Source organism: Sinanaerobacter chloroacetimidivorans, assembly GCF_018128545.1.
Classification (GTDB): domain Bacteria; phylum Bacillota; class Clostridia; order Peptostreptococcales; family Anaerovoracaceae; genus Sinanaerobacter; species Sinanaerobacter chloroacetimidivorans.
In genome coordinates, this window is sequence record NZ_JAGSND010000011.1 from 1 (window position 1) to 115,343 (window position 115,343).

A 115,343-nucleotide genomic window follows, 5' to 3' on the forward strand; every position below is an offset into this window, starting at 1 on the left:
GTCAGGCCACCCGTTAGTTAAATAAGATTATGTATTAGTACACTATGAAACTGTCAGCTTTAGTTTTTGCGAGCTTTTTTACCAAGCCGCAATGGCTGAACTTTGGATTTAAGAAAATATCCGAACAGGTTTCGTCAATGATATAGGATGAAGATAATGTTATTTTTAATGATGGCATTCAAGTTTTGCTATAACCCAAAAACACCGATTAGGGATACCGTTTGTTTTTGGGGTTAAAAATAACGAATCGAGACCATATCATTAGAAACCTGTGAGTATTTTCGTGATACAAAGTCAGACCTTTGGCTTGTCAAAACTCAACTACTTCGATCTGGCAGTTGAATGATTCGGTTTAAATACTAATAAATGAAATTTGACTAACTAACAAATAATTAGTGTTTAAAATGTCTCACCCCGGTAAACACCATGGCAATCCCCAACTCATTTGCTTTCTTGATGGATTCTTCATCATGAATAGATCCTCCCGGTTGAATGATTGCAGAAATACCTGCTTTTGCTGCTGCGGTAACACAGTCGTCAAAGGGGAAGAAGGCATCCGACGCCAGTACTGCCCCCTCCGTAGAGTCCGTAGCCTGACGTATGGAATTTTCAACAGCCCAGATTCTGCTCACCTGTCCAGGTCCTATACCGATGGTCTTTCCGTCTTTTGCAAGGACGATCCCATTGGATTTGATGTGTTTCACCACCTTCATGGCAAAGGTGAGATCCTCCATCTCGCGCTCGGTAGGAATGCGGTCGGTAACGATTTTCAGCTCATCTTTCTCATAGAGGCCGGAATCACTTTCCTGAACCAAAAGCCCTCCGCTGACCTTTTTGATGTCCAGTTCATCGGCAGGAGCTTTTTCAAGAATACCGTCCAGCTTAAGCAGTCTGATATTCTTTTTCTCCGTAAGAATTTTAATGGCTTCCTCAGTAAAATCAGGAGCAATGACGATTTCGATAAAGATTTTATTAATTTCAGCTGCAGTCATCTCGTCAATAGGCCTGTTGGCGGCTACGATTCCGCCGTAGATGGAAACCGGATCTGCTTTATATGCCTTGCAATAAGCATCATAGATATCATAGCCGGTACCTACTCCGCAGGGATTGGCATGCTTGACTGCAACCACCGTAGGTTCCTGGAACTCCTTCAGCGCAGCAAGTGCACCGTTGGTATCATTGATATTGTTAAATGAGAGTTCTTTTCCGTGAAGCTGCGCCGCATGCACCAAAGATCCGGGATACGGTTTCACTTCTTTATAGTAATAGGCTTTCTGATGCGGATTTTCACCATATCGTAATTCCTGTACCCTTTCAAAAGTTAAGGTGAGATTTTCAGGAAGCTCATCATTGATTTCCTTTCTCAGATAATCGGAAATCATAGCATCATAAGCAGCGGTGTGCTGGAAGACTTTTAAGGCCAGCTTATATTTTGTGGCATAGGATACACTGCCGGATTCTTTCAATTCGGCAATCACCTTTCCGTAATCTTTAGGATCACAGATGACCACAACATCCTTATGATTTTTGGCTGCAGAGCGAAGCATGGTAGGTCCGCCGATGTCGATATTTTCAATGGCTTCCTCTAAAGTAACTCCGGGTTTTAGGATGGTTTCTTTAAAGGGATAAAGGTTGATGGCAACAATATCTATCGTGTCAATATTCAGATCGGATAACTGCTGCATATGCTCCGCTTTGTCCCTCATGGCAAGGATTCCCCCATGGACTGCAGGATGCAGGGTTTTTACTCTTCCGTCCAGGCACTCAGGAAAGCCTGTAACATCTGAAATACCAACCACATCCACACCATTATCTCTCAATCTTGTGGCGGTTCCTCCTGTGGAAATAATGGTAATTCCAAGGCCGCTCAGCTCCTGAGCAAACTCTAAAATACCTGTTTTATCTGACACACTAATCAACGCTCTCATGTTCTTCCCTCCATTATTTGCTATATAGGCTAACCCATTTCCCGCAGAAATTCAAGCTAGTCGTTTAATCAGTTATTTAAGTTTACCATCACACAACATCTTGATTGCCTCTGGTAAAATTCGATGTTCGATTTGCAAGACCCTGTTCGCCAAGGTTTCCGGAGTATCTCCGGGTTTTACCGGAACCTGCTCCTGCAATATAATCTTTCCGGTATCCACGCCCTCGTCTACAAAATGAACAGTAGCACCGGAAGCCAGCTCGTTTCCGGCGAGCACAGCTGCATGAACTTTTCTCCCATAAAAGCCCTTCCCGCAGTATTTGGGAATGAGTGAAGGATGAATATTGACGATCTTGTCCCGGTAACGATCAATGAGCTCCGGTTCCAGAATGCTCATATATCCGGCCAGAATGATCAAATCTGTACCCGCTGCCTCTAATTCCTTCATGATCGCAGCACACCTTTCCTTCGGATCCGGCAGCATTTCCTTACTGATGCAAACGCCCTTGATGTTATGATTTTCAGCCCTTTTTAATGCAAAGGCGTCACAGTTGCTGGATATGACTCTGACAATTTTCGCTTTATCCAAATATCCGCTCTCGATATGATCGATCACCGACTGGAGATTGGTGCCGCCGCCGGAAACCAGAACGGAGATTTTCAATTTCTCATGACTACGCAATGGCCACACCTTCTCCTTTTACGATCTCACCGATAATCTCAGCTTTTTCGCCAGCCTTAATCAGTTCGGCCTTAACCGCTTCGGCAGAATCAGCCGGTACCATCATCATCATACCGATTCCCATATTAAAGGTTGAAAACATTTCTTCCTGCTCGATATTTCCGGAATCTTGAATATAGTCAAAGATAGCAGGAATCTTCCAGCTTCCGTACCGGATGTTTACGCCAAGACCCTTGGGTATGATCCGCGGAATATTCTCATAAAATCCTCCGCCTGTGATGTGAACGATTCCGTTTATCTGGAAATGTGACAGTGCGGCAGTACAGGCTTTTGTATAGATTTTCGTAGGAGTGATTAACGCTTCGCCCAAAGTCATCCCTAATTCCTTAATTTCATTATCCACAGAAAGGCCAAGCTTGTCAAAAAACAGCTTTCTGACAAGGGAATATCCGTTGCTGTGAATCCCGCTGGACCCAATTCCGATGACTTTGTCTCCTTCTTTGATCTTGCTGCCGTCAATCATCCTGCTCTTATCAACGACGCCTACGGCGAAACCGGCCATATCGTATTCGCCGTCGGAATAGAAGTCCGGCATTTCAGCCGTTTCACCGCCTACAAGAGCACAACCGGCTTCCACACAGCCATCTGCAATGCCTTTTACAATGTCCGAGACCTTTTCCGCCTTTACTTTTCCTGTTGCGATATAATCCAGAAAGAATAAAGGCTTTGCGCCCTGACATAAAATATCGTTTACACACATAGCCACGCAATCCTGGCCAACCGTATCATGCTTATCCATTAAAAAAGCAATCTTCAGCTTGGTTCCCACACCATCCGTGCCGGATACCAGTACCGGTTCCTTCATTTCCTTTATGTCTAATTGAAAGAGACTTCCGAATCCGCCAAGACCTGTCAATACATTTTCATTAAAGGTCTTTTTTACATGGGTTTTCATCAGACGAACAGCCTTTTCCCCTTCCTTGGTATCTACCCCGGCATCCTTATAGGTAAGTTTCTCATTCATCTTAATAATCCTCTCTCTCCTCAGTCATACATTTATCCTTTGCTATTTCATCGGGAAGCGGCATAGGATAATTTCCGTTGAAGCAGGCTACGCAGATTTTCTCTTTTCCGATACCGATGGCTTCCAAAAGTCCTTCAATGCTTAGATATCCCAGACTGTCTGCCCCGATCATTTGCCTGATTTCCTCCACAGTATGTCTGGAGGCTACCAATTTATCCGAATTAGGTGTATCAATGCCAAAATGGCAGGAATGGGTAACCGGAGGAGAACTTACTCTTACATGAACCTCCTTAGCTCCTGCATCTTTTAACATGGTAACGATCTTTCCGCTGGTAGTGCCCCTTACGATAGAGTCATCTACCATGATAATCCGTTTCCCTTTTACACTGTCCTTCAGTACATTCAGCTTTAATCTTACACTGAGTTCCCTCATCCTTTGATCCGGCTGAATAAAGGTTCTGCCTACATATCTGTTTTTTATCAGCCCTTCCCCAAAAGGAATCCCGGATGCTTCCGCATACCCAATGGCTGCCACCGTGCCTGAATCCGGTACGGCAATCACCATGTCCGCTTCAACCGGATGTTCCTTGGCAAGAATTCTGCCTGCCTGGCTTCTGGCCATATATACGCTTTTTCCATCCATATCACTGTCGGGTCTTGCCAGATACACATATTCAAAAGCACAGATTGCCTTTTTCTGACCTTTCTGAAAGCGTATGGACTTCAGCTCTCCGTCCTCAATAATGATCATTTCTCCCGGCTCTACATCCCGGAGGAAGGTGGCTCCCAGCAGCGGAAAAATACAGCTTTCGGATGACAGAATGTATCCTTCCCGAGTCTTGCCGATGCACAAGGGCCTGATGCCGTTTGGATCCCTTACTCCGATCAATTTGTCTCCGCTTGTAATGACAAGAGCGTATGCGCCTTTTACCTGTTCCAGTGTTTTTACAATGGAATCTTCAATACTGTTGTCTCTGATGTATCTTGCAATGAGAGCTGCAATGATTTCGGAATCAATGGAGGTCTGAAAAATAACTCCCCGATCCTGCATCTCTTCCCTTAAAAGCATAGCATTTACCAGATTCCCATTATGAGCAAGGGCTAAGCTGCCGCCTTTATGATAGACAACCAGGGGCATGGCATTTACCGCATGACTCTCTCCGCAGGTGGAATATCTTACATGTCCAATGGAAATATCTCCTTGCAGCCTTTCAATGATCTCGTCATTGAATACCTCCTGAACCAGACCCATCTCTTTATAATACTGAATCTTACCGCCCTTATTGGAAGCGATTCCTGCGCTTTCCTGGCCTCTGTGCTGCAGGGAATGAAGTCCGTAATACACCGACCGGGCAATGTCGGGTTTGCCGGGAGCGTATACACCTACGACACCGCACTCGTCAAATACTTTATCCTCTTCCAATTCCCGTAATTCTTTATTGAAATCATATTGCCTTTGCATTTGTCTTCTCCTATTTCTTGATTCTAGCCAATACCTCTTGGTAGGTTTCTTCTACATGTCCAAGATCCCTTCTGAATCTGTCTTTGTCCATCTTTTCATTGGTGTTTACATCCCAAAGTCTGCAGGTATCCGGTGAAATTTCATCTGCAAGGAGGATTTCTCCGTCACAGAGTCCAAACTCGATTTTAAAGTCAATCAATTTTAAACCTTTATCCAGGAAGAATTCTTTTAACGCTTCGTTGACTTTATATGCATATTTTTTTACAATGGCCAGCTGTTCTTCCGTAGCCAGTTCCAATGCCAGAATATGATCGTCGTTGATCAGGGGATCCCCCAGGTCGTCATTTTTATAGGAAAATTCCAGGACCGTACGGGCAAGAGGCCGACCCTCTTCAACTCCATATCTTTTAGAGAAGGATCCTGCTGCCACGTTTCGGATGATTACTTCAAGAGGCAGGATCTTTACGGCCTTTACGAGGGTTTCCCGATCGCTTAAAAGCTTTACAAGATGCGTTGGTATCCCCTTGGATTCCAGCATTTCAAAGATAATAGCCGACATGGTGTTGTTGACAACTCCTTTGTCCGCAATGGACCCCTTTTTTACTCCGTTAAATGCAGTGGCATCATCCTTGTAGTCCACGATATATAACTTCGGGTCATCCGTTCGATAGACCTTCTTTGCTTTTCCTTCATACAACATTTCCAATTTTTCCATTTTTTTATCCTCCCCTAAAAATATTTATTAGTTTCTGAAACTTACTTATTCTATTGGTCTGATAGCAGATGGTCTATCCCAGTACGGTTATGATTTTGAAGGTCTTTATCCTTCGTTTCGCAATTTTTAGAACATCAAACAACCGGTAATATAATCGGTGTTTGACGTTACCTAAAAATTCAGCTCATCCTCGGATAAGACCAAAGCAAAATCATTCCAACGTATTGTTCCAGCCCATCTGCTATTCAGACCAATTATACGACATAATAACGAATCGAGACCATATTATTAGAAACCTGTGAGTATTTTCGTGATACAAAGTCAGACATTTGGCTTGTCAAAACTCAATTACTTCGATCTAGTTCGATCTGGCAGTTGAATGATTCGGTTTAAATACTAATAAATGAAATTTGACTAACTAATAAATGCTAATTTTGAAACTCCCGATCCATCCTCACAATATCCTCTTCCATCTTCTTTTTATAATCCTTCATCTTCTGTCTCAGCTCCGGATATTTCAGAGATAAAATCTGTATTGCCAGCAAAGCAGCATTTTCGGCCCCGTCTATGGCAACGGTGGCCACCGGAATCCCCTTTGGCATCTGGACCATGGACAGCAGTGAATCCAGTCCGTCCAAAGTCGATGATTTGATGGGAAGGCCGATGACCGGAAGCGGCGTATATGCGGCGATGACACCTCCCAGGTGTGCGGCCTTTCCTGCTGCTGCGATAATCACTTCGATTCCGGTTTCTTCTGCCTTGGAAGCGAAATCCTCTGCAACTCTCGGTGTCCTGTGGGCCGATATGATTCTTGTCTCAAAGCTGACACCGAATTCCTTGATAATGGCTTCTGCCTTTTCGATCACCGGATAATCTGATTTACTGCCCATTACAATTGCAATTTTCATATAAAAACCTCCCTGCTTACCTTAGCAATACGTCAATTCTCACGTTCTAACTCTTTATTGGATACAATTAAGATCCATTTACATAGTAATCTATATTTATTTAAAATAAGAAACTCCTGCTTCAAAGATCTTCTGGTCAAAGCTGCCCGGTACATTCTTGTACAAATTCTCTCCGATTCTCTCAGAATGGCCCATTTTGCCTAATATTCTACCATCGGGAGAAGTAATCCCTTCAACGGCAAGGGTGGAATCATTCGGATTATAGGCAATGTCAAGAGTCGGCTCACCGTCAAGATCCACATACTGTGTTGCAATCTGACCGTTTTTTATCATCATGTCCAGGACGTCATCCTTCGCAATAAATCTTCCTTCTCCGTGAGACACAGGTATTGTGTGAATATCTCCTACTTCCACATTCGCCATCCACGGTGATTTTACCGATGCTATCCTGGTTCTTACCAGACAGGATGCATGCCTGCCGATTTGGTTGTAGGTCAGCGTAGGATGGTTTTCACTGGTGTCTGTTATCCTTCCGTATGGAACGAGGCCCAGTTTGATCAATGCCTGGAAACCATTGCAGATACCAAGCATCAAACCGTCTCTGTTTTCCAGCAAGTCTGTTACAGCTTCCTTGATTTGCGGGTTTCGGAATACTGCAGTAATAAATTTTGCGGAACCATCCGGTTCATCACCGCCGCTAAAGCCTCCCGGAATCATAATGATCTGGCTCTTTCGAATTCGTGCTGCCATTTCTTCAATCGATTCAGTCAGGCTTTTCGGAGTAAGATTGTGTAATATTTGAACATCGGTAACGGCTCCGGCCTTTTCAAAGGCCCTCCTGGAATCCATTTCACAGTTCGTTCCCGGGAATACCGGAATGTATACAGTCGGCCTCACTATTTTGACCGCAGGTTTATGACTAGCTCTGATGCTGTAAGAAACAGAAGCGATTTTCTTTTCAGAATCTCCCGTTCTGCTCAACGTTGGGAAAACTGCTTCCAATGGGGCGGTCCAGCTATCTAAAATATCTCTTAATGAAATTTTTATTTGCTCAGCCTGTTCTTCATCCTTTTCTTCCAGGAATCGAATCACAAATTCCTGTTTTTCCTTAGTGGTGCCCAATACGGAATAATCCACACCGGCAAAAAGTTTTTCCGGTTTGTCTCTCTTATCAATTTCCAGAATCAATGAACCGTAATTTTCTTGAAACAGCTTTTCTTTTTGAATACGATCCACAGAAACTCCGATTTGATTTCCAACGGCCATTTTTACGAGAGAAAGAAATACGCCGCCTTTTCCGATAGTATTAGCCGAAAGGATCTTGCCTTCTACCGCCAAACTTCTCACCTTTTCCATATTTCTGCGGTATTGCTTAAAATCTAAAATACCATTTTCATCACGTTCTGTTTCGAGGTAGATGAGTGTGCTGTTAGTTTTCTTCAGGTCAGTGGATATAACGTGCTCCGCCTCTGTCACCCCTACCGCAAATGAAACCAACGTAGGCGGTACCTCCAGATCCATAAAGGTACCCGACATACTGTCTTTCCCTCCAATGGCTGGGATGCCCAGCTCCTTTTGGGCTTTTAAGGCTCCCAGTAAAGCAGAAACAGGTTTGGCCCATTTTTCAGCATTCTGCCCCAATCGTTCGAAATATTCCTGGAAGGTCAATCTCACCTTGGAAGCATCTCCGCCCATCGCTGCGATTTTCGTGACAGAATCCACCACAGCATATAAAGCGCCGTGATACGGGCTGGCGGTAGAAAGATCCGGATCAAAGCCAAAAGTCATCAGGGTAGCAGTATTTGTATTTCCATCTGTTACCGGAAGCTTGGCAGCCATACCCGCAGCAGGCGACAGCTGATATTTTCCGCCTAAAGGCATCAGTACGGTAGCGGCTCCAATGGTGCTGTCGAACATTTCAACGAGACCTTTTTGGCTGCAGCAATTTAAACTTTTCACAAACTCCAAAGCTTGATCCGCCATTGATCCTGCGGATTTGTCCATGCCTGAATGGTCTTTCATATCAATTGATTTTGTTTCCGATTTCATTCTTTCTCTAACGGACACCTGAGTTACCTGCTTGACTCCATTGGTGTCCAGAAACGCCCTGCTCAAATTCAGGATGCAGTTTCCTTGCCAGAACATGCGAAATCTTCCCGTATTGGTCACCCTTGCCACAGCAACAGCTTCCAGGTTCTCTTCTTCCGCATAGGAAATAAATGTTTTGTAATCCTCCTCAGAAACCACCACAGCCATTCTTTCCTGTGATTCTGAGATCGCCAGTTCCGTTCCATCCAAACCATCGTACTTCTTTAAAACCAAATCAAGGTTGACATCGAGACTCTCTGCAAGCTCGCCAATGGCAACAGAAACGCCGCCGGCACCGAAATCATTGCATTTTTTGATTAAATTCGCGGCTTCTTCCCTACGGAATAATCTTTGAATATTCCGTTCTACCGGAGGATTTCCTTTTTGAACTTCCGCACCACAGGTAAGAATCGAATCCTCCGTATGCTCTTTGGACGAACCGGTGGCTCCTCCGCATCCGTCTCTTCCGGTTCTGCCTCCTACCAGGATAATATAATCTCCTTCTGCGGGTTTCTTACGAATCACATGTTTTGCAGGTGCTGCTCCGATCACGGCTCCCACTTCCATGCGCTTTGCCACATATCCTTCGTGATAAATCTCTGCCACCTGGCCGGTAGCAAGACCGATTTGATTTCCGTAGGAACTGTATCCCTTTGCAGCGCCTCTGGTAATCTTTCGCTGAGGGAGCTTACCGGGCAAGGTCTCTTCCACACTCTTTCTGGGATCACCGCTTCCGGTCACTCTCATCGCCTGATATACATACACCCTTCCGGAAAGAGGATCCCTGATGGCACCGCCAAGACATGTTGCTGCGCCGCCAAAAGGTTCAATTTCAGTGGGGTGATTATGAGTTTCATTTTTAAACATGACAAGCCATTCTTCTTCCTGTCCGTCAATAAGAGCTTTGACTTTGATACTGCAGGCATTGATTTCATCCGACTCGTCCAGATCTTTTACCAGACCTTTTTTCTTCAGATATTTGGCCCCTATAACAGCCATATCCATAAGACAGACGTCTCTCTCCTGATTGCCGTAGACCTCCTGGCGCATTTGCAGATACTCTTCATAGGCCGTCTGTATCAAATGGGAATAAGGGCCTTCCTCAAAGGAAATAAAATCTATCTTTGTTAAAAAGGTGGTATGTCTGCAGTGGTCGGACCAGTAAGTGTCAATTACTTTTAATTCTGTAACCGTGGCATCTCTTTTTTCTTCCTTTGAAAAATACTCTCTTACAAATTTCAAGTCCTCCAGGCTCATGGCAAAGCCTTGTTTTTCTCTATAGTCAGCCAGCTCTTCTTCTGACATGGATAAGAAATTGCAAACGGTTTTTACATTCTCCGGCTCCAACTGATCCGTTGCCAGCTTAGCAGGCTTATTAAGGTCAGCTTCTCTGGAGTCTACAGGATTAATACAGTAATTTTTAATTGCTGCCAGTTCCGATTCCGATACTCCGCCTTCCAGTATATACAATCGCGCAAAACGTACAGTGGGAGTTGCCTCCGCATTCATAAGCCGAATACATTGCTCTGCGGAATCCGCCCTTTGATCATATTGTCCGGGAAGATATTCTACAGCAAAAAACTGAGAGCCCGTAACAACAGGCACTATTTCATCATAGGCGCTATCGATGGCAGGCTCCGCAAAAACTGTATATTTAGCCGATTGATAAGTATCATCATCGATACCTTCCACATCATAACGGTTTAACACTCTCACAAGATTCAATTGCTGAAGATGCAGGTTTTCTCTCAAGTCCTCACATAATCCCTGGGCCTCAGTATCAAAGCCCCTTCGCTTTTCCACATAGATACGGCGTACCATTAGTCTCCTCCTTCTTTACGAACATTGTGCTTTAATATTTATGTTAATATTCGTATTTTTATTAAAATAACGCTTTATATTTTTATAATAACAGCTTTTTATGTATATTTCAAACATAAAATACGAATATTTAAGTTTTTTCTTTTGTACAGGAATAAGAAAAAAGCCGAGGAAATGCCTCGGCTTTTTCTTAATTTCTATATTTATATGCTTTATTTGTCATGTTTTTTATTATTCGTTACCTAACCCGTAACCGTTCGTGGTCAGATAAGTGTTGATGCTATCTACAGCACCAATGATTCTTGATGCGTATCTAGTGGAATAGCTGCCTCTGTTAACGGCTACAGAACCCTGATTGTAGGCTGAAAATCCTTTTACCAGGTCCCCTCCGTAGGCATCGATCCTCTCACTTAAATACATCGCCCCGAAATTGATACTTATCTCAGCATCCAACAGCTGATCGGTACTCAATCCATATCTGGCACCGGTAGAAGGCATTACCTGCATCATACCAAGTGAACCACTGCTGCCTCTGGCAGTTGGATTGAAGGTACTTTCCTTGTGCGCTACAGCCATGAGTATCTTCTCATCAATATTGTAAGTTTTCGCAGCTTCTTCGAAGATTTGCACCAGTTCCTGTGCTTTTCCCGTAGAATAGCTGCCGTTATACTTCATGATATAGCTTGCAAGACCTTTATTATATTTTGACTCCGATTCCTTCCAATAAGATTTGGCCGGAACCCCATCTTTTGTGCTAACATAAATGCCTGTATAAGAATCGAAATAAGCATCCCAGCCCAGTCCGCCGTCTCCGGTCATGACTCTAATCGGCAGGTAGATCACTTTATCCTTTATCAGCACCGGCAGATCTTCCATATTGATCTCCCTGACTGATAATTCAGGCACCTCAATAACTTCGTCGTCGCTTACGGTCCCTTCTGTAACTTGGCTGGCGGTTACACCCCCATCAGAGGTTTGTGCATCCTTTTCTTCACCCAATTTTTTTGATTCCAGCTCATAGACCAATATGGTCGCATCATTTAATACCTGGGTGAGAACATCCTCCTTGTTATTTTTCTTCCACTTATCGCTGATATTTGTCAGCGTGGGCTCTGTTTTCAAAAGTTTTAGTGTGCGGCTTTCAAAATCCATCTCGGCTTTAAATCCAAATATTTCCCCTATTTCGGGTGTTAGCGGAAAATAAGTGGTATTTTTGTAAATGAAAAATGGAAACTGTAAATGGTTATTATCAATTTCCTCTCCGTTAATTACAACATCTTTAATAAAAAAATCTCCTCGTACGTTTTCTTCAGCATATATAGAAATTGATGAGAAAAGTAAGATTGTCAACGAAAGCCACACAGATATAAGCTTTTTCGTCATATCTTTTTTCCCTCTCTTTCTTTTGTCTTTTTTTAAGAAGACATATTGATTATACCACATTTGCCCAAAAAGTATACCTTTTTTTCCGCATTTGCCCTTACCCCTTTATCAAAACGTTGGAATTCGTGGGTTTTTCAGAAGTGCCGTTCAGCCTGCAAGAAAGCAAAAACGGAAGATTTTTCACTTCCGCTTTGCCTTTTTGTTTTCTGTCATTAGATATTAATTTAATTTTTTGTGATGATTTTATAAGAGTTTTACTTTTTATTACTTGTTTATTGAATGATTTTGATTCTATTCTGTTATGAACTTATATTACTACAGTTTAAATTGTTTTTTTGCATCAGCAATGGATTCATCCAGCTTAGCAATAACAGTATCGATCTTTTCATAGGACAACACTGCAGGTGGTTCTATTCTTACTGTCTTTGCATTTACAAGAGTACCGGCAGTCATAACATGTCTGTCGAAAAGTCCTTTTGTTACTGCATAACCAACTTCTGCTTCTGGGAATTCCATACAGATCAGCAGTCCGGCTCCTCTGACTTCCTTCAAAACGGTAGGATATTTTTCTTTCAAAGCAGCTAATTTTTCCATGAAGTAGTCGCCTTTTTCTTTTGCCATCTTAGGAATATCGTTTTCAAGCATGTATTTGATTGTTGAAATAGCAGCAGCGCAAGCAAGAGGATTTCCTCCGAAGGTTGGAGATCCAAGAATCCAAGGATTATCAATGAGCTTATCAACCCACATATTTGGTCTTGCAATGATACCTGTGATCGGCATAATTCCGCCGCCGAATGCTTTTCCGTATGTCATAATGTCAGGAGTTACATTTTCCACTTCACATCTAAACATGGTTCCGCATCTTCCCATACCAGTCTGAATTTCATCTACAATCATAGCCACGCCATATTTATCGCAGATTTCTCTGACTGCCTTCAGATATCCCATTGGAGGGATCTGAACGCCTGCTTCACCCTGAATCGGTTCTATAATAACCCCGGCAACCTTTTCACCTACGGTCTGCAGGTTTTTAATGGCAACTTCCATAGCATCAGCATCGCCGTATTTCACATGCTGAACCTGCTGGATCATTGGAGTGTAGTCTTCTCTATAAGCACCTTTTCCGCCCATTGAGATGGCACCCATGGATTTTCCATGGAATGCTCCAACTGTTGAGATGTACCATCTTCCGCCTGTTGCCAGTCTAGCAAGTTTAAGTGCCATTTCAACAGCTTCAGCACCACCGTTGGTAAAGAAACAATACTGAAGATCTCCAGGAGTAATCATAGCAACTAATTTTGCAAGATAACCTCTAAGCGGGTCAACCAATTCCTGGCTATGTAATGCATATCTGTCAAGCTGAGCCTTTACTGTCTTTAAAATTTCAGGATTTCTATGTCCGCAGGTATAGATACCGAAACCGCCGAGACAGTCAATAAATTCTGTTCCGTAAAGGTCTTCAAAGTGGTCAACGGAATCTGTCCACTCTACAAAAGCGGCGTCAGTCGATACTGATTTTCTGTATTCCAGCCAACCAGGATTTACATTCTCATTAAAGTTTGCGATTGAATCTTTCACAATCGTATCTTTTTCTTCTTTTGTTAGTTCGGCACCTTCAATGTAGCCGACGATTCTTTTTGCTTCTTGTAGAGCTAATTCTTTGTTACATACAGTCATGATATGACCTCCTCATTGTTTTTTGTTCTAACTCTTTTTGAGCAGCTAACTAACTTGCCTATATACATTTCAAAATTCATGCCAACACAAAAATTTTTTATAACTAAATTTAAAATTTTCTGAATTTGTGTGCAATTTCAACAAAAAATGAGATTCATTTTTCTGCCGTTCCTTGTTATTGTCAGAAAATTAATCTCATTTTTCAAATTTTTTGTTCTGTTTTTTCTTACAATTGAGACTATATATAACTCATCATCATCTCATTTATCTTCTCATCCCATTCGCTGTCATCGGTAATACGGCTGCAAACCTGCTCCATCTGCAGAAGTCTGTTTTTGGGAATTTTGCTCATATCCTCCAGGCTTGATACCATTCCCGATCGTCTGGCCAGCTGGAACAACCGTTGTTCATCCGGGGGCAATGCAAAATATCGATCTATCATCGAAAGCATTTTCTCCCTGTCCTGGTCCAGCCGACCGAATACCTCCTGCATCAGATTAATGATATGATCACTTACCAGGATTCCGGTGCATCCTTGAGAATATTCGATCAATTTCCTGATTTCCAAAAGCTTGTCATTGTCGCTGCAAAGTTTGTAAGCTCCCTTTTGATACTCACGCCACAGCTCCGTGCCCTCTTTTATGACAGCCGTTCGTATTCTTACAAAGTCGGGATTGATTTCTCTGACCACGCGAGCAGTTTCAAGGGCATTTTCCTCCGAAAGATCCTTTCCGCCTACACCTGCCATAAAGTAAACGGACAATTCGATCCCCGCTGCCTTTATATTTTTCCCCGCTGTAATTTCCTGTTCTGCGGTTACACCCTTGCTGATAAGTTCCAAAACCTTATCGGAGCCGGACTCAAATCCGGAATGTATTCTGTCAAGTCCTGCGGCCTTCAATTCTTTATATTCTTCTACACTGATCTTTGAGAGGGTTTCCGCTCTTCCATAAGTCGTTACTCTTTTAATAAGAGGAAATCTTTTCCGCAAATAGGTTAGCACCTCTACAACTCGCTGGGATCTTAGAGCCAGGCTGTTTCCATCCTGTAAAAAGACATTTTCTCCGCCGTTAATCAACCATTGATAGATCATATAAAAGCAATTCTGCTCCGCATAAGTCATGGATTCCATTTCCTCTGCAAATGCCTTGTGATTCCAGGAGCCGTCGTCTCTTTGATATTTTCTTGCAATCTCAGCGTATTCCGCCATCATATCAATATCATTTTTGATGCTGTCAACACTAAATGCTTTAAAACTACTATGTTTATAGAGCTGGCAAAACTTGCAGCGATTCCATGTACAGCCCTCTGTTATCTGCAGCAGCAGACTGTTCGCCTCACTGGGAGGTCTGATTGGTCCAATTCTAAAAACCTTTTGTTTTTCTTCCATCTATCTCATCCTTTCTTTCATTCCGGGACGTCCTGCCTTTCAGACATCACTTTCAAAGATTGTGATTGAATATATTATACCCCAAGCTTCGATCCTAAACAATTCAGCTGTTTCCCCAGACCACATGCAAAATAATTCAGCTGTTTCCCCAGACCGCATACAAAATAATTCGGCTGTTTACCGGGTCTGTACAGGCAAGAGTGCAAATGTTATAATAGTCCCAACTAACAAAGGGAATGGGAACACAGAATGATTAATCAGGTACAAAAAAAAGTATTAATATTGGCTCTCCATGCCGGAGAGCTCATGATGAAAAGCGGTGCTGAGATTTACAGAGTCGAGGACACCATCACCAGAATTTGCAAGGCTTGCAAAATCCCCTATGTAGAGGTGTTTGCAACGCCTACAGGGATTTTTTTGTCTCTTGACGAAGGGTCACCTGACAGCGACATGCATACCTTCATCAAAAGAATCCGGGGGAGCAGCATAGATTTGGAAAAAATATCCCGAATCAACCACTTTTCAAGGGTATTTACTACTACTGACCTTACCATTGATGAAGGCCTCCAAATTTTAAAAGGGATTTCAGGCATCAAGCCCTATCCGTTTTTGTTTCGAATTTTCGGCGCTGCGCTGGTAGCATCTTTTTTCGCGCTGATTTTCGAAGGAAATGCCTTTGATTTTCTCAGTGCATTTCTCATCGGTGCCTTCAGCTATACCTTGTCAATCTTACTGGATAGAATAGAAATCAATCTCTTTATCAAGGGCTTTTCCTGCTGTGCAATCGCAACCTTCCTTGCACTTCTCCTTTACTCTGTAGGACTGGGCTCCAATTTAGGCGCTCTGATCATTGGCTCTATCATGATCTTTCTGCCTGGAGTAGCCATTACCAATGCGGTAAGGGATACGCTGGCTGGCGATATGCTTGCAGGCGTTTCAAAGGGCATGGAAGCTGTAATGGTGGCGGTATCATTGGCAGCAGGCGTCGGAGTGGCCCTTAAAATATGGGATTTCTTCGGAGGTACCTTTTTATGATATTGTCTTTTATTTTTGCTTTTTGTTCTACTATGGGGTTCTGCATCCTGTTTCATGTGCCAAAGAAGCATCTTGTCAGCGCATCCTTTGTAGGAGGCTGCGGATGGATTACGTATACTTTTCTCACCTCTGAAGGAGGCAGCAAGGTTCTTGCCTGCTTTGTGGGCTCCTGTATCGTTGCATTGCTCAGCGACATTTTCTCCAGGGGCTTCAAGGAGGCGGCTACCATATTTATTATACCCGGCATCCTTCCCCTTGTTCCCGGAGCAGGAATGTATTACACCATGCTGGCTATTCTTGAAGGCAATTTTACAGAAACAGCTTCTGTGGGAACCGAGACGATCCTGATGGCGGGAGCTATTTCCGTGGCGCTGCTTATGATAGCCTCTCTGGTAAAAATTTTCGCTTTGGCTGGAAATAAAATCCTCTCCCTGAAGCGGTCAATTTCAAGGAAAACCTGAAAGGAAAAGCCGAATTATTTTATGCGACGAATATTGACATCTTTCGTCAGAAACAATAAAATTATTATGAGATGGCTGCATCAGCAGCCATTTATTTTTAGGAAACATCTGCTAATTACCATGCAATACGAAAGAGGTTTATATAATGACTTTAGATCAATTAAGAACAGGCTGTTCCGGTATCATTCAATCAGTCGGCGGTACCGGTGCCTTGAGAAGGCGCCTGCTTGATATGGGACTGACTCCCAATACGAAAGTAATGGTTCGGAAGGTAGCTCCTCTTGGAGATCCTATCGAGTTATTTTTAAGAAGTTACGAATTAACCATCCGTCTTGAGGACGCTCAAAAAATCGAGGTATTGGAGGTGGCGGAGTGAATATTACCTTTGCACTGATCGGGAATCCAAACAGTGGTAAAACCACCCTTTTTAATCAGATGACAGGCAGTAACCAGAGAGTCGGAAATTTCCCCGGCGTAACGGTGGAAAAAAAGGAAGGTTCGGTTCGCGGCCATAAAGGCGTAACCGTCGTTGACCTCCCCGGAATCTACTCCTTATCTCCTTATACTGCGGAAGAAGTGGTTACCAGGGACTTTCTGATTCAGGAAAAGCCGGATGCCATTATTAATATAATAGATGCCACCAATATAGAACGAAATCTTTACCTGACCCTTCAGTTAATGGAGTTGGATATCCCCATGATCCTTGCTTTAAACATGATGGATGAAATACGGGGAAACGGCAGTTCCATAGACATACAAAAACTCCAGGCGGAACTTGGCATCCCCGTCGTTCCCATCTCCGCCGTTAAGAACGACGGGGTTGATGAATTGACCCACAGGGCTATTAAATGTGCAGAAGATAAAGCAAGACCGAAAAACCTTGATTTTTGTTCCGGTTATGTTCATGCTGCCATTCATTCCATTGCCCATCTTATTTCTGAGGAAGCAAAGGCTGCCGGTTTGCCTTTGCGTTTTGCTGCCACAAAGATTGTGGAAGGTGACGAACCGGTTATAAAGCAGCTGAAATTACTGGAGCCGGAGTTGGATATCATCGATCATATCGTTACAGATATGGAAGGACACCTTCATACGGATCGTGAGGCGGCCATGGCCGATATGCGCTATGCCTATATCGAAACCCTTTGCAGCCATGCCGTAGTTAGAGCGGGTCAGACAAAAGAGCATCTGCGATCCGTTCAAATCGACAATGTACTCACTCATAAATATCTGGCACTGCCGATTTTCCTCTGCGCCATGCTGTTAGTTTTCTGGCTTACCTTCGGGGTTTTCGGTTCTATTCTGAGCGATCTCCTGTCCCTCGGCATCGACAAGATCACCCAGATTACGGATGCCGGCCTAACGGCGGCCGATGTGAGCCCTGCCCTTCATTCTCTGATTATCAACGGCGTCTTTGCAGGAGTAGGCAGTGTGCTTTCTTTCCTGCCGATTATTGTAATTCTGTTTTTCTTCCTGTCTTTTCTGGAAGATAGCGGATATATGGCCAGAGTTGCCTTTGTTATGGATAAATTGCTTCGTAAGATCGGGCTTTCCGGCAGGTCCTTCGTGCCCATGTTGATTGGATTCGGCTGCTCCGTTCCTGCCATCATGGCAACGAGAACACTGCCAAGCGAAAGGGATAGGAAAATGACCATCATGCTGACGCCCTTTATGTCTTGCAGTGCAAAGCTGCCAATTTATGCCGTATTTACCGCCGCTTTTTTTGCCAAATATCAAGCTTTGGTGATGATCAGCCTTTACATTTTTGGAATGCTGGTCGCTGTAGCCGCAGGTCTTCTTTTAAAGAAGACCCTCTTTGAGGGGAGTCCGGTTCCCTTTGTTATGGAACTGCCCTCCTACCGCCTTCCCTCAGTTAAAAGTGTACTCATGAAAATGTGGGAACGGGCTGTGGACTTCCTGAAGCGTGCATTTACTTTGATCTTTATCGCTACCATTGTCATCTGGATGCTGCAGAGCTTTGATTATGGTTTCCATATGGTTGAAAATACCGGCGACAGTATGCTTGCCTCTCTGGGCAAAATCATCGCTCCGATTTTTTCGCCTCTCGGTTTCGCAGATTGGAGAGCTGCAACAGCGCTGGTAACGGGACTGACGGCCAAAGAGGCAGTGGTAAGCACCTTTGCCGTTCTACTGGGTGCCAGCGATCCAAGCTCTGTGGTTCCCCTATTATCACAGTTCTTTACCCCGTTATCGGCATATTCCTTTTTGGTCTTCTCCCTGCTTTATATGCCTTGCATAGCCGCCATGGCTGCTGTAAAACGTGAAATGGGAGGCTGGAGAAGCGCTTTACTGGTTATGGTATTCCAAACCTCAGTAGCATGGGTATTCGCCTTTCTTGTATATCAGATCGGCTCCCTGTTCCTCTAGGTTTTCAATTCCAGACGGATTAAAAATAAATTTAAAGTTTTTATCAGAAAATTCTTGCAATTTCGATTTTCTCTGCTATACTATAGATAAGGGTGATCATTGGGAATAGAAAATGGGAACCTGAACACCAGATATAGAAATGCTATATCAATGAGCCGAGAAAGAAGGTGGTTCCACCAGAAATGTTAAATGCAGAGTTTCAGTAACGCCAATCATCGGAAGTAGTGATGATTGGCGTTACTGTTTTTTGATAGTTTTCACCATTGCAGCTTTTCTTCGGACGATGTAAAATAATGGCAAGGTGGTGATATTATGAAATTCTATATTGTGGATGCCTTTACCGATGTTTTATTCGGCGGCAATCCTGCAGGCATTGTCATTTTGGAAGAGAGTGCGAAATTCCCCGAAGATGAATTGATGAGAAAAACAGCAGAAGAGCTGCGTTATTCGGAAACTGCTTTTATCCTCAGAATCTCAGAAAAGGAATTTCAAGTCAGATATTTTACTCCTGCGGCGGAAGTAGACTTATGCGGCCATGCTACCATCGGGGCCTTTACTGCCTTGCTGGCCGACGGTCAAATAAAGGATCGGGATTCTTATTTCTGCCATACCAAAGCGGGAGTTCTCAATATTGATATTAAAGATCGGTTTGTGATGATGGATATGGGGGCCCCCGTATCTTTGGGTAAAATAGAGTCGGAAGAGGAACTGAATGAATTGTATTCCATTATGGGAATTCCCTATGCCGACGCTGCCAAAATAACTTACAGCGGTGAGCTCCATTCGTCTTCTCGTTTATTCCCTGAACTGATCTCCACAGGTTTGCCGGACATCATGATGCCCCTTTCGTCGCAAGAGATGCTTTCACGGCTGTCTCCCGATTTTGACGCTTTGTCAAAGCTGTCGGAAAAATATCAAGTAGTCGGCGTGCACGCTTTTGCCATGGGCGAGGAGGAAATCACAGCACATTGCAGAAATTTTGCACCTCTTTACGGCATCAATGAGGAAGCGGCTACAGGAACTTCCAACGGAGCACTTACATATTACCTTTATAAAAATGGAATGATAAAAGAGAATGCCTTCAACACGTTTATCCAAGGCGAAGCGATGAATCGTCCTTCCCAAATCTTGAGCAGGCTTGCCGTTCAAAAGGATTCTTCTTTTGAAGAGAAGGAAAGCACAGTGAAAATTCAGGTTGGCGGGACCGGTACGGTGCTGGCCGGTGGTACGATCTATATCGGATAGATCCCTTTGAACGAACAGGTTCCCTATTGGATAAGGTGTTCTGTTGTAAATAAAATATTCTATTTTCTTTTAGAAAGTGAGTTTCTATGATATATTATCTGGACGGTACAGCAGTAGATAAAAATACATTAAAAGAGGAAGAAATGCTCGGCAAGTATCCGTGTATCGGTGTCCTGAACAGGAATGAAGTTGAGGCCTGGAATCCCCATCTCGGCATCAGCGACAGGGTTTTGGCCGAATGCCTTACAGGTCAGGCTTCCAAATTTGAAAGCCATGATGGTTTTGACTATATTTGCCTTCTCATCCCTGATAAAACAAATCTGATGAAGCAGGAAAGCAAGCTATCCATTTACGTCAGGGAGAATATTTTGATTTTTATCTGCGAAGAAGAGCAAGAATATACCATTCTCGCAGGCATTATTGCAAAGATTGAATTAAAAGAGATCAAAAGTCTCACTCTTGAGAGAGTGCTTTACGAATTTTTCGACCAGCTGACAGCCGGGGACTCTCTCTATCTTGAATCGCTGGAGCAGGAAATCTCCGATCTGGAAGAGTATTTGATCACCTCTGTGAAAAAGGACTACACCAGGGAGATTATAAAGCTCAGGAAGAAGCTTCTGGCCTTAAAACGGTATTATGAACAATTGCTGGATATTGCAGAAGCAATCGAAGAAAATGAAAACGAACTGTTGACAAAAAAAATGGTCCGATATTTCCACATCCTGACCACAAGGATCAACAGGCTGTCTGACAGCGTATCCAATTTACGGGATTATGTATCTCAGGTGAGAGAAGCTTATCAGGCTCAGGTGGATATCAGCCAAAATAGCATCATGAAGCTGTTTACCGTTATCACTTCGATTTTTCTCCCGCTGACTTTGATTGTAGGCTGGTACGGTATGAATTTTCCCCTGCCGGAATATAAATGGGCCTACGGTTATCCTGCGGTAATTATCCTCAGTGTCACCGTGGCCCTGTTTAGCACTATATATTTTAAAAAGAATAAATGGTTTTAACTTTAAGCAGACTGCTTTTTTTAATGAAAACCCTTATTTTTTTCGCCGAATCCCGCCGGCTTTTACGTTCATTCTGGTCAGGGATTTGGCGATTGCAATTTTTGCACGTGCAATTTCATAATCATCGTTGGTTGGATGGCAGAGCCATTCTTCCGCTTTGGCTTTTTCATTCTTTGCTCTTTCCAGATCGATATCTTCCGGCCATTCCGCTGCATCCGTAAAGATGACGACATCATCCTTCACGTCTACGTAGCCTCCGGCAAGAGCCGCAACTTTAAACTCCTTGGAGCCGGCTTCCTGAATCCAGAGTTCACCCGCATCCAAAAGCTTTACCGCCCAGGTATGACCTGCCATGAAGCCTTCGTCTCCGGTTAAGGTTCTGACGATGACCAGTTCAACTTCACCTTTATAAAAAAGTTTGGATGGAGTAATTACCTCCAACAGCATACTTTTAGCCATTTTTCTGGAACCTTTCTACTACTTCATCAATACCGCCTGCGAAGAGGAACATGGACTCCGGAATTTCGTCATGCTTTCCTTCCAGGATTTCTTTAAAGCCTCTGACGGTTTCCTTAAGCGTAACATATTTACCAGGTGTTCCCAGAAACGCTTCTGCAACGCTGAAAGGCTGGGACAGGAAACGCTGTATTTTTCTCGCTCTGGATACAACCAGTTTATCGGAATCTGAAAGCTCATCCATACCAAGAATCGCGATGATATCCTGAAGATCCTTATATCTTTGCAGTACTTCCTGAACACCTCTTGCCGTATTGTAATGCTCTTCTCCTAAAATCAGTGGATCCATGATTCTGGAAGTGGATTCCAGCGGATCAACAGCAGGATAAATTCCCAGCTCCGTGATCGCTCTGGAAAGTACTGTAGTAGCATCCAGGTGGGCAAAGGTGGTAGCAGGAGCAGGGTCAGTCAAGTCGTCTGCAGGTACGTAAATGGCCTGTACTGAAGTGATGGACCCTTTCTTTGTAGAAGTAATTCTTTCCTGTAATGCACCCATTTCCGTTGCCAGCGTAGGCTGATAACCTACCGCACTGGGTACACGTCCAAGCAAAGCGGATACTTCAGAACCTGCCTGGGTGAATCGGAAGATGTTATCGATAAACAGGAGTACGTCCTGTCCTTCCTCATCTCTGAAATATTCGGCCATGGTGAGTCCTGTCAGAGCAACTCTCATTCTGGCCCCAGGGGGTTCGTTCATTTGTCCGAATACCATGGCAGTCTTATTGATAACACCTGATTCTATCATTTCATAATAGAGGTCATTACCTTCTCTTGTTCTTTCTCCAACACCTGCAAATACGGAAATACCGCCATGCTCTTTTGCAATGTTGCTGATCAATTCCTGAATCAGTACGGTCTTACCTACACCTGCACCGCCGAAAAGTCCGACTTTACCGCCTCTGGTATAAGGTGCAATCAGGTCGATAACCTTGATTCCTGTTTCAAAGATCTGTGCATTTGTATCCTGTTCGTCAAACTGAGGTGCAGCTCGATGAATAGGCATCTTTTTGCCGGTTTCAACGGGTCCTTTTTCGTCTATGGTTGCTCCTATTACATTGAATAATCTGCCCAGAACCTCTTTTCCGACAGGAACACTGATGGGAGCTCCGCTGTCAACCGCTTCCATTCCTCTTGTAAGCCCGTCAGTTGAGGATAGCGCTACGCATCTTACTACGTCGTCGCCAATATGCTGAGCGACTTCCGCAACGATTTCCTTGTCTTGGAAAGGAATTATTACAGCATTCAGCAGTTCCGGCATTTCTTCAGGCATAAACTTTATATCGATTACAGGACCAATAATTTGATGAATGGTACCTTTATGGCTCAACTCCATCACCCTCCTTTTTTTATCTTAGCGCTTCGGCGCCTCCTACGATTTCTGAAATTTCATTTGTAATGGCCGCCTGTCTCGTTCTGTTATAGAAAAGGGTAAGGTCGGCAATCATCTCTCTGGCATTATCCGTGGCATTTTCCATAGCCATACGCCTTGCGGCATGTTCACAGGTGGCAGATTCGACAATCGCTCCGTAAACCATGATCTCAACGTATTTAGGCACGAGATAATTAAATACTTCTTCTACGGAAGGTTCATAATCTACCTGTTTATCCAGCTTAGGGAATTCAGGATCATTATCGATTTCAAAAGGCAGCAGGGTTACGCATTTTACTTTTTGTTCCAGAGAGCTGACAAAGGATGTATAAATGAGCACCACTTCATCAATTTTGCCTTCATTGTACATATCAATGATCGGTTTACTGATGTCATGGGTTTCCATAAAGGAAATGCTTTCCGGTGGCAGCATGTACTCACCATGAATATCATAGCCACGTTTCTGGAAATGTTCTTTTCCCTTTGTTCCTATGGCGACGATTACCGGTTTCTCCGGATCTTCCTCAATGGCCCTGGTTGCTTCTTTGATGACATTGGAGTTAAAGCTTCCGCATAGACCTCTGCAGCTTGTTATGATAATATAACAAGTGGTTTTTATTTCACGATTTCCTCTTAAATATTGGTCTGGAACCTCATTTGTGTTATGAAAAATTTCTTCAATGGATTCCGTTACATAATGGAAATACTCTCTTGTTTTTTCAAAGGTGTTTTTTGCTTTTCTAAGCTTAGCAGCAGATACCAGCTTCATAGCATTTGTGATGTGCTCCATACTGTTTACACTTCGTATTCTGCGCTTGATATCTCTCATATTACTTGCTGCCATATCTTCACCTCCTCCTTACTGTTTGTCAAACGGAACATTGAATCGACTTGAATTTTTCGATGCCTGCCTTTAATTTTTCCTCGATTTCGCCTTCCAGCTTTCCTGTTGCTTTAATTTCTTTTCCAACTTCAGGATACTGAGCATCCATAAATTCATAGAACTGCTTTTCAAATTCTTTAATATCCTCTACCGGAATATTGGCCAGGTAATGATTGATTGCAGCATAAATAATCATAACCTGATGTTCTACCTTAACCGGAGAATATTGCGGCTGCTTCAGGATTTCCATTAGAATAACACCGTGCTCCAGCCTGTTTTTCGTATCCTTATCCAAGTCAGAACCGAATTGGGAGAAGCTAGCCAGCTCACGATACTGGGCCAGTTCCAGCTTTACCTTACCGGCTACCTTTTTCATAGCTTTAATCTGCGCATTTCCGCCTACACGGGAAACAGAAATACCGGCGTTAACAGCTGGTCTCTGTCCGGTGAAGAACAACTCGGATTCCAGGAAAATCTGACCATCGGTAATGGAAATTACATTAGTCGGAATATATGCGGATACGTCTCCTGCCTGGGTTTCAATGATGGGCAGTGCGGTGATGGAACCGCCGCCTAATTCATCGGAAAGCTTAGCAGCTCTCTCGAGAAGTCTGCTGTGAAGATAGAAAACGTCTCCGGGATAAGCTTCTCTTCCCGGCGGTCTTCTAAGCAGCAGGGACATGGCTCTGTAGGCCACGGCGTGCTTGGATAAATCATCATAAATGATCAGCACATTTTTTCCCTGATACATAAACTCCTCAGCCATCGCACAGCCTGCATAAGGAGCAATATATTGAAGGGGTGCAACCTCACTGGCAGTAGCGGAAACTACGATGGTATATTTCATTGCACCTTTATTTTCCAAGGTTTGTACCAACTGGGCAACGGTTGATTTTTTCTGCCCTATGGCAACGTAGATACAGACAACATCCTCATCCTGCTGATTCAGGATGGTGTCAATGGCAATTGCCGTTTTACCTGTCTGTCTATCTCCGATAATGAGCTCTCTCTGTCCCTTACCAATTGGAATCATGGAATCGATAGCCTTGATTCCCGTCTGCAGCGGCTGATTAACCGATTTTCTCTGCAGCACTCCAGGAGCAGGGTTTTCTACAGGTCGCATTTTACTGGTTTTGATTGGACCTTTTCCGTCGATGGCCTGACCCAGCGCATTGACAACGCGGCCGATCAGTTCGGGCCCTACGGGTACCTCTACAACTCTTCCTGTCGGTTTTACGATATCGCCCTCTTTAATTTCTTTATCGGGTCCAAGGATAACAGTACCAACATTGTCTTCTTCAAGGTTTAATGCCATGCCGTAGATTTCACCGGGGAACTCCAAAAGTTCTCCTGCCATACATTGATCAAGCCCGTAGATTCTGGCAATGCCGTCGCCAACCTGTATTACTGTCCCAAAATTGGAGATTTCCAGTTCATTTTTATATTGTTTGATCTGCTCTCTAATTACTGCACTTATCTCTTCTGGTCTCAAATTCATAGGTGCAACATCCTCCTTCCTTCTATCTAAGGCTCTCACTCAGGTCTTTCAGCCGCTTCTTAATGGTGGCATCGATTACCTTGCCTTCTATGAATATTCTCACACCGCCAATGATGGAGGTGTCTATTTTATTTTCCAGCTTTACCTTCTTCTGAATCAGCTTTCCTGTTTTCTCCTCGAATATTTCCAATTGTTCCTGAGAAAGAAGTTTTACCGAGAAAAGGGTACCGATGGAATATCCTCTGCTTTCATCCAGCAGCTGCTTATATTTTCTGATAATATTGGAGAATTCTCTTGCTCTTCCCTTATCAACCAATATAAACAGCAAATTTAAAAGTTCGTCACAAATTTTGCCGGTAAAGATATCAGCGATGACTTTCTTTTTTTCGGCAGCAGAAACTACAGGAGTGCTGAGGAACTCACGGAACTCGGGTTCTAGATCCAGAATCTTCAGGAGTTCCTTTGCTTCCTCTAAGATCACTTCTGTCTTATTTACATCAGTGGCAGCCAACAACAAGGCTTTTCCATAGGTTAAATCAACGGTTAATTCTGCCATTCCGACCTACCTGCCTGTTCAATAATTCTTTGAATGATCTCTTCCTGACCTGATTGTTCCAGCTGTTTTTCGATAATCTTTTCAGCTGCATAGATGGCCAGACCTGCAATCTGCTCTTTCATCTCAGCTACGGCTTTGATTCTTTCTCTTTCGATCTCTCTTTGCGCCTGTAAGATCATTTCGTTTGCTTTTCTGTTTGCTTCATCTGTGATATCCTTTGCCAGAGCTTCCGCTTTCAATTTCGCATTTTTTATGATCTCTCTGCCTTCAGTTTCGATATTTGAAAGTTGTTTTTGATAAGCAGACAGTTTTTCACCGGCTTGAAGGTTGACACGATCAGCATTCTCGAAAGCATCTCTAACGGATGCTTCCCTTTCCTGCATGAAATTGTGCACCTTCTCAAAGAAGAAACGTTTGAGTATAAGGTATAAAACCAGAACAGTCACCCACTGCATGACAAGGGTCCAATTAAATTCGATTAATCCTGTATAGAATTCCAAGGTTTTATCCTCCTCTCGTTTATGATTTATTTTCTTGCATTCCTTTTAGAGCATTCCTACAAGAGGATTGATGAAGAGCAAAGCGATGGAAACGATAAATGCAAAGATACCTGTAGTTTCCGCTACAGCCTGACCTACAAGCATAGTTTTCAGTACATCTCCCTGAGCTTCCGGCTGTCTTGCAACGCTCTCAACTGCTTTACCTGCGGCAAAACCCTGACCGATACCGATTCCCACTGCAGCGATCATTGTAAAAGCTGCTCCTAATGCTGACATTCCTAAAACGAATGCTTCTGGTGTTACTAATGGCATAGTAAAATCTCCCTTCTTAAATACAAGTAATTTTTTTTTTATTTCTAATGATGGTCCTCATGAGTGGCAATGGCCATTCCGATGAACACCATAGATAACATGGTAAAGATAAATGCCTGTAATATCGGTTCAAAGATGTCAAAGAAGATATTGGCAGGCAGAGGAATTACTGCCTCCAGGAACGGTATAGGCAGATGCAGCTTGTGGCTGATACTTCCAAGTCCCGTAAAAATCAGCGCCATAACGATCATTCCGCCGAGGATGTTTCCGAAAAGTCGGAAAGCCAGAGAAATCGGGAAGGATACTTCTTCGATGACTTTTAACGGGAACATAAAGGGGTAAGGATCTGCCATATGCTTCAGATGCCCCTTCAGCGTTCTGGATTTGATAGAATTATATTGGATCAACATAAAGGTAATCAATGCCAGTGCAAAAGTGGTATTCACATCGGCAGTTACCGGACGAAAGCCCCAAAGACCCATGGAGTTTCCCAGCAGCAGGAACAGGAACAGCGTACCGATATACGGTGCAAAAGCAAGATTTTGCTTGCCCATGGTATCGCCGACGAGTTTATATGTAAACTCCACGATAAGTTCTGCCACAGCCTGAAGCCCTTTGGGATATCTCTCCATTTTTCTGGTAGAAACAAAGGCGAAAATAATAAGTACCACTGCTACAATCAGGGAATACAGCACCGTTTCTGTTATAAATACACTGCCGTCCCCAAATCCGATTATTTTTCGTGCTCCTAAATTGCTAAGATCATGCATTCTGCTTTTACCTCCTTTATTCGCTTAGCCTGCACAACTGGCAAAGCAAATTGCCGTTGCTATTTATTGCTTAATTTCTTTCGCTTGTATGTTCTATAGGTTTTCTTAGGTGATTTTTCATAGAAAACCTCATCTTCCTGATAACTGAGTTCATTTCTTATTTTGTCCCGAAGCCGGTCACTTTTATGTTCTTCTTTTAACAAATCCATTTTTTCATATTCCGCCTGAACCTCGGGTCTGACTTTCCTGTCTTTTGAGAATTTCGCTTTAAAACCATGCAGATAGTAAATGGCAGCTTTTAATGTCAGAAAGCCGAGTAAAGTACCCAAACCGCTGATGGTTCCCACTCTCATGGACATATAAAAAGCACCGCCATAAATGAGCAATCGTAGAATATACCCAATGAATGCCATGGAACCTCCGCGTCCGGCAAGAGCTTTCTTTAGCGTAAATTCCATAATGTTGAAGTTTACAATTGCGATTGCTGTACCTAAGGCGAGGCCATAAGAGAACATTCTATTCAGCCCCAAAAATGGCAGAGAAGCCAATTCACATAATGCAGCAACAATAATTCCGTAAAAAAATATTTGGTTTTTAAAGGCTGTCAATTCGCTCATTTAAATATTTGCCCCATCGTATCATTTAACTGTTAAACCTATTATAAACTTAAATTCCGAAATGTAAAGTATCGTTAAAAAATAAACATTCAGAAAATTGTGTATAATCCTATGCAAATAAATTTTTAAAAACCGAATAATTAAAATAATCTTTTTTGCCAAATGCACCTTTGACAGATAATTATACATTGTGCAATTCACGTGCCAACTATTTTTGTCGCAAATTGTCAGATTATAATACAGGAATTTTGCGAAAAATACTAACCATAATCCAATGTCAGATCCCTAAAATACAATCATAAGCGAAATAAAATTCTCTTTTTCCTATAAAAATAATGTCATATTGTCATAATTTATTTTGCCATATGTCATTTTGACACATGTCCGTATTTTCTTACGTACACACTTTCATACAAAAAGACAGCTTTATTGGGAAATTTTTTTCCATCATAAAGCTGTTCTTTAAAGCCGCATCCTGTTGTCTTTTTTTGACGAAAGAAAAGAGATTGTCAAACTTATAGCAGGCAAAGAGATCCAACGTGCCGATCACTATAAAGGCAGCCTGTTTACCCCTACATCCTGGGCATATTTAAAAGCATATACCGCTAAATCATAATCGGAAATCGCCTGAGAGACACCCAAGCCTGCTTTATACACATTTACCTGGGCCTCCTGTACTTCCGCCAGTGTTGCCAATCCTGCATCATAGGACAGGCTGATCAGCCGATATCCCTCCTGAGCATATTCCCGGGTTGATTTCGCCGCGTCCAGTGCCGCCTTCTTATCCCCCAGCTCTGCTGCCTTGTTTCGGATTTCTATTTCGATCTGGCTCGGGGCATCCTTGACAGATTTCTGGGCTTCCAGGGTAGTAGCCTGCTGCTTTAAATAGGTTGACGAGTTTTTAGGATATCGTACCTGCAGGCTTGAAAGCAGTATTCCATGAACCTCTGCAGCAAATTTTACGCCCTGAATTTCATTTCTGTTGGCAACTGCGCTTTTCACAGATCCCTCAATATCGATTGCCGGTGCGGTTACTTCTTTCAGGGTATCCGATAGAATCGTATCCTGGGTCACAGGATACCCCAGTAAGAAATTAAATCCCATTTTTGCGTAGTCCAGTTTTGTTTGAGCGTTTCGGATATCACTCATTGCAGAGGTTACTGCAGATTCTGCAGACAACACATCTTTTTTGGCCAGCATTCCGACCTTGAATTTCGCATTTGTGTTCTTTAAGATATCAAGCTGCGCCTTTAAATTATCCTGGCACGTTATCAAATTATCCTGAGCCAGTAATACACCATAGTAAGCTTGTACGGTATCGTATTCAATCTGATTCATTTCGGCCTTATAATTTTTATCGATTTGCTCCTTCGCAAAATCCCTTCTAAGTTTTGAAACCTTTTCATTTACAGCTGTTGCTCCCGCACTTTCCGCTGCAGCACTATAGCTGATGGATGAGGAAGGCTGGTACAGCCTGATAAGCGCTAGGTCATTCAGCGTCTCACTAATGGTCTTTACGGCCTCGGAATAGCCTGCGGCAATTGCCTGATCCGATTTTTTATTCAGTTCTGCCGTCTCCGCTCTGGTGCCTGTCGTCTGCATGATTCGAATTGCATCGTTTAAAGAGAGCTTATTATTGTCAGCGGCAAATCCGGTGCCCGTAAAGCAAGTCGCTGCAATAGCTGCAGTTACTATGCAGATTACCAATTTTTTCATTCTATATCCCAACTTTCTCAGTTTTATTCGTAACAAAGGTAGAACGTGTAGTTTGTTTCAGACGTATCGTTTACTTCCATTTTTTCACAGGTACTTACATAAGTTTGGATTTATCTTTTGACTTCACAATGACAACAATATCAGCATTGTCGGCGGAGTCATCGGTAATGTCATAAGCCCGGATCAGGCTTCCCCCTGTAATGTCAGCCAACACTCCGGATTTATATTCCTCTATGTTATTCCCATCAAAAACAGCGATATAAAAGATTGCATCTTTCATCACTGTGATCTTATCCCCTGAGCCGGCCACCGTTATGATTTTATTCTCTCTGCCTTCCACTTCCTTCCATCCCCCGGTCAGTTCAGCATATCGTTTTGCCTTTAATTTTCTGCCATCCGTATCGGCGTCATTCACGATTCCATTTGACATTTTCAGGCAGTAGATGCTGCCGTCAAAGCTTATGGGATTTGAGATAGTGTTCTTACCATCGGTATTTAAATGAAAAGTATCCTTGCCCATTAAAAACTCAATCTGCTGTACCTGATCCCCATCTGTATTCAGAACCTTGGAAATGCCTAAAATCATTCCAAAGGCACGGCCGCTGAAATCTGAAAGTTTTCCCGCGCTTTGAGATTCTTTCGGTAAGTTGGACGGGGATTCTGAGTCTGATGGTGCCTCTGCACCTGATGAAGACTTTGAATCGTGTTCCTTGGCAGCTTCTGTTCCTTCTAAAGAACGAACGGCTGCTTCAGCCATCAAAGCCGCATTGCCCCTGGTTACCGCCTGACCGCTGTCAAACCCACTCAAATCTTCCGCTATGCCTTGAAAAGCACCCAATTCAAAGGCCTTATCCAAATAGTTCCGCGGCCAGCTTCCCTGAAGCTCGGATTCCTGATATCCCAATGCATTGACAAGCATTGCCGACAGTTCATAATAGGTCACAGGGCTTCCCGGCCGAAAGCTTCCGTTGCCATAGCCCTTTACGATCCCCTTTTCCAATGCGTGATCAATGTATTCTTCCGCCCAGCCGTATCCATTCAAATCATTGAAATAATCGTTTTTTTCAGCCCGAATTGCTGATTCTGACGGATTTATACATTTCACGATCAGAAGGCAGGCCTCCGCCCGATTCAACGTCTTCTCCGGTCTGAAGGTGCCGTCTTCATAGCAGCTGACCACCCCTTTACCTATGAGAGTTTTCACCGCTTCCTCATAGAGACTGCCTGCTGTATCAGCAGGCAGCCTTTGGTTCTCTTCAAAATCAGCAAAAGTAGGAAAAGTAACCGCCAAGCCAAAAATAATAATTAAAAGTAAAACTAAAATTTTCTTCATAACTGCCCCCTTTTGTTTATTTGCCAAGGGTAAAACCATTTCTTTATAAAGGCATCTCCCCCGGAATCGCCGGGGGAGATTGCTGAGATAAAAGATCTCTGGTTTACAGAGACCTTTTACGTATCAAACGAACCGGTTAAGAACAGCCCGTTTATGCTGAAGGGATTACTCGGCTTGCTTCATTGAAGTGACAACACCGTTGCTCACTTTAATGCTGGAAAGCTTATCTCCTGCTGTCAGCTTTGCTTTCATATCTTCACTACCTATTCCGATAGTATTTCCATCTTTATCAAGAAGTTTGGTATCGTCATTGATAGTATAAGTGGTTCCTCCTGCTGTAAACTTGGTAGCACTGGAGTTTACATAAGTTACCGTTACCACGTCGGAGCCCGTGCTGGTGTCAGAGTCGGTTCCCGGATTATCGATCACTATGATATTCATCAAGCCGTCATTGTTATCGTCATTGGTATCATAGAACCATACCGTAGCACCATTCTTTAAATTCTTCAGGTCACTTGTGCTTGCAGTTTTGAAATCTCCGCTGTCATTCTTATAAACAACCGCATCTTTTTCCAATTTAACACTCAATGTGTCATATTTATAAGTGTTGTTGGAGAAGGAAGACTTGGAAGCATCCGCAACGATTGCCTTTTCAGTAGCATAAGTGTCAGCTGAATCTGTCCAGGCCGGTACTAATCCCTTGATTTCTCCGCTGGCATTGAATTCAAGCTTAAAGAGCTTATCACCTGTGTTATTGGAGGCATTCGCACCATCCCTTGCTTTGGAGTAAACGCTCTCACTGGATAATCCGTAAGTCTTTTTCGCTCCGTCAATTAATAAGGTTGCCTGATAGTCTGAATCTCCGGAAGTCTTCTTCGCTTCTGTTACAACACCGTAAACTTCGTCTGATCCGCTGTAATCATAGAGCAGCATAGCCGCGATCTTATCGCTGTCGGTAACATATAAAGCACGAACATCGGAAGTATCCAGTACTTTTTCCAGAGTCGTTACGCCATAGTTATCTTCGTCACTCATATCAGTGCCGTCGCCGGGAACTCCATCGAAGGAGAAGATCACTGCGCCGGTTCGGATCTGAGTATTGTCATAGTATCCCTTGGCTGTGATATCGATTTGCTTTCCGGATCTGTCTACTGTTGTATAATCCTTGCCGTCTTTCAAGTTTTCGAAAGAGTCGATTACGCCGTCTTTATCAACACCGTACTTGACAATGGATCCGCCTGTTACTTCCCACTTGATTGCATCAGTGGTCGTTACGCCAGGTACATAATCGGAGGCCTTGAACAGATCATTATCTACGTCAAATACCTTGTCGGATCCGTCTGCCAGGAACAGCTTGATCTGGTTCTTATCGCCGATCTTTGTTCCGGCTGTACCTACTTCCAATACGACTGCATAATTGTCAGCCTTACCGGAAACTGCATCGTAATCATACATATATCCGTAAGCATCCAGATACGCTTTTATTTCGTCGCCGGTGTCAACATCATTTTTGTCAAAGTCAGTTGTTACGCCATTGTATTTAGAAAGCTTTTCATCTGCAAACAGGTACGTTTTGCCGCCGATGGTTACTTTTGTTTCGCTGCCTTCTTTGATTGCAGTGATTTCGCCCTCTGCCACTGTAGTACCTACAGCAATTCTTGTGATTTCGTCATCTTTGTTTGCATATACATAGACAACGTTATCAGCCTTAATGTCGCTCAGTGATTTTACGCCAAATAATTCAAAAGAAGTCACATCAATTTCATCATCATCATTTTCAGCAAAATCTTTACCGAGCAGCGTATGATTTGAAGTAATATCTTTCAGATCATCTGCCTCAACCTTTTCGTCTGCATCCGCTTTCCAGAGTAATACGGAGAAAATTCCTTTGATCGTCTTTCCGCTTACATCTGCTGAAACGGTTACGATAGCTCCTGTTTTATCAGTGTCTAATGTCTGCTGATCGGAATCCAGGATCGTGCTTCCGGAGGATCCGGTTTCACCGTTCACAAATTCTATAGCAGTATCTTTGGAATCCAGTTCCTTGGAGGTTCCGCAGATTCCTTTGCTGGAAATATCATCCAGCTTGTATTCGGTGCCATCGGCAGTTTTGATTAGTTTATCTGCTGCTTTGTATTCACCGGTAACAAAAGTGGATTTCACATCTCCTACCGCAATGATTGCGTCTTCATCTGAGCCTTTGGTTAAGGTAAAGACTTTTGCGTATGCTCCTACATAAGGTCTGATATTGACAACCGCATCGTCAGCATCAGACTTTGTGATTACGGCATAATCTTCGGATTCTTCCGCATCCAGATTGCTGATCAGTTTGATTATGTGTCCGTCTTTATCTTTCTTCTCGATAAATACTCCGTCAGCATCTGCATATCCCATATTACAGGTTAAGGCATTGTAAAGCATGATAGCAACGTCGCCTCTGGTAGCGCCTACGCTTCCGCCGGCATTGACATCATCGGTGACGCCAAGAACTCTGGCTTTCTGAGTGAATACTGCAGGCCAGGTACCGTTCATTTCTTTTACAGCCTCTGTATATCCCAGTGCTCTGACGATCATGGTGATGGCTTCGTCATAGGAAACTGTCTTTCCAGGTCTGAAAGTTCCGTCGCCATAGCCCTTAATGATACCCAGGCTCTGAGAATAGCCTACATAACCGCTAGCCCAGCCATATCCGGACATATCGGTGAAATTTGTGCTGGCTCCGGAAGCAGAGCTTTCCAAACCCAGAGTGGTAATGATAAATTTCGCCATTTCTGCTCTGTTAACTGTCTGCTGCGGCTTATAGGATCCGTCAGGATAACCTGCAACCACATTTAAAGCCGAGAGAACCGTTACGGCATCTTGATAAGCAGTTCCTTCTACATCCGAGAACTCTTTTACTGTTCTTGAGCTGGATGAAGAGGCAAAGGCCATGGAAAAGCTGCCCAGTACCAGTGCCAGCACCAGTACAAATGAGATTGTTTTTCTCATCCTCATTTAAAATTCCTCCTTTAAAGTATTGTTTTTCGAAGGGGAACATTGTTACAATATACTTTCAAATAACCTCTCCCCTTCTTGAAGTAATTTGACATTATCTATAGAAATGCAGTTCGTTGAATCCCCGCATATTCTATCACATTGAATTATACCTTTTGCCACTAAAGCAGTCAACCTATACTTTCAAATGTAACGAAATTGTAATACATCGGAAAGAAGTAATTTCCTAGGGTTTCGCTGGTTTTTCACCTGTTGGAGAAGCTTGTTTACCAGCCATTCCATCTCGCCTGTTTTCCTATGCTAGACAGGAACTTTATAGGCGTATCCCCTTATCGGTTGATTATTATCAGGTATATATCCATTATAGCAGACAGAACCGATAAGTCCATTACAGACATATTACAGCTATGTTAACGTTCATCGCATTTTTAGTACAAAAAGTGGCAATGACCTTTATTTCAAGATAAAGGTCGTAATAAAATTACAATATGACTTATACGTCACACGCCAACATTCAATATTGTCTTTAATTTTGCGATTTCCTGTGAATTGCGTTTTGTAGAAACTTCTAAAACATCAACTTTTTCTCGATGAAGATCTAGCGCAGTGGCGCGCTCATATTTAGGCAAATGACTTGTCTGAATTTCCATCTGCTGTGTTGTCGTCACTCACCATAGCTACGGCTATGCCTCGTTCCTCCGCCTTGCAGGCCGAAAATTCATCCTGCGTCATTTATCCAAAAGTGAACGTGTCACAACACTAGCGTAACACCCTGTTGAAGAACTTTTTCGTACAATGGTACATATCCTTCAGCGAGCTTCTGGATATTTGGAATTATGATATTCTCATTGTCAAATTCCATTTTCCTTTGCATCTCTGTTATTGCAAGAAGGCGTAGATATTAAATTTATCCAAGACTTTCTTGGACACAGCTCCATTGCCACTACTCAAATCTATCTTCATACCTCCGAGGGTAAGAAAAGAGAAATCATGTCAAAATTCCACCCCAGAGAAAAAATCTTCTCTGCGGATAGTCGGGCCCATCATGATAGTAATATCCATCAAAAATAAACTGAATGAATCAAAATGATACAAACATAACACAAGATAGAATCAGAACAGTCTCTATAGTATTAAAATAAAGGGATCAAGGGATATACGAGCAACGGCACTTATTCACAATTTGAGGTCACCTAGAATAAAATACATTGCACAGAGTTTTACTCTCATAAAACCTATGCATTAATACAAGAAAGGAAATTGGTTATTATGTATCAAGATGATAATCGTTCCTGGTGCTATGATCGACCATACTATAGAGAACAATATAATGGAGATTGGGAAGAAGCCCCATGGGACAGAGGCGGATATTACGAAGAAAATCGAAACGATAGATATAGAATGTCTGATCAGTACGACTATCAAAACCAACGAGAAAATTATGAAAATTACAAAAGGAACGATGACTACAGAAGAGATGATTCCTCTTACTGGTGCTATGACCGACCTTTAAAAAAACACTGTCATAAAGAATGTGAGAAGCCATGGGAACACTGGAAAAAACCAGACCCCTGCGACTGCCACGAACCTTGCAAGCATGATCCTTGCGATAAATGGGATCCTTGCAAGCACGATCATCATGACAAGTGGGATCCTTGCAAGCACGACCACCATGATAAATGGGATCCTTGCAAACACGACCACCACGACAAATGTGATCCTTGCAAGCACGACCATCACGACAAATGGGACCCTTGCAAACACGACCACCACGACAAATGGGATCCTTGCAAACACGACCACCACGACAAATGGGATCCTTGTAAAAAATGTGATCCTTGCTGCGAGCCATGTGAGTGTTGTGAACCTTGCTTCTGCTGCGAAGATTGTGATCATGATTTTAAAAAGGATAAGAAAAATGGGGGTATTAATATCAATACCTCAGTGAATGTATGCCAAAACGGCGAAGCAAACGGCGGAGATGCTAACGGCGGTGCCGGAGGAAAAGCTGTCGGTGGTTCAGCTGCTGCAGCTGCAGCGGTAGCCGATCTGGTAGAAAACGGAACCGTGGATCAAAATGCACTTCTCCAAGCCCTTCTCGAGTTAGAAGGCGCTGCGGGGCTGGGAGGCCTTGCGGTAGGCGGAACCGGAGGTAACGGAGGAACTGCCGGAGCCGGTGGTTCAGTAAGCAACTCCGCAGTAGTGACCGTAGTTGATGTTATTGTTTTTGTAGATAGTGCAAACAATATTCTTGACGGTATAGAGCCCGTTTCCCTTGATTTAAACGGCAGAAAAGTTGATATCAGATTGACTGACAACGGCGAAACCTTTGTGAATGGTGAAAAATTAGCTGAACAACAATTAGAAAATGGAACTAAAGTTTATATCTTTAAAAACACAGAAACACAGGAATCCCAGGAATAAAAGAAACGTCATTTCCGGGGTCGGAGCCAGATGAATGGCTCTGACCCTTTTTTCTTTAAAGTCAGCCCTTTCTCATTAAAAATTTGAGGGAAAATAGGCAAGCAGGTGTTAATTTTTAGGTATTACAGAGTACTAAGTGTCTAGTTTGGATGCAATCATGAAGTTAACAAAAGAAATAACTAAAGCCCCTAAAAACACATACCGATAACCATTGGGCCCGTTGGAATACCATACATATCCGGCAAAGACCGGGACAAACATCGAAACGAGATGATCCATACTGACGCCCATAGAAATGGTTCTGGCCACTTCAGCGGGATCATGAGAATGCTTTCTGACGTAAGTGGCTCTTGCCATAGAGGCAGACTCCATGAGCTTATCCGCCACATAACTGATTCCCACAACAATCAGCGCTATGGTAAAAGACCCGAGAGACTTGGCAAAAACAAAGCCAATACACGCAACAAACATAATCACTGCTTCAAATTGGAGCGCGTAGCGCTCACCCTTCTTATCAATCAAATCCCCGAACCAGGGTTTAAAGAAAATGCTGATCACACAAACAATAAAGAAAAGCATTGTAATGGTAGTTACAGGCTGGTGATACACGTCGATGATAAGCCAGGGGACGAAAGTCAGGGTGATCTGCTTTCTGGCACCATTAATGGTGGATAAAATATAATAAAGTTTAAATTCCTTATGAAAAACAAACCGCTTTTCACAAATGATCTTCTTTCCTCCATTCTTAATGAAGAAAAAGAGCACACCGGCTAAAGCCATTGCGAAAGCAGCGATAACAAACACCACTTGGTAAGTAACATGAAAAAAACGATACAAAATATAAAGCAATCCGCTGGTAATGATGATGGACAAGCTTCCAAGGCCCTGAACCTGACCCATTCTTTTGCCGAAATTCTCTCCTTCTGCAAAGCCCATAGCAATAGTACTTGATAACGGCAGATACAGATGCTGTCCAACACTGTAAATAACTAAGAAAAACAAAACCAAATAAAAGTGATTGGGTACTAACCCGAAGAAAAGCAGCCCGATACCGCCAATGATATTTGCCACCGCAGCGATTCGCATATCCCCAAGACCATTGAGCATGCCGAAGAAAACTACTGCCAAAAGTCCGGGTAATTCCCGCGGCGTTTCCAAAAGGGAACGCTGCATGACTGTAAAGTCCAGGTCTTCATATAATCGGTTGGCTAAAGAGGTGCTTTCTACAGCAGCGACGACTCCCAGAAGAACACTGATCACTAAAAAAATAAATAAATCCGCTGATATTTCATATTTTCCTATTTTCACTTTATTCAATTGTCGATACTCCTTTTGCATGAACTTGCTGGATGGCGTGTCTATAGCAACCTTACCGCTTTACCGTCTCGTTAACTGCTCTTTCACTTTGCAGCAGACCAACATCATTATATTACTGTATCACAAAAATAGGGCAACTGCCAATACAGTCACCCTATTACTATTTTTAATAGTTATAAAATATTCTTGAAATTTGTCAAGTTATCTTTAATTCTTTTTAATTACTACAATATCGGCAGAAGCATCGTCATCGTCTGTTACATCATAAGCTCTGATTTCCACTCCGGCTCTGATGTTGGATACCCTCCCCGCCGTATATTCGGTACCGTCAAGGACATACACCGAAGCATTGGATTTCACGGCAAAGAGCTCTCCGCCGTCACCGGCAATTATTTTTACCGCACTGTCGCTGTAGCTTTCCACTTCTACAAAATCTGCTCCCGAACCGGAGATCTCTTCAAATACATCTCCCCTATAGCTCTCATTTGCCTTATAGATGCTCTGTACTTCTCCGTCGGAAAGATTTATTTCATAGACAGTTCCGTTCAGATACTCAGCGCTGGATGGTACCGGAGAAAGTCCTTTCTTGCCAAGCCAGGTTATTTCTCTGGTAGCAGTAAGGGTTTCCAAGCCGATTACCGATTCATTCTCACCGTTCAAAGTGGTCACGGTACCATTAATAACACCGTAAGCTCTGCCGCTGAAGCCGACATTCATCGGTACCACCATGGCAACAATCTTATTGTTTTCCAGCTGATAAAAAGCCGGTGTTTTTACATTTTTATATTTATATACTGTATCAACCCGGTAATCAGCAATTTTCTTTGAGAAGGTCATGGTGCTGCTGTAATCCTTTTTCAGACCGTAAGTATACACTGTTACATCTCCGGCAATGGTTTTGCCGTTGTAAGTGGACATGGTATCGTTAAAGCTGCCGCTGGCAACATAGGTCATATTCGAAGCGGCAGGGATTTCCGATGGTTTATCCTGATCCGTACCCTGTCCCGGAGTCTCTGCCGGCGGATTTGCTGCTTCTATTTTGCTTAATGCGTTATAATCAACCTGTGCAGCCATCCATTTTGTAGCGTATGAAGGAAGTGTCGCAGGAAGACCCGCCAGCAATTCTAATTCTACAGCTTTATTCACGTAATTTGACGGCCAGGTACCCCCCAGCGTTTCATCGGAATAGTCCGCAGCTCTGAGAACCATGGTAATGAACTCATTCATGGAAACCGGATTTCCGGGCTTAAATGTTCCATCCGGATACCCTTTCGTTACGCCCTGTTTTACCGCATAGCTGATATATCCTTCTGCCCATCCGTAGCCGGACATATCGGAGAAACTGCTTTTCTGTACTGCCTGGGTGGCTGTGCCTGTCACCTCGGCAGCAGGCGGATTCATCGATTTCACTACAATAATGCAGGCCTGAGCTCTGGTCAGCTGAGAATCAGGATGAAAACTGCCGTCCGTATCTCCGGTAATGATCCCCTTTTCTACAAGAGCCGCAACGGCTTCTTCATAGGTCTGACCTTTAACGTCCTCCGGTACCGCCGCAAAGGCAGTGGCGCCCGAAAGAGCCAGGATCAGAACAATTGCAACAACTTTCAAAAATTGTTTTTTCATGTTTCTACCCCCTTGTGTTCCTATCTATTCTTTAATTTTTTGGCATCATTCGGTACATCAGTTTTGCCGTATCCCCTCTGGTAGCTGCCGCATTCCAATCTGTTATCACTACATCACCAAGAAGATTATAGGTTTGCGCATACTGAATGTAATTGTTTGGCCAAGTGCCGTAGCCTTCAATTTCCGATGCCGCTCCTCCTTTTGTTCTGATAAGCATGGTGATTAATTCCGCATAGCTGATATTTTTGGCCGGTGCAAAGGAGGTACCGGACATTCCTTTAACAATTCCCGCATCTGCCATGGTATTAATGTAACCCTTTGCCCAGCCATAACCTGCCAGATCATTGAATTTGTCTACAGTTTCCATGGCTGCAAGACTGCTTGTTCTGTTGGTCATCTTGGTAAGGGCAACGGCAACTTCTGCTCTTGTAATCTGGTTCTCCGGTTTAAAAGTGCCGTCGGAGTAACCGGTGAACACTTTTTGATCAATTAAAAATTTAACCGGTGTAAACAGCGGCGTATTGATAACATCGGACGGGTAAGCCGCCTGGGAATTCCACTGACTATAGTCTACATCGGCAAATGCCACAGCCGTTGCAGAAGTCAGTGTCAATGCCAACGTTACCATCAGGACAAGGACCTTTTTGGTGATTTTCATGGTTTTCTCCCCTTTCGGTATTTCAATTACATCATTTCGAAGCATATACTTTTATTATAACAAAGCAAAAATTTTAAGTCCATTACATCCGTATTACAAATTAAAGAATGATTGCCGGATATAAATATTTTGTTTCCAAATCTTCCGACGCTATGGTGTTTCCGGTGCTGTCGTCGCTGGGAACCTCAATTGGCGCTACGATTCCGCCGCCGTCGGAAATCACCGTATTTCCACCTGTACTGCCCGATGTGACAGAGTAGAGATATTTCCAAACCGCTGCTGGTTCTGTTTTGTTGATAACATCTGCGCTTGTTTTATTGTTTGCATTCATAACATCTACCACAAGTTCATAGCCATTGCTTGTTTTGATCCTGGTCTGCCCTGAAAGTTCTTCGTGGGTTACTTTTTTTACCAGCTGTTGACTGGCCGTTCCGTCAGAAAGCCCCACACCGGCAGTTCCGGTCGTATCTAACCAAAAGCTGTTGCTCAGAGCAGCCGCATTTCTCCCTACCAAACTGCCAGCGCCATTTTCTCCCGTAACCTTACCGGCTCCGTAAACATTGGTAATGGTTCCTAAGTTTTTACCGGCGATACCTCCGATATAATTGGTTCCGTTTATCTTTCCCGAATTATAACTGTTGTCGATTTTCGATTCGTTTTCTCCGGTAATGCCTCCGGCAAAGCTTTTTGCCGTAACTTTTCCTTCATTATAGCATTTGGAAATTTTACCCATTCCATTCTGCTGGTAGGCCGCGATTCCGCCGCCGTCCAGATTGGCTTCCACCGTGCCGGAGTTATAGCAGTAGCTGATGATACCCTGGTTGTTGCCTACGATACCCCCTGCACCATTCCCTGCAACTGTCCCTGAATTTTGACTTTGGGTTACGGTTGCTTTTGAGGTTTCCAGCAGACCTGCAATCCCTCCATTGACACCGGAGCCCGTTACGGTACCGGAGTTTCCGCAGGATTCTATTTGTATGCTATAGTTGCTGCCGCTGGCAGCTCCGGCAATTCCGCCCGCATTATAGGGTCCGGCATTTACCGTGCCTTTATTGTAGCATTCTTTTATTACAGAAGACTCACCGGCAGCGGAAGCAAAGCTCCCTACGATACCTCCTGTTCTTTCGTTTCCATTTACGGTACCCTCATTCTGGCAAGAAATTAATGCGGTCCCCGGTGCATTGACTGCTCCTGCAATTCCACCGGTGTTTGCGGATTTGCCCGTTACCGTTCCCTGATTTTTCAAGGAGGTAAGCGTTGCAGTACTGAAGCCGACGATACCTCCCGTATTGGTTGATCCGTTTACCGTACCTTTACTGCCGAGCCGGCAATTCTTTATGGTTCCCTCAGTATATCCTGCAATGGACCCGGTATATTGATTCCCTGTGATGGAAGATGAATTTATCGTTAAATCCTCGACGCTTCCTCCTTGTCCAACATAGCCAAAAAGGCCGGCATAACTTGCTGCTGGTTTGCCTGAGCCTCCGGATCCTTTGCTGCCCCCTACCGTGCCGGTAATGTTCAAACCGCTGATGGTATGGCCGTCACCATCCAGGCACCCTTTAAAGGGTATGGCCTTGCTGCCGATTGGCTGGAAATTTCCGGCACTCCAGTCATCCTCACCGGAGGCGATTGCAGGAGCTGCCGTAACAAAATCTTTCGTAATGGCAATATCTTTCGTCAGAATATAAAAAGCACCTTCTGTCACATGCATTCTGATATGGTTAAGCTGCTCTTCCGTTGCAATTTGATAAGGGTCATTCCTTGTGCCCTCTCCTTTGGTGAAGGCCCCCTGGGTTACGCTGTGGACCTGGGAACATCCAGTCAGAGTCAATTCTTCCGCATTGGCAGCGATTACAGATTCGTTCTTTTTTACATTTAATAATATCGCAGCGGCTTCCGCTCTGGTAAGCGCCATGGTAGGCCGGAAGTTCCCTTCCGTATCCCCCTTCATATAGCCTTTTTTAAACATGAGATCCACATAGGGATACGCCCAAGCTGCTATATTTCCTTTATCTAACGCCGTTTCAACACCTTTTGCACTGTCGTCGTCACTTCCGGGTATTACGGAACCGGCAACCTTTGCCGCTTCCTGTCTGCTGATCATCAGTCCGATACCGAAGGTTCCGTCTTCATAGCCGGAGGTGATCCCTGCTGCCACTGCGATTTTAATCGTAGGCACATACCATTCATAGTCCAGCACATCGGTAAAATTTACCTTGGTATTGGCGATATCCGGCGTCACCGTCAGAATATTGGTGAGCAGTTTATAGAATTCTTCTCTTTTTATGAGGTTATCCGGCAAATACGTACCGTCCATATATCCCCCTACTATTTTTAGACTCGCTGCTTCTTTTATAATATTCTCAGCCCAGTGACCGCTTATATCCGAAAACGTCGCTGTTTGAGCAGCACTTTGCTGCTCTGAAGAGGTCTCCCCATAGGCGCTCCCCGTTCCTGCGGAAAGAATCAGCATAAAAGATACTACAAACGATATCAATTTCTTCTTTTTCATCTCAATTTCCTCCAAAATTTCCCCATCATGACCGGAACAATTTACCTGATTATATCGTCAAAGAATTATGTAGAATCAGCCGTATAATCACATTCTGATGTTTTCATTATATTCCCTGGTTTTGGGGGTGTCCAGCAAAAAACGGACCAGATTCGACAGGATTTCATGTTGGAATTGTATTTCTGATTCTGATGTGGTAAAATTTAGGAACAATGTGTGTATCAATTACTGTATAACAGTAAAAAGGGAGGGACTTAATAAATGAGATTGAAAAAAATCGGGAGCGGTTTGCTGGCGATTATGCTTGCTGTAACGATAGCGGCGCCATCCCAAAGTTTTGGGGCCGGCAAACTTACCGATACTGCCGGACATTGGGCCGAATCCTATATAAATACGGCTGTAAACAAGGGAATCATAACCGGATATCAGGACAAAACTTTTTTACCGGATAAAGCTGTAACAAGGGCAGAATTTGCTACCATGATCAATAAAGCCCTGGGCAACGGAAGTTCCGCGTCCATAGGCTTTGCAGACGTACCGTACTACGAATGGTATTATGATGCCGTTTCCAAAGCGGTTTCGGCCTCTTACGCAGGCGGTTACGATGACAATACCTTTAAGCCGAACAATCCGATCACCAGGCAGGAAGCCGCCGTTATGATTTCCAGGATCGTTCCTGCTTACAAGGTCAGCGGAAACCTAAAATCCTATTCCGACTATAAGACCATTGCCGACTGGGCTTATGACGCCATGGCCAGAATGAACGGCAAAGGTTATATAGGAGCTTACAGCGACGGTAAAATTCATCCGACGGATCCTTTAACCAGGGCACAGACTGCAAAAATCATCTGTGATATTCTGGATAACGAAACCATCGTTACCAGCAGTCCTGTCATAGACGACGACGGAACGAAGCTTTCCAATAAAATTTATGTAAACAATGTTACCATTGACGAAGACCTTGGTGACGACAGCGCTACCATAGACAATTGTGTTATCCTGGGAAATTTAAATGTAAAAGGCGGTGGTGAGGATACCATTACCATCAATAATTCCAGAGTCTCCAATGTTACCGTTGATAAGGACGACAGCGCCGTACGGATTCTTGCGAAGGGGGAAACTTCCATTGCCAAGTTAAGCGCATCGGAATCATCAATCCTGCAGACAGCCAGCCTGTCCGGCGGATTTTTCGGCCCCGGATTCAGCAACATTACAATAAACAGTTCAGCGGAAGTCACGCTGAAGGGCAGTTTTCCGCTGGTAAATATCAACGGTTCAAAAGCCAATGTCATTCTCGACTCCGGTACGATTACAACGCTTAACGTAACCGGCAGCGGCAAGTATTCCAATATTACTGCCTCAGGAAGTACTACAATCAGTCAGGCAACCGTTAACAGCGAATCCTATTTCCACGGAACAGGCACTATTACAAAGATGAATGTAAATGCTGACGGAATCACTTACGAAACGAAACCGAAAAGCTGGACCATCGCCTCAAGAGTTGATACCCCCAAGGAAGCGGATGCCGTGCTTTCCGTAACCTTCAGTCCTAAGAATAAAGCGACGGATGTGAAATTAGATACGAAAATTACAATTACCTTCGGGTCTGCCATGAAGCTCCGTAACGGCAGCAGTATCAGCAACTCTGATATCAGTGATTTTATTACCATCAGAAAAAGCTCCACTTCAGGCAGCAAGGTGAGCTTTTCTGCCACCATCAACAGTGCAAAAAAAGAAATCACTATAACTCCAAGTTCAAATTTAAGCGAAAACACCCGATACTATGTGATTATAGAAGATAATACCCTGAAGGACTCCGACGGCAACACCAATGACGAACAGTCCATCTATTTCAACACCGGCACTGCTACTTCTGCTTTTACTACCACCTATAGTCCTGCAAATGGAGCAACTGGAATATCCATTAATCCTTCTATCAACATCACATTTTCAGAAAGTGTGGTACGGTACAGTAATGGTAACACGATTAGTACCAACGACTCCTATTTGAAGGAGTGTATCGTATTCAGAAAAGACAGTGCCAGCGGCACGGAGGTGCCCTATTCCGTAAGCATCAGTTCTGCGAAAAAGATAACAATTACACCGAATTCCAGCTTGGAAGCAAACAAAAAGTATTACGTGGCGGTTTTAGGAAGCAGGTTTAAAACGAGCAGCAACGGTACAGCAGTAGCTGCTTCATCTGCTACATGGACCGTAGGGGTCTCGGCTCCTTCGTTAAGCAACTTTAGCCTTTCCGCTTTAGATACCAGTATCACAGCGTCCTTTAACCCAAATGTGGCCGGAAAAGTCTATTTGGTTGCGATTCCGGTTCCCGCAAGCGGTTCTGTAGGCACTCCTTCCGTTACTCAAATTAAGAACGGAAAGACCAGTACCGACCAGACAGCTGCCGCTTCCCAGAATACAACTGTAACTGCAAGTACTTCAAAATCTGTAACCTTTAGTAATTTGGATACCGAAACGTCCTATAAGTTTTTTGCAGTTTTAGAGGATTCTCAAGGGAATCCGTCCTCCATACAGTCTGATACTGCTAAAACAACTTCACTAAACCTTAAGACCCTGTCCATCAGGCCAAACGGCGGATCGAATATCTTAAGCAGCAGCTTTTCATCAACCAATTATTCCTATACGGACATCAGCGTACCTAACGGAACTTCCTATGTTGATGTAAATGCTGTGGCAAACAGAGAAGCTTTTGTAGGGGAAGTCACCATCAACAATACGGTTGGCAATTCACTGCAAGTTGATTTGCAGGGCAGCCCGGGGTCAAGAACTGCCAGGATAGAAGTTAAAATCCAGGAAATCGGCAAAAGTCCTCGCCTTTATACGGTAACAGTAAAAGAATTAGGCAGTACAAAACTGCAGTCGGTGACAATAAACGGCAATCCCTATACCATCGGAAGTAACTACGAAATCGCTGCTGATACATCCGACGTCAGCCTGATGTTAACACCGGAAGACAGCAGTGCCATCCTGACCATGAGCGGCCAGCAATTGCAGTGGAATCAACCAATTCCGTTAAGTCTCAGCGATACAACCAATATGAATCCATCGGTTACCTTTACGGTACGGACCGCGGACGGAAGATCCACACAGGACCACGTGATTAGATTTAAAAGAACCACCCCAACCCCATAAATGGTTAAGGCTGCCCTAGGGCAGCCTTTTTACAACTATTTCATATGGGATCCATCGCAAAAGGGAGCGTTCTTGCTTAGTCCGCACCGGCACAGTACCATCTGGCTCGATTCCTTGATGAGCTCTCCATCTGCATCGATAAGACGAATGGGACCTCGTACCAAAAATGGGCCGTTCTTTACTGCTTTAATCTGCACCGCTGTCGTCGCATCCGGTTTATAGTCCACTGAACCTGGCCCTTTGGCTTTGTTCGGATCTATTTTGGAGCCCTCCGGCAGCTTGTATCGTAATGCACCTGTGGGACAGCTGTCTATGGCTTTTATAATATTCTCAAGATCAGCGGACGCCAGTGTGATCCATGGTCTTTTTTCGGGATTGAAAACCTCCGGCATAGCTTTCATGCATTTCCCCGAATGGGAACACTCTGCGGGGTACCAGAAAACAATAAGATCCTCCGTTTTATATTCTTTCGTTATATTTTTCTTTTGCACATCAACAGATTTTTGATCTTCTGTTTTATCCTGCTTCATTACGCCTCTCCTTCTTTTTATTCCCTTTACTTTTTATTCACTTTATTTGTATTTTCTTTTAGCCTACATCCCTTAATTATCTTTGTCAACATTTTCCTTAATTTATCGGCATTTACCTGCTTTCGCCATGGACAATATCAGATTACCAAAGTCTGTGAAGCTGCCAGAAATCATTCATACTGTCTATGATGACCTTGACTTCATGGGTCTTTGTTTTTCCGTCGCCATACGTAGCCGTAAACTGGAAAGTCAGCTCTTCAGGTGCTTTTCTTCCCCATTTATTGATCATGGTATCCTGCCACAAACTTCCTTTCCAAATTATTTCTCCTTTTTCATTTTCTATGCCGGAATTTGACAAGTACGTCGAATAATTCGTATTCTGCTTCTGGCCCTGAGCATTGGTTTCGTAAATACGAACCTGAACATTTCGGGGGTCACCTTCCAGACCTGCTTCCAGTTGAAACTTCTCACCAGACCAGAATACATTAGTGCCACGCGGCCTGGGTGTTGGCATTGCTAAATATTCGTCAATCGTCATTATACGATTAATCTCATCCGAAAAACGCTTCAGGTTATACTTTTTTCGATTTAATTCCCACTGTTCCGTGTGATTCACATAACCTGTTATCTTGCCCTCGGAGACCACAATGAACTGATAGGTTCCGATTCCTGCTCCGGTTTGATCCCTGACAGTACAAACCACTTCGTACTTTCCTGCCGCTGCTAAAGGCGCTGTCCCGGTTGTTATATAGGGGTAATTTCCGGATGCATCAGCAATAATACCGGTAGCCTTGTGGGTATAGATCAGCTTCTTATCAAGGTACAGTTCCGTCGTGAGTCTGAGTTCCTCCTTTTCCAGATCATCTACTCCAATTTGAAGTTTGTAGCTGCTTCCTTCTTTTACAGTGCCTGGAATTGTTTTGATAGATGTGATCCATGGAGCCGTTGCTCCCCCCTCAATGTAGAAGGTGATACTTTCTACATTGGATACCTTATCGTACCTGGTATAGTCCGTATTGCCGGAAGTATCCCCGGTTCTGTTTGTGTTGTCAACCTCCCAATGCTCAACCGTATACTTGCCGTCGATATAGAATCTTGGTATAGAGCTTGTTAATATGGCTCCTGTGGTGCTGACTACATTCCCGTCTTCATCCAGGATCACGGCCGCATCCGGATGGGGGCCTTCATTATAAGGGGTATGGGTGTATCTCCAATATCCTGCTTTGCTTGGGTCATTTTCATAGTCATCATAGAAGATGCTATAGGAAATGAGCTCACCTTTCTTGTAGACCAGCGGCGAATCTTTTTCCTTTTCCGGTTTTGTCTCGGTATACAGATCGGCAGTCGTGTCCTCCGAAATCGTCCATCCAGTAAGTTCTGCTGTATCCTGTAAAGGCTTGTTGTACAGATACACCTTATTGCCGTTGTTGATGTAATAGATTTTCAGGTTTTGCAATAACAGTTCATTGGCAGCCCCTCCTGGGTTCAGCTTAATGGTTACATTGGAGCTGCCTTTAAATAAGTCGCTGGCAGAATAAACCTGGTCACCTTCAAAGAAAAAGGAATTTTTACCTTTCAGATTTTCAGGATAAACGTAAGTTTCCAGCTTTGAAAATCCGACATATCGCTGATATCCTGCAGTTGCTGTAAATCGATTGGTTCCCTGAAAATCTCCAACAAACCACGTTTCACCGCTATGTACGTACTGCAGCGAAGATCGATTGCCGGCATGGGTAAAGGAATTGTTCCCCACCTGAAAGGTTCCAGCAGTGGAGTCCCTGGAGGTGTATCCCTCAAAGGTTGCATGAACTCGTCCTATCATTCCTGCTGGAATGGCAAAATTGTAAAACCCCTTATTATCACCGTCACTGGAGAACTCATATGCCGGGGGCCAGGTTAAATAGCGGGTCATTGACTGCGACTGAAATTCGGTGATCTGCTGTGGTGTCCGGAAACTGCCCGTCACCTTTGTCCATCCGTCCCCGGTAAGACTTGATGAGAACGTGTTAGCAGAAGAATCAGCCGAATCTTCCAAGAACATGATTCTCAGGTTGTCAATAGAAATGTAATATCCATCATCTCCTCTGCCATACCAATAGCAGCGTGCCTGAATGGTATTTTCGCCTTCCTTCAGGAAATATGGGTGGACATAGTCTGTCATATTAAAACCAATCTTTGGCTCTTTATCATACCGCTTGCCGTTGATATACACTCCGCTTTTCCAGCCATTTGTATCCTGCTGGCCATATTGGGAAGAAGGGCCTCCCAGGTTTCCGGCCACATCCATTACGGCAATAGCTTTCTTCCCTGCCGGTATATTCACCTTCACCGTAGCAGTGGTGGATATGTCTCGGTTTGAGCTTCCCTTTGTAGTACCTGGTGTAGTGAGTTTTCCATTCAGATTCCCATTAACGTAAGTGAAAAAAGGATCTAACTCAGCATCATTAAAGTTTTCACTGTAGGTTTGGGTAACATAATAGGACCCTCTGTTTTCCGAACCTGCATAAATGTTTTCTGTATCAAATGAAATCTCTGGTGCTGTAACGCTGACCTTTGAAGGTTCTTCCCCTTCTCCGTTCTCCGATGCAGGTTTCTTTACCTCATATTCGTAATAGTAAGTCTGTCCCGGGTTTAAATTAAAGGATTTCGACAGACTAAGCTGCCCGCCTGAACCGGTTTGAAGTTTCAAAGAGGTCTTTTCTTTTACTGCCGCTTTTACCTTATCAATTAACTCCTGGATCTGCCCATTAAAATTCTTCTCAATATATCTGGTTGCATCCTGCGCATAATCAGCAAGGCGTGCCACAGCAGATTCTTCCGCCTGCTCCTTTGTGATAGAGTTTGTGAACAATTTTAACCTTTTGTTACTTTCCATCCAATTCTCATAATGATAATAGGTCATCATCAGGGAATCATTCCAACGTCCTTCTTCGTCTGCTATGTCCCATCCCCAGTTGTATTGATTGAAGTCTGCTTTCCATTCTGGAAGCTGGATTCTGCATTGCACCCCCTGTACATTTCCTCCCCAATTGTAGGACTGCCATGCAGCTCCCTGCATCAGATAGATCGCGTTTTCCTGGCTGTGGTATTTTGCGTACGAGATCCCTGTCCAATTTAAGCGATTGTTCTTCTCACTGTAGATCGTTCTTTTTGCCGGAAGCGTATTCCTGTCTCCCAGTGTGTAGATATAGGAATGGAAATAGCGTCTCGTTGTAGAAGAGGTTGAGTCATCATCACTGTAAGCGTGGTACATATATACGGCTTTACCAGTTTCATCCTTTACAAATCCTACAGAATTATTTCTCATGTCCCAGGGTGATGCCACCCGGCCCAGGTTATAGATCCTTTGTGTCTCTGAATCGGCAAGCCAGAGAATAATGCCCCTGATATCGGCATCATTATCAATGATGGTCTGTGTAAAGGTGACCTTTCCCGTGGTATCCAGATCTGTAGGAGTAACGGAAGACAGATACCAGCCGAGCTGCTCGAATTGAAACTCCTCAAGCTCCGGAATTGCCTTTCTTGTGACGGTTTCCGTGTCCATGTCGAACTGTCCGATATAGAATCGGTACCCGTCTTCCTTTCCCACGAAAGTGATCTTTCCGTTCTGCATCCGTCCAAGGGTTCCGCCTTTGTTGATAACGGTTTTCAGCGTTCCGGTATCCGGATCATATTTCTGGATCTTTTCACCGGATAAAAAGTATAAGTTGTTATTTTTTGCCGTAGTGTAGGGGTTGTCCGGAATTACAACCGGCAGCGTTGTCAAATAGGCACCGTTTTTACTGTTTAAAATAATGGTTTTTCCAAGATCAACACAGGCCAGATAAACATATTTTTCATTGCTGTCTAGTTTCAATCTGAAATTGGTGGAATCCGTTACCGTATAGCTCCACGCAGCGGACATACCAGGTTCTTCAATGGTTCCCGGCTTCAGGGCTTTCACGGTATACGGCGGAATGCATACTTCCTGGTATCCGCTCACTTGAAACCCTGCGGCTTCCACCACATAAGCATATTCGGAGTCAAAGACCATACCCGTAGATTGCTGACTTGGATCGTTGATTGCAACCTTCCATTCATGAGATCCTAACCTTTTGTACCCGTAACTGTTTGGTGCTGCCGTTGGGATTACCTGTACATTGGCATCAATTCCTGCTTCGATTAAGGCTGCCTTTATACTGTTCATTCCTGCTTTGATTCCGCTTTCGGAAGCTTTATCTGTCACAATTATAACGTCTGCCTTCTCTGAATCCACAGGTTCCAGTCTGACCGTGGGGGCGATATTAATAACGTCGGTGGTTGCTGTTGCAGATGCAGAAAGGTAATCTGCATCTGTAATATATTCCTCTAGGGTAGGCTCCGTCCAGACCTCTTTTACATCCAGCTTCACGGTGGAATGACCGACTCCTGTTTTATTGTATTGAACCTTTTGTCCTGAACCAAAAGCAAGATCTTTATATCCCGGAAGGTCTCTTAAGTTTGTTCCTTCTGTACTCCAGGTTCTTTGAAGCTGATCTCCGTCAGTGATGCTGCTGTCTTCTGCAATAATTTCTGCAATGTTGGTTCCTTTATTTCGGATAAAGGAGTCCTGGATTGTAATCACCGGATTTGGAGGCAGATCAGGCTTTACTGTGAATGTCTTCTGTACGGAGTCCGTATCTCCCTTGCTGTCTTTCATGTAAATAGAGTATCGGAATTCCTGTGTATATTCGGGATTGTAAGGGTTATATACCGGTGTTTTAGTAAGAAATTCGAGAGTAAATTCAGTCCAGTATTGATCTCCGCTTGTGGTGTGCGCTCTCGTTTTTATGGTTGCGTTGTTCTCCTGAGGCTGATCCTTGGTTAAGGTAATTTCTTCACCGGTTTTCATATCTCTCAATTTTATATAGTAATCTACGATAGGTTTTCCCGGATAGGTGGCCACGGAAATATTTAATATCTGCTTCCTATTCTGTTTTTGAAAGCCCCCAAGCCGGTCTATGATATAGGGGGTTTTTCTCACTTCGATAGGTTTTGTATCCGAAAGGCTCTTTCCGTCTGCCGTATTCACATCAAGCCTGACATGATAGCTTCCTTTTTTCGGGAACGTTACATAAGCTGTTGTCTTTGATTCTCTTGAAACACTTCCCGATCCGCTTGGAACCGGCACGAACTTATTGGTCGCAACCCCTTCTTCATAGGCCCTTCGGGCTGAATAATATACCCCGTCTACTTTAAATTCGGATATGTCCGTTGCAAGAGCAGGATGTCCTTCATAGGTGTATTCCGGAAGTTCTAAGATAGCCGCTGCATCTACTTCTCTGCCATCGGTTATTTGTATGGTTTTAATATCTGTGTCTGTCTGGCCATTGGTAGCTTTCACTGTGAGTCTGTAGGTAATGGTACATATCTCATCTTCTTTCTCTGTGATACTTCCCCCGGAATTCTTCCCTGGTACGCCGGTACCATCCCAGGTGACAACCCGTTGCCAATTACCATCTCCATAGTGTTTTTCCAATACCGCTTCATCAACATTTAAGCTGCTGTCTATTGAGGATGCATCCGCAGCTATGTAGTTAGCTCCCTGCTTGGCCGATGTCGGAAGCGATAGCTGCGCTTCCAGATCACCAACGGTAATATATTTCTTATATACAATGACTGTGGGACAGAAAATAAGGTAGAGCTTATTGCTGCCTGCTGTGCCTTCCCTTCCTGCTTTTAATGCGTATGCTATGGCGTCGGCAATAAGCGGTTGATAATTTTGGAGATTTGTTTTTCCGCCAAAGAGTCTCCAAATATCTTCATCCCATTGCTCCACTCCATATGCCACCACTTCTAAAGAAGTTTGTGTACTTAGCTTTGCATTATAGCTAAAGGTGACTTCTCTACCGCTGCCGCTGCAATCTCCCTCCATCATGAAGGAAGATACATGGCGTTGGTAGTAAGCAATATAGGCAGAATCTCCCCTTCCTAATGTAGAAGGAATATTATGGCTGCTTGTACTGCCATTAAAATCAAAACTGCTTCCCTTGCTGCTTTCCAAGGGGTACGCATCAATGACCTCCACATCACTGTTAAACCGGATGGTTGCTGTGAGATTATTTAATGTAGTTCCGTAATAATTTGTTCCCCAGGAGGAACCCGGGTTATATGCCAGCTGTACCCCCATGTCAAGGTGATAATACGTCTGTTCTGATAAAACGACTCTATCGGCATAGGCTGTATTTGGATAAGAAAAAAGCCCTGATAAAATCAAGGCTGTGATCAGCATCACGATAATGCTGTTTTTCTGTATTCGGTTGTAAGTGGTGAGCATAAAAGCCCTCCTTTCCTATTAGGACGATTGTTACTTCTTAAATGGATTGGCAACTACTTTTATAATTTCATCTTTATCCGATTTAGCGCTAGTAGGTACTGCAATAATATAGTCAACTTTACTGATATCATATTCAGCTCTTGAGCCTTGGTAATTCAGATAATTTCCATCCCCATCAAACCGGGGAGAAGTATTGCAAGAGTTCACGATAAGGCCATCTTTTACAAGATAGATATGTCCCCTTAATGTATGAACAAAGCTGCAACTTTCGCCATTAAATAATCTGTTCATTTTTATGTCCCATACACTTGCATCGGTATATAATTCATATTCCTCAGTAAATCTTACTCCATCACTCGGTAAATAATCCCACCCCTCAGCAATAGCCTTAGCATCTGCTTCCGCATAGAAGGTTTTATAGTTTTTAATCAAATCCGCAGTTTTCCCGATAGTTACCACAGCAGTTGTAGTAACTTCCTCTTTTTCCCCTCCAGGCAATACTCTTTTGCTTTCATCTACAAGCCGATAGATTACTGTGGCAGATTCTGCCCTTGTTAGGGTCTTTTCCGGTCTAAAAGTTTTATCTGTATAACCTGTCAAAATTCCTGTTGCATAGGCTTTGGTTATGTCATATTCATGCTTTGTCTGGTATGTTATATCTTTAATTCCCTTTTGGATCTCGTCGTAATTCTCGATTTTTACGTCCCCCAGGATGGAGCTGATAATCAAAGCCATATCGCCCCTGGTGATTTCATATTTTAATTGAGATTTGTCTATGTCATGAGATGTAAAGTATTTCAATTCCAGGGCTTTGTTATAATAGTTCATTGCCCAATGCTCAGATCCTGGAGCGGCATTCCCTACATCCTGGCCAGTGCCAGCAATAAGAGCCATTTTGATAAATTCTCCGTAGGTAACAGTTTTACCAGGCTGGAAGCTTCCGTTGAGATACCCTTGGATGATTGCTTTTTCCGACATTGCAGAAACAGCCTCATAGGCCCAGTTGCTGCTTTTTACGTCCGGGTAATCCGCGCCGGAAGCGGCAATGGATGTGAATAGCATAAAGATCAAGACGAATGTCAGTACACGTGATTTTCTCATAATCCATACTCCTTTTAATTTTTTAGTGGTAATCGAAAATTCGATGTAATTAGGACTTACATTTTATATATCGTCAACAAAATCCAGTTTCTTAGTGATTTTCCATTTTTTATTGTCTCTTCATAACCATAACAGTATTTATCAGCCCTGTCTATGGTTTCTATTCAATTGCCAAGGTACGATTCACCTCTTGTTTGTAATTATTTAACATTTTATACATATTTTATAATTTTGTCAATGTTCAATATAATTTTTTCCTCGGCCTTTTCTAGTTGTTCCCCTCTCAATTATCTGTTATAATTCCTAATGTTGTTTTCATAAACATACTGCAAAATAGGCTATAATTTTTGAAACACTATAAAAGAGGAGAAGAAACATGAAAATAGGGTTTGATGCAAGCAAGTATATCGAAGAACAGTCCAAGTACATCCTGGAAAGAATCGATGCCGGCAACAGCGAAAGGCTTTACCTGGAATTCGGAGGTAAGTTGGTTCATGACAAGCATGCCATGAGAGTCCTTCCCGGATTTGACGAAAATGCAAAGATTAAGCTTTTACAGAAATTAAAAGAGCAGACTGAAATTATCATCTGTATATTTGCCGGAGATATTACAACGAGTAAAACCCGACAGGATTTCGGAATCACATATGATCTGGAAGTGCTGAGATTGATTGATACCTTCCGAAAATACGATCTTTCCATCAATAGTGTTGTGATTACCAGATACGAGGATCAGCCTGCAGTCAATATGTTTATCAACAAGTTGAACCGCCGCGGAATAAAAACCTATAAGCATTTTTATACCAAGGGGTATCCAACGGATGTGGATACCATCGTCAGTGACGAAGGCTACGGTGCCAATCCCTATGTAGAAGTGACCAAGCCATTGGTAGTCGTAACGGGACCCGGCGGCGGAAGCGGCAAGCTGGCCACTTGTTTGAACCAGCTTTATCATGACTATAAGCGAGGAAAGAAGGTTCGTTACGCAAAATTTGAAACCTTCCCCATCTGGAATCTGCCGCTGAAGCACCCGGTGAATGTTGCCTATGAAGCTGCCACTGCAGACCTTAAGGATGTCAACATGATTGATTCCTTCCATTTGGAAGCCTACGGCGAAATGGCGGTAAATTATAACAGAGACCTGGAGGTCTTTCCAGTTGTAAAAAGAATTATTGAGAAAATCACAAGGGAAGAGGCGGAGTATAAATCCCCGACCGATATGGGTGTCAATAGAGTAGGTTTTTCCATCATCGACGATCAGGCAATCCGATATGCCTCAGAGCAGGAAGTGATCCGCAGGTACCTGATAGCCAAATGTGACTATAAAAAGGGGAAGATCGACGAGGATTCCCTGCTGCGATCCAAGCTATTGATGGATGATCTGAACTTGAAGGTGGAAGACCGGGCAGTGGTAAAACCAGCATGGGATTATGCGGAATATAAACGCAGCCTTCATCCGAAATATGAAAATGCGGTGGTCATGGCCATCGAAATGCCGGACGGTTCCTTCGTTACAGGCAGAAGCTCCAGAAGAATGGTTGCAGCTGCGGCGGCAATATTAAATGCCATCAAGCAGCTTTGTGGTCTTGCCGATGATATTTACTTGCTGTCACCCCTGGTTTTAGAGACCATACAGCACCTGAAAACCGACATTCTTCAGAACGAGAAATCCAGCCTGAACTGTGAAGAAATTCTCACTGCTCTTACGATTTCCGCTACCACAAACCCATCGGCCCAGGTCGCCGTAGAGAAGCTGCTGCTATTAAAAGGCTGTAAAGCCCACTGTACGGCCATTCTAAGTGATAGGGACGAACAGACACTGAGAGATCTGGGAATTGATGTAACCTGTGATCCCGAATATATGACAACAAATGTTTATTTTAATTAGAATTAATTAGAAAATTTATAGAAAAATCCAGGAGCCGGATGATCCGACCCTGGATTTTTTTGTTCTACTGCCGATTCGTATCTTGATTTTTATCAGCCTGCATCCTCGGTAGATCTCTCTCATAAAACCTTTAGATTCTAATATGCCGTCCATCCCGCATCTGCAGTAATAACAGTGCCGTTCACAAAGCTGGAATCGTCGGAGGCCAGGAACAGGGCAACTTTGGCGATTTCTTCAGGCTCTCCGGTTCTTGGGTTCAAGTTCATACCGGCCATTGCTCTTTCCATCCCAAAGGTATGGGGCGCAAAAATCGTCGTCCCGATGTTGGTGTTCACCGCACCCGGTGCAATGGCGTTGCAGCGGACGCCTACTTCTGCATATTGAAATCCTACGTTCTTTGTCAGTCCCACCACTGCATGTTTCGATGCCGTATATGCGGCGCCTGCCCGGGATCCCAGCAAGCCCCCTGCCGAAGCAACATTGACGATAACACCTGCACCCTTTTCCGTAAAAATCGGCAAAGACTTCCTTATGGTGCGCATGGCGCCGGTGATGTTCACATTGAATACTTTCTCCCATAGTTCATCGGTTACTGCACCTGCAGGCACAAAATTATCCATAATCCCCGCATTATTTACCAGAATATCCAGCGTTCCGTATTTGTGAACGGCAGTATCGATGAGATTTTGGACGTCCTCTTCTTTGGCAACATTGGCCGCCACGGAGATTGCCTTTCCTCCGGTAAAGATGATTTCCTCAACCACCTCTTCGGCGCCTTCTATGTTGATATCCGAGACTACGACGTTCGCACCTTCTCTGGCAAAAAGCACCGCGATAGCTTTTCCTACACCGGAGCCGGCTCCGGTAACAACTGCTGTCTTATTTTGAAGTTTCATTTCACAATCCTCCTTTACAAATTCTCAAAATGCACGGAAAAAAATTTTTACAATAATATCACAGGTTTTTTTCCGGCGCAATCATAGTTTTTTATTTATCATGAGTTGTTTTAAGGAAATAAAAAAGTGAAAATGACGGAATCAACGTTTCCTAAACGGAATTCCTTGAGAAAGCAGCAAAATAAAAAAACTCCTCTGCAAAAAAATTTCTTCAAAGGAGTTTTTATGATCGATTTAGATTATTTTTTAATTAACGAGTTCCAAAGCTTTTTCAAGCTGCAGATCTTTGCCGTCCGTAGTTCCTGTGATGTACTCGGTTACAGCCTTGTCCAGCAAATTCATGGTTGTATAATCCAGAATCCCATAAGGATACAGCTTTTTCTCTTTCTGGAACTGCTTTACAGCTGCAACGGTTTGCACATCCATGGTCCCCGAGGTTTTTACACTGTAGCCCATAAGGTTCAGCCTTTGTTGTGCACCATAAACGTTCAGTCCGGTGTCTCCAGCTTTTGGTTTCACCTTTTCGCTCATTGGGGCAAAGGAAAGATATTTTTCAGTAAGAGCTTCGATATCGATATCCTTGCTGTTCTGCACCGTATATTCCGGCACAATACCTACATGATCTATTTTTCTTTTATTCGGTGTAAGGAAGTAGTACATGGACAGCTTCATGCTTGTCCCGTTGGAAAAGTTCACAACTTGCTGGCTGACACCCTTTCCGAAGGTGGTAGTCCCTACAAGCGTAGCCGCTTTGCTGTCCTGCAAAGCACCTGCAAGAATTTCTGATGAGCTGGCACTTCCCTGATTTACCAGTAAAACAACGGGGAGATCCAGCGTCGCCGTTCCATCGGTTGAAATCGTTTCCAAAATTTTTCCCTTCTGTTCAAAATGAACGATAGGGCCCTTTTTTATCAGCTGATTGGCGATTTCCGCTGCAGTACTGATCAGTCCTCCGGGATTGTTTCGAATGTCAATGATCAGACTTTCGGCACCTTTATTAACCAGGGCAATGCAGGCTTTTCTGAACTCCACATCCGAATCATTGTCAAAGCTTGCTATTTTAATATATCCAACCTTATCTTCCTTCATCTCGTACTGTACGGATGCTGTTTTAATCTTCTCTCTTGTCATGGTAAAAGAAAGAGTCTGGCCTGCCCTTTTGACGGTGACCGTTACCTTTGTGCCCTCTTCACCACGCATCAAAGCCACTGCTTCATCAACGGTCTTTTTTGAAACATCCACCTGATTGATTTTGACAATGATATCGCCGCTTTTTATTCCGGCTTTATCCGCAGGAGTATCGGCTATAGGCGATATGACTCTGCACTGGCCATTATAATCTTCCACGCTGAGCCCTACTCCGGAAAACTCTCCGGAAACTGCTTCTATAAAATCGTTGCCTTCCTCTGTGGTTTCATAATATACGCTGTAAGGATCATTCAGAGAATTGACCACTCCTTCAAAAGCCCCGTTGGCAAGCTCTTTCAACGTAACATCGTCTTTATAATTCCGCTGAATAAACTCTATGTACTGTTTTAAATTTTTCAGCTGCTGGTCCAGATCTTCTTCGTCTTCGTTCCCCGCCGCATAGACTACCGATCCCTCAAGCCCTATCACGGAAGGCAGGAATAGAATAAACGAAAAGGATGTGACGATCATTGCTACCGCAATAATAATCGCAATAATTTTAGCTAATTTTCTGGTCTTGTATGGGTCCAAACCGGCTCCCCCTTTCTCATTCCAATAAAAAATCCAGTTCCCCTATATTCTGTCAGAAAGAATCAAAAGAACCTTATATAATTTGTATATCCAGGATGCTTCGCCCTTCGGAGAGGCCTTTCAGACTGATATGATAATCAATATTTAAAGAGCCTTTTCCTTCATTCTTTATAATATTATTCACCACATCATTCGTAAGAACTTCCATTTCTACCGAACCGAAAGGTGTATCATAATATCCTTTAAATCGTTTGCCTTTTTCAAATTCAATTTCAGTATCGATTCCGATAACATCCCCATAACGTTTCATCTTTATCGTATCACCGGTGATCTTCAAGCTGGTGGTGCAGCCCTCCATTCCCGAGAATTGACTTTCGTCATATAACAGATATACCGAGTCGTCTTTTTCATAAAATTTACCCTCGGTTACAAATTCCAGCTGTTCTTCTTCGGAATCAATAGTTACCTGTTTTCCTACAATTTTCAGCATTATATCTTTCATGTTTCACCCCCTGTTGGTTAGTATAACATAGATCAACTAAATCTTCAATTTACCCCGAAATAATTTGATTTCAAGTAAGTAAAAATTATTATCATTATTGGAAAAATTATTTTAAAGAGGGAAAATTTCTTTTTGTGGAAAGAAAAAAGCGCATAAAAAATGCGCTTCAAGTCTTTTTCGGAACCGGGCCGGCACTAATCCTCAACTTGTCTGCCCAGTTTCTTCAATTCCTCAGAGTTTTTATTGTACATTTCCTCAAAATCAATCTGGGATTCATCAGGAATATCTTCCATGTTCTTTCTGTTTGCAGTCTGAACTCTGCTTGTATCCATAGTCGTTCACCTCCTGAGGTTAATTTCTCCTCAGAAAGTTTTTTTATGCATAGATACCTGTTGGATTATGTTTCTTATTTATGAATCATATATAGCAACCGCACGGTATGAAAGTTTTCTTTCGTGGCAGCCTCATGAAACATGTGCTTCAGCACTTCATTGTTTGCAGTAATATAAGCTTCTTTCCCATAATTGGCGGCATCGTTGCTTTCCTCCAATACTCTGTCAAGCAATGCATCTTTTAATGAGCCCGATATGTTTGGATGTGTTTCCGTAGGAAAATGCATTTTTCCTGTCAGCATACGATACATTTCCATGAAACGATCCGCATGATTCATCTCATCTTCTGCAAATTCATTTAGGAGCTCTTTTACCGTCTGATCTTCTGCTATGTTTGCCAATCTTCTATATAATGCAGCTGCAGAAATTTCATTGTCTATATATAATTGTAACCTTTCCGGAGTATCCATTAAAAGTCCCCTCCTTAAGTGATCCTCATCATTTCATGATATGACAAGAAATCCAAAAGGTGAGACCTAAAGTTAGCGATGTCTGACTTTATATCGTTCCAAACCCAAATCAATAATTTTTTCGATCAGGTTTGGATAAGCGAAACCCGCTTCAGCCCAAAGAAGAGGGAACATACTGTATTTGGTGAACCCGGGTATCGTATTGATTTCATTTAAATACACTTTATTTGTTCCCTTTTCCAGGAAGAAATCAACCCGGGCAAAGCCTGAACAATCCAGCAGACAATAGGCTTCTGCGGCAATTACACGGATTTCCTGCGCAATTTCATCCGGAATATCTGCAGGAATACACATTTTTGACTGTCCGCCGTCGAAGTACTTCGCTTTATAATCATAGAATTCAGCGGAGGGCAAGATCTCACCTACAGCCGCAACTTCCGGATTATAATTGCCCAAAACACCGGTTTCCAGTTCCCTGCAATCCAGCCCTTCTTCCAGAACCAAACGCCTGTCATACGCTGCTGCCAGCTGAAGGGCGGAAATCAGCTCTTCCTGATTATGTACCTTGCTGATCCCAACACTGGATCCCATGTTGGAAGGTTTTACAAAAATTGGATAAGGCAGGAATTTTTCGGTCCGTTGAATCACACCTTGAAGATTCTCTTCGATTTCCTCCTTTTGAAGCATTAAATGCCTGCATACCGGCAAGTTACGCTTTGCAAAGATTTCTTTGGCCAGCGCTTTATCCATGGCTGCCGCAGAACCCAACACACCACAGCCACCATAAGGAATGTCTGCCATCTCAAAGAGCCCCTGAATGGTTCCATCCTCACCAAATGGGCCATGCAAAACAGGCAGGGCAAAATCGATGATGCTTTTTAAGGATTTCCCACCGGCGCCCAGGACTGTAATCCCATATTTATCCGGGTCATTGGCAAGTGCAGCTTCCGCTTCCTGCTGCCAGCTTCCGTCCTCTATTTTTTCAACAGGGCCGTCATAGAGCAGCCAGTTCCCTTCCTTTGTAATCCCGATCAACACAAGCTGAAACTTTTCTTTATCTATGGCCTTGATCACAGAGGTCGCCGACATTAACGAAATTTCATGCTCCCCTGAACGGCCTCCAAATATTACGCCTAATTTTATCATAGGAATACCCTCCAATCGCATAGAGTCAGGGCTGGTTAGATGTCTAACCAGCCCCGCAAGTGTTCTAACAGTTTATTATATCATAAATTTTAAATAATCATGCGACTTTTATGATTCCTCTTGTAATTTTGCTTTTAGCAAATCCCTGATTTCTGTCAATAATTGGGTTTCCTTGGAGCCGGCGGACTGAGACTGCTGTGAAGGCGGTATTCCGGTTGACTCCGTAGACTGCGGCCCGGTGGAGGCTGCCATTGTCTGTGCCCCAGAGTTGGCGGTTGCCGGTGCGCCGGAGTTGGCTGCCATTGTCTGAATTCCGGCGGCTGCCGGCGGCTGAGTCCCTGTGCTTACGGGCGGTTTGGAACTTATGTCCGGTGGTTTCGTTCCCGGAGGAGGCGGTGGTGCTTCCGCAGCCGACATATTCAGCTGCTCTCCTTTTCTCCGGGTTTTATTGATCATTTTAATAACCAGAAAGATCGAAAATGCTATAATTAAAAAGTCCACCACATTCTGTATAAAATTGCCGTACAGAATTTCCGCATCGGGCCCCAGTTCATACTTTAAATGCCTGAAGTCGATACCGGCCATGTAATATCCAAAGATCGGCATGACGATATCATTGACAATAGACGTGACAATTTTTCCGAAGGCGCCGCCGATAATGATCCCAACGGCCATATCGACCATATTGCCTTTCAGTGCGAACTCTTTAAATTCCTTAAGCATTTTAACCTCCGATTCCCAAGCTCTCCTTTAATAACTGCTCCAGGTGTTCTTTATCAAAATGATATTTCTTCTCGCAAAATTGGCAAACCAGCTCTGCTTGTCCGTCTTCTTCGATGATTTCCTTCAGATCTCCTGGTCCGATGCTGATCAGGACCTTTTCCAACCGCTCTGCTGAGCAGTCACAATCCCATTTCAGCTCTCTGAATTCCAGGGTTTCCACTGCAAATTTCTCCGGAAGGTCAGCAAAAATAGTCTGAAGTAAGCCTGTCATGATGGCCTCTTCCGTTTTGCCATTTGATCTTTTCACTTCTTCTTCAACCAAACTGCTGATTGGAGTCATTTTGTCAAGCAGCAGCTCCAAAGCATCCACAGCCTCCTGATCCCCGTCGGGAAGCATCTGTATCATCATTCCCCCTGCCGAGAGAGTGCTGCCATCGGTATTGATTCTGACGCCCAGAGCCACCGAGGTGGACTGCTGTTCAGAAAGGAAGAAATAGGCAGTCAAATCATCTGCAATTTCCCCGGTTACAAGATCAATTTTCCCCACATAAGGCTCTCTCATTCCTAAATCTTTAATTACGGTCAAGGTGCCCACGCCAATGGCTCCGCCTACGTTAAGCTTGCCATCCTCGCGAAGCGGAAGTTCCACGTCAGGATTTGAGATATATCCTTTCACGCTGCCGGCACCGTTGGCCGTGACGAGAATCTCACCTGCCGGGCCCTCGCCTTTAAATTGAATCGTCAGCTTATCCTCTTTATTTTTTAGCTGCAAACCCATGATCCCGGCTCCGGTCAGCACTCTCCCAAGAGCTGCGGCAGCCAAAGGGCTGGCCTGGTGGATTTGCCTTGCATCTTCCACCATGGTGGTGGTTATGGCCAGGTAAACACGAAAGGAACGGCTTTTATCAATTGCGATTAATGCTTTGTTCATTTAATTTCTCCTATGACTTCTCGTAATGCTTCTTTCAGTAACTGTATAATCTGCTCAGATTCCTTTTTATCCGATCCCTTAGAGGAAAGATAAATTTTCAATTTTGGTTCCGTTCCGGAGGGACGTACGATAAAACTGCTTCCGTCCTCCAGAATATATTCCAATACGTCAGATTTGGGCAGATGAATCGGCCTTGATCCTACTGCAAGATCACAGCTGCCTCCTCCGAGGATTCTCCTTTGAGAAGACTGATAGTCGGCAATCTGAACAACTTTTTTCCCGATGAAGTTCGCGGGTGCTTTTTTCTTTAAGTTTTCCATGATTGCGGCCATTTTATCCATTCCGGCAGCACCTTCAAAGGCAAATTCCATCAAATCATTTTTATAATATCCATATTTATCATAAAGGGCCTCCAAACGATCTACCAAAGTGATTCCCTGCTGCTTGTAGTATGCCGCCATTTCACAAATCAGCATGGATGCGTTCACTCCGTCCTTGTCTCTCACATAGGCTCCTGCAAGATAGCCATAGCTTTCTTCAAAACCGAACAGGAACCTCTTCTCTTCTCCTTTTTGCTCCAGCAAACCAACCTGTTCTCCAATGAATTTAAATCCGGTCAGGACATCGATCATTTGAACGCCGTAATTTTTAGCCACACTGTCGGCCATTTTACTGGAAACGATCGTTTTGACAGCTATGGGTTTTTCAGGCATGATTTTCTTTTGGCAGATAAAGTCAAGGAGCAAGACGCCCACCTCGTTACCGGTGAGCAGGAGATATTCCTCTGTCTCTGCGCTCAGATCCTTATGCCTTACCGCAATGCCCACTCTGTCACAGTCCGGATCTGTTGCCAATAAAAGATCCGGCCCCTTTCCTTCTTCAGAGAGTTTTTTACACAGCGCTAAACCGAAAGCTAAGGCCTCCTTCTTCTCCGGATTGGGATAGGGGCAGGTTGGAAAGTTCCCGTCGGGAAGTTCCTGCTCCGGAACCACCTGTACGTTTTTTACTCCGACGCGTTCTAAGATCTTCCTCACCGGTTTGTTTCCCGTTCCGTTTAAAGGTGTATACACCACCGCCAAGGCATCACAGCCTATTCCCATGCTTTCCTTCTGTACCGCATCCAGATAGGCTTCCGTCACCTCGTCTGACAGGAAGGTAATCCAAGGCAGGCCTTCTTCTGAAAGCAGAGATTTGGCAAAGTCCCGATTCTCCTTCAAACTTCCCTTCCTTGACGGTGCCAGAGTCTTCACATCTGTAAAAATATCCACTTTTTCGATAAGGCTGAGAACTTCCCCTGCTGCGTCGAGAGTCAGCTGGCAGCCTTCCTCGTTATATACTTTATATCCGTTATATTGGGATGGATTGTGACTGGCGGTTACCATAATCCCGGCAGCACAGCTGTAGTACCGTACTGCAAAGGACAAAGCGGGAGTAGGCATGAGTTCCTCATACAGATAGACCCGAATTCCGTTTGCCGCCAAGACATAAGCTGCCTCCAGTGCAAAGGCATCCGATAGAATCCGGCTGTCAAAAGCAATAGCAACAGAAGGCGTCTTCCCCGGAAAGCTTTGACTTGTTCTGCCGTAATGAATATTGATGTAATCTGCGAATCCCTGGGTTGCTCTTCGAACCGTATAGGAGTTCATTCTGTTTGTTCCGGCTCCAAGAACTCCTCGCAGTCCTCCGGTACCAAACTCAAGGTCACGGTAAAACCGGTCCTGCATTTCCTCCCTGGAGTTTAACGACTGAAGCTCCTCTTTTAAACTTTCGTCCAGATCCTCCTGATTGAGCCATCTTTCCATCATTTCTTCCCATTGCAGCATATGATTCATCCTCCCTCATTTTTATTTTTTAATCATACCCAGGTCTCAGGATTTTAATATTGTAAAGTGAAACTTTTGTTACCTATAGAACTTATTTTGTATGGATCGCTTTCATTCATTCAATTTTACCATATTCCCATAATTTAGAAAAGCCACAGCCCGAATATATGGCTGCGGCTTCACTAAGCGATCAGGATCTGATTCTTGAATCGGCCCTGGCTGCTGATCGAATCGACTGTTAAATTTAAGATGTACTTTTAATATACGATAACTCTGATCTGTCCGCCTGCGGCAGGATCTTTATCATAATAGAAGGAAACGGTCTTATTGGATTGGTAGGCGGATAATGCAGCACTCAAAGTGGAAATTTTGTAGGTGGTTGATGTCTTCGTGTAAACGGAAACATTACCCGATATCGGATAGGTGCCGATGTCGTCATCCACCGACACCTGCGTGCTGTTAAAGCTTTTGATCCTGGTTCCCGTGGCGGTAAGATTTCGAATCATGCTGATTTCGCCGCTTTCTCCATAGAATTTTGCCGGTCCGGCATGTACATTCAAAGTGCTGCTTTGTGTGGTAAGCGTAGCCTGGGCTCCGTCCAGCAAATACGTATAGCTGCCGGAAAGACTCATTCCGGAATTGTTTGATTTTGCCGAGGTTACCACGCCATATTCCATGGTATCTCCCGTAACGTCTTTCAGGATCAGGCTGGTTATTTGTCCGTTGCTCGCCTCGTAATAAAGGACATCATCGCTTTTAATGGTTACCCCGTTCAGCCTTGACAAAGAGGTGGCCGCATAATTTCCCAGATTTGTGTCCAGCATCGTAACATTTGCTGAAACGGCAGTACTCCCAATGGTTCTGAGGTCTGCATCGACCTTCCCTGCAATCTTCCCCCCTGAGGAAACAGGATTGATATTCATATTATCGTCCTTGTCGAAGCTGATCTTGATTATGTCCCCCACATCGACCCAATCCTGACTGATGGCGTATTCAACTTCCGACCCGTTAGGCTTGATTCCTTTCACATATTTTGAGGTGTAGCTGCTTCCGCTTGCAGTTGAGTAGGTTTTGGTTCCTGCTTCCGTTACGTACATCATGACGGATTCGTTTAACACCGTAATGGCTACGGCATCTGCAACACCGCCGTTTTTACCAAGGAGCAGCGTTACCGTATTTCCGATTTTCAACGTACCGGCAGAAGACAATGCCGCGAAAGCCGCCGTGGATTCCAGCTGGTATTCTGTTCCGGAAACCGTTACGGCAGTCACCGCGTTCTGACTGGGCGAAGCCTTTTCATAGATGCCGGTAACCCTGTCGTCATAGACCCATACGGAGCTTTTAGACTGAGAATAGTAAAGAAGATCATATTTTTCTACCTCCGACGCGGCCACAACGCTGCCGTTTTTATAAATAATGAGATTGGAAGTATTCATCCCCAGTTCGCTTGCCCAGCTGCTTGACTTTACGGTATACGGCCCATACATGTTAGCGCTGATGACCCCTGCGTAATCTACTTCACCGCTGTCATTCAAAGAGTATCCCAAAGTCTCGGCATATTTCTTTGTGCCGTCTTTGATAGAAGTTCCCATCATATTGTAGATCAGGCTGGCAGCATCTCCTTTGGTCATCAGCGTTCCGATCCCGCCCGCAATGTTGGCGGAAAGTCCGCTGCTGCTGTAGAGATTCATCTGGGCATATGGGAATGCACCTGTAAAATCAGACTGCGTATATCCCAGCAGCTTCAGAACGCTGTTTACTCCCTGCTCCAAAGTGATGGTGTTATCAGGCCGGAAACTGCCATCGCTGTATCCTGACAAGAGTCCTTTTGCCGCTGCAATTTTAATGTAGGGGGCAGCCCAGTTTTTAGCAGGCACATCCCTGAAAGGAGAAGAAACCGACGCGGTTGCCACCGAATCCTTATAGCTGGACGCCATCACCAGCATTTTTGCAAACTCCGCTCTGGTCAAAGACTTACTTAAATTGTAGCTCCCTGAGCTGTCCGCTGAAATCACGCCCATGGAAGCCAAAAGCATCGTGGCGCTGTCCGCAGACGTTGCCGAACTGTCTGCCGCCAATGCGGAGAATGGTACCGCTGCGGATAAAAGGGTCAGAACCAGAAACACTGCAACGCTTACCCTTATCTTTTCTGTTTTTACTTTCTTGAACATTTCATTTCCCTCTTTCCTCTGTAATAGATATCAATCATATCGCAATGCGTCGATGGGGTTCATCTTTGCCGCTTTATTTGCCGGAAAATAACCAAAAATCATCCCAATTGCCACGGAAACGCTGAAAGCAATCACAACGGCATTCACAGAAGGGGCTACGGACATATCCATCAGGGATCCCGCAAGATAGGCCATGGCAATTCCGAAAAGAATTCCGAATACACCGCCTACCGAACTGGTAGTGGCCGCCTCAATGATGAACTGCCTCATGATATCCTTTCTCTTGGCTCCCAGCGACTTTCTGATTCCGATTTCTCGGGTTCTTTCCGTTACGGAAACCAGCATGATATTCATAATTCCGATACCGCCCACCACAAGCGAAATTCCTGCGATACCCACTAGCACCAAAGCGATGGACCCAGTCATCTCGTTGATTTGCTCGATCATGGCAGACATGCTGGAAACCCTGTAGGCATTTTCACTTCCAAATATGGAATACAGCTTATTTTCGATAATAGCCATAGTCTCCTCGATATGATCCGTTGACACTGCCGAAATATAATAGGTGGATATGCTTGCGGTTCCCGCCAGCCTTGTTGCGGTGGGGTAGGGAACATAAACGATATCGTCATCGGAGCTTTCTGCGGAATCTGCAGTCTCTTCCAAAACTCCGACGATTTTATAGGAGGATCCGTTTATCTTGACGGATTCCCCAACAGGGTTTTTCCCTTCAAAGAGCTCCTCTACCAGATACGTCCCAATCACACATACCTTTTGTCTTCTCGCCGAATCAATATATTGGATAAATCTCCCCTGAGCCAGCTGAACGTTTTGCATCTCTTCATAGTACTCATTGACCCCTTTTGCGGTAGTATCCACAGAATTGGTTTCATATTTGGCGGTAATGGAGGCATTGACCAGTGGACTGTATTTGTCAAACTGGTCGGGATTGTCCGTTACCAGGTCTTCCACATCCTCGATAGCCAAAGCCCGGTTGCCTCCCCGCCCCATAATATTAATGGTTATCGTATTCGTTCCCATGTTTTCAAACCGTGCCGTCATGTCATTGGATAAGCCATTCATTAAGCTGACCAGAACAATAACGGAGGCCACACCGATGATAATCCCCAGCATGGTGAGAAAGGCTCTCATTTTACTGCTTCGTAAGCTTTTAATTGCAAGTTTGAAGGATTGTTTAAAATTCATGCAGCGCCCCCCTCTTCCCCCTCTTCGGGGACACTATGCCCGGAATCTTCTATGATCTTTCCGTCGGATATCCGTATAATTCTTTTTGCCTTTTCCGCCACCAGCATATCATGGGTAATCAGGATCACCGTATTGCCTTCTTCATTAAGCTTCTGCAAAAACTCCAATACTTCCCGACCCGTTCTGGAGTCCAATGCGCCTGTGGGTTCATCTGCCAGTATAATCGGAGGTCTGCCTGCCAAAGCTCTGGCAATGGATACTCGCTGCTGCTGCCCCCCGGAAAGCTGGGAAGGCATATTGTAACGTTTATCTTCGATGCCTACCCGCTTTAAGGCCTCCATAGAGAGTTCCAGCCGTTCCTTTTCCGGCACACCTTTGTAAATCAAAGGCAATTCTACATTCTCAATAACGTTTAACTTCGGAATCAGATTGTATTGCTGAAAAATGAAGCCTAAGGATTTATTTCGGACTTCCGCCTGTTCATCATCCTTCATGGTGCTTACATCCTGGCCGTTCAGGAAGTACTTTCCGCTGGTAGGCACATCCAGGCAGCCGATAATATTCATACAGGTTGATTTTCCGGAACCCGACTGCCCTATAATGGCAGCCATCTCTCTTTCTCTTATGACTAAACTGATTCCATCTACGGCACGAACTTCGTTATCCCCCATGGTATAAATCTTATAGACATCTTCTAACCTTATCATCAGCATTACCCCTTACATTCCCGGCGCCCCGCCGCCGCTGTTGTCAGGCCGTCCTCCGGACGGCATCTGTCCTCCGCCCTGAGGCATCCCGCCGCCTCCTGCAGGCATTCCGGTGCCAGGCATCATGCCGTTCTTCTGCATTTGGGAGGTTGTTTCACTTTCCGTTTTCGCTGCCGGTACCAGGACGACATCTCCCGCTTTGAGTCCGGCGGCAATTTCTATGTAACTGTCATCATTCAATCCCAGTTCTACTCTTACGTACTGAGCACCTGAAGGTGCGGATGACTGATTGACCCCTTCCGTTCCTTCCGCACCCTTTACCAGGACAGTATTTCCTCTGTTCACAGCGGCTACAGGAATCGTTAAAACATCTTCTGCCGAATCGATGACGATATCCGCAGTCACGTTCATTCCGGGCCAGAGATCTTCTCCGTCGTTGATTACGATGGTTACCGGGTAAGATGTAACGCCGTTGGTTGAAGTTCCTAAAAGGCCGATATTATCCACATATCCGGTAAATTTCCGGTTGCTCAGTGCATCTGCAGTGATATTGACTTCCTGGCCCTTTTTCATGCTGGCGATGTCAAGTTCATCTACATCAATAGTAAAGGTCATTGTCGACATATCGGCGATGACTGCCAGGATTGTTTGCGCTGAGGAAGAGGATTCCAGGGTATCTCCCGCTTTCACTGTCTTTGAAATGACGGAGCCTGATATGGGCGCCGTTATACTGTAATTATCCAGCTGCTCCTGAGTGCTTTGATAAGAAAGTTCCGCTTCCCGCATGGACAATTCGCTGCTTTTCAGACTGTCGCCGGCAGAATCGCTGGACAATTTTAAGATCTCTCCTCCTCTGCTTAAATACTCCCCTTCTGTCGCCGTTAGTTTCGTTACCATGCCGGAAGCTCCAGCCGTTACAATTTTCTCGTTGGTGCATTCCAGTGCAGCTCCCTCATGACAATCCACACCGCCTGCGTTCACCGTAACATAGGTCCCGCCCGACAAGGCTCCCGGATTTTTTATGGTAACCACGACATCTGTTACCGATATGTAACCGTCAAGAATCCTTTTGGAGTTATATATTTTCGTTATGGTTCCGCTTAACTGCTCGAATGTATTTTCTACCGTAACCGTTACACTCTGACCATTGTACAGATTTCCGATATCATTGACATTGAAAGGGACTTTTGCCGTTAAATAGGTATCGTCCACAACAGCACCAATTTTACTCCCGCTTGAGACATTGTCTCCCTTTTCCACATAAATCTCAGTCACCCTTCCGGCAATAGGAGCTGTTACGGTGAGGCCGTTATAGGCATCCTGACTGCTCTGGTAGCTCATTTGTGATTTTTCATAGGAGATGTTGGCCTTTTCTAAAGTCTTTTCCATATCCGAGGAATCGATCTTATAAAGGAGCTGGCCTTTTTCAACGGTATCTCCCTCATAAAAGGTATCTTCCAGCACCTCTCCTTCTACCAAAGCCACCACATCGTATTGGCGGATGGGTTCCACCGTGCCGGATCCGCTGATTGACACCGTTACATTCCCTTTTGAGACTTCATATTCCGTGTATTCCAAGGCCTGTGATTCACCCATGAATAAACCGCTGACAACGGAGTATGCTCCCACGACGATCACCAGCAAAATGGCGGTGAACACCGCTCTTTTCTTTTTTATACTCAAGTTATTCAACTTCTTCAGGATTGGTATTTTACCGATTATTGCTTCCAGCTTTACCGCCGCTTTTGAGTTTTCCAATCTGAAAGCCATCCCTTTTATGGTTTCAATAGAGATTTTACTGTGAAAACCTTCCTTCAACTTCAATTCCCTTACCTCACTTTCGTCCGAGATTCTCATGTTATTCCATTTTTTACTAACATCTTACGATCCGAATGTGTATGTTCTGTGTAAATTATGTGGAGGGCAGAAGAAAAATCGTGTGACCTTTGAAGCAGCAGGGTATAAAGCGCTGCCGGTCGGTTTGCAGGCTAGTTCATAAGCCGGTCAGCTGCCGGTTCTCATCTTGCCCAATATTTACCAATCAATCACGTCTTCTTCACAAATGCTTCATAAAGGGCTTCTATACTGTGTCTGTAAATGAATCATGATCAGGAAAGATTATGGATAGCAAATGAATTCGAGAGGAGAGATTTTGGGAATGAAAAAAAAGAAATTACTTACTTGTTTGATGTCAGCACTTATCATTGCAGCACTATTTGCAGGTTGCGGAGATACTCCGTCAAATAAGGATGCTTCAGGCCAGCTGCCGCAGGAACAGGATCAGAGCGGGCAGAATCAGAGAGCAGACAGAGGTACTATGGGTAAAGTGGTTTCCATGGAGGGAAACACCATCACCGTCGCACTGGCGGCAGAACCGGCACGCCCTGAAGGAAATGGAGATGCTGCGGCACCTCAAGACGGCACGGCACCTCAGGGTGGCCCCGGACAGCCGGCACAGGACGGAGCAGGAACCCCTCCAACCGGTGCAGGAATTGATCCAAACAGTACAACCGGAGGAAAACCCGGCGGTCCGGAAGGCGGAGCTCCGTCAAGAGACTTCAGCAATATGGAATTTACGGGCGGTGAAGCAATCTATACCCTCTCCAGTAACGTCATTATAACGAAAGGCACGGGAGACAGTCAGGAAGAAATCGATTTGTCCGAAATCAGTGCGGGAAGCATCGTAAGCTTTAAGACTGATACAGATACAGACAACAATGTTATCATCGTGTCTATCAATGTTTTAGAGTAAAACAAAACGCCGCAGGTACAGAAATAGGATCACCTCAGATAGCCTCATTTCTGTTCTTGCGGCCTTGTTTTTGGGAATCGCCAAAGGGCTGCTCTCCTTTGGTTCAGTCTTCCAATCACGGTTCAAACCATATCCCCTGGAGATTTTTTTCTTCTATGTGCTTCCGGATTTGAGCGGAAACGGGATCCATATTTTGCGAAGAATTGGTCCGAATAGTCAGATCATAAAGATCCGCGGCATGGAGCAGAAACTGAAAAAATGCCTGAAGAATCCTGACAGCAGGAACAAATGCAATCAGTTCCGTCTCCGCAGATATTATTTTTTCATAGTCGATCAGTAATTCTCGTTGAATATAGCCCAAATCAAAGAGGTACAGTTTCGGAATCTCCAGCATATATTTTTTATCCGCTGCTCTCATGACTTCCCGTATGACGTCTGCCACCCAAAAATATTCGATATCCGGAACGCAATGACTCTCGATCAGCAGCTTTTTCTTTTTGATACCGGAAATGTTTTTTATTGGTTCCGCCGAACTTTCTGCCGAGGATCCCAGTAACGTTCCATACAGCAGCTTCAGCTCCTTGTTTGGTGAAATATTCAAATTTCGTCTTAAAGCGGATTCAAACTTTTTGTAGTAATTGATGGCAGCCACTCGGTTTCCCAGTTTGCCGTACATCGAGATGATCTGGTAAGCAAAGCGCTCGTGGTAAGGCTCAATGGCAGTCACTTCATTTAAGATCTGAAGGCCTTCTTCATATTTCTCCTGCTCTTCATATAAGTTTATTAATTTTTCAAGAATCTCCACCTGCTTATTTTGACACACCACACGCTCAAAGAGGATCATTTCATTAAATTCATCACAATTCTTCAGATATAAACCTTCTAAAAAGTCTCCCTGAAATAAATCCTTCAGCTTTATCAGTTCTTCCGCATTCGACGGTCCTGAAGGTCTATATTGATCCAGCACACTTTTATCGCAATAAAAAGGGTATCTCTGATTTATCCTGCAGAAATCCTTTTCGTTGAGAATCAGCTCTTCTCCTTTTTCGCTCTGGGGTATCAATTTTTTAATCGTCCAAAGGTGAAACCGTAAATTGGACTTGGCGGCTTCCTCGTTGCTGTCCGGCCAGAGGTAAGAGATGATTTTTTCCTTACTCAAATTCTTGTCCTTGTTTAAAAAGAGCAGGCTAAGCAGAGCTATCAGCTTATTGCTGAGCTTATCCTCAATTCTTTCGCCAAAAGAGCTGATATTCACTTTTCCGAGCAACTGAATTCTCAGCATAAAAGATCTCCTTCAAATGTACTCTCTTGCGAAGGTGCTTCTAATAAATATTTTGAATATTAAAATTGTCTTTCTTCGCAGAGTTGGTTTTCGGAATTTATACTTTTATAAATTTTATTTATGGTTTTCAGGCAGAAAAGCAAACTCGCTTCGCTCAAACAGTGCTTTTCTATACATTTACTCATACTGAAAACCCCATTTATAAAATTAAAAAGTATTGAAATCCCTCAAAAGACTCTGCTCAAAAATCCAATTCCAACGATTCAATTTATTTAATATTATAAGCGCTCCACAAGAGTTCTCCTCTCTTGATGGTGGCTTTGACTCCGATATCTTTTATTTTTTCCCTCTCCGTTTTAAAGATATCCTGATCCAGGATAACAAGATCCGCCTGTTTACCGATTTCCAAAGTTCCCTTTTTATCCTCTTCAAAGATTGCGTAAGCACCGTTTACCGTGAACATACGGATCGCCTCGTAAAGCTCCACTCTATGTTTTTCCACCGGATGATTGACAGCGGCATGGATGCCCAGCATCGGATCTGCCGGCGTTACGTCGCAATCGGACCCGCCGCAAACCACAACCCCTTCATCGATAATTTCCCGGAATGGATTCGTTCTCTGATAGTGCTCTCCCAGTCGGTCTTTGTATAATTTATCAGGCCCTCCCCAAATATATTCGTAAGCGGGGGACATAGAAAATACCAGACCAAGCTCCTTTGCCCTGCGCAGATGACCGGCGGTGGGAAGCTCCACATGCTCCAGCCTGTGTCTGAGTCCCGCATTTCCGGTTTTGTTCAGCGCATACTCATGGGCGGTAATAGCTTGTTCAATTGCACGGTCACCTATGGTGTAGAGGGCTAGCTGCAGCTTATTGATATAGCAGTCCAGCACAAATTCATTCAGCTCCTCCTGGGTATAGTTCAAGCCCCCCCGATTGCCCGGGCTGTCTGAATAAGGAAAGGATAGGGCCGAGGTCCTTGCTCTGAAGGTCCCGTCAAGATAAAAACAGCCCCCGATGCGTTTCAGGTTCATTTCTCTGACCTTCAGGATATCCATGGTCTGATAGAATAAAACCATATCAATAGGGAATTGAGTTCCATATTCATAGATAAAGTCGGCATCCTTGTCGGAATAAAGCCTCCCCCCCTCCATGGCATTGATGGTGGTAATCCCTTTTTCAATCAGGGTCTTGGAAAAGCTCTTGACAGCATCCAGCCTCTTGCCGTTGGGGATATTCCTTAAAATATTTTCTCTGAGAAGGGCATTGGCGGAATGGGTGATGATACCGGTAGGCACCTGGTTTTCATCGAATTCTATTCCCTCCAGGGTAAACGGAATTTTATAATAAAGTAATGCGTAAGTATTTAAAACGCTTTTCTGATATTCCACACTGTTGATAAATACAGGAATATCCTTGCAGTAAAGATCCAACACCGTTCTGTCCGGCATCCTGTTTTCCTTCAGTTTCTGCTCATCCAGGCGAATTCCCCGAACCACCTTATCCGGACTGGTTTTTGACGCCTGCACAATCAGATCACCGATGTCATCAAATGACTTTGCCTGACTCAAGTCCACGCTGATAGAATTGATCGCGGCCTGGACAACATGAAAATGACTGTCAATGAAGCCGGGAAGCACGGTTGCACCCTTTGCATCCAAAAGGGTCTGGTTTTTCCCCAGATGCTTCTTGTAATCTTCCCCGTATCCTACATCAACGATCATGTCGTTTTTAACCGCGATCCAATCATATTGGGCGTTATTCTGCATCGATAAGCAATTCCCGTTTATTACCAGAATATCCTTCTTCATCCTATCACCTTACCTACGCTTCGCTGTCAAATACAAGCTCCCCTGCAACGAAGGTCTTCAATACTTTTAAATCTAATAATCCTGCCGGATCTATGGAAAAGGGGTCCTGATCGAGTACGACCAAATCGGCAAATTTATTTTCCGCAACGGTGCCCAGCACGTCTTCATCCCCTTCGGCATAAGGTATGTTCTTTGTAAACAGGCTTACCGCTTCATAGACGGTAAGCTTCTCTTCCGGAAGCCAGCCCCCATGGGGAAACCCGTTGGTATCCTGCCGCATCACTGCCGCATAAATGCCTTTCATAGGATCATAGGATTCCACCGGACAATCGGACCCGCCTGTCAGCATAAGACCTGCATGCATAAGAGTCTTCCAAAGATAAGAACGCCTGATCCTTTCACTTCCCAGCCTGCTTTCGATCCAATATAAATCCGTGCATAGAAAAACAGGTTGAATATCCAGAACCACCGGAAGGTGTCTCATTCGTTCCAGCTGGCCCTCCGTTACCATCTGGGCATGGATAATCCGAAAAGGAAGCCTCCTTTTTTCTGCCCCTGGATTATGCTTTTGAGATTTTCCTGAAGAAATCACACCTTCTATTAAGTCCAATGCGGTCTCCAGTGCTCTGTCTCCTATGGCATGAATGGCAGGCTGCAGCCCCATATCATAAGCTTTTTCCAATTTTTTTCTCAGCTTTTCTTCTTCGATGGCCACACCGGAATTCGCCGGATCATCACTGTAGGGCTCAAAAAGAGAAGCGGATCTGGCTCCCAGCGAACCGTCGGTAAATAGCTTATAAGCTCCCTGCTTAACCTTATTGTAAGGGTTTTTTATGGTTTCCGGCAACTCTTTTTCAAAAAAGTCATCCAGACTGATCCTTACCCGTACAGGGAGGCTTTTATCCCGGTCCAGCTCCCGGTAAAGATCGATATCCTCTTCATAATTCCAGATTTTCGCAGCATAGGTGTTGATGGACGTAATTCCTTTGGAGGCCATGTCTGTCAGAACCTCCTGAAAAATCTTCTTTCTTTCCAAAGGTTCTGATAAAGGATCCGGTACGATTTCATCAAAGATCAGGATGGACTTTTCACGAAAGATGCCGGAAAGCTCCCCGGAGTCGTCTACTTCAATGAGTCCTCCGGATTGTTCCGCCATTTGCTTCGTGACCCCCGCCATGCGGATAGCCATACTGTTTGCAGCCATCAAATGAAGGCAGCATCGTCTAATTACAATAGGATGTTCCATGCTGATCCGGTCCAGATCCCATCTTGTGGGAAGTCTGTTTTCCCGGAATTTTGTATGATCAAACCCTGCACCTTTTATCCATCTGCCGGATCCGGTTTTTTCAGCTTTCTGTTTCATAGCATCGATGAGTTCCTCCATACTTCGGACATCATCCAGCTTTACCGAGGTTTGATTCTGACAATAGGCATAAAGATGGAGATGGGAATCACCCATACCCGGAAGCACAGTCTTCCCCTGAAGATCGATGAGTTTGTCTGCTTCCATAGCTTCTGTTTCTTTCATTGATCCCACAAAAACGATTCTGCCGTCTTTGATTCCTACGGCTTCTGCCTTGTGCCCCTCCGATTCCATGGTATAGATCTTTCCGTTCGTTAACAGGGTATCCAGTTTATTACGTTCCATTCTTCTCTCCATCCTTCTGCTGCCGCCTTTATATATTATATTTTTTGTTCTGTGAGCGAATCGTCTACAATCGGCACATCAATTTGAAACGCAGAAATGAAGCCGTTGTCTAAAAACTCATCGGCTTCATCTGCATTTTATGATTCATTATAATTTGAGCGAAACTGTTTCAACCAATATTCTTACCAGGAAATCATAAATGACTTCTCCGGTTTTTATAATAGAGGACAAGGTGGCATACTCGTCATGGCTGTGAAAATTGTCCCCTTCGGCACCAAAGATTACCACAGGAGCTCCGAGCCTGGAACCGAGATAGTTAAAGTCTCCGATGCTCTGGAAGTATTCCCTGGCCGGCTCTTCTTTACAAACGGTCTTTACCGACTGCACAAAGGTCTTTACCAGAGGCTCCTCTTCACTGACGGTGTAAGGCATAAAGCCTTTGGAGCCTTCACTGGGTGCTTCTCTGAAATTTATTTGATACCTGCACTCGATCCCGGCACGTTCAATGGCCTTTATGATTTCATTTCGTATGGTGTTTTCGCTTTCTCCCCTGACAATGTGCCAGAACAGTTTTATCTTTGCATAATCCGGAACACTGCAGGCACCACCGTCACTTTCCACTGCCACCACACAAACGGATCCTTTTCCAAGATGTTCATCTTCCAGATATTCCACTTTTTCAAGCTCGCAAATCACCTTAGCTGCATCCAATGCGGCGCTGACTCCATTTTGAGGCAAAGCAGCATGGGAGGAAGTCCCGAAGAATTCAATTTCCAGACCGAAGCCTCCGCGCGCACCAAGGCATAGAACAGGGAACGGGCGATTGGTGAATCCTGCGGAAGGTTCGGTAACAATGGAAAAATCCACATCTTTCAAATAGCCTTCCTCAATAAGGGCGTTGGTGCCCATACCATAGGGTCCTTCCTCTACCGAGACAAAGGATGCAAGTATTTTTCCCTGAAATCTCTTATAATTTTGGGTAAATGCCTTCAATGCAAGCATAATCGCTGCACATCCCGATTTCATATCCAGAGCACCCACACCATAGATCCTGTCACCATCTACAAAGCCGCCAAAGGGATCCACAGTCCAGCCGCCGCAGCGTTTTACCGTATCCAGGTGACCGTTCAGACAGATGGTGGGCCCCGGTTCTCCGCCGGATAGCTCTAGAAGGATATTTTTACCTTTAAATCCGGTGACCTTGGCTTCATGGTATTCGTGAAAGGATGCATCCATATTGTGATTGATAAACCAGTCACTCACAAAGTCCATGATCCGGTCTTCTTTGAAGTAAGGGCTGGGTATGGAAATCAGGTTCTTCATTAAATCTATTACTTCAGTCTTATTTATCATCAGCCGGTCTCCCTGTTATGCAATCATCTCCGATTGTTTTGATTTGTCAATCTCTTTTTGTTCTTCTTCCGTATTATACCATATAAATTTACCCGTGCTTGCATAGAGAATTGCCATGAGCGGAGTAAAAATAGCCAGGAAGGTGTATGGCAGATACTCCAGGGTAGCAACCCCTAATGCTCCAGTAAAGAATACGCCGCAAAGCCCCCATGGTACCAGAGGAGATGTGACGGTTCCGCCGTCTTCGCAGGTTCTGGAAGCCACCTGTCTCTTGATATGAAGCTTGTCATAAGAGGAAAGGTACATTCTTCCCGGAATCAGAATGGCCACATACTGACTTGCTGACAACATATTTACTGCAATAGCCGAGATGATATGAGTGATAATAAGGTTTCTTGCATTTCTGGTAAGCACCAGCATTTTGCCGATGAGTGCTTCCAGCGTTCCTGTTTTCTCCAGAATTCCGCCATAGCTCAAGCCAAGGTATCCAAGAGATACGGTCCACATCATGGATTGAAGCCCGCCTCTGTTCAGCAGCTTGTCAACATCTGCGATACCGGTGTCAATGGTAAATCCGTAATTCATAAAGGACATCATTTCATAAAGGCTGTAACCGTTGATTACAATAGCCAGTACCATACCGATCAGGGAGGCAATTACCATGGCGGCAAGCGCGCTTACCTGTTTGAAGGCCATAATCACTACTGCTGCCAGAGGAATCAGACTGATGATGGCAATCCCCGGTGTAATATTAAAGTTTCCGGAAAGACCTGCAAGAATAGAATCTACTGCAGTGGTATCAATATTGTCTGCCGAGTAGCGCATGCCCAATATAAAATAGATGATCAGCGCGATAACAAAGGCCGGTACCGTCGTGTAAAGCATGCTTTTAATATGCTTGAATAGATTTGCCTCGCAAACGCCAGCCGCCAGATTGGTGGAGTCGGAAAGCGGAGAAAGCTTGTCGCCGATAATCGCTCCGGATACGATGGCTCCTGCTGCCATAGGTGCCGGTACGCCCAGCCCCATGCTGATGCCCATAAAGGCAACACCGAAGGTGGCTCCCGTCGTCCAGCTGCTTCCGGTAGACAAGGATGCCACGCCGCAAATGATAGCGGCAGTAAAGAGAAACATGGATGGCGAAATCAGCTGTAAGCCGTAATACATCAATACCGGAATCGTTCCCGAAGCAATCCAGGTGGGAATCAGCATACCGATAAACATCAGTATCAGCATGGGAATAGTCGCAATTTTGCAGCCGTGCATAATCCCTTCTTCAATACGTTTCCACTTCATTCCCGTCAGCATCAGCACCAAGGTGGCAAAGCTGATAGCGAAGATCAGCGTCATATGTATATCCGGGCTGCCTAGCTGAACTACCTGAATGATCAAGAGAGCAAATAAAAAAATAACAATGAGTAGTGCGATCCCAAAGGATGGTTGATCGTTGCTTTTTCTTTTTTCTTCCATTAGGAAAACCTCCTTTTTTTCTTTATCCTATCAGACAAGTTTTGATATCTTGTTGGTTTTCCTTTTATTTTTAAATATTTATAAAATAATTTCAACGAATTTCAATATTTTTTCAACGGAAATCCATTCCAGTGCTTCTGTTTTTATTCATCCATATTAGGGCAAGGCGGAGAAACAAAGGGATTTACCGTGCAAAAATCCCGATTCCTTCCGGTCTCGGGATTTCTGTTTGCATGGATTTTAAAGGATTATATGTTGAGCGTAATTTACTCTTAAATAAAATGGATCGCCTGGTCCAGAGCCGCATGGAAGGCTTCATGATAGACCTCTGAAACCGTTGGATGGGGATGGATGGTCTTTGCCACTTCTTCCGCAGTAGATTCCAGATTCATTGCCAGTACGGCTTCTGCGATCATGTCCGTTGCATGGATGCAGTACAAATGCACCCCTACAACTTCATGAAATTGCGGCTCCACGATGACCTTTATCAGGCCTCGCTCTTCTCCGGCCACCTTGGCTTTTCCATTGGCCAGCAACGGGAATTTCCCCACCTTCACCTTGCCGTACTTGGCCTTCGCCTGGGCTTCGGTCAGCCCTACGCAAGCAATCTCCGGCTGCAGGTAAATAGCGCTTGGAATGGTGTCATAGCTCATCTTGCCGGCATGTCCGCAGATGTTCTCCACTGCGATGACCGCCTCCATAGATGCCGTATGGGCCAGCATGGCTTTGCCATTCACATCACCGATGGCATAAATATTGTCAACGGAGGTTTTCAGGGTAAGGTCCGTAACGATGGCTCCCCGCTCCGTCTTTATATTCAGGCCCTGACAGTCGATTCCGCTTAAATTCGGTATTCTTCCTACGGCCATCAATACGGAAGAGGTTTCCACGGACTCCGGATTTCCCGCTTTTTCGAATTCCACTGCATGTTTCGTAATTGCGGTAACCTTGGCTCCGGTATGTATGGTGACTCCCATAGCTTTAAGCATAGCGGACACCTGATCGGTGATTTCCTCGTCCACCATGGGCAAAATACGGTCGAGAAATTCTACAACGGTAACCTTGCTTCCAATACTTGCAAGGAAATAGGCAAATTCAATTCCGATTACACCGCCGCCGATGATGACGATATTCTCAGGTATTTCTGTCAGGTTCAGTGCCTCGTTGCTTGTGATCAAATTCATTTCAGGATCGGCAGGCACCGGCAGGTGCTTTACAACGGAACCGGTAGCAATAATCAGATACTCTGTAGTGATGATGTGATCTCCTACCTTTATAGTGTGATGATCCAGGATTTCTCCGGTTCCCTGGAATATGGAGACCCCGTTTGCCTTCAAAAGGCCGTTGACACCTCCCACCAGCTGAGAAACTACACCGGACTTTCTCCTCTGCACCAGCTTCATATCCAGCCTTGCAGACTCGGCAGGAACACCGGTTACACCGAACTTTTCACTTTCTTTTACTTCTTTCAATGCTTCGGCACTTCTAAGCAATACTTTCGTGGGAATGCAGCCGCGGTTCAGGCAAACGCCTCCGAAGCTGTCTTCTTCAATAATAGCAGTTCTTTTCCCCAGTTGAGCTGCTTTAATAGCAGCCACATATCCTCCCGGGCCGCCTCCGATGACAATGATGTCAAAATCGTTGGAACTGACGGCAGAAACTGGTTTTGCCGGAGCTGATGCTGGAGCCGCCGCTGTTGTCACCTCTGATTTTGCTGGCTCCGCCTCCTTCCCGAGCTTGGCTAAAGCATCGGCCAGTTCTGCATCAATATTTTCATCGGTTCCTGCTACGATGGCAATAGGAAGGGTTACAGGTATCTTTTCGCCTTCTTCCAGCAGAATTTTCCTTAAGATCCCGTCTCCCGTTGCTTCAATGTCAATGGTGGTTTTATCTGTTTCTATAGAAAATAAAGGTTCTCCCTTTTTGATCGCATCTCCTTCTTTTTTATGCCAGGTTACCAGCTTGCCTTCACTCATGTTAAAGCCAAGCTTTGGCATAATGATAATATCTGCCATGTTATCCTCCTTAAAAATATCCGGGTACCGTTCTTCTTTTCTTGCTGTCTGCCCGGTGACCTTTTATCGATGTTACAGCATCAGTTCAATAGGATGCTCCAGCAGCCGTTTCACTTCCGTTACAAACTGAGCCGCCAGCAATCCATCAATGATTCGGTGGTCAACAGACAGGGTGATATTCATCATGGGCTTGATGGTTAACTTCTTTTCTCCCTTTTCGTCAGTCTCCACCCAGGGTTCATCCTTTGTTGCACTGATGGCCAGTATCCCCACCTCCGGCGGATTGATAATGGCGGTGAAGTTCTCTATGCCAAACATGCCGAGATTGGAAATGGTAAAGGTTCCGCCGCTGTATTCATCCGGCGATAATTTTCCGTTTCTTGCTTTTTCAAACAGAGCACTGGATTCCTTTGATATTTCAAGTACGGACTTATTTTCAGAATGCTTTACAACCGGAACAATCAGACCGGTTGGCGCTGCCACGGCAATTCCGAGATTTACGCTTTTATATTTTTCAATTTTATCGCCTGCCAGAGAAGCGTTCATTTCCGGATACTTCTGAAGCGTGATAATCACAGCTTTTGCAATATAGTCGGTTACGGAAGTCTTCTTGCTTTGGGCTTCGTTTACTTCTTTGCGCAAATCCAGCAACTTCTCCAAATTGACCTTCTGGGTAAAATAGAGATGCGGAGCAGTGAATTTGCTTTGTGACAAACGATCCCCGATGATTTTTCTTACGCCGCTGTAAGGAACAACTTCTAGAATTTCTTTTCCGTCGGGTGTAACTTGAACTTCGGAAGCAAATGGACCTTCGGATGTAAATGGACCTTCCGCGCCCTGGGAAGGAGCAAATCCCCCGCTTTGCTGCATTTGTGTTCCCACGGCTTTATCATCTCTTAACGAGCCCAGGAGATCTTCCTTAGTGATCTTTCCGTTGATACCCGTGCCCTGAATGTCTTCGAGCGCAATCCCCCGGCTTTCTGCAATTTTTTGTGCAACCGGAGTCGCCTTCATTTTATGGGATTCCAGATAGGAGAGAATATCTTTCTCGCAGATTCCTCCGTCATATCCGGTGCCGGCCAACTGGATTCTTTCCAGCTCAAGTCCCTTTTCTTTTGCAAACCTTCTGGCTCTGGGAGTTATTTTCAGTATTCCGCACTCCGTATGCTGTACCTTCGCCATTGGGGCCCCTGATTGGGCAGCTTCCGCTGCGTTTCTATTTTCCATCTCTTTGCCTGAACGATCTGCCGATATGTCAGTATTGCCTGCTTCTGACGTTCGGCCCAGCTTGCTGTTTACTTCCTGAATGGCAACATCAATATTTTCTGCGGCATCTGCCACTATGGCAATGGGAAGGGTAACCTCTACCGAGTCCCCCTCTTCAATAAATTTCTTTCGGAATACGCCTTCCTGGGTAGCTTCAATGTCGATAGAGGTTTTATCTGTTTCAATGGCAAAGATGGGTTCCCCTTTTTTGACCGGGTCTCCTTCCTGTTTATACCAGCGAACCAGTTTTCCTGTGGACATGTTAAATCCCAGTTTTGGCATAATGATTATTTCAGCCATTTTTTCACCTCTATCCCATCATTTTTTTCACTTTATCGTATATCTTATCTATGGATGGTATGATTGGGAATTCCAAAGCAGGGCTGAAGGGAAGCGGTACATTTGGTGTGGCAATTCTGCCGATAGGTGCTTCCAGGTAATAAAATACGTCGTCCATGACATCGGCCGCAATTTCTCCGCCGATACCGCATTTTTCATAGGCTTCATCCACCACAAGCAGCCTGCCTGTCTTCTTTACCGAGGCAATAATTGCATCTCTGTCCATTGGTACAATAGTTCTTAAATCGATAACTTCTGCAAAAATGCCGTCTTTTTCCAGTTTTTCCGCTGCAGCCAGAGACTTCATCACCTGTGAGGATGTGGCGACAATGGTGATATCCGTTCCGGCTTTTACGATGTTTGCTTTTCCGAAAGGAATCGGTTCCACTACATCATCAATCATAAATTTATTGGAATATTCCATTTTGTGTTCAAAGAAGATGACCGGATCATTATCGCGAATGGCGGTCTTTAACAGTCCCTTCGCTTCCTGCGCAGTGGAAGGCACTACCACCTTCAGACCCGGAAAATGCGCCACCATTGCCTGCATACTTTGAGAATGCTGGGCTGCAGAGGATCTCCCTGCCCCGATAGGCGTTCTGATTACCATCGGAACGGACGCCTGACCGCCGGACATGTAGCGTATTTTGGCAGCCTGATTGATAACCTGATCCGCTGCTACCAGCAGGAAGTCTGAAAACATCAGCTCCACAATAGGCTTCAAGCCCGTGAGAGCCATCCCGACTCCCATGCCCACAAAACCGGCTTCGGATATCGGGGTATCCTTTACTCTCAGAGGGCCGTACTTTTCCAAAAGTCCCACTGATGTTTTAAAGTTTCCGCCGATAAATCCAATGTCTTCACCGAGGAGCAGCACCTTGTCATCCCGTGCCATTTCCTCATCCATTGCCTCGCAGATGGCATCTCGATATAATATTTCTCTCATATTGAAAACCTCCTAATTTCGTTCCTGATTTTATCCGATGACCAATCGGCTCTAAGCAAAAATATCGGTATAGGCTTCTGACGGGTCCGGATATGGACTTTCCTTGGCAAAGGTCACCGCTGCCTGAACTTCTGCTTCAATGGTTTCTTCTATTTTCAGCATCTCTTTTTCTGTCACCTTCCCGTTAATCAGTGCCGCTCTCAAGGCATTTACCGGGCATCGTTCCATCCATTCGGCCTTTTCTTTTTCATTTCTTCTTGCTCTATATACCGCAGGATCTCCCACGTGGTGTCCCTGCCATCGATAGGTTTTACACTCAATCAAGGTCGGTCCTTCCCCGTCTCTGGCACGTTTTACCGCTTTCTCCGCGGCCTGGTGAACGGCGATGACATTCATCCCGTCTACCACAACGCCGGAAATTCCGTAAGCTGCAGCTCTGTCCGCAAGGTTCTCCGTATTGGTGACATCTCTGATATCCACCGAGATTCCGTATAAATTATTTTCAATTACATAGACGATGGGCAGCTTCCAGGCTGCCGCCATATTGATGCTTTCATGGAAGGTTCCTTCATTGGTTGCCGATTCGCCGAAGAAGGAAACGGCTACCTGGTCTGTTCCAAGATACCGGGCGGTATAGGCTGCCCCGGTGGCAATGGGGATTTCTCCTCCTACAATACCGTTGGCACCAAGAATCCCTTTGTCTAATGCCATGATGTGCATGGATCCCCCCTTGCCTTTGGAGTATCCGCCTTCTTTCCCCAGAATTTCGGCCATCATCTTATCAATTTGTGCGCCTCTGGCAACCAAATGGCCATGACCCCTATGGGTGCTGCCGATATAGTCGCTGTCTTTCAGTGCCGCACAAACACCGGTAGCAATGGCCTCCTCTCCCAGATAAAGATGGGCAAGTCCCGGCATCATGCCTTGTTTATAAAATTCAAATACTTCTTCCTCAAAGCGTCGCATTCTATACATGGTTTCGTAAAAACCAATCAATTGCTTTTTACTATAATTCTTCAGTTCCATTGTGACCTCCTGCATTTCCTGAATCTATTTGTCATATTAGTAAAGCAAATTCCATGCCAAGGCCCATTGTTGGGATTTGCCCCTGCTCTTGGTCAAAATTCCCCATATTATGTCCGTTATACCCGTTTTCATTGTGCCATTCTGTCACATCTGTCACACTGTGACAAACCTAAGCAACAAATTGTCACTCGCATTTTCATAAAATAAGAAAGGACAAAATGTTGAACCGGCGGGATATTTTGTAAAGATTAAGAAGATAGGGAGTTCATTTTCCCTGTCTTTTATGCTATAATAAACGCAAACTATTACAGCTTGGACGGCTTGGACAAAGGAGCGAAGAACGATGATTCAATTTGATCATGAGTATATGGAGAGATTAAATGCTGCGTGGGAACATTTTATTGCCTACAAGGACTTTGATTATTCTTTTATGCGTCCGGAAATACTGGAATCCTGGAAGCGTTCCCGCGATTTTCAAGTCAATCCCTACGAAAGAAAGACCGAAATTTTAAATTCTGAAGATATCCATGCCAGATTAGCTGCGAACAGCCTGTTGATCGAGACGGTACGGCCTTATATGGAACGCCTTTACTCCATCGTAGAGGGCTCCGGCTTTTATCTGATGCTGAGCGATCAGGATGGCTATGTACTGGACCTGGTCGGTGACAGAGATATTATTGAGCAGGGAAAAGAAAGTCTGCTGGTAATCGGAGCCAACCGTAAGGAATCCTTTGCCGGAACCAATGCCATCGGTACCTGCCTTGCCATGAAAAAGCCCATCCAGATCTGGAACGGAGAGCACTATGTAATGAGTCATAAACGATATGCCTGCAGCGGTGCCCCCATTTTTAATCATCTCGGACAACTCATCGGCTGTTTGAACCTGACCGGAGAATTCACAAAGATACATACCCATACTTTAGGTATGGTCCTCAGTGCCGTCGACGGCATTTCAAAAGAGCTGAAAATCAGAAACGCCTATGAAGAAATCGAAGCCATGAGCGCCCAAAGGAGCAGCATCCTGGAATCCGTTTCCTCAGGGCTGATTCTTTTAAATGAAAAGAATCAGATCATTCAGATGAACGGGAATGCCCAGAGAATGCTTAAGCTGGAAAACAAGAATGCCATGGGCAGAGATATTTTCGAGCTGATCAGTATTGACGAACCCATCCATAACCATTTCAGCTTTTCCAATTTTGACAGGGATGTTTATAATAAAGAAACGAATATTTACTATGTGGGTTCCATGCTGCCTCCTGTAAAATTTAACATGAGCGTTAATTTTATCGGCCGCAACGGCAGCCATAACAAAGGTATCGTCATCCGGCTGGACGAACCAAAGCATATCAATAAACTGGTCAATAAAATCGGAGGATTTAAAGCGTCCTATACCTTTGACAATATTATCGGGAGCTCTCTTATTACAAAGAAAATGATCAAGACCTGTGAACGCGCAGCGCTGAGTTCTTCTAACGTCCTCATACTGGGGGAAAGCGGAACCGGCAAGGAGCTGGTCGCCCAGGCGGTTCACAACGGCAGCACCTTTTCCAAGGGACCTTTTGTTGCCATCAATTGCGGCGCGCTCCCCAAAGGATTGATTGAGAGCGAACTATTCGGATATGAACGGGGATCCTTTACCGGTGCCAACAAAGAAGGTAATCCCGGTAAATTTGAGCTCGCAGACGGCGGAACCATCTTCCTTGACGAAATCGGCGACATGCCGCTGGATGTACAGGTTTCACTGCTCCGGGTTCTGCAAACCAAGGAAATCGTCCGTATCGGTGCAAAATATCCGAAAAAAATAAATGTCCGAATCATTGCGGCAACCAATCGGGATCTTTCCGAAGCAATTGAAGCGAAAACGTTCCGGGAAGATCTGTTCTACCGTCTTAACGTGCTTACCATCCACGTACCGCCGTTAAGAGATCGGTCTAACGACATTTCAGAGCTTGCAGATTATTTTGTGCAGACATTAACACAGCAGAAAAATAAAAATATCCATATTGCGGCCGAAGTCTACCAGGTTCTGCGGCAGTACTCCTGGCCGGGAAATATCCGTGAGCTGGAGAATGCCATCGAGCGGGCCATCAATGTAACGGATGATGATGAAATCAGACTGGAACATCTCCCTCGTCATATCTGTCAGGGCTTTGTACCCCCGTCGGTGCCAACACCCTATCATGTTATAGAAGAAGAGATACCGGCCTCCGGGTTAAATCTGAAATCCAGCGGATATCAGCTGATTCTGTCCAGCCTTGAGAAAAGCAACGGGAATATCAAAGAAGCGGCTGAACTTCTTGGCATCAGCAGAAGAACCCTCTATCGAAAAATGGATAAATATAAAATTGACTATAAAAATTACAGGGGATAAACGGCCCTGAAAGAAAATAGGGGAAAGCCCGAAAGAAATTACGAAAAAGAAACCATACGAAAAAAGTAACAGATGACTTCCGCCAATCGCAAAAGTCATCTGTTTTTTTCCGTTTTCAGGTCCACCGTTCAAAGAGGTACCTTTTATAAATTTTTATGGGAGTTTGATTATCTTTTTTATTTGCTTTTTAAGCTACCGATTACCGCACATACTCCGTACGCTATCATGATTCCCATTACACCGAACATCCAATATTGAGTTACAACAGCATCTGTCATTAAAATTCCCTCCTAACTTTTATGGAATCACACCTGGTTACTGTTTCTTTGAGGCCTTATTGGCAGCGCTGAAAATCGCATGGCCAATTCCTGTTAAAATCAAGATGGTAATAAGATTAGTGAAAAATAATTGTAAAAACATATCTGATTCCTCCTTTGGAACAAGAATTATTCAGCTGCCTTATATTCAACGACTTTAAGGTAAGCAGGTTCTCCCTTGACAGCTAAATTGCCGATAATTAATACCACAGCAGTGGATAATAAAGTAATATATCCGTTCGGTAAGGAACCGAAAAGCCCTCCGATAGAAGCTGCGACTCCTGTAAATGACCAGATCATATTCACAACCCAGGTGATAATCAGTGTGGCAGCAGCAACGCCTCTGCTTCTCTTCCAGAACAAACCGGAAACAAAGAGCCAGAATACAGGTACGATCCAGGCAAATACCCAGTTGATGGCACCAAGGATCGGAGGCAGATATGCGGATACTCCAATTGCAATTGCACCAAGAATGACTACCATGATACGGATCACTCTGGCAACATCTTTTTCCGTCGCATCCTTCTTAAACAGTCCTTTATAGATATCCATTGCAAAGATAGTAGCAGGAGTCAGGGAAGTCATTGCAAAGGTGGAAAGGATTGCGGCCAATAATGCGGCCAGAAGCAAGGTTGCAACCCAACCCGGCAATAAATCTACCAGCATGGTAGTGGCTGCCATTTTCGGTCCCAATTCCGCATATTCAGGAATGGATCTGGCTGTTAATCCTAATGTTACGGCAAATACGCCGAACATTCCGTTCATAGGAGCGGCAATCCATACTGCTTTTCTGATGGTTTTTTCATTCTTGGCAGCCATGCAAGCCTGCATAAGCATCTGACTGATACCCTGGCAGAATACAACTGCAATAATCTGAGCAATTGCAAAGGTTATAAATAAGTCCGGGGTTCCAAACATATTAGTCATAAATGCCTGTGCCTGGTCTGCTTCGAAGAAGTCTCTGACAGTATCAAAATTGCCTCCCGGGAGCTGTGTAGCTACAAAGAAGGTTGCTACGATAAGACCAATGTACATGACGATGGAGTTGATTACGTTAACGATACCGACTTCCTCCATACCTGCAAGTACAACGTAGAAAATACCTAAAATACCACCGATGATAGCACCCTGTACGATACCCCAGCCTGTCATGGTTGCAATTACAATTCCTACACCCTGTGTTTCCAGAGTCAGAATACCCCAGATCACACCGGCCATAACACAGCCGATTGCCAGGGATATTTTCTTGCCATACATCCCTTCCAATGCTTCCGGAACGGTGGTAACACCCAGTCTTCTAACCCATTGACCTGTTGCAAAGCATGCAACGATAATGAGAATTACGTGGGCCAGGCTGAACCAGATGGCAACTGCACCCATGCCATAGGTCATTTCAAATACACCCAGAATGTGGGCTGCTCCTAAAACGGTTAATGCCATGGTGGAAGCCAGGACCATAACGCCCATTCCTCTCCCTGCTAAAGCAAATCCGCCCTCTTCATCCTTGTTTCTCTTTTTTGCGAGGTAAAAGCCTACTCCGAAAATTACAATAATTTCGTAAATTAATACGCCGATCAGAACACCTAAATTCATGTTTCGTTTCCTCCTTTAATTATTTAATTGGGGGGTTTGGATTACTAATTACCAGCATATTTATGGCGCATAAAGCAAAGTATAAACGATTCGTTTCATGCGCCATAATCAATGTCATTTTTCTGTTTGACCCAGACTCCTTGGGCTAGCCTCTCATTGCCATGCGTACAGGGCCGTAGGTTACTGCCATTCTAAGAGTTTCTTCCCCTTCAACATAAATTTCATGCTTGGCTCCTTTCGGTATGTAAAGAGCATCATTGGGTCCGAAATCGAGTCTTTCTCCATCACAAAGGGCATATCCGCTGCCGGAGATCATGAAGCAAATGCGATCTGCATCTTCGTTTACATCCTGTTCGGAATATCCGCCAGGTCTGATTTCCGTTACATTGAATTCGATGGTGTTGCTTCCGCCGTTCTTTGGAGTAACGATTGGATATGCGACGGAATTGTTATGTTTTGGAGGTACAACCGGGGAGACCTCTTTGATATTTCTGATAAATGGTTCTGTCTGGTTGAAATCTTTCGGAGTCAGAGTTACGAGAAATCTTAAGGTTTCGATTCCGATCGGGTACATTTCATGATCACTGTTTCCAGGAATCCACATAACATCTCCTGGCTTATATTCATATCTCTTACCGTTAATAATGGAATATCCTTTGCCGGAAAGGATGAAATAGCAGTGGTCTGCATTCTTGTGGTTATCCAGTATGGCTGCTCCGCCGAATCTGATTTCACAGATAGAGAAGAAGTTAAAGGAATCGGAATCCATCATTACCGGATTCGCCATGCACCATGCATGTGCATTCAGGTGCCTTGCAGGTTGGGCTGCGGGACAGTCATATACGTTTTTTACATAAGCTTTAGCCATTTTAAGTTTCCTCCTTAAACCTTTTTTAAATATATAATAAGTAATTGTACAAACCGGATAAATTTAGATGCTTGTTATCTGGTAACTCCGCATTGACCTTCCAATACCTGAGTCAGAACGGAGAAGTCTTTTTCGCCTCTTCCTGTTGCGGCAGCAGCTGCCAGGCATTGTCTGGTAATCGCTGTAACAGGCATGGATACGCCGTATTGCTTTGCAGCATCAAAGGCCAGATCAAAGTCTTTCATCATAAGCTTCACGCTGAAAGCAGGATTATATTCTCCCTTGGAAATAGGAGCAACCTTGTATCCAACCAGCGGAGAGCCTACTGCGCTGCCTGCAATTACCTCGCAGACCTGAGTCACGTCAAGACCGGCTTTTTCAGCAAGGACAACGGCTTCTGCCATCATCTGCATGGAAGTTCCGATCATCGTATTCAAAGACAGTTTCATAACTCTTGCTTCTTCTTCAGCGCCGAGATAGAACTGATTTTTACCCATAGCTTCAAAGAGGGGAAGAACCTGATCATAAGCCGCTCTGTCACCGGAGGCCAGAATTCCCAGCGTTGCATTCTGTGCAAGTACGGTACTTCCAGTAACAGGTCCTCTGATGAATTTACAGTCTTTGCTCTCAACGGCATCATTAACCTTTGCAGATTCTGCAGGGGATACGGTGCTCATGTCGATGACTATTTTCTTTGGGGATAATCCGGCTACAACACCGTTTTCTCCCAATGTCACTGCTTGTAATGTAGGACCGTCAGATACCATGGTGAAGATGAAGTCGCATTTAGAAGCGATTTCTTTTGGGGAATCCGCCCACTGTGCTCCGGCAGCGATTACAGACTCGGCTTTAGCCTTGGTTCTGTTCCATACCGTTACATCATGTCCAGCCTTTATAAGATTCTGGCTCATTGGAACACCCATGTTTCCTAATCCTATCCAACCAACTTTAGCCATTTTTTATTTCCTCCTTTATTGATGATAAATATATGAAATATTGTATATTGAGATCAAGAACCAAATTGTGGAAATTCTACAGGAACTGGCATCCCGGCAGTCCGCAGGAGGTAATTTCATCCGAAGGGAACTTCGTAATGATTTCACATCCGTCTTTCGTTACGACTACTTCCTCTTCGATTCTTGCACTTCCGGAACCGTCTTCGGAAGCACACCAGGTTTCCAGAGCAAATACCATGCCTTCCTTCAGTTCGAAAGGATTATCCAGTGAGAAGAGTCTGGAGATAACCGGTTTCTCCCAGAGTCCCAGTCCGATACCATGAGCAAACTGCAGCAGGAACGCTTCTTCTTCGTTCTTGAATCCTAATTCTGTGGCAGCAGGCCAGCATTTTGCCACATCTGCAGAGGTGTTTCCCGCCTTGATGGCACTAATGGAAGCCTTGATCCATTTAGAAGCTTTTTCATAGGCTGTTCTTTGTGCAGCATTGGGAACACCGCAGGAGAAGGTTCTGTAATAACAGGTTTTATATCCATTGTAAGTATTTCCGATATCAAAATAGATCAATTCGCCCGGTCTGATCATTCTGTTTGAGAAGGTATGGCTGTGTGGATTTCCTCTTTGTCCGGAAATACTATTTACAAATTCCACCAGTTCCGAACCCCAGCCATAAAGCTTATAGTTTGCTATTGCTACCAGTTCATTTTCCATGATTCCAGGTCTCAGCGCTTTGGCAAGATCATAATAAGCGGCATCTACCATAGCCGCGGAAGTCTTCAGCAATTGAATCTCATCGTCGGTTTTGATGATTCTGGCATCCAGCATGGCCTGCTGTCCGTCTACGATTTCTACATTTTTGTCTTCCAATGCGCGAATGAGAGGAATATCTGTGATATCCATTCCCACCTTGCCGGTTACTCCATATTCTTTAAAATATTGAGCTACCTGCTCCGCCACCTTCGAGACCATATCTACTTCCACAGGGATCGCACCTCTCATGGACCCTACTGCAGGCATAATGTGGTCTTTGGCCAGCCAGTCTACTCTTTGTCTCTTGGATGGGGCAGCCGGATCAAATAAAAATGGCTGTTCTACACCGTCGATAAGCAGACAATATCTGTTCATCTTGTTTCGGTTCCATTCTCCGATGTGTGTTCCTGTTATGTATCTGATATTATCAAAGTCATAGCAGATGAGTGCGGACAGCCCATAGTTCTTCATACTCTGCCTTGCTCTTTCTAAACGATCTTTCCGAAGTCTCGAAAAATCTACATTTGATTCGAAGTCAACTCCGTTCATTCCTGATCTTGGCATTTTAATTCCTCCCTTTCATCACTTTTTATTTTGGGTTTTACGTTTCACCATTTACATAGAGCAAATCCTGTGCCAATTAAAAAAATTTCTCTTTTCCCATGAAAACATAGGAATTTTATAAGCGGTGAAATCGATGCTTAAATTACCAAAAGCTTGTTTTTGCAAAGAAATTAACAATGTCAATCAGGGCCTTGAAAAGGAATAAGAAAAAACAATCTGAAACCAAAGACAGCCTGTGCCACAATTGTGCCAAGGTGTGACATTTCGTGCCAGCCGTGTGACATATTTGCGCCAGTTTTCAAAAATGGCACAGCTTTTCTCTTGTTACTTTCTTTTCAATATGCTATGATTCATCTAATACACAATGTTTTTGCCAAAATTCGACAAACATTTAACGTTTATGGAGGAGGGGATTCCTGGATGAATTTTTCGGATGATTATCAGAAGAAGCTTGCAATTCTTTGGGAAAAGTACATTGAAGAGAGTGAACCTATGCCGGAGAAAAGTCATGAGGTTCGCCCTATTATATATGAGTCATGGAAACGCGCCAAAGCGCACAACATCTCTCCCCTGGAGGTCAAGGATGCCAAATTGAGTGAAGAAGAGCTCAACAAGGCACTGGTTCATAAAGAAAATCTCATCTCCGTAGCCCATTCCTATATTTTGAACCTGTATTCCTTCGTTAAAGGAAGCAACTTTATTATTGCCCTTACGGATGAACGTGGTTACGTCATCGATCTGGTAGGTCAGGATGCCATGATTCAGGCCCGTGCGAAGAAAAGCGGGCTTACTATTGGCTGCAATCGGAGCGAGCAGTACGCAGGCACCAACGGTATCGGTACCTGCCTATATACCGGCCATCCCATTCAAATCTGGGGCTATGAACACTATATCAAACCGCACCACAACTATGTCTGTACCGCAGCTCCCATTAAAAATCAGTATGGCACCATCATCGGCTGCCTTGACATCGTCGGGCCGATGGAGGCCATCAGCATGCATACTCTTGCCATGGTCTGCGCAGCTGTGGACGGAATCGAAAAAGAAATGAAAATGAGGCAGGCTTACGAAAAAATCTTCGTGATGAACAGTCAGCTTGTCAGCACCATCCAATCCATTTCCTCCGGAATCCTGATGGTTGACAACATGGGGATTATCACCCATCATAATCATAGGGCGTCCAATATCTTAAAACTCCCTTTTGACCATCTTTCCTATAAAAATATAGCCGATATTGTTGATATCAAATCCGGCACTTTAAATCCGCTGGAGATTACAAAGAATATAAATAACAAAGAAGTCACCATAACGAATGTTTACGGCATTCGATTGAATCTGTCCCTGTCCGCTTCTATCATATACAATGATGCTCATGAAAAAATCAGCACGGTTTTCATCATAGACGAGCTTCAGCGGATTCATAAAATGATTACCAAAATGAGCGGTTTTACCGCCAAATATACCTTTGAATCCATCGTGGGAACATCATCAGGGATCAACAAGCTAAAGGCTTTGGGCCTTGTTGCAGCGCAAAGCGATTCCAACGTTTTGATACTTGGCGAGAGCGGAACGGGAAAAGAGCTCCTCGCTCAATCCATACATAATGCCAGCAGCCGCTGCAACGGACCTTTTATCGCCATCAATTGCGGTTCACTCCCCAAGGGGTTGATCGAAAGCGAGCTCTTTGGCTATGAGGGCGGTGCTTTTACTGGCGCCAACAAAGACGGCTACCCCGGAAAATTTGAGTTGGCACAAGGCGGAACGCTGTTTCTTGATGAAATCGGAGATATGCCGCTGGAAATGCAGGCTTCCCTTTTGCGTGTTATTCAAACCAGAGAAATCGTAAGAATCGGAGGAAAAACCTCAAAACCGATCGATGTCCGCATTATGGCGGCTACCAATGTAAATCTGCTGGAATCGGTAAAAAACAAGGGGTTCCGCAGCGACCTGTATTACCGTTTAAACGTGCTTTCCTTCGTGGTTCCGCCTCTAAGGGAGCGAAGAGAAGACATTCCCATCCTGGCTGATTTCTTTATCAGAAGTTATAACCGTTCCATGGGGAAATCCAATCAGGGGCTGGCTCCCGAAGCGCAGGAACTGATGCTGTCATACGACTGGCCGGGTAATGTAAGAGAATTGGAAAACGTCATTGAACGTGCGATGAATCTCACCCAGGAAGCTTTCATTACCGAGTCGGAGCTGACTCATGAAATCCTTTTGCACAATAACGTAACGGTATTGAAACCTCAGGTACAGAAGGAAAAAGCGATGCCGAGCCCATCCAAGCTGCTCCCTAAGACCCGTGAATACGATATGATTATTGATGCACTGGAAAGAGAAGACGGAAATATCAATAAAGCGTCCACCCTGCTTGGAATCCCAAAGCGAACACTCTATCGAAAGATCAGCAAATATCAGATCGATTTAAGCCAATACCGGGTTTGGTAATCAGGGCTTACCGAACAATTTGACAAACATCAGACTGGTAATATCTTACGGTATAGATTTTGCATATATAAATATAGTAATTTGAATTGAGTAACTTTATAGGCCACCCTATCGGGCTGCAGATGAAGTGCAAAAGTACTGGCAGGCGATATCAGATAGGATGCGCGTAATATGGAAAGGAAGGTCGAATCATTCATGTTTTGGGATATTATCATTGTTGCAGGTGTCTTCTGGATTATCATGAGTTTTTTCAGCTATATGCAGAATGTACAAATCAGAAATATTTATAAAGTATTGGAAGGTTCCTCCGGCAAAATCTACTTCGGACGTGATGCCGGAATATTCCGAACAAAATACCTTACCTTTGCCGCAGTGAACGAAAACGGGAAAGTGTTGGATGCCAGAAAGTTAAAAGCCAGCAGAATCGTCACCTTTGCAAGAACCTCCCCCTTTCCGGAGCTCATCGGCAAGGACTTGAAAGCACTCCGGACCGACGAGATTACCGAAGACAAAAATATTGCCATGTCTCTTGAAAACTTAGTCAAAAACTATAGGAAGTATAACAAAGTGAAATAGGAGAAAAATTATGAAATGTATGATCAGTCCCTTTGACAGCTGCTACAGGAATATCGGAAGTGAAGAATATTTTCTGTCTCACTTTGATGATGATATATTTTATCTGTATATCAATTCCCCCTGCATCGTAGTAGGGAAACATCAGAATACCTATTCCGAAATCAATCAGGATTACGTTCGGGAGAATGGTATCGATGTAGTCCGCAGAATGTCCGGAGGCGGCGCAGTGTATCATGATCACGGTAACCTGAATTACGGATTCATTACGAAAAATAAAGGCAAAGATATCAACGACGTTTTTCAGGAATTTACCCGCCCCATATTGAAGGTCCTGAATCAGTTAGGTGTGGAAGCCTGTTTTTCCGGCAGAAATGATTTGACTCTGGATGGCAAGAAATTTTCCGGAAATGCCCAGTATCATACAAAGGACAAGGTTCTGATACACGGGACACTGCTGTTTTCTTCGGATCTGGAGAAGGTGTCGAAGTCTTTGAATGCGGATCCGAGAAAATTCCAGGATAAAAGCGTGAAGTCGGTAAAGAGCAGAGTAACCAACATCCTTCCTTATCTGCCTTCTCCCATTACTATAGAGGAGTTTTCCGCCACCATTATTCAGGAGGTTCTTTCTCTGTTCCCCGGGGCTTCCCTCTATGAACTGACAGAGCAAGACAAGGAAGCCATTGGCAGCCTTGCCGATACCAAATATGCTGCCTGGGAATGGGTCTACGGCAGCTCGCCCAAGTTTACCTACCAGCATACACTGAAATATGATCTTGGGCTTCTGGATATCGGTCTAAATGTCGAATCCGGCATCATAAAAGAGATCTCAATCTATGGTGACTTCTTCGGGACAAAGGATGCAGATGACCTGCTGATGCTGATCAGGGGGCTGCCCTATGATAAGGAGGTTGTCCGGCAAGCCCTGGCTAAGGTTCACTTGGAGGATTATATTTTCGGGCTATCCGGCGAAATGTTTATAGATTGCTTATTTACAAATACTTTAGAGGAAACTTTGTGAGGTATTGACTTGATTAACGGGATTATTAGCGTAATTGTCATTTTTTTAATATTTTCCGTAGGATTTACTTTTGCCTGCCGAAAGCTTTGGCCCCAAAATACGACGTCGGTACTTTCCGTCATCGTCGTAAAAATCGCAGCACCAGCCTTAGCCGTAATCAGCATCTCAGATCGATTTACCCAGGAGCTGCTCAGAGATTCCGGCTTTCATCTGCTGATTCTGCTGCTTTATACGGTACTTTTATTTGGGACGGGAAAGCTGTTTTCCAAAGGGCTGCATCTTTCCGGCGGCAAGAAGAGCGTATTTGAAGTGACCTTCACCTTTTCAAATACCATATTTATCGGTCTGCCCATCAATGAAATCGTATTCGGTCATGATGGTCTTCCCTACCTTTTTACTTTTTATTTAATTACCTTAACCGGTTTTTGGAGCTTGGGTGCCTATGAGCTTGCAAAGGCTTCCCCCGGCCAGCCAAAAGGATTTTCCTTTAAGAAAATCCTCAGTCCAGGTCTAATCGGCGTTATCATCGGCTGTCTTCTGGTAGAATTTGAGCTGGCAATTCCCATGGCCCTTGATTCAGCGCTGCGATATCTGGGAGCTTTGTGCGTTCCGTTGTCCCTGCTGGTTATCGGTGCGAATCTTGTGGTCTTTGCAAAGGGCATACCCCGAATTTACAAGGATGAATTTATTATTTTGGCAGGAAAATTTATCATCAGTCCGTTATATATGTTCGTGCTTCTGCAGCTTTTCCATGTGGAAGGATTGGCGTTCCGGGTATTTATGCTGACGGCTACCATGCCTTGCCATATGCAGACTTCCATTCTCGCCGAATTTTATGAAGTCGAAGGCGAGTATGCTTCTAAGCTGGTTAGTATCAGTACGCTGGTTTCTCTGGTCACCATTCCGATCTTTGCTTCCCTGCTGGCATGATCGGCGATTTACCCTTTCGTATGGAAACAAAGAAAGAACTCTGCCCCATGACACCGGCAGAGTTCTCTCTTTACTTGTTTAAATCCTCCAATAGCTCAAGTGATTTAAATTTGAGCTTCAGAGTGGTTGGCTTTTCTCTTTCTTTTGTCAGCGGATCATATTTATGATCCAGCAGTATATCTTTATACACTTCCCGAGCCTGTTCTGCCAGCTGCTCATTTTCCGGAGATTCTACTCCGATAAGGCAGAGCGGCGGAAATAAAACACACCACCAATTTTTTCCTTCTCCATTACCGATCGTTATGTTCAAGGCCTCATAATTGCCTGATGGGAAGATGATATCACCGTAGGTTTTCTGAGGGATCCATTTTACCCCCAGTTCTGCTTTTACAGAATAATCATATCCTTGATCTATTATGATTTCTTCTGCAGCCGCTTCTATTTCCTTCAAATGATCTCTGATGTACTTTCTGGAGGATTCCAAGTCCAAGCTTATGGTGCTTTCTGTTTGTTCTTCATTGCTCTTGGATACTACCACAGCACCTCCCGACTGATAATCCGCAAGATGCTGTGCCATGGTTTCCTGTACAAGCTCATTGTTTATCTTGGCAAGAATTCCATCCCTGACGATTAATTTTAACTGTTGATCTTCTTCAGAATCGCTGTTTGCAATGACATGAAATCTGATAAAGTCATCATTGCTCAGATTATTTTGGCTGCTATACACCGCCCATGTTGTATAAGCAAAAACGCACAATAGCACGAAAAACAAGATCCTGATCTGACGTTTTCTCAATCCCATTTAAAATCCCTCCCTTGAAAAAGATTTCGTATTCTAATCTTGCCCAAGGAGAGGGAATTTTATACATTTGGGATATATTAGGCTTTTACAGCAATAGAAAAACCTTTATTTTTAATAATTTTTCGCTACGATTAACAATTTGGTTCCCTGTTTGATTTCCTTTGCTGAATCCAAATCATTAATTTTTTTAATTTCATCAATAGTGGTCCTATATTTCTTGGCAATCTTCCAGATGGTATCTCCTGCTCTTGTTATGTAAAGGATGATACCCGGATTCAATTGCGTATTCTGAGGAGTTTCCAAAAAGTTAATATTTTTAACCAGTTGATGTTTTTCTTTTTGTGAAACTGCCGTATTTACCAATAACCCGGCATTGACTTCAATCTGCCTGTTATTGATCTTGTCGAACCAGAGCTCCTTCAGCATGATATCATTATTGGCGCTCATTTCCGAATTGATTCCCGGAATTTCCATGGAGCTCCTGAACGGAATTTCCTGTTGGATACTGAACGGTGTTTTCTTTTCATCTGCCGAAATGCAAATCAGATGAATAGCCACATTGCCTTCCACAATGCTCTTCCCTTGCTCGATATAGGATGATTTTTCACTTACGCTGCCGGAAATGTAGGCTATTTTATCGACATTCCCATACCTTTCCGGTATATTTACAATTTCTCTGACCGAAAGCTCTGCAACTCCGCTGCCGCTGAGTGACATCAGGCCGATCTCATCGGTATCATACTGAATATCCTTCAGGTGGTGATAGACGTCAGTTACCACTTCCTTTTCTATATTTTTGTATAATTCTAAACCCGTATCAACATTCATGTTCAGTTCTATGATATTCTTTTTACCGTTACCATCCTCCTTTGCTGTTAAATTTAATGAAGAAATGGTAAAGTTTACTCTGCTTCCTGCCGGATTCTGCCCTGCCGGATTATTATCACCATCCAGTCTGATAAATTGGGTAAACTCGGTTTTCCCTTGATAGAGAACCGGAGTCGCCGCTTCCACTTCAGCAGTATCCTCGTCGGATTTGATTGCCTCTCCGGCAGCATCCGCTCCCAAATACATTACGTTGCAATATACAGAAGCGTTAATAACAGCCTTTTCTTTCGTAATTTGCTTGTGATTCTCCACCACATTCACATCATATTTCAATATTTTCTGGATTTCAGGCATGGTATCTTTCAGCGTCAGGTCTTCTTTTATCTCCGTGGCCTCCGTTTTTCGAAATGCAACATCTGTAAGGTTAATTGTCTCCTTCAGCATTTGTACTTCCTCATCCCGGATCCCTTCAAAAATTTCAATATCCACATTGCTGTATTCACGCAGGGCTAGGGCAACTGTTGCTTTGACCTTAAACTTCCTCTCATTGATTACGGTATAATCAATAGATTCAATGGAAGGTGTCACAGTGAGATCGGAGAATGGCGCCGTTTTTACTTCCGTATCAATCTTAAACGGAATTCTTGATTCAATGGCTACCATCGGTTCGCCTTCTGCGATGGACTCCGGTATGTAAAGTGTTTGCAGAATGAGATCACCTGTCGTCTTAATGGACTCTGCCTCTACTTGCCCCGTATGGATTTCTTTATCCGAAAGTTTGATTTTTCCATCCATGGACAGGATTCTGGCCAGATCCGGCTTCACATCCGGTACCAGGATGTCTTCTTCTATAAAAATTCGTACCTGGGGCTTCTGTTTGATGTCCACAAGCTTCAGCTTGCTGCTCATTAACGCCCCTACCATCGGCATTAATTTGATTGGTTGTTTTTTGGGTACGGGAACGGGCTGTGGAACAGGTGCCGCTACAGGAACAGCCACCGGCTCTTCGACAACACTGGGTGCTGCCACTTCCTTCAGATCCGGCTCTTCTTCTGTCAGATCTGCTGCGGTTTCCTCTGTATCCTCTGCGGGCTCTGATGCAGGTTCTGCTATCGTCTCCAAAACCAGCTCTTCTTCCATCTGTACTACCGGCTGCGCTTCCGGCTCTTCTGCGGGCTTCATCACTGGCTCCGCGACGACTGGCTGCACATCCGGCTCTTCTGCGGGTTTTGCCACCGGCTCCGCGGCAACTGGCTGCACTTCCGGCTCCTCTGCGGGCTTCGCCACAATTGGCTGAAATATTGGCTTTATAACCGGCGGCTGCACTGCCGGTTCCGGAATGGGCTGGACTACTGGCTGTACCTTTTCTTGTTCCTCTATAGCGAATTCCTTCTCTGCAGGTACATGGAACACTTTTTCATAGGCCGTAGCATCAAACGGTTCTACATTCCCTCCAGGCATATATTGTGAATTATATTCGTCTGCTTCCCTGGCAGGCTGCAATGCAAAGTCAGGAATGTCTTTAAATTGAAACGGGTCTTTTTCGTATGTCATCACTATTTCCCCCTCTATATACGGTTAGTTGTTATAAGTGTATTCTCACGGAGGGCTTGTTATGACAAAATAAAAACCTCCTTTTCTACAAAACCTGTAAAAAAAGAGGTCTGGTTTTTATTTAAAGCTGTCATCCTTCATGATCATATCCTTTAGCTTATCGATATGATTGAAGGCTTCAAATCTGGCATTTGCTCCGTTTCCATTGGTAATTTCCTCATAGATACGTTGATGCTCCGGAATCATTTCTTCTGCCCGTTTGAAATCCTTATAGTAGATATAGCGGAATCGCAGCACCAGCTCCTGCATCTGCTCTACCATATGTATCAGATGATTGTTTCTGCTGGATTCCACGATCAGGTGATGGAAGATGGAATCGTTTCTTATCATTTCGGCCACATCGCTGTCTAAGACGGCCTGATGAAATTTTTCAGACACGGATAACAGTTCTTTTTTCTGTTCTGCTGTCATTCTTTCCGCCGCAAGATAAGCCGCGAGGCCTTCCAGATTTGCTCTTACTTCCAGGATGTCTTCCATATCCTTTAGGGATACCTCTGAGGCATAGGCTCCTTTTCTTGGCTCAATCACAACAAGTCCTTCTTTTTCCAGCTTTCTGATGGCTTCTCTGATAGGTGTACGGCTTACACCCATATCCTCAGCAAGCTCGATTTCCATCATTCTGGTACCCGGTTTTATTTTTCCGGTAAGTATCAGAGATCTCAACTCCTCATATACGATTTCTCGTAATGGTCTATGGCTTTGAATATCAAAATTAAGCATATCAGCTTCCCCTCTTTTGTTTTATAATGTTTTTATAAAAAATGTTTCTTTATTCATATACTTCAGTCTTTCAAAGGCTTCTTTGCCTTTTTTTCTGCTGGTATACAACCCAAATACGGTCGGACCGCTGCCACTCATCAGCGCTTTCATAGGCTTCCCGGTTTCTACCATCTTGTTCTTTGTATACATGATACTAGAATACTCTTTTAAGCTATAATTTTCAAGTACATTCACCATATTTTTTGAAATTTTATGATAATTATGCTCCTTGATTCCGCAAACCAATTCCATGGTATTCGGCCGGTTTTTAATAGCTGCCAAGTCCATGCCTCCATAAACCTGCGCCGTTGAAACGGCAATAGGCGGCTTTGATAATAAAACCCAGCATTTTAGAGGTTTAATCTGTTCCAGCTGCTCCCCAATCCCCGATGCAACGGCACAAGTTCCTGCCCTTTCATCCCATTGCAAACAAAGATTTTCATTCAGAGCAGCCTGTCCGGCCAGACAGAAGGGAACGTCCGCCCCAAGCTTTACGCCTAAATCCATTAAAGATGTCAGACCCAAGTCCAACTCCCAAATTCGGTTTAAGCCAAGGAGAACTGCTGCCGCATTTGAACTTCCTCCCGCCAGACCTGCAGAAACGGGAATCCTTTTCTCAATCTTGATCCGGATCTCACCCGCTCTATTTCTGCAATACGTTTCCGCCATCAGAGAAGCGGCCCGGTAAGCCAGATTCCGATGATCATCCGGAAGAAAGGGTAAGTTGGTTGAGAGGTTTATGGAAATTCCCTTTCCCATTTGGTTCGGATTCGGAGCCGTTTCCTGTTTTTGATCTGGTTTCTCTGACTGGTCCTCTATCCACTTTACAGTAACTTTATCGAATAAGTCGATCTGCTGCATCACCATCAGCACTTCATGATAGCCATCCGGTCTTTTCCCGATTACATCAATGGAAAGATTGATCTTCGCATAAGCATTCACAGTAATATCCTTCATCTTCAACCATCCCTCTGCAGCATCTATTGAAAAGCAGGCGTAAGAAATTCTTCGCCCGCTTATACTGCTTATTTTTATTCTTTTCTTACTGATTATTTTTTCTTGCTCTTTGAGTTTTTGCTCTTACCGGTGGCATTTTTCGGATTTGTGGTAGTTGCTTTGGCTCTTTCTGCTGCTTTTGCTGCTGCTTTTTCCGCCGCCTCTTTTCTGCCTGTAAGGTAAGTGCTTCCTGCCTCTGAAATTCTCTTCGGTCCCTTAACACTCTTGTTATCTTTTAAAGATTTTGTCTGTGCCGCAGACTCTTTTGCAGAAGCGTTTGCTTTTCCTTTGTTCTTCTTGGCAGCATTCGCCCTAGCCTTTTCTTTTTCCTTTTCTGTTTTCGCTACGATGTCCTCAACAGATTTGCCCGTTTCCTTTGCAACTTTGTAAGGATTTACCTTAATATCTTCCTTCTCCGCTTCCTGCTTCTTCAGATTTCTCTTCATGGACAAGGAGGAAAATATCAGCATTCCTACGACCATCAGCAGCATCAAGCCCATATTCACCGTAGTATCCATACTGGTGTTTCTCGTTCTGAATTCTACCGTTTCATCCTGACCCAAAGTATCTCCGTTAGGAATCTGCAAGTTCCCTGAAATCCTCAGTTTATAAGCGGAATCCGGCTTCAGTGTCTGATTCACCAAAACCCAGATTTCATCCAGATTTTTGGAGCTGTATAAAACCTTGAGGGGAATTTCTTTTCCTTCTTCATCGGTGAACACAAAGCAGTCTTTATTAATATCCTGCACTTCTTTTGCGGAAACGTCCTCGTTAAAGTAGAGCTTTACCATAACGTTTTCCGGCTGGAAACCACCGCCGCCATCCTTAGGATAGCTGTCTACCAACTCTAATCCCGATGCAAAAGCCGGGGAAAAGGAAAGTAATACCAGTAAAATGGAAAGGCTTAACATCATGCCCAATTTTTTCATATTGTAGTTTCCTCCGATTTCTTTTTTCTAAGCTGCTTAAAAAATGTTTTCATGATTTCTTCGCATTGCTGCTGCATGATTCCAGTTTCTATCTGAACAAAATGATTTAATCTTTCATCCTGTAAAATATTCATCAGCGAACCGCCGGCTCCCTTCTTCGGATCCATGGTTCCGATAAAAATTTTCGGAATTCTGGCGAGTACAATGGCACCTGCGCACATTGGACAAGGCTCTGTTGTCGTGTACAGCCGACAGTCCAGCAAACGCCATCCGCCCAGGTTTTTTGCCGCTTCTCTTATAGCCAGGACTTCTGCATGCGTGGTAGGATCCTTGGAACTCTCCGTCAAATTGTGGCCTCGTCCAATAATTTCGCCATCCTTTTCTACGATGGCTCCTACCGGCACTTCTCCCATGGAAAGAGCTTTGGAAGCTTCCTTCAGCGCTTCTTTCATAAAGTCCTCAGGTGTTCTCATCCTTCTGATTATGCTCCTTTTCCATGAATTCTTCATATACCTTACAATGTTACCATACTTCCTATTTTTTTTCAATGAAAAAATCTAGTCCCTGAAACAAGCAAGGATGCACCTGCCGGCAGATGCATCCTACATATCTGAAGTGTTTTATATAATCATTATATACTAAAATCAAATTTTTAAATCTCCTCGATATTTCCGGTTTTTACGTCAATAGCGACGATCCAGTAGCCATAGGCTGTTTTTCTTGCCAGTTTTTCTCCTATGCCATCTGTATCATCCGTACCGCGAATCGGCTGCCAGTAAGTAAAGCCTGATTTTCCTCCGTCCGGCTGCTCTTCATCCAGAAATCTTCCGGGGATTCCAAAATAGTATTTCATAGCCATCCCATTCTGATCTGCCTTCGCACCGAAGATATAGTGCCGGTACTGGGTGGCAAAGTAATGGGCCCCGGGGGAAACCAGCGGCAGATTGGTGATGTTGACGATTTTTTTCCATCTGGCTCCGGTTTTATCTTTCTCAAAGGGATCCACATCCTCATAATATTCGGCCATTCTGCAGGTATGGGCGCAGGCGTTCAGGACGTATTCATTATAAAAGCTATTATACACCTTTTTGGAGACAGTTCTGTCACTCGAACCGGCGGCCTCTGCACCATACTCTTCTTTTTCCTCCTCTTCTTCGCTAAGATCCATATCCCTTGCCAGTTGTTCCTCTTCCTCGTCCGCATCCGTTCCTACCTCAAAGAGTTCGGATTGAAAGGGGTCGTTTTCACTGAAGGTAATTCCCTTCAGCACCGGGTGAAGCGGCTCCTTTTCATCAGTGGTAGAGGCGGCGGCGATAATAGCGGTGGAAAAATTATGGAATGGTGTCCCTTTTCCATCCAGATCCAACGGCTGAAAGCGGAAATAAGTTTCTCCGGTCCCCTGCCGGTTGATCAAAAGATTTCCGATAATGGTATGTATGGTTCTTTCCCCTTTTTTTCCGAATAAAATCAACTTGTATATATATTCGCCTTTATCGTAATATTTGAGGTTTTGTACTGCGCACCGCAAGGCTCCCTTATTATTTCCCGTTTCTATTTTCAAGTAACCTTTGATAGGCGTTGATTCCTTTGAGGCAAATTGGTTGCCTTGTTCCTCCATCATTACTAATGCGCGATTATATTTTACATAATTCATGAGCTTTTTCTCCTCCCTCGGATGGTTCCCTCTCTTATTTTATTTTAAGCATTCTTGAAATTGCCCCTATAAATTGGTAATATAGATATATGCTATAAGGGGTTTAATTATGCTATTTTTGCTTCCTTTGAAGAGAAGGAGAAAGGGGATTGGTTTATTATGTGGTTTGATGTGATCATCGCAGCCATTTTGATCTTATCGTTAATTCAGGGCTACCGCCACGGTTTTGTACATACGTTTATCCATACGGTGGGGTGGGTACTGGCAGTTGTTTTGGGTTTTGTCTGGTTTCCCTACGTGGTTGATTTCTTAAAGAATAAAACTGATTTTTACAGTTCCATACAGGATAAGATTGCGTTACGAATTGCAGACAATGCAGGTACTGCGACAGATTCAGCCTTGAATGGCTTTCCCGAGGTTATCCGTGAAGCGGTCACCAAAACAGTGGATACCGCTGCAGACGCTATCTCAGCCTCTATTGCGGGCAGTCTTGCCAATATTCTGTTCAGTATTATTGCGTTCCTGATTGTGGCTGCTGTTATCAAGGTGATTATTCTCTTTATTACTTCGATTTTTTCTAAAAGATCCAACGGTGGATTTATCGGAGGAATCGATGGTTTTTTCGGCATCTTTGCCGGAGCCTTGAAGGGCATCGTTATCATCTATCTTTTGCTTGCTCTTATGGTGCCCGTCACAAATCTGCTGGGCAGCGAATGGTTAATAGACGAGCTGAATGCTTCTGTTTTCGGAAATTATTTATATAACAACAATCTGGTATTTTTCACAGTAAATAAATTTATATAAAGGGATCAAACTTTGATTACCCAGCTGTCCTGAAAAACTTCCGTCTTATCTGAAAACGCAAAGAAAGCTTCCGGATGAAAGGTATGAATGGGAATCACTCTTTTGGGGTGCAGCTCGGCAATAACCTGCTTGATGGCTGCCTCCGAAGCATGACCGCTGGTATGTGCCAGGTGACTTTGGAATCCCAAAGAGGAGAGATACTTTTCAAAGCGAACCTGGCTGCCTTTGCCGCGATAGGCCTGCCACATGGAATAAATAAAGTCACCGGGGTCAAGTTCAATCTTTTTTAAATCGGAGAGCATGGATGGTCTTACCATCATCACAATGCACTTTTGTTTTTTGCTGATTTTTCTCATGCTAATCCGTGAGCGGATAAAAGGAAGAAAGGAGCACAGTATCTCGCGGCCTTTCGTCTGCCATAATCTACCCAAGGGGAAAGGATAAAAGACCTTCATTGCGCGGTATCGGCCTCCGGGCACCGGAAGCCGATAGTTCGGTCTGGTTAACTGTGAAAGAAGATTAGCCACATAAACATCTACTACAAGAAATTTTCCCTGTGCCTCTGCGGCCTGATAAAAACTTATCATCCGATCAACATTCTGGGTGGATGCCTGAAAGAGAACGATACCTTCGCTGTCCTTCAGAATGGCTTCTACTTTCTGTTGAACATCTGATTCAGACGGCAAAGATTCGCTTTTCCTCCCAATATTGGTGCCCTCCACCAGGAGCAGGTCTGCATATTTGGGCGCCTTCTGCAGAAAGTTTTCAAGGCAATACCCTTTCCATCCGTGGTTGCGGAAATCAGCGGAATAGATCAAGGTTTTTCCCTCTGCTCTGATCTCAAAGGCAGCTGCATCAAAGGCAGAATGGTCCATCAAATAGGGTTTCAGGAAAAAATCGCCGATCTGAAAGGGCTTCTCCATGTAGAAGATCATTGTATTCTCCATTCTGAATTTGGGAATGGGAAAACTGAGAGACAGGGATATGAGTGTCTCCGCGGCTTCCGTAAGATAGACAGGAATCTTAGGATGAATATATTTCAGAAGCCCATAATGGTCGCTGTGGGCATGGGAAAGAATCACAGCGTCAAACTTCGGTTGATCCCATTGATAAAGACCCTTTACCTGGGGAATGACCCCCAATTCCAGTAATTCTTTAGCGGGCTTCTTTACCCAGCTTTCATCTATAATTTCCCCTTTATAATATAAGGGATATCCCGCATCCAGCAGAATTCTCGTGCCACGGGTCTTTAGCTCAATCATGGTTCCCCCGATTTCATGGGTTCCCCGGTATATAATCAGCTCCATTCTGCATCCTTGCCTTTCCGTCCGGAAAATTTGTTTTTTTGTGCAGGCTTCCAGAAACCCAGCCTGCAGCAGTCTGCGGCTGCCTGTTGGCTGCAACACTGGGAATACCAGCCGCCTGGCATCGGCGGTGCTGGCAGCACCTACTGCTTTGGACATCCAAGGTTCTGGCAGCACCTGCCGCCCTACATCGTTTACTCCATTATATTCTTTCACTGACAAAGAAAGTATAGGAAAGCTTTGGGGGTTCAGACCATTATTTCTTGCTTTTTTAATTTCTGATTTTAGATACCATGAAAATGATGAAACGAATAGCTGCATAGACAATTATGGTAATAATTATAAAGGCTACGATAATACTGGAAACATTCGTTTCTGTAAAGTTTATTCCCAGACCTTTGTAATAAAAAAAGTGGAAATGACGGAATCAAAGGATTCCTATTTCCAAATGTCGCCTCACGGGCGACAACGGTTAAGGTGATTTCTTTGATATTCCGTCAATATCGCCGAAAGCGATATTTCCTGCATATTAGAAAATTGTGATGATCAAAGCCAACAAGAGGGCTAGCGGGTATTTACAAAATGTTTTCAGTCGATTATTACTCATCATTATTTCCCCTATTAATTTAAGTTTTATTTTTTTAAATTTATAATAAAACCTTGAAAAAATGATTTCAATATATAAGGAAGGTTTTTTTCGAAAAATGTTTCATTAAAACCTTTTAATGGTACCATTTGATAAACAAGATTCAGTTTTTTCCCAGTCACTGCTTTATAAAGGTACGTAAGAAAACGAAAGAACTTCTTGAAAGAAAAGCTCCAGTATGTTAGAATTACTACTGTTGAATCCTTCAAGGCATGGTTTTTAAGAACCGCCTTTTCAGATTCCAGATACCATGCTCCCGTAGCTCAGGGGATAGAGCGTCGGTTTCCTAAACCGTGCGTCGGATGTTCGAATCATCTCGGGAGTGCCAATAAAATAGCGATAGGCTTTATGTCTATCGCTGTTTTATTTGTATCAGATAGAGATGATTCGAACATGAACATGCGTCGAGCGTTAAGAAAAGTATCGGGGATACTTTTTAGCGAGACGGTCCGAGCCCTGTTTTTGGGCGAAGGACGGCAGATGCGGCCAAGGGAAGCAGATGCAAAATCATCTCGGGAGTGCCAAAAACGAAAAGTACCACTTTATGTGGTTGTAGCAGGAACCATAACTTTTCCATTTGGAAAGGTTATGCTTCTTTTTTGGGGTAGGAAAATTTATGGTTCTCAATATGACTATCCACGTTTCTGAATTGAGACGTGGATTTTTTATAAATGATATATTGAATAATTATGTCTTATGTCGTAAACTGTAAATTGATGGAATATATGACTTCAGGGTAATGCTCGTGTATTCCCTTTTTTATTAAACTATATTATTGGTTATGTCTATAATCCTTACACTACGGTTGTAAATAGGGCATATACAGGAATTGGCAGTAATGAAAAGCATCCTAACCCCTTTGTGCCTTTGATCGAAGATCCAATACAAAATTATTTATTGGATAAAAACCTTACCAATAAAGAGAATTATAAAACTAAATAAATGAGGGACTAAAATTGAAAAACAGTACATTCAATCGAGAAATTAAGTTATTAATCTATTATATTTGTCAATATGGGCTTGAACATACAAAACAAACGTATGTAGATTTTAATGTTTATAAAATTGAACATAGGAAAGAGTTTTTTAAGCAAGTACATAAAGGTTTTGCTATTGGTCAAGAAAATATCACTAGATTATTAACTGAAATAATAAATGAGCAAAAACAAATAAAAGTTGAATTAAAATCACTCAGAAGTAAAGCTATTAATAAATCAGGTAAATCAATAGATGCTATAGAAAAAGAGCAAAGACAATTAATATTTCAAGAAAAAGTCATACGTAAATTTGCGGATTCATTGGCTTGGTTAATATACAAACACGATCTTTCTACCATCAGACGTTTTTATTTGGGTAATCCTCCTATCGATATTACAAATTCTAATATAGAATCATGTATAGAAACTGCAAACGATCTTATGAAGAGAAATCCATCTGATTTTGCTTTGATCAATGATCTTACAACTTTTATACAAATTTCGGATATTACACATCTAAACTCAACAGACCATTGTATTAAACTTCTTGAAATAAAAGAAGGTGAAGTTAATCATCAAATAGTTACTATACTTAATAATTATATGGAGAATGAGTGTGATTACTATTTATACAATGCAATAAAGGACAAGGGTAAGCATTTCGATCAACAATTTAATAGAGTTATTAATCAAATGAAAACCAATGATAATGTTCTTAATACTCTAACCACTGGAAAAGGAGTAGATGGATTAACCGGGCAAAATGTTAGAATTGTTCAGGAGACTCTCGTATTAGATGATTTTTTCGATGTTGTGGTAAATTTATTAAAAAAATCGTCTGCAAAGGGGTACGCAATTTCAGTCGTAGAAGAATGTGTGCTAATTGGTGTTTACGACGTTACAAAATTTAATGAAAATGCTTTTGAAGCTTGGGTAGGTGGTTTAGGCATCAAAAGCCCAATATACGATTTGAAAAGTTCTTTCCTGGACCCACTGGCATGTCCTATATATGCACTTCCTTTTTCTTCAAATGATCTTTTTGATTTAACAATTGGTAAAAAGGTTATTAAGATAACTATAGACATGAATATATGGCTAAAAACATTTGAAAAAGTTGGGTATAGTTATAGATGGATGTCCAAAAAGGAAACCGCAAGAATGAATTCTAAATATAGTAGGTATCTTAAAATGATTGATATTGACGGTAAGGGGATTGAATTAAAATACAATAACACCATATCTTATCTGTATGGCGGATCTTTAGGCCGAATTTTTACAATGTTTACAAAGCCTTCAGCCGTACTAAAACTGCTTCAATCAATTGATGAGCATTCTGAAGATATGGAAGATGAATGATAGCAATTATTACTGTCTTTGAATTTTCTGCAGGTAGTAAATTCTATTTCATATTCTCCATAGTGTCCGTCGGAATATTTACAAAAAATCAGCAACAACATCTCATAAAATCAGACCGAACTAACATTAAGCTTGGTACAATTTGGGTTAAGCTCAATTAGACGCATGGAAGTAATGGTGATGTTTTACGTGTTTCTGCAATTTCAGTATGATGTGAGCTTGCAGTCGCTGTCTGCTATTGGTAAAAATCCATATCAAAATAGGTGATACGCCAACACATAGTGGAAAACTAAAGACGCCAAATTGTTAAATCCAATTTGAACTGTTCTGGTTAATAGATTTTCTTAGAAAAGTTTTCAAAAGTAAAGTATAGAACCCATTATTGAGAACGTCCCAAAGTTTGTGTAAACCTCTTGGATGATGTAGAATAACATCATCCAGGAGGTTTTTAAAATGGGAAGAAGAAATGAAAGTCCAGAAAAAAAGAGAAGGCGAGAATTGATTAGAGAGCTACTGAAAGATTCTCCGCTCAAAGACGGAGAGGATGTTAATGCCCTTATGCGAGAAATGATGACCGAAGTTCTTGAAGGAAGCCTTGACGGCGAATTGGAAGAAGAATTGGGATACACACGCTATGATTATCGCAACAAGGATACTGACAACAGCAGAAACGGCTTCAGCCAGAAATCCGTTCGGACAAGCTATGGAGATATGGAAATCAATGTTACCCGGGATAGAAACGGCGAATTTGAACCAAAGATCATAGCAAGCATCAGAACACTCTCAGTCAGGACGTAGAAGCCAATATCATCTCTATGTACGCAAAGGGGATGAGTACCGCTGATATCGAAGAACATATCACCGATCTTTACGGCATCGAAATCAGTGACAGCACCATAAGCCGGATTACTGACAAAATCTTACCTGTAGTCAAAGAGTGGCAGCAGCGTCCACTTTGTGAAATCTACTCCATGGTGTTTCTGGATGCGATCCACTTCCACATGAGGAGTGAGGGCCGTATCGTAAAAGAGGCCGTATATATCGCTATAGGGATCGATATGGAAGGATTTCGGGATGTGATTGGAATGTGGATTGGAGAAAATGAAAGCGCAAAATTTTGGCTATCCGTTTTAAATGACCTTAAGAACAGAGGAACGAACGATATTCTGATCGTATGCGTCGATGGCCTGACCGGTTTCCCGAATGCCATTGAGGCAGTATTTCCGAAGGCTGAAATCCAGCACTGCATCATCCATCAGATCAGGAATACCACAAAGTTTGTTTCTTACAAAGATATCAAGGCATTAATGGCGGATCTGAAAAAGGTCTATACAGTTCCAAACGAAGAAACCGCTCTTTACGAGCTAGATGCTTTTGAAGAAAAGTGGCATAAATACCCCAAAATCGCAGCTTCCTGGAAAGAGCATTGGTCTACGCTTTCAACCTATTTCAAATATTCTCAGGAGGTCAGAACCCTGATCTATACCACGAACCAGATCGAAAATTTCAACCGCCAGATGCGACGGGTCACCAAGAGCAAGCCAGTATTCCCGACGGATGATAGTCTTATGAAAATACTTTACCTAGCGATGATGGACGTGACTAAGAAATGGACTCAAAGTCGCAGAGGCTGGGGAATTATTCATTCTCAGCTTGAAATCTACTTTTCAGATAGGTTGAACTAAGACCGGTCAGATTTAAAAATCCGGGAGCAAACTAGGCCCCTTATATTGACTTGCTTAAAAGCTTATGTATACTATGGTTAAGGGTTAAGAGCTTTTCAAGGCCCTTAACCCTTTCGTTATTTTTCAATATTCTACATCGTTTTTTTGAGTTACACAAAATTTGGGATACTACCAATCTAATAGATTAGTACATGATTTTCAATATCATTTACTAATCTAATCTTAGATGCTAATTTATTAAAGTTAATTTCTTTTATTCGTTTCGGTCTAATTACTTCTTTTATTTGCTCATCATCAACTAATATAAGTCCAATACTACATTTTTGAAACAGCTCTCTATATTTAATACACAAATCGTATTTATCAAAAGGCATTACGACATAAGAATAGTCTGAATACTTTTTATTAATTACAGCTTGATTCAATGCTTTTCTTATATCGGTTAATTTCATCTCATATGAAATAACTGTTATATCTGGAAAATCAATTTGTTCGTTTACCGTGAATAAATTCCCATTATCTTTGATAATATTTAGTTCAATTAAATTATTTAATTTTTTCTTCATAATTTTTTCATCTAATTTTGTTTCTTTAGATAGATAATTTATAGTGTGGGGTCTTTTTTTATAAAGCAGAGAAAATACATGTAAATTATCTTTATTTTTCAGAGAATTAATTTGTTTTGAATTTAAAAAACTAATCGATTTTGTTTGGTACTCAACAATATCTATATTCCCCCATCTAAATGAACACTCTCGTATGAAGTTAGTTTCTAATCTTTTTAAATCAATAAATTTATTCACTAAATCTATTTCATATCTAAACATTAGCTCACTCCCTTTCTAAAAAAATAATCTGTTTTGGTATTCCTCTAAAGCCTCTTTGTATAGTATAACATACTTTAAGTTCCCTTGCGTCAATTTTGATGCGTCACTCATTCGTCCGTCTTTTTCAAGCAACGATATTAACTCATTTAAATTTACTATCGCATCTTCTATCTTTTTTATTAATCTCTTACATCTTTCGTATATTAGTTCATCTCCAAAATGCTGAGTTTCTACATCACTATCTTTTTTAATTATTTTGAGCATCTCATTCCAATATTTTTGTTCTAAATATATATAGTTTGTAGTTTCAATATCTGATTTTTTAATTCCAACCATTCTAAAACAATTATCATCAGACAGAACATCTAGATAACTTAGTGGCACCTCTGACATATAATTTTCAGATAGAACCTTCTTAATTCTTTTGCCAAAGGCGGTGGTACTAATTTCGGATATCCCTTTTGTGTTTGTATCAAAGTTTCTATAGCTACCAAACCATCCCACAGAAAACCTTTCTATATCTAGAACTGAAAATATAGCATCTTTAATTCCACAATACTGCAAATAAACATTAATATTATGAGATACTAGTTCTTTAATAAAAACTAATATATTTTTGTATACATCCTTACTATAGTAATACATTGACTCATCACTAATAATTGTTAAGCTCAAACTATCAATAAAATTAAACCTTGAAACATAATTAATAATGTTGCTTGCCACATCAGAAGTTTCTAATAAAGCTGGGTCTAATAAAACACTAAGTATTACTTTTTCTTTATGATTGTCATGCAAATAGTTTTTTGTACTTTCTAGAGTATCTGCGAGCACAACCTCTTCCCAAGAGTTAATTTTATTAAATGTAAAAGTTGGTGTCATTAGATAGCTATCAACATAATATTTATCGTAAAAATTACAAACCATCTCTTGAAAACTATCACGGTTTATTGAGTACTCATATGGAGAGAGTGGAAGACTTTTAAAAAAGGAAAAGTCTATATGGCTATTCAGGCATATTAGCTTATTATTATTTTCATTAGGAATAAACTTCTTACCTTCTCCCAAATCGACTGGTGTCTGGTCTAAATATGAGTCTAAATAATCATTACTAATGGTTAAATAGTATAAAGGAAACTCACGTAGAACTATAATACCTTCTGTATTTAACTTTTCCTTTTTACTACATGGAATATCAGCAATACTATAATGAATACCGTCAATTCTTCCATCGGAATTCTGAATTGCATTTTCAATTTTATTACCAAATTGTTTAGTGGCGTTTATGAACAACTTTCCCATTCCTAATCCCTCCCTAAATAATCAACAATGAACTTATAGTTTTGCAGTCTTGATGAAACACTTTTATCTACCATCGCACGCAGTAACCTAAACAATTTATTTGTTTCATCACCACCAAATATATTTATTAAAACATAATAAATATAATCAATTTTATTCTTTTCGCTCAATCTTTCTTCTGGTAATTGAAGCCTCTCATTTTCTTTTAACCAGATAATTATTCCACATTTTTGTCTTTCATTCTCTTGAAACGCACGTACGTGTAAAGCGTTTAATAAAGAGAGTGTTAATAGGCCAATTGTATAAATTTCAGCTCGAACTAAATCATCATTAGTTTTATTGGTCTTATGAATTTGTTCATATTCAGGAGCAGAGTAAAATAGTTTTGTAGGCGCCATAATATGAAATACTGTCGTTTCTGCATATGCAGATTTTGCACTTCCTAAATCTATCATCTTTAATTCATAATTCTTATTAAACATAAGATTATCAAATGATAAATCTCGATGAGAAACGAACCCAAAATCATGTCCTTTTATATATAATCCTAACAGTTCAATTAAAAACCACTTGCAAGTTTCAATAATATTTTGTTTTTTTTGATTATATATTTCAAGTATTCCACTTGTAAAATCAAAAGGAAAGTATTCTTCTATTACTGCTAAGAATGTATAACCATCAATTTCTATGTATTTATATTCGAGTATTTTAGGAAAAGATAGACAACTCGAAAGCTTAAGCATTGACTCAGAATGAATACTTAAATAATCCGAGTATGATTCATCCAGATTCTCACTACTTGCAAGTAAATACTTAAATATACATGTTTCTCCCAAATAATTACATTTAAACACTGCAGAAATATTAATTCTTATCTCTTGAAAGTCAGTACATGACTCAAACGTGGAAGAAATATTTTCTAATATCTTATCCTTATAATCCAATAAAAGTTCCCTCATAGTCATGTCTTGTTCTCCTAAATCAATGATGTTTAAATCTTACCTCATATGACAAACATTTACAATATTTTCTTTTTATCTTTCTATAAAACGATATGTCAAAAATTAAAAAAAGCCGGGTTTTCCCTGGCTTGCTTGACTAATTTGCATATTTCCCCTTTTTCTGTACTTCATATTATTCAATCTTTTTTTCTTCAACTCCCACATTGATCGTACAATCTGTACTTTCTCTTCTTTGTCAGCTTATCCGTTATTACATCAACCATAGCGGTTAAAAATGTATCGGAAGCATTTTTGGTCAAACATGTTCTTTCAGATATTTCTCCGATTAGATCTAGCCTAATCATCGTCATAATTGTTCCTCCTCTATAATTTCATTTATTTGCACTTTAACAGTACAACAATGCAGATGGAGTGTTTTTCTTTGGTCCATCTTCACGATCTACTGTTAAGTAAGTTATTTTTTCATTCTCCATGCCATGTTCTTCCTACAAGTAGACCAACCCATATCACTACGGTATGATTACTGCAGCCTGGCATGAGGCCTGGCTAAGCTCTATTCCTACGGTCACACTTATTCTATCACCAGAAGAAGAATTAGCAATAACTTTAGGGCTTTAACTAAGTTTCAATCTTTCAGTTATAACACTTCTATAGTAAACCACATAATATGATAGATAGGATTTAAATCACGAACAGTGAGGAGTAAGTATAATGCAATGTAATAGAGTTAGTGAGCCAACCATTACATACGGTCAAATGAATCTATTATTCGCTATCAGGAATCTCTGGAGAGATATAACAACCTGGTCTAGAGCTTACATGGTTAATAGGTCTGCTGGATTAGAAATAGCGAATGATGTATTTAATCGTTTATATGAAACACCCCAGGAATTCGGTAATCTTCTTCAATATATTGTTGGATACGATAATGCAGTTAAATTTGTCCAATTATTATCTCAGCAAATTGTACTTTTTAGATCATTATTAGAAGCAGAAATTGAAGGTGATTCCAATTTAATAGATCAAATAACGCAACAACTGTATCAACTCGCAGATGAGAGAGCGAAATTTATGGCCGCCATAAATCCTTTTTGGGATGAAACGGAAACAAGAAATCTAATATATACCTTTTATCAGTATACTATGGATGAAATGATTGCAATTTTAACTAAAGATTACGCTAAAG

Annotated in this window: 88 protein-coding genes, 1 tRNA gene and 1 pseudogene (1 of these 90 running past the window's edge); 22 read left to right on the plus strand and 68 right to left on the minus strand. The window is 43.3% G+C overall.

Annotated elements, in window-relative coordinates; translation table 11 throughout:
- Positions 1–392 precede the first annotated feature (392 nt).
- The 10 genes from purH to KCX82_RS15000 all read right to left on the minus strand — a co-directional run bounded on the left by purH (position 393) and on the right by KCX82_RS15000 (position 15,077).
- Positions 393–1,928: a bifunctional phosphoribosylaminoimidazolecarboxamide formyltransferase/IMP cyclohydrolase gene (purH, locus tag KCX82_RS14955; protein ID WP_227019299.1), complete on the minus strand. Its 1,536-nt coding sequence runs from the start codon at positions 1,926–1,928 to the stop codon at positions 393–395.
- 72 nt (positions 1,929–2,000) lie between these two features.
- Positions 2,001–2,609, minus strand: coding sequence for a phosphoribosylglycinamide formyltransferase (gene purN, locus KCX82_RS14960; RefSeq protein ID WP_227019300.1), 609 nt, complete (start codon positions 2,607–2,609; stop codon positions 2,001–2,003).
- Entirely contained in the window at positions 2,602–3,633 is a 1,032-nt protein-coding gene (purM, locus tag KCX82_RS14965; RefSeq protein WP_227019301.1) for a phosphoribosylformylglycinamidine cyclo-ligase, read from the minus strand. The genes purN and purM overlap by 8 nt, the downstream gene beginning before the upstream one ends.
- Position 3,634: 1 nt before the next feature.
- Positions 3,635–5,095, minus strand: coding sequence for an amidophosphoribosyltransferase (gene purF / locus KCX82_RS14970; RefSeq protein ID WP_227019302.1), 1,461 nt, complete (start codon positions 5,093–5,095; stop codon positions 3,635–3,637).
- Positions 5,096–5,105: 10 nt separating this feature from the next.
- The gene (gene purC, locus KCX82_RS14975) at positions 5,106–5,810 is read right to left on the minus strand and encodes a phosphoribosylaminoimidazolesuccinocarboxamide synthase (RefSeq protein ID WP_227019303.1); all 705 of its coding nucleotides are present in this window, start codon (positions 5,808–5,810) and stop codon (positions 5,106–5,108) included.
- A 428-nt stretch (positions 5,811–6,238) separates the two neighbouring features.
- On the minus strand, positions 6,239–6,718 hold the full coding sequence (gene purE, locus KCX82_RS14980) for a 5-(carboxyamino)imidazole ribonucleotide mutase (RefSeq protein ID WP_227019304.1): 480 nt from the start codon (positions 6,716–6,718) through the stop codon (positions 6,239–6,241).
- A 96-nt stretch (positions 6,719–6,814) separates the two neighbouring features.
- Positions 6,815–10,627, minus strand: a complete 3,813-nt coding sequence (locus tag KCX82_RS14985; RefSeq protein ID WP_227019305.1) for a phosphoribosylformylglycinamidine synthase — start codon at positions 10,625–10,627, stop codon at positions 6,815–6,817.
- A 231-nt stretch (positions 10,628–10,858) separates the two neighbouring features.
- Positions 10,859–11,749: a lytic transglycosylase domain-containing protein gene (locus KCX82_RS14990; protein ID WP_227019306.1), complete on the minus strand. Its 891-nt coding sequence runs from the start codon at positions 11,747–11,749 to the stop codon at positions 10,859–10,861.
- A gap of 576 nt (positions 11,750–12,325) precedes the next feature.
- Positions 12,326–13,687: a putrescine aminotransferase gene (locus KCX82_RS14995; protein WP_227019307.1), complete on the minus strand. Its 1,362-nt coding sequence runs from the start codon at positions 13,685–13,687 to the stop codon at positions 12,326–12,328.
- A gap of 238 nt (positions 13,688–13,925) precedes the next feature.
- Positions 13,926–15,077, minus strand: coding sequence for a radical SAM protein (locus tag KCX82_RS15000; protein ID WP_227019308.1), 1,152 nt, complete (start codon positions 15,075–15,077; stop codon positions 13,926–13,928).
- Positions 15,078–15,326: 249 nt separating this feature from the next.
- Here KCX82_RS15000 and KCX82_RS15005 point away from each other — a divergent pair, with 249 nt between their 5' ends.
- The 6 genes from KCX82_RS15005 (at position 15,327) to KCX82_RS15030 (ending at position 21,219) form a co-directional block, all read left to right on the plus strand.
- The gene (locus tag KCX82_RS15005; RefSeq protein WP_227019309.1) at positions 15,327–16,112 is read left to right on the plus strand and encodes a threonine/serine exporter family protein; all 786 of its coding nucleotides are present in this window, start codon (positions 15,327–15,329) and stop codon (positions 16,110–16,112) included.
- Positions 16,109–16,573 (plus strand): threonine/serine exporter family protein, encoded by a 465-nt coding sequence (locus KCX82_RS15010; protein WP_227019310.1) that lies wholly within the window; start codon positions 16,109–16,111, stop codon positions 16,571–16,573. The genes KCX82_RS15005 and KCX82_RS15010 overlap by 4 nt, the downstream gene beginning before the upstream one ends.
- Positions 16,574–16,718: 145 nt before the next feature.
- Positions 16,719–16,949 carry a FeoA family protein gene (locus tag KCX82_RS15015; protein WP_227019311.1) on the plus strand — a complete coding sequence of 77 codons (231 nt, stop codon included), beginning with the start codon at positions 16,719–16,721 and terminating at the stop codon, positions 16,947–16,949.
- Entirely contained in the window at positions 16,946–18,958 is a 2,013-nt protein-coding gene (feoB, locus tag KCX82_RS15020; protein WP_319633358.1) for a ferrous iron transport protein B, read from the plus strand. Before KCX82_RS15015 ends, feoB begins: the two co-directional genes overlap by 4 nt.
- Positions 18,959–19,270: 312 nt before the next feature.
- Complete coding sequence (locus KCX82_RS15025; RefSeq protein WP_227019312.1) at positions 19,271–20,203, plus strand: PhzF family phenazine biosynthesis protein; 933 nt, start codon at positions 19,271–19,273, stop codon at positions 20,201–20,203.
- A gap of 86 nt (positions 20,204–20,289) precedes the next feature.
- Positions 20,290–21,219 carry a magnesium transporter CorA family protein gene (locus tag KCX82_RS15030; RefSeq protein WP_227019313.1) on the plus strand — a complete coding sequence of 310 codons (930 nt, stop codon included), beginning with the start codon at positions 20,290–20,292 and terminating at the stop codon, positions 21,217–21,219.
- Between the two features lie 33 nt (positions 21,220–21,252).
- On the opposite strand, the gene atpC is transcribed toward KCX82_RS15030, so the two are convergent.
- The 12 genes from atpC to KCX82_RS15090 all read right to left on the minus strand — a co-directional run bounded on the left by atpC (position 21,253) and on the right by KCX82_RS15090 (position 34,283).
- Positions 21,253–21,678 carry an ATP synthase F1 subunit epsilon gene (atpC, locus tag KCX82_RS15035; protein ID WP_227019314.1) on the minus strand — a complete coding sequence of 142 codons (426 nt, stop codon included), beginning with the start codon at positions 21,676–21,678 and terminating at the stop codon, positions 21,253–21,255.
- Positions 21,671–23,062, minus strand: a complete 1,392-nt coding sequence (atpD, locus tag KCX82_RS15040) for a F0F1 ATP synthase subunit beta (RefSeq protein ID WP_405127703.1) — start codon at positions 23,060–23,062, stop codon at positions 21,671–21,673. The genes atpC and atpD overlap by 8 nt, the downstream gene beginning before the upstream one ends.
- A 19-nt stretch (positions 23,063–23,081) precedes the next feature.
- Positions 23,082–23,948: an ATP synthase F1 subunit gamma gene (atpG, locus tag KCX82_RS15045; RefSeq protein ID WP_227019316.1), complete on the minus strand. Its 867-nt coding sequence runs from the start codon at positions 23,946–23,948 to the stop codon at positions 23,082–23,084.
- A 25-nt stretch (positions 23,949–23,973) separates the two neighbouring features.
- Complete coding sequence (atpA, locus tag KCX82_RS15050; RefSeq protein WP_227019317.1) at positions 23,974–25,485, minus strand: F0F1 ATP synthase subunit alpha; 1,512 nt, start codon at positions 25,483–25,485, stop codon at positions 23,974–23,976.
- Positions 25,486–25,507: 22 nt separating this feature from the next.
- The gene (gene atpH / locus KCX82_RS15055; RefSeq protein ID WP_227019318.1) at positions 25,508–26,041 is read right to left on the minus strand and encodes an ATP synthase F1 subunit delta; all 534 of its coding nucleotides are present in this window, start codon (positions 26,039–26,041) and stop codon (positions 25,508–25,510) included.
- Positions 26,029–26,541 (minus strand): F0F1 ATP synthase subunit B, encoded by a 513-nt coding sequence (gene atpF, locus KCX82_RS15060; protein WP_227019319.1) that lies wholly within the window; start codon positions 26,539–26,541, stop codon positions 26,029–26,031. Before atpF ends, atpH begins: the two co-directional genes overlap by 13 nt.
- Before the next feature lie 45 nt (positions 26,542–26,586).
- A complete protein-coding gene (gene atpE / locus KCX82_RS15065; RefSeq protein WP_227019320.1) occupies positions 26,587–26,853 on the minus strand; it encodes an ATP synthase F0 subunit C in 267 nt (88 codons plus the stop codon).
- Between the two features lie 44 nt (positions 26,854–26,897).
- Positions 26,898–27,623: a F0F1 ATP synthase subunit A gene (atpB, locus tag KCX82_RS15070; protein WP_227019321.1), complete on the minus strand. Its 726-nt coding sequence runs from the start codon at positions 27,621–27,623 to the stop codon at positions 26,898–26,900.
- Between the two features lie 59 nt (positions 27,624–27,682).
- Entirely contained in the window at positions 27,683–28,240 is a 558-nt protein-coding gene (locus tag KCX82_RS15075) for an ATP synthase subunit I (RefSeq protein WP_227019322.1), read from the minus strand.
- A 549-nt stretch (positions 28,241–28,789) separates the two neighbouring features.
- Positions 28,790–29,956: a TolC family protein gene (locus tag KCX82_RS15080; protein WP_227019323.1), complete on the minus strand. Its 1,167-nt coding sequence runs from the start codon at positions 29,954–29,956 to the stop codon at positions 28,790–28,792.
- A gap of 94 nt (positions 29,957–30,050) precedes the next feature.
- On the minus strand, positions 30,051–31,289 hold the full coding sequence (locus tag KCX82_RS15085; protein ID WP_227019324.1) for an S-layer homology domain-containing protein: 1,239 nt from the start codon (positions 31,287–31,289) through the stop codon (positions 30,051–30,053).
- A 165-nt stretch (positions 31,290–31,454) separates the two neighbouring features.
- Positions 31,455–34,283, minus strand: coding sequence for an S-layer homology domain-containing protein (locus KCX82_RS15090; protein ID WP_227019325.1), 2,829 nt, complete (start codon positions 34,281–34,283; stop codon positions 31,455–31,457).
- Positions 34,284–35,159: 876 nt separating this feature from the next.
- Between KCX82_RS15090 and KCX82_RS15095 the strand changes: the two genes are divergently transcribed.
- On the plus strand, positions 35,160–35,354 hold the full coding sequence (locus tag KCX82_RS15095; protein WP_227019416.1) for a tyrosine-type recombinase/integrase: 195 nt from the start codon (positions 35,160–35,162) through the stop codon (positions 35,352–35,354).
- Positions 35,355–35,562: 208 nt separating this feature from the next.
- On the plus strand, positions 35,563–35,796 hold the full coding sequence (locus KCX82_RS15100; protein WP_227019326.1) for a hypothetical protein: 234 nt from the start codon (positions 35,563–35,565) through the stop codon (positions 35,794–35,796).
- On the opposite strand, the gene KCX82_RS15105 is transcribed toward KCX82_RS15100, so the two are convergent.
- The gene (locus KCX82_RS15105) at positions 35,793–36,179 is read right to left on the minus strand and encodes a hypothetical protein (RefSeq protein WP_227019327.1); all 387 of its coding nucleotides are present in this window, start codon (positions 36,177–36,179) and stop codon (positions 35,793–35,795) included. The two genes, KCX82_RS15100 and KCX82_RS15105, sit on opposite strands and share 4 nt — an antisense overlap.
- Before the next feature lie 48 nt (positions 36,180–36,227).
- Between KCX82_RS15105 and KCX82_RS15110 the strand changes: the two genes are divergently transcribed.
- Complete coding sequence (locus KCX82_RS15110) at positions 36,228–36,707, plus strand: hypothetical protein (RefSeq protein WP_227019328.1); 480 nt, start codon at positions 36,228–36,230, stop codon at positions 36,705–36,707.
- A gap of 132 nt (positions 36,708–36,839) precedes the next feature.
- On the opposite strand, the gene KCX82_RS15115 is transcribed toward KCX82_RS15110, so the two are convergent.
- The 4 genes from KCX82_RS15115 to KCX82_RS15130 all read right to left on the minus strand — a co-directional run bounded on the left by KCX82_RS15115 (position 36,840) and on the right by KCX82_RS15130 (position 42,820).
- The gene (locus KCX82_RS15115; protein ID WP_227019417.1) at positions 36,840–38,015 is read right to left on the minus strand and encodes an MFS transporter; all 1,176 of its coding nucleotides are present in this window, start codon (positions 38,013–38,015) and stop codon (positions 36,840–36,842) included.
- 216 nt (positions 38,016–38,231) lie between these two features.
- Complete coding sequence (locus tag KCX82_RS15120) at positions 38,232–39,647, minus strand: S-layer homology domain-containing protein (RefSeq protein WP_227019329.1); 1,416 nt, start codon at positions 39,645–39,647, stop codon at positions 38,232–38,234.
- A 31-nt stretch (positions 39,648–39,678) separates the two neighbouring features.
- Entirely contained in the window at positions 39,679–40,305 is a 627-nt protein-coding gene (locus KCX82_RS15125) for an S-layer homology domain-containing protein (RefSeq protein ID WP_227019330.1), read from the minus strand.
- 100 nt (positions 40,306–40,405) lie between these two features.
- The gene (locus tag KCX82_RS15130; RefSeq protein WP_227019331.1) at positions 40,406–42,820 is read right to left on the minus strand and encodes an S-layer homology domain-containing protein; all 2,415 of its coding nucleotides are present in this window, start codon (positions 42,818–42,820) and stop codon (positions 40,406–40,408) included.
- 261 nt (positions 42,821–43,081) lie between these two features.
- Here KCX82_RS15130 and KCX82_RS15135 point away from each other — a divergent pair, with 261 nt between their 5' ends.
- Positions 43,082–45,976 (plus strand): S-layer homology domain-containing protein, encoded by a 2,895-nt coding sequence (locus KCX82_RS15135; protein WP_227019332.1) that lies wholly within the window; start codon positions 43,082–43,084, stop codon positions 45,974–45,976.
- 35 nt (positions 45,977–46,011) lie between these two features.
- Here the strand turns inward: KCX82_RS15135 and KCX82_RS15140 are convergent, their stop codons facing one another.
- The 3 genes from KCX82_RS15140 to KCX82_RS15150 form a co-directional block, all read right to left on the minus strand.
- Entirely contained in the window at positions 46,012–46,506 is a 495-nt protein-coding gene (locus tag KCX82_RS15140; protein ID WP_227019333.1) for a (4Fe-4S)-binding protein, read from the minus strand.
- Positions 46,507–46,648: 142 nt separating this feature from the next.
- Entirely contained in the window at positions 46,649–52,801 is a 6,153-nt protein-coding gene (locus KCX82_RS15145) for a PKD domain-containing protein (RefSeq protein ID WP_227019334.1), read from the minus strand.
- A gap of 30 nt (positions 52,802–52,831) precedes the next feature.
- Positions 52,832–53,902 carry an S-layer homology domain-containing protein gene (locus tag KCX82_RS15150; RefSeq protein WP_227019335.1) on the minus strand — a complete coding sequence of 357 codons (1,071 nt, stop codon included), beginning with the start codon at positions 53,900–53,902 and terminating at the stop codon, positions 52,832–52,834.
- Positions 53,903–54,278: 376 nt separating this feature from the next.
- Between KCX82_RS15150 and KCX82_RS15155 the strand changes: the two genes are divergently transcribed.
- Positions 54,279–55,790, plus strand: a complete 1,512-nt coding sequence (locus KCX82_RS15155) for a DUF1846 domain-containing protein (protein WP_227019336.1) — start codon at positions 54,279–54,281, stop codon at positions 55,788–55,790.
- A 137-nt stretch (positions 55,791–55,927) separates the two neighbouring features.
- On the opposite strand, the gene KCX82_RS15160 is transcribed toward KCX82_RS15155, so the two are convergent.
- The 13 genes from KCX82_RS15160 to KCX82_RS15220 all read right to left on the minus strand — a co-directional run bounded on the left by KCX82_RS15160 (position 55,928) and on the right by KCX82_RS15220 (position 70,240).
- A complete protein-coding gene (locus tag KCX82_RS15160) occupies positions 55,928–56,686 on the minus strand; it encodes an SDR family oxidoreductase (protein ID WP_227019337.1) in 759 nt (252 codons plus the stop codon).
- Positions 56,687–56,932: 246 nt separating this feature from the next.
- The gene (locus tag KCX82_RS15165; RefSeq protein ID WP_227019338.1) at positions 56,933–58,405 is read right to left on the minus strand and encodes a S41 family peptidase; all 1,473 of its coding nucleotides are present in this window, start codon (positions 58,403–58,405) and stop codon (positions 56,933–56,935) included.
- Positions 58,406–58,478: 73 nt separating this feature from the next.
- Positions 58,479–58,907, minus strand: a complete 429-nt coding sequence (locus tag KCX82_RS15170) for a YwiB family protein (RefSeq protein WP_227019339.1) — start codon at positions 58,905–58,907, stop codon at positions 58,479–58,481.
- A gap of 194 nt (positions 58,908–59,101) precedes the next feature.
- Positions 59,102–59,239, minus strand: a complete 138-nt coding sequence (locus KCX82_RS15175) for a hypothetical protein (protein ID WP_227019340.1) — start codon at positions 59,237–59,239, stop codon at positions 59,102–59,104.
- 74 nt (positions 59,240–59,313) lie between these two features.
- Positions 59,314–59,709 (minus strand): ferritin-like domain-containing protein, encoded by a 396-nt coding sequence (locus KCX82_RS15180; RefSeq protein ID WP_227019341.1) that lies wholly within the window; start codon positions 59,707–59,709, stop codon positions 59,314–59,316.
- Positions 59,710–59,781: 72 nt separating this feature from the next.
- Positions 59,782–60,855 (minus strand): D-alanine--D-alanine ligase family protein, encoded by a 1,074-nt coding sequence (locus tag KCX82_RS15185; RefSeq protein ID WP_227019342.1) that lies wholly within the window; start codon positions 60,853–60,855, stop codon positions 59,782–59,784.
- A gap of 108 nt (positions 60,856–60,963) precedes the next feature.
- Positions 60,964–61,578, minus strand: coding sequence for a large conductance mechanosensitive channel protein MscL (gene mscL / locus KCX82_RS23015; RefSeq protein ID WP_264373293.1), 615 nt, complete (start codon positions 61,576–61,578; stop codon positions 60,964–60,966).
- Position 61,579: 1 nt separating this feature from the next.
- Positions 61,580–62,509: an Hsp33 family molecular chaperone HslO gene (gene hslO, locus KCX82_RS15195; protein ID WP_227019343.1), complete on the minus strand. Its 930-nt coding sequence runs from the start codon at positions 62,507–62,509 to the stop codon at positions 61,580–61,582.
- Positions 62,506–64,332: a phospho-sugar mutase gene (locus tag KCX82_RS15200; protein WP_227019344.1), complete on the minus strand. Its 1,827-nt coding sequence runs from the start codon at positions 64,330–64,332 to the stop codon at positions 62,506–62,508. Before KCX82_RS15200 ends, hslO begins: the two co-directional genes overlap by 4 nt.
- A gap of 257 nt (positions 64,333–64,589) precedes the next feature.
- A complete protein-coding gene (locus tag KCX82_RS15205; RefSeq protein WP_227019345.1) occupies positions 64,590–66,503 on the minus strand; it encodes an S-layer homology domain-containing protein in 1,914 nt (637 codons plus the stop codon).
- Positions 66,504–66,533: 30 nt separating this feature from the next.
- Positions 66,534–67,709 (minus strand): ABC transporter permease, encoded by a 1,176-nt coding sequence (locus tag KCX82_RS15210; RefSeq protein WP_227019346.1) that lies wholly within the window; start codon positions 67,707–67,709, stop codon positions 66,534–66,536.
- Positions 67,706–68,416 (minus strand): ABC transporter ATP-binding protein, encoded by a 711-nt coding sequence (locus tag KCX82_RS15215; RefSeq protein WP_227019347.1) that lies wholly within the window; start codon positions 68,414–68,416, stop codon positions 67,706–67,708. Before KCX82_RS15215 ends, KCX82_RS15210 begins: the two co-directional genes overlap by 4 nt.
- Before the next feature lie 12 nt (positions 68,417–68,428).
- Positions 68,429–70,240: an HlyD family efflux transporter periplasmic adaptor subunit gene (locus KCX82_RS15220; protein WP_227019348.1), complete on the minus strand. Its 1,812-nt coding sequence runs from the start codon at positions 70,238–70,240 to the stop codon at positions 68,429–68,431.
- 334 nt (positions 70,241–70,574) lie between these two features.
- Here KCX82_RS15220 and KCX82_RS15225 point away from each other — a divergent pair, with 334 nt between their 5' ends.
- The gene (locus KCX82_RS15225) at positions 70,575–71,168 is read left to right on the plus strand and encodes a hypothetical protein (RefSeq protein ID WP_227019349.1); all 594 of its coding nucleotides are present in this window, start codon (positions 70,575–70,577) and stop codon (positions 71,166–71,168) included.
- A 115-nt stretch (positions 71,169–71,283) separates the two neighbouring features.
- Here the strand turns inward: KCX82_RS15225 and KCX82_RS15230 are convergent, their stop codons facing one another.
- The 9 genes from KCX82_RS15230 to KCX82_RS15270 all read right to left on the minus strand — a co-directional run bounded on the left by KCX82_RS15230 (position 71,284) and on the right by KCX82_RS15270 (position 84,323).
- Complete coding sequence (locus tag KCX82_RS15230) at positions 71,284–72,450, minus strand: AfsR/SARP family transcriptional regulator (protein ID WP_227019350.1); 1,167 nt, start codon at positions 72,448–72,450, stop codon at positions 71,284–71,286.
- A 268-nt stretch (positions 72,451–72,718) separates the two neighbouring features.
- On the minus strand, positions 72,719–74,260 hold the full coding sequence (locus KCX82_RS15235; protein ID WP_227019351.1) for an amidohydrolase: 1,542 nt from the start codon (positions 74,258–74,260) through the stop codon (positions 72,719–72,721).
- 13 nt (positions 74,261–74,273) lie between these two features.
- Complete coding sequence (locus tag KCX82_RS15240) at positions 74,274–75,908, minus strand: amidohydrolase (RefSeq protein WP_227019352.1); 1,635 nt, start codon at positions 75,906–75,908, stop codon at positions 74,274–74,276.
- Positions 75,909–76,055: 147 nt separating this feature from the next.
- A complete protein-coding gene (locus tag KCX82_RS15245; RefSeq protein ID WP_227019353.1) occupies positions 76,056–77,261 on the minus strand; it encodes a M20 family metallopeptidase in 1,206 nt (401 codons plus the stop codon).
- 15 nt (positions 77,262–77,276) lie between these two features.
- Positions 77,277–78,731, minus strand: a complete 1,455-nt coding sequence (nhaC, locus tag KCX82_RS15250) for a Na+/H+ antiporter NhaC (RefSeq protein ID WP_227019354.1) — start codon at positions 78,729–78,731, stop codon at positions 77,277–77,279.
- Positions 78,732–79,003: 272 nt separating this feature from the next.
- A complete protein-coding gene (gene lpdA, locus KCX82_RS15255; protein ID WP_227019355.1) occupies positions 79,004–80,746 on the minus strand; it encodes a dihydrolipoyl dehydrogenase in 1,743 nt (580 codons plus the stop codon).
- A gap of 72 nt (positions 80,747–80,818) precedes the next feature.
- Positions 80,819–82,312, minus strand: a complete 1,494-nt coding sequence (locus KCX82_RS15260; protein ID WP_227019356.1) for a 2-oxo acid dehydrogenase subunit E2 — start codon at positions 82,310–82,312, stop codon at positions 80,819–80,821.
- A 10-nt stretch (positions 82,313–82,322) separates the two neighbouring features.
- Positions 82,323–83,297, minus strand: coding sequence for an alpha-ketoacid dehydrogenase subunit beta (locus KCX82_RS15265; protein ID WP_227019357.1), 975 nt, complete (start codon positions 83,295–83,297; stop codon positions 82,323–82,325).
- Between the two features lie 51 nt (positions 83,298–83,348).
- A complete protein-coding gene (locus KCX82_RS15270) occupies positions 83,349–84,323 on the minus strand; it encodes a thiamine pyrophosphate-dependent dehydrogenase E1 component subunit alpha (protein WP_227019358.1) in 975 nt (324 codons plus the stop codon).
- 343 nt (positions 84,324–84,666) lie between these two features.
- Here KCX82_RS15270 and KCX82_RS15275 point away from each other — a divergent pair, with 343 nt between their 5' ends.
- Positions 84,667–86,694, plus strand: a complete 2,028-nt coding sequence (locus KCX82_RS15275; RefSeq protein ID WP_227019359.1) for a sigma-54-dependent Fis family transcriptional regulator — start codon at positions 84,667–84,669, stop codon at positions 86,692–86,694.
- A 446-nt stretch (positions 86,695–87,140) separates the two neighbouring features.
- Here the strand turns inward: KCX82_RS15275 and KCX82_RS15280 are convergent, their stop codons facing one another.
- The 4 genes from KCX82_RS15280 to KCX82_RS15295 form a co-directional block, all read right to left on the minus strand.
- Positions 87,141–88,604 carry a sodium:solute symporter family protein gene (locus tag KCX82_RS15280; RefSeq protein ID WP_227019360.1) on the minus strand — a complete coding sequence of 488 codons (1,464 nt, stop codon included), beginning with the start codon at positions 88,602–88,604 and terminating at the stop codon, positions 87,141–87,143.
- Between the two features lie 145 nt (positions 88,605–88,749).
- Complete coding sequence (locus KCX82_RS15285) at positions 88,750–89,472, minus strand: cupin domain-containing protein (RefSeq protein ID WP_227019361.1); 723 nt, start codon at positions 89,470–89,472, stop codon at positions 88,750–88,752.
- Between the two features lie 74 nt (positions 89,473–89,546).
- On the minus strand, positions 89,547–90,428 hold the full coding sequence (locus KCX82_RS15290) for an NAD(P)-dependent oxidoreductase (protein WP_227019362.1): 882 nt from the start codon (positions 90,426–90,428) through the stop codon (positions 89,547–89,549).
- 76 nt (positions 90,429–90,504) lie between these two features.
- A complete protein-coding gene (locus tag KCX82_RS15295; RefSeq protein WP_227019363.1) occupies positions 90,505–91,740 on the minus strand; it encodes a M24 family metallopeptidase in 1,236 nt (411 codons plus the stop codon).
- 420 nt (positions 91,741–92,160) lie between these two features.
- Here KCX82_RS15295 and KCX82_RS15300 point away from each other — a divergent pair, with 420 nt between their 5' ends.
- From KCX82_RS15300 to KCX82_RS15315, 4 genes are all read left to right on the plus strand, one after another.
- The gene (locus KCX82_RS15300; RefSeq protein WP_227019364.1) at positions 92,161–94,188 is read left to right on the plus strand and encodes a sigma-54-dependent Fis family transcriptional regulator; all 2,028 of its coding nucleotides are present in this window, start codon (positions 92,161–92,163) and stop codon (positions 94,186–94,188) included.
- Between the two features lie 171 nt (positions 94,189–94,359).
- Complete coding sequence (locus KCX82_RS15305; protein WP_227019365.1) at positions 94,360–94,764, plus strand: transcriptional regulator GutM; 405 nt, start codon at positions 94,360–94,362, stop codon at positions 94,762–94,764.
- A gap of 10 nt (positions 94,765–94,774) precedes the next feature.
- Positions 94,775–95,782 (plus strand): lipoate--protein ligase, encoded by a 1,008-nt coding sequence (locus KCX82_RS15310; RefSeq protein WP_227019366.1) that lies wholly within the window; start codon positions 94,775–94,777, stop codon positions 95,780–95,782.
- 9 nt (positions 95,783–95,791) lie between these two features.
- Positions 95,792–96,712, plus strand: coding sequence for an AEC family transporter (locus tag KCX82_RS15315; RefSeq protein WP_227019367.1), 921 nt, complete (start codon positions 95,792–95,794; stop codon positions 96,710–96,712).
- 70 nt (positions 96,713–96,782) lie between these two features.
- On the opposite strand, the gene KCX82_RS15320 is transcribed toward KCX82_RS15315, so the two are convergent.
- The 7 genes from KCX82_RS15320 to KCX82_RS15350 form a co-directional block, all read right to left on the minus strand.
- Positions 96,783–97,514 carry a stage II sporulation protein R gene (locus KCX82_RS15320; RefSeq protein ID WP_227019368.1) on the minus strand — a complete coding sequence of 244 codons (732 nt, stop codon included), beginning with the start codon at positions 97,512–97,514 and terminating at the stop codon, positions 96,783–96,785.
- A 111-nt stretch (positions 97,515–97,625) separates the two neighbouring features.
- Positions 97,626–99,896: a DUF3794 and LysM peptidoglycan-binding domain-containing protein gene (locus KCX82_RS15325; RefSeq protein WP_227019369.1), complete on the minus strand. Its 2,271-nt coding sequence runs from the start codon at positions 99,894–99,896 to the stop codon at positions 97,626–97,628.
- 117 nt (positions 99,897–100,013) lie between these two features.
- The gene (locus KCX82_RS15330) at positions 100,014–100,676 is read right to left on the minus strand and encodes a GntR family transcriptional regulator (RefSeq protein WP_227019370.1); all 663 of its coding nucleotides are present in this window, start codon (positions 100,674–100,676) and stop codon (positions 100,014–100,016) included.
- Between the two features lie 21 nt (positions 100,677–100,697).
- Positions 100,698–101,672, minus strand: a complete 975-nt coding sequence (ispE, locus tag KCX82_RS15335) for a 4-(cytidine 5'-diphospho)-2-C-methyl-D-erythritol kinase (protein WP_227019371.1) — start codon at positions 101,670–101,672, stop codon at positions 100,698–100,700.
- Positions 101,673–101,764: 92 nt separating this feature from the next.
- Entirely contained in the window at positions 101,765–102,640 is an 876-nt protein-coding gene (locus KCX82_RS15340) for an Ig-like domain-containing protein (RefSeq protein ID WP_227019372.1), read from the minus strand.
- Complete coding sequence (tadA, locus tag KCX82_RS15345; protein ID WP_227019373.1) at positions 102,637–103,113, minus strand: tRNA adenosine(34) deaminase TadA; 477 nt, start codon at positions 103,111–103,113, stop codon at positions 102,637–102,639. The genes KCX82_RS15340 and tadA overlap by 4 nt, the downstream gene beginning before the upstream one ends.
- A gap of 179 nt (positions 103,114–103,292) precedes the next feature.
- On the minus strand, positions 103,293–104,294 hold the full coding sequence (locus tag KCX82_RS15350) for a hypothetical protein (RefSeq protein WP_227019374.1): 1,002 nt from the start codon (positions 104,292–104,294) through the stop codon (positions 103,293–103,295).
- Positions 104,295–104,453: 159 nt separating this feature from the next.
- Here KCX82_RS15350 and KCX82_RS15355 point away from each other — a divergent pair, with 159 nt between their 5' ends.
- Positions 104,454–105,098 carry a CvpA family protein gene (locus KCX82_RS15355; RefSeq protein WP_227019375.1) on the plus strand — a complete coding sequence of 215 codons (645 nt, stop codon included), beginning with the start codon at positions 104,454–104,456 and terminating at the stop codon, positions 105,096–105,098.
- 5 nt (positions 105,099–105,103) lie between these two features.
- Here the strand turns inward: KCX82_RS15355 and KCX82_RS15360 are convergent, their stop codons facing one another.
- Positions 105,104–106,618, minus strand: coding sequence for an MBL fold metallo-hydrolase (locus KCX82_RS15360; RefSeq protein WP_227019418.1), 1,515 nt, complete (start codon positions 106,616–106,618; stop codon positions 105,104–105,106).
- Positions 106,619–107,300: 682 nt separating this feature from the next.
- On the opposite strand from KCX82_RS15360, the gene KCX82_RS15365 reads away from it, so the two are divergent.
- The 3 genes and pseudogenes from KCX82_RS15365 to KCX82_RS15375 all read left to right on the plus strand — a co-directional run bounded on the left by KCX82_RS15365 (position 107,301) and on the right by KCX82_RS15375 (position 111,066).
- Positions 107,301–107,376 (plus strand) — tRNA-Arg (locus KCX82_RS15365).
- A 628-nt stretch (positions 107,377–108,004) separates the two neighbouring features.
- On the plus strand, positions 108,005–109,381 hold the full coding sequence (locus tag KCX82_RS15370; RefSeq protein WP_227019376.1) for a hypothetical protein: 1,377 nt from the start codon (positions 108,005–108,007) through the stop codon (positions 109,379–109,381).
- 453 nt (positions 109,382–109,834) lie between these two features.
- Positions 109,835–111,066, plus strand: a pseudogene (locus KCX82_RS15375) (IS256 family transposase).
- Positions 111,067–111,242: 176 nt separating this feature from the next.
- On the opposite strand, the gene KCX82_RS15380 reads toward KCX82_RS15375, so the two are convergent.
- The 4 genes from KCX82_RS15380 to KCX82_RS15395 all read right to left on the minus strand — a co-directional run bounded on the left by KCX82_RS15380 (position 111,243) and on the right by KCX82_RS15395 (position 114,507).
- Positions 111,243–111,893: a hypothetical protein gene (locus KCX82_RS15380; protein ID WP_227019377.1), complete on the minus strand. Its 651-nt coding sequence runs from the start codon at positions 111,891–111,893 to the stop codon at positions 111,243–111,245.
- Positions 111,894–111,908: 15 nt separating this feature from the next.
- The gene (locus KCX82_RS15385; RefSeq protein ID WP_227019378.1) at positions 111,909–113,195 is read right to left on the minus strand and encodes a hypothetical protein; all 1,287 of its coding nucleotides are present in this window, start codon (positions 113,193–113,195) and stop codon (positions 111,909–111,911) included.
- A 2-nt stretch (positions 113,196–113,197) separates the two neighbouring features.
- Positions 113,198–114,160, minus strand: a complete 963-nt coding sequence (locus KCX82_RS15390; protein ID WP_227019379.1) for a protein kinase domain-containing protein — start codon at positions 114,158–114,160, stop codon at positions 113,198–113,200.
- 188 nt (positions 114,161–114,348) lie between these two features.
- Complete coding sequence (locus KCX82_RS15395) at positions 114,349–114,507, minus strand: HU family DNA-binding protein (RefSeq protein WP_227019380.1); 159 nt, start codon at positions 114,505–114,507, stop codon at positions 114,349–114,351.
- 361 nt (positions 114,508–114,868) lie between these two features.
- Here KCX82_RS15395 and KCX82_RS15400 point away from each other — a divergent pair, with 361 nt between their 5' ends.
- Positions 114,869–115,343: the 5' portion of a hypothetical protein gene (locus KCX82_RS15400; RefSeq protein ID WP_227019381.1), read on the plus strand. The gene runs 119 nt beyond the window's last position; the window shows 475 of its 594 coding nt (coding positions 1–475); its start codon is at positions 114,869–114,871; the stop codon falls past the right edge of the window.

What these genes read in the sequence shown, in the direction of transcription:
- purH (WP_227019299.1), bottom strand. Translation starts at nt 1,928, where the DNA reads ATGAGAGCGTTGATTAGTGTGTCAGATAAAACAGGTATTTTAGAGTTT.
- purM (WP_227019301.1), bottom strand. Translation starts at nt 3,633, where the DNA reads ATGAATGAGAAACTTACCTATAAGGATGCCGGGGTAGATACCAAGGAA.
- purF (WP_227019302.1), bottom strand. Translation starts at nt 5,095, where the DNA reads ATGCAAAGGCAATATGATTTCAATAAAGAATTACGGGAATTGGAAGAG.
- purC (WP_227019303.1), bottom strand. Translation starts at nt 5,810, where the DNA reads ATGGAAAAATTGGAAATGTTGTATGAAGGAAAAGCAAAGAAGGTCTAT.
- purE (WP_227019304.1), bottom strand. Translation starts at nt 6,718, where the DNA reads ATGAAAATTGCAATTGTAATGGGCAGTAAATCAGATTATCCGGTGATC.
- KCX82_RS14985 (WP_227019305.1), bottom strand. Translation starts at nt 10,627, where the DNA reads ATGGTACGCCGTATCTATGTGGAAAAGCGAAGGGGCTTTGATACTGAG.
- KCX82_RS14995 (WP_227019307.1), bottom strand. Translation starts at nt 13,687, where the DNA reads ATGACTGTATGTAACAAAGAATTAGCTCTACAAGAAGCAAAAAGAATC.
- KCX82_RS15000 (WP_227019308.1), bottom strand. Translation starts at nt 15,077, where the DNA reads ATGGAAGAAAAACAAAAGGTTTTTAGAATTGGACCAATCAGACCTCCC.
- KCX82_RS15005 (WP_227019309.1), top strand. Translation starts at nt 15,327, where the DNA reads ATGATTAATCAGGTACAAAAAAAAGTATTAATATTGGCTCTCCATGCC.
- KCX82_RS15010 (WP_227019310.1), top strand. Translation starts at nt 16,109, where the DNA reads ATGATATTGTCTTTTATTTTTGCTTTTTGTTCTACTATGGGGTTCTGC.
- KCX82_RS15015 (WP_227019311.1), top strand. Translation starts at nt 16,719, where the DNA reads ATGACTTTAGATCAATTAAGAACAGGCTGTTCCGGTATCATTCAATCA.
- KCX82_RS15025 (WP_227019312.1), top strand. Translation starts at nt 19,271, where the DNA reads ATGAAATTCTATATTGTGGATGCCTTTACCGATGTTTTATTCGGCGGC.
- KCX82_RS15030 (WP_227019313.1), top strand. Translation starts at nt 20,290, where the DNA reads ATGATATATTATCTGGACGGTACAGCAGTAGATAAAAATACATTAAAA.
- atpC (WP_227019314.1), bottom strand. Translation starts at nt 21,678, where the DNA reads ATGGCTAAAAGTATGCTGTTGGAGGTAATTACTCCATCCAAACTTTTT.
- atpG (WP_227019316.1), bottom strand. Translation starts at nt 23,948, where the DNA reads ATGGCAGCAAGTAATATGAGAGATATCAAGCGCAGAATACGAAGTGTA.
- atpA (WP_227019317.1), bottom strand. Translation starts at nt 25,485, where the DNA reads ATGAATTTGAGACCAGAAGAGATAAGTGCAGTAATTAGAGAGCAGATC.
- atpH (WP_227019318.1), bottom strand. Translation starts at nt 26,041, where the DNA reads ATGGCAGAATTAACCGTTGATTTAACCTATGGAAAAGCCTTGTTGTTG.
- atpE (WP_227019320.1), bottom strand. Translation starts at nt 26,853, where the DNA reads ATGCCATTAGTAACACCAGAAGCATTCGTTTTAGGAATGTCAGCATTA.
- atpB (WP_227019321.1), bottom strand. Translation starts at nt 27,623, where the DNA reads ATGCATGATCTTAGCAATTTAGGAGCACGAAAAATAATCGGATTTGGG.
- KCX82_RS15075 (WP_227019322.1), bottom strand. Translation starts at nt 28,240, where the DNA reads ATGAGCGAATTGACAGCCTTTAAAAACCAAATATTTTTTTACGGAATT.
- KCX82_RS15080 (WP_227019323.1), bottom strand. Translation starts at nt 29,956, where the DNA reads ATGAAAAAATTGGTAATCTGCATAGTAACTGCAGCTATTGCAGCGACT.
- KCX82_RS15085 (WP_227019324.1), bottom strand. Translation starts at nt 31,289, where the DNA reads ATGAAGAAAATTTTAGTTTTACTTTTAATTATTATTTTTGGCTTGGCG.
- KCX82_RS15090 (WP_227019325.1), bottom strand. Translation starts at nt 34,283, where the DNA reads ATGAGGATGAGAAAAACAATCTCATTTGTACTGGTGCTGGCACTGGTA.
- KCX82_RS15100 (WP_227019326.1), top strand. Translation starts at nt 35,563, where the DNA reads ATGATAATCGTTCCTGGTGCTATGATCGACCATACTATAGAGAACAAT.
- KCX82_RS15105 (WP_227019327.1), bottom strand. Translation starts at nt 36,179, where the DNA reads ATGATCACAATCTTCGCAGCAGAAGCAAGGTTCACAACACTCACATGG.
- KCX82_RS15120 (WP_227019329.1), bottom strand. Translation starts at nt 39,647, where the DNA reads ATGAAAAAACAATTTTTGAAAGTTGTTGCAATTGTTCTGATCCTGGCT.
- KCX82_RS15125 (WP_227019330.1), bottom strand. Translation starts at nt 40,305, where the DNA reads ATGAAAATCACCAAAAAGGTCCTTGTCCTGATGGTAACGTTGGCATTG.
- KCX82_RS15130 (WP_227019331.1), bottom strand. Translation starts at nt 42,820, where the DNA reads ATGAAAAAGAAGAAATTGATATCGTTTGTAGTATCTTTTATGCTGATT.
- KCX82_RS15135 (WP_227019332.1), top strand. Translation starts at nt 43,082, where the DNA reads ATGAGATTGAAAAAAATCGGGAGCGGTTTGCTGGCGATTATGCTTGCT.
- KCX82_RS15140 (WP_227019333.1), bottom strand. Translation starts at nt 46,506, where the DNA reads ATGAAGCAGGATAAAACAGAAGATCAAAAATCTGTTGATGTGCAAAAG.
- KCX82_RS15145 (WP_227019334.1), bottom strand. Translation starts at nt 52,801, where the DNA reads ATGCTCACCACTTACAACCGAATACAGAAAAACAGCATTATCGTGATG.
- KCX82_RS15150 (WP_227019335.1), bottom strand. Translation starts at nt 53,902, where the DNA reads ATGAGAAAATCACGTGTACTGACATTCGTCTTGATCTTTATGCTATTC.
- KCX82_RS15155 (WP_227019336.1), top strand. Translation starts at nt 54,279, where the DNA reads ATGAAAATAGGGTTTGATGCAAGCAAGTATATCGAAGAACAGTCCAAG.
- KCX82_RS15160 (WP_227019337.1), bottom strand. Translation starts at nt 56,686, where the DNA reads ATGAAACTTCAAAATAAGACAGCAGTTGTTACCGGAGCCGGCTCCGGT.
- KCX82_RS15170 (WP_227019339.1), bottom strand. Translation starts at nt 58,907, where the DNA reads ATGAAAGATATAATGCTGAAAATTGTAGGAAAACAGGTAACTATTGAT.
- KCX82_RS15175 (WP_227019340.1), bottom strand. Translation starts at nt 59,239, where the DNA reads ATGGATACAAGCAGAGTTCAGACTGCAAACAGAAAGAACATGGAAGAT.
- KCX82_RS15180 (WP_227019341.1), bottom strand. Translation starts at nt 59,709, where the DNA reads ATGGATACTCCGGAAAGGTTACAATTATATATAGACAATGAAATTTCT.
- KCX82_RS15185 (WP_227019342.1), bottom strand. Translation starts at nt 60,855, where the DNA reads ATGATAAAATTAGGCGTAATATTTGGAGGCCGTTCAGGGGAGCATGAA.
- mscL (WP_264373293.1), bottom strand. Translation starts at nt 61,578, where the DNA reads ATGCTTAAGGAATTTAAAGAGTTCGCACTGAAAGGCAATATGGTCGAT.
- hslO (WP_227019343.1), bottom strand. Translation starts at nt 62,509, where the DNA reads ATGAACAAAGCATTAATCGCAATTGATAAAAGCCGTTCCTTTCGTGTT.
- KCX82_RS15200 (WP_227019344.1), bottom strand. Translation starts at nt 64,332, where the DNA reads ATGCTGCAATGGGAAGAAATGATGGAAAGATGGCTCAATCAGGAGGAT.
- KCX82_RS15205 (WP_227019345.1), bottom strand. Translation starts at nt 66,503, where the DNA reads ATGTTCAAGAAAGTAAAAACAGAAAAGATAAGGGTAAGCGTTGCAGTG.
- KCX82_RS15210 (WP_227019346.1), bottom strand. Translation starts at nt 67,709, where the DNA reads ATGAATTTTAAACAATCCTTCAAACTTGCAATTAAAAGCTTACGAAGC.
- KCX82_RS15215 (WP_227019347.1), bottom strand. Translation starts at nt 68,416, where the DNA reads ATGATAAGGTTAGAAGATGTCTATAAGATTTATACCATGGGGGATAAC.
- KCX82_RS15225 (WP_227019349.1), top strand. Translation starts at nt 70,575, where the DNA reads ATGAAAAAAAAGAAATTACTTACTTGTTTGATGTCAGCACTTATCATT.
- KCX82_RS15230 (WP_227019350.1), bottom strand. Translation starts at nt 72,450, where the DNA reads ATGCTGAGAATTCAGTTGCTCGGAAAAGTGAATATCAGCTCTTTTGGC.
- KCX82_RS15235 (WP_227019351.1), bottom strand. Translation starts at nt 74,260, where the DNA reads ATGAAGAAGGATATTCTGGTAATAAACGGGAATTGCTTATCGATGCAG.
- KCX82_RS15240 (WP_227019352.1), bottom strand. Translation starts at nt 75,908, where the DNA reads ATGGAACGTAATAAACTGGATACCCTGTTAACGAACGGAAAGATCTAT.
- KCX82_RS15245 (WP_227019353.1), bottom strand. Translation starts at nt 77,261, where the DNA reads ATGATAAATAAGACTGAAGTAATAGATTTAATGAAGAACCTGATTTCC.
- nhaC (WP_227019354.1), bottom strand. Translation starts at nt 78,731, where the DNA reads ATGGAAGAAAAAAGAAAAAGCAACGATCAACCATCCTTTGGGATCGCA.
- lpdA (WP_227019355.1), bottom strand. Translation starts at nt 80,746, where the DNA reads ATGGCAGATATTATCATTATGCCAAAGCTTGGCTTTAACATGAGTGAA.
- KCX82_RS15260 (WP_227019356.1), bottom strand. Translation starts at nt 82,312, where the DNA reads ATGGCTGAAATAATCATTATGCCAAAACTGGGATTTAACATGTCCACA.
- KCX82_RS15265 (WP_227019357.1), bottom strand. Translation starts at nt 83,297, where the DNA reads ATGAGAGAAATATTATATCGAGATGCCATCTGCGAGGCAATGGATGAG.
- KCX82_RS15270 (WP_227019358.1), bottom strand. Translation starts at nt 84,323, where the DNA reads ATGGAACTGAAGAATTATAGTAAAAAGCAATTGATTGGTTTTTACGAA.
- KCX82_RS15275 (WP_227019359.1), top strand. Translation starts at nt 84,667, where the DNA reads ATGATTCAATTTGATCATGAGTATATGGAGAGATTAAATGCTGCGTGG.
- KCX82_RS15280 (WP_227019360.1), bottom strand. Translation starts at nt 88,604, where the DNA reads ATGAATTTAGGTGTTCTGATCGGCGTATTAATTTACGAAATTATTGTA.
- KCX82_RS15285 (WP_227019361.1), bottom strand. Translation starts at nt 89,472, where the DNA reads ATGGCTAAAGCTTATGTAAAAAACGTATATGACTGTCCCGCAGCCCAA.
- KCX82_RS15290 (WP_227019362.1), bottom strand. Translation starts at nt 90,428, where the DNA reads ATGGCTAAAGTTGGTTGGATAGGATTAGGAAACATGGGTGTTCCAATG.
- KCX82_RS15295 (WP_227019363.1), bottom strand. Translation starts at nt 91,740, where the DNA reads ATGCCAAGATCAGGAATGAACGGAGTTGACTTCGAATCAAATGTAGAT.
- KCX82_RS15300 (WP_227019364.1), top strand. Translation starts at nt 92,161, where the DNA reads ATGAATTTTTCGGATGATTATCAGAAGAAGCTTGCAATTCTTTGGGAA.
- KCX82_RS15305 (WP_227019365.1), top strand. Translation starts at nt 94,360, where the DNA reads ATGGAAAGGAAGGTCGAATCATTCATGTTTTGGGATATTATCATTGTT.
- KCX82_RS15310 (WP_227019366.1), top strand. Translation starts at nt 94,775, where the DNA reads ATGAAATGTATGATCAGTCCCTTTGACAGCTGCTACAGGAATATCGGA.
- KCX82_RS15320 (WP_227019368.1), bottom strand. Translation starts at nt 97,514, where the DNA reads ATGGGATTGAGAAAACGTCAGATCAGGATCTTGTTTTTCGTGCTATTG.
- KCX82_RS15325 (WP_227019369.1), bottom strand. Translation starts at nt 99,896, where the DNA reads ATGACATACGAAAAAGACCCGTTTCAATTTAAAGACATTCCTGACTTT.
- KCX82_RS15330 (WP_227019370.1), bottom strand. Translation starts at nt 100,676, where the DNA reads ATGCTTAATTTTGATATTCAAAGCCATAGACCATTACGAGAAATCGTA.
- ispE (WP_227019371.1), bottom strand. Translation starts at nt 101,672, where the DNA reads ATGAAGGATATTACTGTGAATGCTTATGCGAAGATCAATCTTTCCATT.
- KCX82_RS15340 (WP_227019372.1), bottom strand. Translation starts at nt 102,640, where the DNA reads ATGAAAAAATTGGGCATGATGTTAAGCCTTTCCATTTTACTGGTATTA.
- tadA (WP_227019373.1), bottom strand. Translation starts at nt 103,113, where the DNA reads ATGAGAACACCTGAGGACTTTATGAAAGAAGCGCTGAAGGAAGCTTCC.
- KCX82_RS15350 (WP_227019374.1), bottom strand. Translation starts at nt 104,294, where the DNA reads ATGAATTATGTAAAATATAATCGCGCATTAGTAATGATGGAGGAACAA.
- KCX82_RS15355 (WP_227019375.1), top strand. Translation starts at nt 104,454, where the DNA reads ATGTGGTTTGATGTGATCATCGCAGCCATTTTGATCTTATCGTTAATT.
- KCX82_RS15380 (WP_227019377.1), bottom strand. Translation starts at nt 111,893, where the DNA reads ATGTTTAGATATGAAATAGATTTAGTGAATAAATTTATTGATTTAAAA.
- KCX82_RS15385 (WP_227019378.1), bottom strand. Translation starts at nt 113,195, where the DNA reads ATGGGAAAGTTGTTCATAAACGCCACTAAACAATTTGGTAATAAAATT.
- KCX82_RS15390 (WP_227019379.1), bottom strand. Translation starts at nt 114,160, where the DNA reads ATGACTATGAGGGAACTTTTATTGGATTATAAGGATAAGATATTAGAA.
- KCX82_RS15395 (WP_227019380.1), bottom strand. Translation starts at nt 114,507, where the DNA reads ATGACGATGATTAGGCTAGATCTAATCGGAGAAATATCTGAAAGAACA.